Annotated in this window: 110 protein-coding genes and 3 pseudogenes (2 of these 113 cut by a window edge); 47 read left to right on the top strand and 66 right to left on the bottom strand. The window is 70.1% G+C overall.

What is annotated here, in order from left to right; genetic code table 11:
* Positions 1-731: the 3' portion of a helix-turn-helix transcriptional regulator gene (locus TPAU_RS04415; RefSeq protein WP_041944282.1), read on the top strand. 139 nt of this gene lie to the left of the window's left edge; the window shows 731 of its 870 coding nt (coding positions 140-870); the start codon falls outside the window, past its left edge; its stop codon occupies positions 729-731.
* A 19-nt stretch (positions 732-750) separates the two neighbouring features.
* On the opposite strand, the gene TPAU_RS04410 is transcribed toward TPAU_RS04415, so the two are convergent.
* Positions 751-2,556: a DUF2339 domain-containing protein gene (locus tag TPAU_RS04410; protein WP_013125562.1), complete on the bottom strand. Its 1,806-nt coding sequence runs from the start codon at positions 2,554-2,556 to the stop codon at positions 751-753.
* Between the two features lie 47 nt (positions 2,557-2,603).
* Positions 2,604-4,088, bottom strand: coding sequence for an MFS transporter (locus TPAU_RS04405; protein ID WP_013125561.1), 1,485 nt, complete (start codon positions 4,086-4,088; stop codon positions 2,604-2,606).
* Between the two features lie 129 nt (positions 4,089-4,217).
* Here TPAU_RS04405 and TPAU_RS04400 point away from each other — a divergent pair, with 129 nt between their 5' ends.
* Positions 4,218-4,646 carry a MarR family winged helix-turn-helix transcriptional regulator gene (locus TPAU_RS04400; protein ID WP_013125560.1) on the top strand — a complete coding sequence of 143 codons (429 nt, stop codon included), beginning with the start codon at positions 4,218-4,220 and terminating at the stop codon, positions 4,644-4,646.
* Positions 4,647-4,650: 4 nt separating this feature from the next.
* On the opposite strand, the gene tsaD is transcribed toward TPAU_RS04400, so the two are convergent.
* The 3 genes from tsaD to tsaB are packed head-to-tail and all read right to left on the bottom strand — an operon-like array spanning position 4,651 to position 6,735.
* Positions 4,651-5,685: a tRNA (adenosine(37)-N6)-threonylcarbamoyltransferase complex transferase subunit TsaD gene (gene tsaD, locus TPAU_RS04395; RefSeq protein ID WP_013125559.1), complete on the bottom strand. Its 1,035-nt coding sequence runs from the start codon at positions 5,683-5,685 to the stop codon at positions 4,651-4,653.
* Positions 5,682-6,188: a ribosomal protein S18-alanine N-acetyltransferase gene (rimI, locus tag TPAU_RS04390; RefSeq protein ID WP_049825767.1), complete on the bottom strand. Its 507-nt coding sequence runs from the start codon at positions 6,186-6,188 to the stop codon at positions 5,682-5,684. Before rimI ends, tsaD begins: the two co-directional genes overlap by 4 nt.
* On the bottom strand, positions 6,160-6,735 hold the full coding sequence (tsaB, locus tag TPAU_RS04385; protein WP_013125557.1) for a tRNA (adenosine(37)-N6)-threonylcarbamoyltransferase complex dimerization subunit type 1 TsaB: 576 nt from the start codon (positions 6,733-6,735) through the stop codon (positions 6,160-6,162). The genes rimI and tsaB overlap by 29 nt, the downstream gene beginning before the upstream one ends.
* Positions 6,736-6,841: 106 nt before the next feature.
* Here tsaB and TPAU_RS04380 point away from each other — a divergent pair, with 106 nt between their 5' ends.
* Positions 6,842-7,477 (top strand): 4a-hydroxytetrahydrobiopterin dehydratase, encoded by a 636-nt coding sequence (locus TPAU_RS04380; protein WP_013125556.1) that lies wholly within the window; start codon positions 6,842-6,844, stop codon positions 7,475-7,477.
* 7 nt (positions 7,478-7,484) lie between these two features.
* Here the strand turns inward: TPAU_RS04380 and TPAU_RS21740 are convergent, their stop codons facing one another.
* From TPAU_RS21740 to TPAU_RS04345, 5 genes are all read right to left on the bottom strand, one after another.
* Positions 7,485-14,414: a hypothetical protein gene (locus TPAU_RS21740; protein ID WP_013125555.1), complete on the bottom strand. Its 6,930-nt coding sequence runs from the start codon at positions 14,412-14,414 to the stop codon at positions 7,485-7,487.
* Between the two features lie 182 nt (positions 14,415-14,596).
* Complete coding sequence (tsaE, locus tag TPAU_RS04360; protein ID WP_013125554.1) at positions 14,597-15,043, bottom strand: tRNA (adenosine(37)-N6)-threonylcarbamoyltransferase complex ATPase subunit type 1 TsaE; 447 nt, start codon at positions 15,041-15,043, stop codon at positions 14,597-14,599.
* Complete coding sequence (locus TPAU_RS04355) at positions 15,040-16,089, bottom strand: alpha/beta fold hydrolase (RefSeq protein ID WP_013125553.1); 1,050 nt, start codon at positions 16,087-16,089, stop codon at positions 15,040-15,042. The genes tsaE and TPAU_RS04355 overlap by 4 nt, the downstream gene beginning before the upstream one ends.
* Positions 16,086-17,228, bottom strand: coding sequence for an alanine racemase (gene alr, locus TPAU_RS04350; RefSeq protein WP_013125552.1), 1,143 nt, complete (start codon positions 17,226-17,228; stop codon positions 16,086-16,088). Before alr ends, TPAU_RS04355 begins: the two co-directional genes overlap by 4 nt.
* 4 nt (positions 17,229-17,232) lie before the next feature.
* Positions 17,233-18,639: an NAD(P)H-hydrate dehydratase gene (locus tag TPAU_RS04345; protein ID WP_049825933.1), complete on the bottom strand. Its 1,407-nt coding sequence runs from the start codon at positions 18,637-18,639 to the stop codon at positions 17,233-17,235.
* A 38-nt stretch (positions 18,640-18,677) separates the two neighbouring features.
* Between TPAU_RS04345 and TPAU_RS04340 the strand changes: the two genes are divergently transcribed.
* Positions 18,678-19,523 (top strand): dienelactone hydrolase family protein, encoded by an 846-nt coding sequence (locus tag TPAU_RS04340; RefSeq protein ID WP_041944697.1) that lies wholly within the window; start codon positions 18,678-18,680, stop codon positions 19,521-19,523.
* Positions 19,524-19,527: 4 nt separating this feature from the next.
* On the opposite strand, the gene TPAU_RS04335 is transcribed toward TPAU_RS04340, so the two are convergent.
* The 7 genes from TPAU_RS04335 to rplM all read right to left on the bottom strand — a co-directional run bounded on the left by TPAU_RS04335 (position 19,528) and on the right by rplM (position 24,852).
* Positions 19,528-19,710 (bottom strand): hypothetical protein, encoded by a 183-nt coding sequence (locus TPAU_RS04335; protein ID WP_013125549.1) that lies wholly within the window; start codon positions 19,708-19,710, stop codon positions 19,528-19,530.
* A gap of 8 nt (positions 19,711-19,718) precedes the next feature.
* On the bottom strand, positions 19,719-21,368 hold the full coding sequence (locus tag TPAU_RS04330) for a hypothetical protein (RefSeq protein ID WP_013125548.1): 1,650 nt from the start codon (positions 21,366-21,368) through the stop codon (positions 19,719-19,721).
* A complete protein-coding gene (locus tag TPAU_RS04325) occupies positions 21,361-21,669 on the bottom strand; it encodes a hypothetical protein (protein WP_147291056.1) in 309 nt (102 codons plus the stop codon). Before TPAU_RS04325 ends, TPAU_RS04330 begins: the two co-directional genes overlap by 8 nt.
* A 72-nt stretch (positions 21,670-21,741) precedes the next feature.
* Complete coding sequence (locus TPAU_RS04320; RefSeq protein ID WP_013125546.1) at positions 21,742-22,434, bottom strand: HAD family hydrolase; 693 nt, start codon at positions 22,432-22,434, stop codon at positions 21,742-21,744.
* A 42-nt stretch (positions 22,435-22,476) separates the two neighbouring features.
* Positions 22,477-23,811, bottom strand: coding sequence for a phosphoglucosamine mutase (gene glmM / locus TPAU_RS04315; protein WP_013125545.1), 1,335 nt, complete (start codon positions 23,809-23,811; stop codon positions 22,477-22,479).
* A gap of 94 nt (positions 23,812-23,905) precedes the next feature.
* Positions 23,906-24,409, bottom strand: a complete 504-nt coding sequence (rpsI, locus tag TPAU_RS04310; protein WP_013125544.1) for a 30S ribosomal protein S9 — start codon at positions 24,407-24,409, stop codon at positions 23,906-23,908.
* A complete protein-coding gene (gene rplM / locus TPAU_RS04305; RefSeq protein ID WP_013125543.1) occupies positions 24,406-24,852 on the bottom strand; it encodes a 50S ribosomal protein L13 in 447 nt (148 codons plus the stop codon). Before rplM ends, rpsI begins: the two co-directional genes overlap by 4 nt.
* Positions 24,853-25,134: 282 nt before the next feature.
* Here rplM and TPAU_RS04300 point away from each other — a divergent pair, with 282 nt between their 5' ends.
* The 4 genes and pseudogenes from TPAU_RS04300 (at position 25,135) to TPAU_RS04285 (ending at position 29,408) form a co-directional block, all read left to right on the top strand.
* Positions 25,135-26,514, top strand: coding sequence for a hypothetical protein (locus TPAU_RS04300; RefSeq protein ID WP_013125542.1), 1,380 nt, complete (start codon positions 25,135-25,137; stop codon positions 26,512-26,514).
* A gap of 112 nt (positions 26,515-26,626) precedes the next feature.
* A pseudogene (locus TPAU_RS04295) lies at positions 26,627-27,172 on the top strand (hypothetical protein); the annotation flags it as partial.
* A 214-nt stretch (positions 27,173-27,386) separates the two neighbouring features.
* Positions 27,387-28,619, top strand: coding sequence for an IS110 family RNA-guided transposase (locus TPAU_RS04290; RefSeq protein ID WP_049825741.1), 1,233 nt, complete (start codon positions 27,387-27,389; stop codon positions 28,617-28,619).
* Positions 28,620-28,625: 6 nt separating this feature from the next.
* A complete protein-coding gene (locus TPAU_RS04285; protein ID WP_049825766.1) occupies positions 28,626-29,408 on the top strand; it encodes a hypothetical protein in 783 nt (260 codons plus the stop codon).
* Here TPAU_RS04285 and eccCa read toward each other — a convergent pair.
* Positions 29,405-33,412 (bottom strand): type VII secretion protein EccCa, encoded by a 4,008-nt coding sequence (gene eccCa / locus TPAU_RS04280; RefSeq protein WP_013125541.1) that lies wholly within the window; start codon positions 33,410-33,412, stop codon positions 29,405-29,407. The genes TPAU_RS04285 and eccCa overlap by 4 nt on opposite strands.
* Before the next feature lie 187 nt (positions 33,413-33,599).
* Between eccCa and eccD the strand changes: the two genes are divergently transcribed.
* Together eccD and mycP are read left to right on the top strand one after the other, a co-directional pair.
* Positions 33,600-35,093 (top strand): type VII secretion integral membrane protein EccD, encoded by a 1,494-nt coding sequence (eccD, locus tag TPAU_RS04275; RefSeq protein WP_013125540.1) that lies wholly within the window; start codon positions 33,600-33,602, stop codon positions 35,091-35,093.
* Positions 35,093-36,379, top strand: a complete 1,287-nt coding sequence (gene mycP, locus TPAU_RS04270) for a type VII secretion-associated serine protease mycosin (protein ID WP_013125539.1) — start codon at positions 35,093-35,095, stop codon at positions 36,377-36,379. Before eccD ends, mycP begins: the two co-directional genes overlap by 1 nt.
* Position 36,380: 1 nt before the next feature.
* On the opposite strand, the gene TPAU_RS04265 is transcribed toward mycP, so the two are convergent.
* Both TPAU_RS04265 and TPAU_RS04260 read right to left on the bottom strand, forming a co-directional pair.
* Positions 36,381-36,827, bottom strand: coding sequence for a cupin domain-containing protein (locus TPAU_RS04265; RefSeq protein ID WP_013125538.1), 447 nt, complete (start codon positions 36,825-36,827; stop codon positions 36,381-36,383).
* A 2-nt stretch (positions 36,828-36,829) separates the two neighbouring features.
* Entirely contained in the window at positions 36,830-37,639 is an 810-nt protein-coding gene (locus tag TPAU_RS04260; protein ID WP_041944692.1) for an aldo/keto reductase, read from the bottom strand.
* Between the two features lie 113 nt (positions 37,640-37,752).
* On the opposite strand from TPAU_RS04260, the gene TPAU_RS04255 reads away from it, so the two are divergent.
* On the top strand, positions 37,753-39,282 hold the full coding sequence (locus TPAU_RS04255) for a carboxyl transferase domain-containing protein (RefSeq protein ID WP_013125536.1): 1,530 nt from the start codon (positions 37,753-37,755) through the stop codon (positions 39,280-39,282).
* Between the two features lie 15 nt (positions 39,283-39,297).
* Here TPAU_RS04255 and TPAU_RS04250 read toward each other — a convergent pair whose 3' ends face one another.
* Positions 39,298-39,822 carry a DUF4333 domain-containing protein gene (locus TPAU_RS04250; RefSeq protein WP_013125535.1) on the bottom strand — a complete coding sequence of 175 codons (525 nt, stop codon included), beginning with the start codon at positions 39,820-39,822 and terminating at the stop codon, positions 39,298-39,300.
* Between the two features lie 88 nt (positions 39,823-39,910).
* A complete protein-coding gene (locus TPAU_RS04245; RefSeq protein WP_013125534.1) occupies positions 39,911-41,152 on the bottom strand; it encodes an Nramp family divalent metal transporter in 1,242 nt (413 codons plus the stop codon).
* An 87-nt stretch (positions 41,153-41,239) separates the two neighbouring features.
* On the opposite strand from TPAU_RS04245, the gene TPAU_RS04240 reads away from it, so the two are divergent.
* Positions 41,240-42,043 carry a HugZ family pyridoxamine 5'-phosphate oxidase gene (locus TPAU_RS04240; protein ID WP_013125533.1) on the top strand — a complete coding sequence of 268 codons (804 nt, stop codon included), beginning with the start codon at positions 41,240-41,242 and terminating at the stop codon, positions 42,041-42,043.
* 55 nt (positions 42,044-42,098) lie between these two features.
* Here TPAU_RS04240 and TPAU_RS04235 read toward each other — a convergent pair whose 3' ends face one another.
* From TPAU_RS04235 to TPAU_RS04220, 4 genes are all read right to left on the bottom strand, one after another.
* Positions 42,099-42,458, bottom strand: coding sequence for an FKBP-type peptidyl-prolyl cis-trans isomerase (locus TPAU_RS04235; RefSeq protein ID WP_041944691.1), 360 nt, complete (start codon positions 42,456-42,458; stop codon positions 42,099-42,101).
* A 50-nt stretch (positions 42,459-42,508) separates the two neighbouring features.
* Entirely contained in the window at positions 42,509-43,807 is a 1,299-nt protein-coding gene (locus TPAU_RS04230; RefSeq protein WP_013125531.1) for a citrate synthase, read from the bottom strand.
* A 123-nt stretch (positions 43,808-43,930) separates the two neighbouring features.
* On the bottom strand, positions 43,931-44,824 hold the full coding sequence (locus TPAU_RS04225) for an aldose 1-epimerase family protein (RefSeq protein ID WP_245537841.1): 894 nt from the start codon (positions 44,822-44,824) through the stop codon (positions 43,931-43,933).
* 77 nt (positions 44,825-44,901) lie between these two features.
* Positions 44,902-45,573 (bottom strand): TetR/AcrR family transcriptional regulator, encoded by a 672-nt coding sequence (locus TPAU_RS04220; protein WP_013125529.1) that lies wholly within the window; start codon positions 45,571-45,573, stop codon positions 44,902-44,904.
* 112 nt (positions 45,574-45,685) lie between these two features.
* On the opposite strand from TPAU_RS04220, the gene TPAU_RS04215 reads away from it, so the two are divergent.
* Together TPAU_RS04215 and TPAU_RS04210 are read left to right on the top strand one after the other, a co-directional pair.
* The gene (locus TPAU_RS04215) at positions 45,686-46,609 is read left to right on the top strand and encodes an SDR family NAD(P)-dependent oxidoreductase (protein ID WP_013125528.1); all 924 of its coding nucleotides are present in this window, start codon (positions 45,686-45,688) and stop codon (positions 46,607-46,609) included.
* Between the two features lie 55 nt (positions 46,610-46,664).
* Complete coding sequence (locus TPAU_RS04210; protein ID WP_013125527.1) at positions 46,665-47,579, top strand: SDR family NAD(P)-dependent oxidoreductase; 915 nt, start codon at positions 46,665-46,667, stop codon at positions 47,577-47,579.
* Between the two features lie 40 nt (positions 47,580-47,619).
* On the opposite strand, the gene TPAU_RS04205 is transcribed toward TPAU_RS04210, so the two are convergent.
* Both TPAU_RS04205 and pdxH read right to left on the bottom strand, forming a co-directional pair.
* Entirely contained in the window at positions 47,620-48,846 is a 1,227-nt protein-coding gene (locus TPAU_RS04205) for an MFS transporter (protein WP_013125526.1), read from the bottom strand.
* 127 nt (positions 48,847-48,973) lie between these two features.
* Complete coding sequence (gene pdxH, locus TPAU_RS04200; protein WP_013125525.1) at positions 48,974-49,594, bottom strand: pyridoxamine 5'-phosphate oxidase; 621 nt, start codon at positions 49,592-49,594, stop codon at positions 48,974-48,976.
* A 45-nt stretch (positions 49,595-49,639) separates the two neighbouring features.
* Between pdxH and TPAU_RS04195 the strand changes: the two genes are divergently transcribed.
* The 4 genes from TPAU_RS04195 to TPAU_RS04180 are packed head-to-tail and all read left to right on the top strand — an operon-like array spanning position 49,640 to position 53,507.
* Entirely contained in the window at positions 49,640-50,746 is a 1,107-nt protein-coding gene (locus tag TPAU_RS04195) for a citrate synthase 2 (protein WP_013125524.1), read from the top strand.
* A gap of 3 nt (positions 50,747-50,749) precedes the next feature.
* Positions 50,750-51,874, top strand: coding sequence for a phosphoserine transaminase (gene serC / locus TPAU_RS04190; protein ID WP_013125523.1), 1,125 nt, complete (start codon positions 50,750-50,752; stop codon positions 51,872-51,874).
* 25 nt (positions 51,875-51,899) lie between these two features.
* Positions 51,900-52,703 (top strand): septation protein SepH, encoded by an 804-nt coding sequence (gene sepH, locus TPAU_RS04185; RefSeq protein ID WP_013125522.1) that lies wholly within the window; start codon positions 51,900-51,902, stop codon positions 52,701-52,703.
* A 45-nt stretch (positions 52,704-52,748) separates the two neighbouring features.
* Positions 52,749-53,507, top strand: a complete 759-nt coding sequence (locus tag TPAU_RS04180) for a DUF6928 family protein (protein ID WP_013125521.1) — start codon at positions 52,749-52,751, stop codon at positions 53,505-53,507.
* A 62-nt stretch (positions 53,508-53,569) separates the two neighbouring features.
* Here TPAU_RS04180 and TPAU_RS04175 read toward each other — a convergent pair whose 3' ends face one another.
* The 7 genes and pseudogenes from TPAU_RS04175 to TPAU_RS04145 form a co-directional block, all read right to left on the bottom strand.
* Positions 53,570-54,781, bottom strand: a complete 1,212-nt coding sequence (locus TPAU_RS04175; RefSeq protein ID WP_013125520.1) for an MFS transporter — start codon at positions 54,779-54,781, stop codon at positions 53,570-53,572.
* A gap of 37 nt (positions 54,782-54,818) precedes the next feature.
* Positions 54,819-56,285 carry an NCS1 family nucleobase:cation symporter-1 gene (locus tag TPAU_RS04170; RefSeq protein ID WP_013125519.1) on the bottom strand — a complete coding sequence of 489 codons (1,467 nt, stop codon included), beginning with the start codon at positions 56,283-56,285 and terminating at the stop codon, positions 54,819-54,821.
* A 21-nt stretch (positions 56,286-56,306) separates the two neighbouring features.
* Positions 56,307-57,803, bottom strand: coding sequence for a CoA-acylating methylmalonate-semialdehyde dehydrogenase (locus TPAU_RS04165; protein ID WP_013125518.1), 1,497 nt, complete (start codon positions 57,801-57,803; stop codon positions 56,307-56,309).
* Complete coding sequence (locus TPAU_RS04160) at positions 57,800-59,122, bottom strand: aspartate aminotransferase family protein (protein ID WP_013125517.1); 1,323 nt, start codon at positions 59,120-59,122, stop codon at positions 57,800-57,802. The genes TPAU_RS04165 and TPAU_RS04160 overlap by 4 nt, the downstream gene beginning before the upstream one ends.
* Position 59,123: 1 nt before the next feature.
* Positions 59,124-60,146 (bottom strand): annotated as a pseudogene (locus TPAU_RS04155) (TIGR03842 family LLM class F420-dependent oxidoreductase).
* Positions 60,147-60,155: 9 nt separating this feature from the next.
* Positions 60,156-61,577 (bottom strand): dihydropyrimidinase, encoded by a 1,422-nt coding sequence (gene hydA / locus TPAU_RS04150; protein WP_013125516.1) that lies wholly within the window; start codon positions 61,575-61,577, stop codon positions 60,156-60,158.
* A gap of 10 nt (positions 61,578-61,587) precedes the next feature.
* On the bottom strand, positions 61,588-62,436 hold the full coding sequence (locus tag TPAU_RS04145) for a nitrilase-related carbon-nitrogen hydrolase (RefSeq protein WP_013125515.1): 849 nt from the start codon (positions 62,434-62,436) through the stop codon (positions 61,588-61,590).
* A gap of 121 nt (positions 62,437-62,557) precedes the next feature.
* On the opposite strand from TPAU_RS04145, the gene TPAU_RS04140 reads away from it, so the two are divergent.
* Entirely contained in the window at positions 62,558-63,946 is a 1,389-nt protein-coding gene (locus tag TPAU_RS04140; protein ID WP_013125514.1) for an aminotransferase-like domain-containing protein, read from the top strand.
* Between the two features lie 13 nt (positions 63,947-63,959).
* Here the strand turns inward: TPAU_RS04140 and TPAU_RS04135 are convergent, their stop codons facing one another.
* A complete protein-coding gene (locus tag TPAU_RS04135; protein ID WP_013125513.1) occupies positions 63,960-64,235 on the bottom strand; it encodes a DUF2537 domain-containing protein in 276 nt (91 codons plus the stop codon).
* Between the two features lie 4 nt (positions 64,236-64,239).
* Complete coding sequence (locus tag TPAU_RS04130; RefSeq protein ID WP_013125512.1) at positions 64,240-65,040, bottom strand: TrmH family RNA methyltransferase; 801 nt, start codon at positions 65,038-65,040, stop codon at positions 64,240-64,242.
* A gap of 30 nt (positions 65,041-65,070) precedes the next feature.
* Here TPAU_RS04130 and TPAU_RS04125 point away from each other — a divergent pair, with 30 nt between their 5' ends.
* Positions 65,071-66,222 (top strand): GNAT family N-acetyltransferase, encoded by a 1,152-nt coding sequence (locus tag TPAU_RS04125; protein WP_013125511.1) that lies wholly within the window; start codon positions 65,071-65,073, stop codon positions 66,220-66,222.
* Between the two features lie 148 nt (positions 66,223-66,370).
* Here TPAU_RS04125 and TPAU_RS04120 read toward each other — a convergent pair whose 3' ends face one another.
* Positions 66,371-66,826, bottom strand: a complete 456-nt coding sequence (locus TPAU_RS04120; protein ID WP_013125510.1) for a MarR family winged helix-turn-helix transcriptional regulator — start codon at positions 66,824-66,826, stop codon at positions 66,371-66,373.
* 42 nt (positions 66,827-66,868) lie between these two features.
* On the opposite strand from TPAU_RS04120, the gene TPAU_RS04115 reads away from it, so the two are divergent.
* Positions 66,869-67,138 carry a DUF2530 domain-containing protein gene (locus TPAU_RS04115; RefSeq protein ID WP_013125509.1) on the top strand — a complete coding sequence of 90 codons (270 nt, stop codon included), beginning with the start codon at positions 66,869-66,871 and terminating at the stop codon, positions 67,136-67,138.
* Here the strand turns inward: TPAU_RS04115 and TPAU_RS04110 are convergent.
* From TPAU_RS04110 to TPAU_RS04100, 3 genes are read right to left on the bottom strand one after another with little or no spacing between them, the layout of a single operon-like run.
* Complete coding sequence (locus TPAU_RS04110; RefSeq protein ID WP_013125508.1) at positions 67,077-67,676, bottom strand: phosphatase PAP2 family protein; 600 nt, start codon at positions 67,674-67,676, stop codon at positions 67,077-67,079. The two genes, TPAU_RS04115 and TPAU_RS04110, sit on opposite strands and share 62 nt — an antisense overlap.
* Positions 67,673-70,216, bottom strand: a complete 2,544-nt coding sequence (locus TPAU_RS04105; protein ID WP_013125507.1) for a sacsin N-terminal ATP-binding-like domain-containing protein — start codon at positions 70,214-70,216, stop codon at positions 67,673-67,675. The genes TPAU_RS04110 and TPAU_RS04105 overlap by 4 nt, the downstream gene beginning before the upstream one ends.
* A 1-nt stretch (position 70,217) precedes the next feature.
* Positions 70,218-70,946, bottom strand: coding sequence for a DUF3027 domain-containing protein (locus TPAU_RS04100; RefSeq protein WP_013125506.1), 729 nt, complete (start codon positions 70,944-70,946; stop codon positions 70,218-70,220).
* A gap of 83 nt (positions 70,947-71,029) precedes the next feature.
* On the opposite strand from TPAU_RS04100, the gene TPAU_RS04095 reads away from it, so the two are divergent.
* From TPAU_RS04095 to TPAU_RS04085, 3 genes are read left to right on the top strand one after another with little or no spacing between them, the layout of a single operon-like run.
* On the top strand, positions 71,030-72,712 hold the full coding sequence (locus TPAU_RS04095) for an MFS transporter (protein WP_013125505.1): 1,683 nt from the start codon (positions 71,030-71,032) through the stop codon (positions 72,710-72,712).
* Positions 72,713-73,246, top strand: a complete 534-nt coding sequence (locus TPAU_RS04090; RefSeq protein ID WP_013125504.1) for a DUF2771 domain-containing protein — start codon at positions 72,713-72,715, stop codon at positions 73,244-73,246.
* A gap of 2 nt (positions 73,247-73,248) precedes the next feature.
* A complete protein-coding gene (locus tag TPAU_RS04085; protein WP_013125503.1) occupies positions 73,249-73,461 on the top strand; it encodes a hypothetical protein in 213 nt (70 codons plus the stop codon).
* Here the strand turns inward: TPAU_RS04085 and TPAU_RS23690 are convergent, their stop codons facing one another.
* Positions 73,462-73,881, bottom strand: a complete 420-nt coding sequence (locus TPAU_RS23690) for a cold-shock protein (protein ID WP_013125502.1) — start codon at positions 73,879-73,881, stop codon at positions 73,462-73,464. It abuts the gene before it with no gap.
* Positions 73,882-73,957: 76 nt separating this feature from the next.
* Here TPAU_RS23690 and TPAU_RS04075 point away from each other — a divergent pair, with 76 nt between their 5' ends.
* From TPAU_RS04075 to TPAU_RS23685, 4 genes are all read left to right on the top strand, one after another.
* On the top strand, positions 73,958-74,173 hold the full coding sequence (locus tag TPAU_RS04075; RefSeq protein ID WP_013125501.1) for a hypothetical protein: 216 nt from the start codon (positions 73,958-73,960) through the stop codon (positions 74,171-74,173).
* A 9-nt stretch (positions 74,174-74,182) separates the two neighbouring features.
* Entirely contained in the window at positions 74,183-75,211 is a 1,029-nt protein-coding gene (gene moaA, locus TPAU_RS04070) for a GTP 3',8-cyclase MoaA (RefSeq protein ID WP_013125500.1), read from the top strand.
* Positions 75,212-75,214: 3 nt separating this feature from the next.
* The gene (locus tag TPAU_RS04065; RefSeq protein ID WP_013125499.1) at positions 75,215-75,454 is read left to right on the top strand and encodes a MoaD/ThiS family protein; all 240 of its coding nucleotides are present in this window, start codon (positions 75,215-75,217) and stop codon (positions 75,452-75,454) included.
* Between the two features lie 184 nt (positions 75,455-75,638).
* On the top strand, positions 75,639-76,289 hold the full coding sequence (locus TPAU_RS23685) for a transglycosylase family protein (RefSeq protein ID WP_041944276.1): 651 nt from the start codon (positions 75,639-75,641) through the stop codon (positions 76,287-76,289).
* 95 nt (positions 76,290-76,384) lie between these two features.
* Here the strand turns inward: TPAU_RS23685 and TPAU_RS04055 are convergent, their stop codons facing one another.
* From TPAU_RS04055 to TPAU_RS04035, 5 genes are read right to left on the bottom strand one after another with little or no spacing between them, the layout of a single operon-like run.
* Positions 76,385-77,569 (bottom strand): glycosyltransferase, encoded by a 1,185-nt coding sequence (locus tag TPAU_RS04055; protein ID WP_049825763.1) that lies wholly within the window; start codon positions 77,567-77,569, stop codon positions 76,385-76,387.
* A 43-nt stretch (positions 77,570-77,612) separates the two neighbouring features.
* Positions 77,613-78,038, bottom strand: coding sequence for a molybdenum cofactor biosynthesis protein MoaE (locus tag TPAU_RS22840; RefSeq protein WP_013125496.1), 426 nt, complete (start codon positions 78,036-78,038; stop codon positions 77,613-77,615).
* Positions 78,031-78,534, bottom strand: coding sequence for a MogA/MoaB family molybdenum cofactor biosynthesis protein (locus tag TPAU_RS22835; RefSeq protein ID WP_013125495.1), 504 nt, complete (start codon positions 78,532-78,534; stop codon positions 78,031-78,033). Before TPAU_RS22835 ends, TPAU_RS22840 begins: the two co-directional genes overlap by 8 nt.
* Positions 78,527-78,997, bottom strand: a complete 471-nt coding sequence (moaC, locus tag TPAU_RS04040) for a cyclic pyranopterin monophosphate synthase MoaC (RefSeq protein ID WP_013125494.1) — start codon at positions 78,995-78,997, stop codon at positions 78,527-78,529. The genes TPAU_RS22835 and moaC overlap by 8 nt, the downstream gene beginning before the upstream one ends.
* Position 78,998: 1 nt before the next feature.
* Positions 78,999-79,187, bottom strand: a complete 189-nt coding sequence (locus TPAU_RS04035) for a hypothetical protein (protein WP_013125493.1) — start codon at positions 79,185-79,187, stop codon at positions 78,999-79,001.
* Between the two features lie 39 nt (positions 79,188-79,226).
* Between TPAU_RS04035 and TPAU_RS04030 the strand changes: the two genes are divergently transcribed.
* A complete protein-coding gene (locus TPAU_RS04030) occupies positions 79,227-81,407 on the top strand; it encodes a helicase-associated domain-containing protein (RefSeq protein WP_013125492.1) in 2,181 nt (726 codons plus the stop codon).
* Position 81,408: 1 nt separating this feature from the next.
* Here TPAU_RS04030 and TPAU_RS04025 read toward each other — a convergent pair whose 3' ends face one another.
* Both TPAU_RS04025 and TPAU_RS04020 read right to left on the bottom strand, forming a co-directional pair.
* Complete coding sequence (locus TPAU_RS04025) at positions 81,409-82,620, bottom strand: RNA polymerase sigma factor (protein ID WP_013125491.1); 1,212 nt, start codon at positions 82,618-82,620, stop codon at positions 81,409-81,411.
* Complete coding sequence (locus TPAU_RS04020; RefSeq protein WP_013125490.1) at positions 82,617-82,979, bottom strand: YciI family protein; 363 nt, start codon at positions 82,977-82,979, stop codon at positions 82,617-82,619. Before TPAU_RS04020 ends, TPAU_RS04025 begins: the two co-directional genes overlap by 4 nt.
* A gap of 190 nt (positions 82,980-83,169) precedes the next feature.
* On the opposite strand from TPAU_RS04020, the gene TPAU_RS04015 reads away from it, so the two are divergent.
* From TPAU_RS04015 to TPAU_RS04000, 4 genes are read left to right on the top strand one after another with little or no spacing between them, the layout of a single operon-like run.
* Positions 83,170-83,580 carry a DUF6069 family protein gene (locus TPAU_RS04015; RefSeq protein ID WP_013125489.1) on the top strand — a complete coding sequence of 137 codons (411 nt, stop codon included), beginning with the start codon at positions 83,170-83,172 and terminating at the stop codon, positions 83,578-83,580.
* Positions 83,581-83,615: 35 nt separating this feature from the next.
* Positions 83,616-84,200, top strand: a complete 585-nt coding sequence (locus TPAU_RS04010) for a TetR/AcrR family transcriptional regulator (RefSeq protein WP_013125488.1) — start codon at positions 83,616-83,618, stop codon at positions 84,198-84,200.
* Positions 84,197-84,892 (top strand): YqeB family protein, encoded by a 696-nt coding sequence (locus tag TPAU_RS21735; protein WP_013125487.1) that lies wholly within the window; start codon positions 84,197-84,199, stop codon positions 84,890-84,892. The genes TPAU_RS04010 and TPAU_RS21735 overlap by 4 nt, the downstream gene beginning before the upstream one ends.
* Positions 84,893-86,563, top strand: coding sequence for a DNA repair helicase XPB (locus TPAU_RS04000; protein ID WP_013125486.1), 1,671 nt, complete (start codon positions 84,893-84,895; stop codon positions 86,561-86,563).
* Positions 86,564-86,567: 4 nt separating this feature from the next.
* Here TPAU_RS04000 and TPAU_RS03995 read toward each other — a convergent pair whose 3' ends face one another.
* Positions 86,568-86,855, bottom strand: a complete 288-nt coding sequence (locus TPAU_RS03995; RefSeq protein ID WP_013125485.1) for a hypothetical protein — start codon at positions 86,853-86,855, stop codon at positions 86,568-86,570.
* Positions 86,856-87,045: 190 nt separating this feature from the next.
* Between TPAU_RS03995 and TPAU_RS03990 the strand changes: the two genes are divergently transcribed.
* Together TPAU_RS03990 and TPAU_RS03985 are read left to right on the top strand one after the other, a co-directional pair.
* Positions 87,046-88,704: an HNH endonuclease signature motif containing protein gene (locus tag TPAU_RS03990; protein WP_160160257.1), complete on the top strand. Its 1,659-nt coding sequence runs from the start codon at positions 87,046-87,048 to the stop codon at positions 88,702-88,704.
* Positions 88,705-88,824: 120 nt separating this feature from the next.
* Positions 88,825-89,202 carry a hypothetical protein gene (locus TPAU_RS03985; protein WP_013125483.1) on the top strand — a complete coding sequence of 126 codons (378 nt, stop codon included), beginning with the start codon at positions 88,825-88,827 and terminating at the stop codon, positions 89,200-89,202.
* A 6-nt stretch (positions 89,203-89,208) separates the two neighbouring features.
* Here the strand turns inward: TPAU_RS03985 and TPAU_RS03980 are convergent, their stop codons facing one another.
* Positions 89,209-90,522 (bottom strand): phytoene desaturase family protein, encoded by a 1,314-nt coding sequence (locus TPAU_RS03980; protein WP_013125482.1) that lies wholly within the window; start codon positions 90,520-90,522, stop codon positions 89,209-89,211.
* Between the two features lie 37 nt (positions 90,523-90,559).
* Between TPAU_RS03980 and TPAU_RS03975 the strand changes: the two genes are divergently transcribed.
* Positions 90,560-91,729 (top strand): pyridoxal phosphate-dependent aminotransferase, encoded by a 1,170-nt coding sequence (locus TPAU_RS03975; RefSeq protein WP_013125481.1) that lies wholly within the window; start codon positions 90,560-90,562, stop codon positions 91,727-91,729.
* Here the strand turns inward: TPAU_RS03975 and TPAU_RS03970 are convergent, their stop codons facing one another.
* On the bottom strand, positions 91,730-92,716 hold the full coding sequence (locus TPAU_RS03970) for an LLM class F420-dependent oxidoreductase (RefSeq protein ID WP_013125480.1): 987 nt from the start codon (positions 92,714-92,716) through the stop codon (positions 91,730-91,732).
* A 60-nt stretch (positions 92,717-92,776) separates the two neighbouring features.
* Between TPAU_RS03970 and TPAU_RS03965 the strand changes: the two genes are divergently transcribed.
* The 3 genes from TPAU_RS03965 (at position 92,777) to TPAU_RS03955 (ending at position 95,227) form a co-directional block, all read left to right on the top strand.
* Entirely contained in the window at positions 92,777-93,358 is a 582-nt protein-coding gene (locus tag TPAU_RS03965; RefSeq protein WP_013125479.1) for an alpha-ketoglutarate-dependent dioxygenase AlkB, read from the top strand.
* Between the two features lie 93 nt (positions 93,359-93,451).
* The gene (locus TPAU_RS03960) at positions 93,452-94,168 is read left to right on the top strand and encodes a GntR family transcriptional regulator (protein ID WP_013125478.1); all 717 of its coding nucleotides are present in this window, start codon (positions 93,452-93,454) and stop codon (positions 94,166-94,168) included.
* Between the two features lie 81 nt (positions 94,169-94,249).
* Positions 94,250-95,227 (top strand): NAD(P)H-dependent flavin oxidoreductase, encoded by a 978-nt coding sequence (locus tag TPAU_RS03955; protein ID WP_013125477.1) that lies wholly within the window; start codon positions 94,250-94,252, stop codon positions 95,225-95,227.
* Positions 95,228-95,230: 3 nt separating this feature from the next.
* Here the strand turns inward: TPAU_RS03955 and TPAU_RS23395 are convergent, their stop codons facing one another.
* The 4 genes from TPAU_RS23395 to TPAU_RS03935 all read right to left on the bottom strand — a co-directional run bounded on the left by TPAU_RS23395 (position 95,231) and on the right by TPAU_RS03935 (position 98,254).
* Positions 95,231-96,028 carry an Abi-alpha family protein gene (locus TPAU_RS23395; protein ID WP_013125476.1) on the bottom strand — a complete coding sequence of 266 codons (798 nt, stop codon included), beginning with the start codon at positions 96,026-96,028 and terminating at the stop codon, positions 95,231-95,233.
* 4 nt (positions 96,029-96,032) lie between these two features.
* Positions 96,033-97,316: a DUF445 domain-containing protein gene (locus tag TPAU_RS03945; RefSeq protein WP_013125475.1), complete on the bottom strand. Its 1,284-nt coding sequence runs from the start codon at positions 97,314-97,316 to the stop codon at positions 96,033-96,035.
* A 225-nt stretch (positions 97,317-97,541) separates the two neighbouring features.
* Positions 97,542-97,994: a PTS sugar transporter subunit IIA gene (locus TPAU_RS03940; protein WP_013125474.1), complete on the bottom strand. Its 453-nt coding sequence runs from the start codon at positions 97,992-97,994 to the stop codon at positions 97,542-97,544.
* Entirely contained in the window at positions 97,991-98,254 is a 264-nt protein-coding gene (locus TPAU_RS03935) for a PTS sugar transporter subunit IIB (protein ID WP_281054800.1), read from the bottom strand. The genes TPAU_RS03940 and TPAU_RS03935 overlap by 4 nt, the downstream gene beginning before the upstream one ends.
* 67 nt (positions 98,255-98,321) lie before the next feature.
* Here TPAU_RS03935 and TPAU_RS03930 point away from each other — a divergent pair, with 67 nt between their 5' ends.
* Both TPAU_RS03930 and TPAU_RS03925 read left to right on the top strand, forming a co-directional pair.
* The gene (locus TPAU_RS03930; protein ID WP_013125472.1) at positions 98,322-99,557 is read left to right on the top strand and encodes a PTS transporter subunit EIIC; all 1,236 of its coding nucleotides are present in this window, start codon (positions 98,322-98,324) and stop codon (positions 99,555-99,557) included.
* A 5-nt stretch (positions 99,558-99,562) separates the two neighbouring features.
* Positions 99,563-100,711, top strand: coding sequence for an N-acetylglucosamine-6-phosphate deacetylase (locus TPAU_RS03925; protein ID WP_013125471.1), 1,149 nt, complete (start codon positions 99,563-99,565; stop codon positions 100,709-100,711).
* 42 nt (positions 100,712-100,753) lie between these two features.
* Here the strand turns inward: TPAU_RS03925 and TPAU_RS03920 are convergent, their stop codons facing one another.
* Genes TPAU_RS03920 through TPAU_RS03900 form a run of 5 tightly spaced genes read right to left on the bottom strand, consistent with a single transcriptional unit; the run spans position 100,754 to position 105,873 of the window.
* Entirely contained in the window at positions 100,754-101,584 is an 831-nt protein-coding gene (locus tag TPAU_RS03920; protein ID WP_013125470.1) for a PhzF family phenazine biosynthesis protein, read from the bottom strand.
* Position 101,585: 1 nt separating this feature from the next.
* A complete protein-coding gene (locus tag TPAU_RS03915) occupies positions 101,586-102,221 on the bottom strand; it encodes an MSMEG_1061 family FMN-dependent PPOX-type flavoprotein (RefSeq protein ID WP_013125469.1) in 636 nt (211 codons plus the stop codon).
* A gap of 42 nt (positions 102,222-102,263) precedes the next feature.
* Positions 102,264-103,019, bottom strand: coding sequence for an amino acid ABC transporter ATP-binding protein (locus TPAU_RS03910; protein WP_013125468.1), 756 nt, complete (start codon positions 103,017-103,019; stop codon positions 102,264-102,266).
* A complete protein-coding gene (locus TPAU_RS22245) occupies positions 103,016-104,467 on the bottom strand; it encodes an ABC transporter substrate-binding protein/permease (RefSeq protein ID WP_013125467.1) in 1,452 nt (483 codons plus the stop codon). The genes TPAU_RS03910 and TPAU_RS22245 overlap by 4 nt, the downstream gene beginning before the upstream one ends.
* 2 nt (positions 104,468-104,469) lie before the next feature.
* Positions 104,470-105,873 carry an amidase gene (locus TPAU_RS03900; protein WP_013125466.1) on the bottom strand — a complete coding sequence of 468 codons (1,404 nt, stop codon included), beginning with the start codon at positions 105,871-105,873 and terminating at the stop codon, positions 104,470-104,472.
* A 127-nt stretch (positions 105,874-106,000) separates the two neighbouring features.
* On the opposite strand from TPAU_RS03900, the gene TPAU_RS03895 reads away from it, so the two are divergent.
* Genes TPAU_RS03895 through TPAU_RS03885 form a run of 3 tightly spaced genes read left to right on the top strand, consistent with a single transcriptional unit; the run spans position 106,001 to position 108,487 of the window.
* A complete protein-coding gene (locus tag TPAU_RS03895; protein ID WP_013125465.1) occupies positions 106,001-106,375 on the top strand; it encodes an ArsR/SmtB family transcription factor in 375 nt (124 codons plus the stop codon).
* Positions 106,372-106,857, top strand: a complete 486-nt coding sequence (locus tag TPAU_RS03890; protein WP_013125464.1) for an SRPBCC family protein — start codon at positions 106,372-106,374, stop codon at positions 106,855-106,857. The genes TPAU_RS03895 and TPAU_RS03890 overlap by 4 nt, the downstream gene beginning before the upstream one ends.
* Before the next feature lie 10 nt (positions 106,858-106,867).
* On the top strand, positions 106,868-108,487 hold the full coding sequence (locus TPAU_RS03885) for an adenylate/guanylate cyclase domain-containing protein (protein WP_013125463.1): 1,620 nt from the start codon (positions 106,868-106,870) through the stop codon (positions 108,485-108,487).
* Here the strand turns inward: TPAU_RS03885 and TPAU_RS03880 are convergent.
* The 4 genes and pseudogenes from TPAU_RS03880 to TPAU_RS03865 form a co-directional block, all read right to left on the bottom strand.
* Entirely contained in the window at positions 108,388-108,918 is a 531-nt protein-coding gene (locus TPAU_RS03880; RefSeq protein WP_013125462.1) for a GNAT family N-acetyltransferase, read from the bottom strand. The genes TPAU_RS03885 and TPAU_RS03880 overlap by 100 nt on opposite strands.
* Entirely contained in the window at positions 108,918-109,982 is a 1,065-nt protein-coding gene (locus TPAU_RS03875) for an MBL fold metallo-hydrolase (protein WP_013125461.1), read from the bottom strand. Before TPAU_RS03875 ends, TPAU_RS03880 begins: the two co-directional genes overlap by 1 nt.
* A gap of 79 nt (positions 109,983-110,061) precedes the next feature.
* Positions 110,062-110,406, bottom strand: a pseudogene (locus TPAU_RS03870) (RNA-binding S4 domain-containing protein); the annotation flags it as partial.
* 5 nt (positions 110,407-110,411) lie between these two features.
* Positions 110,412-110,624 (bottom strand): hypothetical protein, encoded by a 213-nt coding sequence (locus TPAU_RS03865; RefSeq protein ID WP_013125459.1) that lies wholly within the window; start codon positions 110,622-110,624, stop codon positions 110,412-110,414.
* Between the two features lie 39 nt (positions 110,625-110,663).
* On the opposite strand from TPAU_RS03865, the gene TPAU_RS03860 reads away from it, so the two are divergent.
* The 3 genes from TPAU_RS03860 to TPAU_RS03850 are packed head-to-tail and all read left to right on the top strand — an operon-like array spanning position 110,664 to position 113,209.
* Positions 110,664-111,116, top strand: a complete 453-nt coding sequence (locus TPAU_RS03860; RefSeq protein ID WP_013125458.1) for a SixA phosphatase family protein — start codon at positions 110,664-110,666, stop codon at positions 111,114-111,116.
* A gap of 10 nt (positions 111,117-111,126) precedes the next feature.
* The gene (locus TPAU_RS03855; protein WP_013125457.1) at positions 111,127-111,558 is read left to right on the top strand and encodes a SixA phosphatase family protein; all 432 of its coding nucleotides are present in this window, start codon (positions 111,127-111,129) and stop codon (positions 111,556-111,558) included.
* Between the two features lie 10 nt (positions 111,559-111,568).
* A complete protein-coding gene (locus tag TPAU_RS03850) occupies positions 111,569-113,209 on the top strand; it encodes a dihydroxyacetone kinase family protein (protein ID WP_013125456.1) in 1,641 nt (546 codons plus the stop codon).
* A gap of 50 nt (positions 113,210-113,259) precedes the next feature.
* Here the strand turns inward: TPAU_RS03850 and TPAU_RS03845 are convergent, their stop codons facing one another.
* Positions 113,260-113,902, bottom strand: partial view of an alpha/beta hydrolase gene (locus TPAU_RS03845; protein WP_013125455.1) — the 3' portion only. The gene runs 269 nt beyond the window's last position; only the last 643 of its 912 coding nucleotides appear in the window; the start codon falls outside the window, past its right edge; its stop codon occupies positions 113,260-113,262.

Raw genomic sequence — 113,902 nt, 5'->3', positions numbered from 1 at the left:
CGGGTCGGCGCGTGGTGTACCTCGCCGTGACTGCCGGTCTCACGGTGACGGTGGCCGACCAGCAGGTCGGGTTGAATCCCGGCGACCTCCTACTCCTGGCCCGCGGCGACGATCACAGCGTTCGCGGCCGTGGTGAAACCGAATGGGTGCGTGGAGAATTCGACGTCGACTCACCGGTGGCCGATCCCGTTCTCGCGGTGCTTCCACCGGTGATCCGGTGCGCGGCAGACGACCCCGGATCGCAGTGGCTGCCGCTGAGTATGGATCTACTGCTCGATGAAGCGCGTCTGCCGCGGCCGGGCGGCGACGTGATGTCCGCCCGAATCCTCGACCTACTGTTCATTCACGCACTGCGACACTGGGCGGCAACGGGTTCCACGTCAAGGCCGGGGTGGCTCACAGCGGCGATGGACCAGCACATCGGTCCGGCGTTGACCGCGATCCACGCCCATCCCGAGCGACAGTGGACGGTGGCCGAGCTGGCGCGGATCGCACTGCTCTCGCGGTCGGCTTTCGCCGCCCGGTTCACCCGGCTGCTCGGCGTGGCCCCTGCCGGCTACGTCGCGGACCGCCGATTGGACCGAGCCGCGGAGTTGCTGCGCGATTCCGCGTTGCCGGTCGGTGACGTGGGGCGCACCGTGGGTTACGGGTCCGAAGCAGGGTTCAGCCGCGCCTTCGCCCGCCGGTTCGGCGTACCACCGCGGGCCTGGCGACGCGCGACGGAGGCCTGATTCCCGGACCGTTCGCGGGTCAACCGGCATCGCCGTCCGAGCGCTCGCCGCGCGCCGCGTAGATCGCACCCACCGCCAGGAGTGCGACACCGACGGCCAGGAAGGCGATCACGCGCACGGCACCGTCGAGCGAGGCCAGGTCGAACAGGAAGAGCTTGGCCACTGCCGCCCCGATCATCACCAGTCCCGCCACGGTGGTGGCGTGCCCGGCATCCGGGCGGCGGAGCAGCACCGCGGCGGCGCCCACCGTCATCCAGGTGACGGTGGCCAGGCCGTGGCCCCAGCGCATCCCGTCCGCACCGCCGAGCGCCCAACCGGCATTCACCAGCAGCGCGGTGACCGAACACAGCACGACGATGCTCCCGGTGATGAGCGCGGCGGTACGCCGACCCGCGGGAGTCACCGCCGGGATCCGCGACACCACGGCCGTACCGAACGCGATGCCGAGCGCCGACGCGGCCAGAACCGCAGCGGTACCGGCCGCGCGCACCGTCTCCGACGAAGTGGCCGCGACGGTGGGCCCGAAGACCCCGGCCGCGAGCACAACGCCGATACCGCCCAGCGCGCAGCCGCACCAGGCGGCCACGGGATCGCGGCCCGAGGCGAGCAGGGCGGTCGTGCCGAGCGCGAGCAGGGCGGCGGGAACCCACACGAAGGGCACCAGCACGCACACGCCCACCAGCGCGGCGATCGCACCGGCGGCGAACCACACCGCGCGCACCGTGCGCACAGTGCCGGGGAGCAACCCGATCGCGATCGCCGACGCGGTCAGCGCGGCGACGGCACCACCGGCCGCCCATTCCGGCGCGGCGGGCACCGCGGCGAGCACGGGCAGGGCGGCCGTCACCCCACCCCACACCAGTGGCCAGGCCCGGGCCGACCGAGCGGCGGGATCAGCGGCGGCCAGCAGCCCTACCATCGCCGCCAGAACGGCCGCACCGAGCGCCGGGAGCGCCTCAGTCGGCCCGGCCAGCGCGGCGAGGACCACGAGTGTGGCGGAGGTGCCGACGGAACGGATCAGGTGCAACCACTGCCAATCGGCGGGCCGGCGCACGCCGATCGAGGCGATGGCGAGAATCACGACGAATCCGCCGAGTAGATAGCCGGATTCGGCGAGCGGCGGGGCGAGCAGATAGATCGGAGCGAAGACGGCGATGCCCAACCATTGCGAGTTCCACCGTGAGGCGAGCGCGAGACCGCCGAGCGCGATCAGCCCTGACACCGCGAGCCCGGCCGCCGGGTGCACCCAGTGGTAGATCCCGGTGATCGCGACGATATCGAGGTAGGCCGCTGCAACGGCAGTGGCGGCCAGCGCGTTCGCGCCCACCGAACCGCCCGGCCGCTGGTGCATCCAGAGGGCCCCACCGAACAAGCCGACGGCCAGCGCGCCGCCGAGACCCACCCGCACCGCCGGCCCGAGCAGACCGGCCTGTGCGGCGAGAACGAGCAGCAGCGCCACTCCGACGAGGGTGACGAACACACCGGCACCGGCGAGCACCCGGCCCACGGTGAATGGCGAGGCACCGGACGGCGTCGGCTGCGGCGCCCCGGGGAGCGTCAGCCGCGAAGGCATCGACTGAGCAGGCACCGGCTGCGGGAACATGGTCTGCGCAGACCCCGGGGGCGGCGGCCAGGCGGCGGCTGCGACCGGCGCCGGACCGGGCGCCGGTGAAGCGACGGGACGCGGCGGCTGCGATGTCGGCGGAAGCGGGGAGCGCACGTCGGTGGCGATCCGTCCTAGTTCCACCTGCATCCACTGGAGGCGGCGCACGGTCACATCCAACTCGGCGGCGAGCCGGGCGATCCGGGATTCGGTTGCGGTCATACCTCAACGATCCCGCGCCCGGCCCGCCGCCGGATGCGTACGACTACTCAGTCGCGCGCGGTACTTCCCGCCATCTCCGGCGCCGGAACGCCAGCCTCGCCGGTGGTGCCGCGCGGGATGAAGACCGCGATCACGGCGGCGGCCAGAGCGGCGACGGCGGCGACTACGAAGATGGTCTGGAAGGCGCCGGCGGTGGGGACAACGTGCCCCGCCATGGTGACCGACTTCGCGGAGATGATCGCGGCGGCCACAGCCGAGCAGATGGTGGTACCGAGCGAGCGCATCAGCGCATTGAGGCCGATCGCGGCACCGGTCTCGTTCTGCGGCACCGCCGACATGATGATGGTGGGCATGGCGGCGTAGGCGATGGCGACACCGACCGTGCCGACGATGCTGGCCAACGACAGCTTCCACGCCGCGTCCATCATCAGGTAGGCGAGCACGTAGCCCAGCGAGACCACCAGCGCGCCGATGGCCAGGGTGTAGGTGGGGCCGATCTTGCGGATCAGGATGCTGGAGACCGGGGCGAAGATCATCATCATGATGCCGCCCGGCATCATCCACAGCCCCGCTTCGAGCAGCGACTTGCCCAGGCCGAAGCCGGTGGCGGTGGGGTACTCCATGATCTGCGGGACGCACAGCATCATGGCCATCATCCCGAAGCCGATGGTGATGGTCGCGATGTTGGTGATGAGCACCCGCGGCCGCGCGGAGGTGCGCAGATCGACCAGCGGATCGTCGTGCCGGAGTTCGTAGGCGCCCCAGGCCACCAGGACCACCACGCCGCCGAGGCCCAGCGTGAGGGTGCCCACCGAGGTCCAGCCCCAGTCGTTGCCCTTGCTGATCGCGACGAGCGCGCCGACCAGGCCGACGGCCAACCCGACGGTGCCGATCACGTCGATCCGGCCGCCGACGCCGGGCGCGCCGTTGGGCAGCACGAAGACCACCGCCGCGAGGATCAGCGCCGCGAGCACGGAGGAGACCCAGAACAACATGTGCCAGTCGTAGGTCTGGGCGATCCAGGCCGAGAGCGGTAGGCCGATGGCACCGCCCACGCCGAGGGTGGCGCTCATCGCGGCGACGGCGGTGGCCGTCATCGACGGCGGGGTCACCTCACGCATCATGCTGATACCGACCGGGATGAACGCCATCGCGAGACCCTGCAGCACGCGACCGACGAGCATCATCACCAGACCATCGGACAGCGCGGCGGCGAGCGATCCGGCCACCAGGAGAGCGGCACTGAGGATGAGGACGGGGCGTTTACCGGTCATATCGGCGAGGCGCCCGCCGACCGGCATGGCGACGGCGGCGGCGAGCAGGGTCGCGGTGATCACCCAGGAGGCGTTGGCGGTCGAGGTGTTGAGCAGCTGGGGTAGCTCGGGCTGGATGGGGATCACCAGCGATTGCATGAGCGCGGCGACCATGCCGCCGAAACACAGGATGACGACGGTTACGAGCGGGTGGTTGCGGCGCGAGGCACCGATGTCATGCGTCGCGGACGGATCCGCGGCGGAAACGTTGCTGGTCACAGGCTAGTCCTTGGGACGATTCCGAGTACGTGTGTGTAACATACATATTGTTGTTGGGTGCAACCGTATGCCTCCGCGATGGCCTCACGCAACACGGACAAACCACACCGCGGCAGAATCGGGGCAGATATGGACGACGCGGCACGCCGACTGGAGCGCGAGATCAACACTCTCGGGCAGCACCTGCGTGCCCGCCCCAAGTCGATGGAGTTGCGACTGGACCGATCGGCCTACCTGGTGCTGCTGCTCCTCGACTGCAATGGACCGCAGACGCTCAAGGAGATCGCGACCGCGATGGAGTTGGAGCAGTCCACCGTGAACCGGCAGGTGAACCGCGCCATCGACCGCGGCCTCCTCGAATCCGTGGCGGCGGCATCCGGTCCACGCCTGATCCGCGCCACTGAGGCGGGCGCAGAGGCCTTCCAGCGCGACCGCGAGGTCAAACTCCAGGGGATCGCGAGCATCCTGAGCGATCTCGACGCCGAACACCGCGAATCACTGATCTCCAGCCTGGCCGCTCTCAACGCCGCATTGGAATCCCGCAGCGGCCGAAGCTGACCGACTAGAGTTTGCTGCGGCGCACCGAGAGGCCGGGATCGGTGGCGGCGCGCAGATCGGTGGGACTGGGATCGGCGTCGATCACGTGCGCACCGAGGGTCGCGATCATCACCCCGTTGTCGGTGCACAACCGGGGCTTGGGTACCCGCAGATCGAATCCCGCCGCATCACAACGCTCCTGGGCCAACGACCGGATACGGGAATTGGCGGTGGCACCGCCGCCGAGCACGATCGTCTGCACCCCTGTGTCCTGCGCTGCACGGATCGCCTTGAACGTCAGCACATCCGCGACCGCCTCCTGGAACGAGGCGGCGATGTCCTCGACGTTCAATGCGCGCCCCGCCGCCTTCTCCGCCTCGACATGCCGGGCGACGGCGGTCTTGAGGCCGCTGAAGGAGAAGTCGTGCCGGGCGTCCTGCGGCCGGGTCATCGCGCGGGGGAAGCGGATAGCGGTCGGATCGCCGAGCTGGGCGAGCTCGTCGATCACCGGCCCGCCGGGATAGCCGAGCCCGAGCAGGCGTGCCACTTTGTCGAAAGCCTCCCCTGCGGCATCGTCGACGGTGGTGCCGAGCTCAGTGATCGGCGCGCCCAGATCGGTGACGTGTAGCAGGTGAGTGTGACCGCCGGAGACCAGCAGTGCGACGCAGGGTGGCATCGGCCCGTGCTCGAGAGTATCGACGGCGACGTGCCCGCCGAGATGGTTGAGGCCGTAGAACGGCACATCCCAGGCAGCGGCATAGGCCTTGGCCGCGGCGACGCCTACCAGCAGCGCGCCGGCGAGCCCGGGGCCGATGGTCACGGCCAGCGCATCGGGGCGCTCGACACCGGCGGTGGCGAGTGCGCGGTGCATCGTCGGGACGATCGCCTCCAGATGAGCCCGGGAAGCGACCTCGGGCACCACTCCGCCGAATCGGGCGTGCTCGTCCTGCGACGAGGCCACCTCGTCGGCGAGCAATGTGGCGGTGCGGGTTCCGGCGTCCCAGTCGACGATGCCGACACCGGTCTCGTCGCACGAGCTCTCGATCCCCATGACGATCACGGCGTCTCCTCCCCCGCCGCCGCGCGGCGCATGGTGTAGGCATCGGCCCCGGAGGGCCGGTAGTAGTTCTTCCGCGTGCCGACCACCACGAAGCCGTTGCGCTCGTAGAGAGTGCGAGCCGGACCGTTGTCGGTGCGGACCTCGAGATACACGGCGCCGCCGTGCTCGTCCGCATCGTCGAGCAAGCGGCACAGCAACGCGTAACCGATGCGGCGGCCCTGATATTCGGGGGCGACACCGATGGTGTGCACCTCGGACTCCGGGAAGAAGGTGTTGCCGAGCAGGCCGAGCCCGGCGTAGCCGATCAGCCGGCCGCCGTCGCGCGCCGCGTAGAAGCGCACGTTCCGGTTGTCCACCTCCGATGCGAATGCCGAGGCGGGCCATGGGCTATCCCCGGGGAACAGGATCGTTTCCAGTTCCGCGCAGCGCTCGACATCATCCGAGCGCAAAGGGTTGATCAGGATCTCGGATCGGTCAGCCACGCGCGGCCATCTCCACGGCATCGGGCCGGCGCAGGTACAGCGGCACCAGCGGTTGCGGCGGGGTGCCGATCAGGTTCCTGCCCACCGCGACCAACGTTTCCGGGGTCGGAGATCCCTCGACCACGGTGGCACCGGCGATATCCAGATCGGCGGGTTTGATCACACCGGGGCCGTCGATCCGGGCACCATCGCGGTAGCGGGCCCAATAGACCTCCTTACGGCGGGCATCGGTGAGCACCACGATCTCGCCGGGATGACCGTGCGCGATGGCATCGAGGCTGCACACGCCGTGCACCTCGATACCGAGCGCGTCGCCGAAGGCCGCGCCGGTGGCCATGCCCACGCGGAGCCCGGTGAACGGGCCCGGCCCGCAGCCCACGATCACCGCGCCGAGATCGGACCGCTGCAGCCCGGCCTCGTCGAGGCATTCGAGTAGGAAGGGCACCAGCACCTCGGCGTGCCCGCGGGAGTGGGTCTGCCCGCGCTGCGCAAGCGTTGTGCCGGTTTCGAGGTCGACGATGCCCACCGTGAGCGCCGGTGTGGCGGTGTCGAGGGCGAGCGCGTACATACCTGCAGGTTACCGCCTCGGCACCACCCTGCCCGAATCCGTCAGACGTCACGGCCATCTCGCGGACCGCCTGAAAAGTGTCGGTGCCCGGGCGCACGATGGAGCGATGAGCACCGAATCCCCCGCCCTGGACGACTGGGCTCCGCTGGTGCGTGGTCTGCGCACCCGCTTCCGTACCCGCGACTTCGCCACCGGCCTCGATCTCGTGACCGCCTTCGCGGCGGCCGCGGAGGAGGCGAACCACCACCCCGACATCACCCTCACCTACGGCCATGTCGACGTGCTGCTCTACAGCCACGACGCCGGCCGCGTCACGGACCGGGACCGCACGCTGGCGGCCACCTTCTCGACGATCGCCCGGAAACGGTCGGTCGCCGCGGAACCGCGCGAGCTGTCCATCGTCGAACTGGGCCTCGACACCGTCGATGCGGCGGCGATCGCGCCGTTCTGGGCCGCCGTACTGCGGATGGACATCACGACGAACGGGTGGGAGGGCACGGAGATCCGCGGCCACGGCGCCGATGCCGCGCTCTGGTTCCAGCAGACCGAACCGCACGAGACGCCCCGGCAGCGTTTCCATCTCGACGTGTGGATCGATCCGCGAGAGGCGCAGGAGCGGATCGCCGCCGCCCTCGCAGCAGGCGGTCGCCTCGTCACGGACGCTCACGCCCCGTCGTTCTGGGTGCTGGCCGATGCCCAGGGCAATCACGCCTGCATCTGCACCGTCACCGGACGCAGCTGAGCGGGCGTCACTCGGTCGCGTCCACCACCCCGGTCCGCAGGTCGTCACGGCCTGCGGGTTCCTCGTTGTGATCGAACGGATCGGCGTCCGGAGTGTCGTCCCTGGGCACCGCCTTCGGTGACCCGCTGCTGGACATACTCGAGTCGGCCGTGCCGGTACCGGGACTGCTCGAGCCCGGCGTGACCCCGCCGGAACCACCGGTCGGCGAGGTCGGCCGGTCGGGCACGCTGGGATCGTCGTCGGTGGCGTCATGCGCCTTATCCACGTCGCCACCGGGCGACGAGCCGTCGCCCCCGGACGTGCCACCCGACGAACCGCTACCAGCCGAACCACTACCCGACGAACCACCGCTCGCGGAGCCGCTGCCCGATGCGCCCCGGTCGGGTGGCGTCGGGGCGGTATCGGCGGGACGCTGATCGGCCGCTCCCGCGCGCCCGGCATCGGCGGCGGCCTTCTCGGCAGCGGCCGCGCGGGCGGCGGCGTCGGCGGCGGCCTTCTCCGCAGCCGCCTTATCGGCGGCGCTGCGCTCGGCCCCTCCCCGATCCACCGGCGGCTTCGACGCCTCCTCCGCGGCGCGGTCGGCGGCTTCCTTCGCCCGTGCGGCATCCGCCGCCGCGGCTCTCGCTTCGGCGTCCGCCTTCGCCGCGTTTCTCGCCGCGGCCGCCGCTTCCTCCTCTGCGGCGCGGTGTTCGGCGGCCTGCTTGTCCGCATTGGCTCGCTCGGCATCGGCCCGGTCGACCGCCTCCTTCGCGGCAGCCGCCGCGTCCGCCGCAGACTTGTCCGCGGCGGCCTTCTCCGCGTTCGCCTTCGCCGCGGCATCCGCTGCCGCAGCGGCACTGTCCGCCGCAGTCTTCGCGGCAGCAGCGGCATCGGCGGCCGCCTTATCCGCCGCGGACTTGTCGGCCGCCGCCTTCTCGGACGCCGCCTTGGCCGCCTCCGCCTCCTTCGCCGCGGCCGCTTCCTTCGCCGCTGCCTCATCGCGTGCGTCGGCCGCTTTGTCCGCGGCGGTCTTGCTGTCGGCCGCGGCTTTATCGGCGCGGTCCTTGGCGGCGCCCGCCGCATCCGCCGATGCCGCGGACCGATCGGCAGCGGCCTTGTCCGCCGCCGCCTTCTCCGTGGCGTCGGCCGCCGCCCGGTCGGCAGCGGTCTGTGCGTCAGCCGCATCGGCGGCGGACTTATCGGCGGCGTCCTTCGCCGCGGCGGAACGGTCCGCGGCCGCCTTGTCGGCCGCCGCCTTCTGCGCCGCGGCATCCGCGGCCTCTCGGGCCGCATCCTGCGCCGCGGCTCCCTCCGCAGCCGACTTCTCCGCCGCCTTCCGGGCCTCCTCCGATTCGTTCGCCCGAGCCTGATCGGCCGCTGCCTTGTCCGCGGCGGCCTTCGCGGCCGCGGCGGCATCGGCGGCCGCCTTATCCGCTGCGGCGCGTTCTTCGGCGATACGTGCGGCATCGGCCGCGGCCTGGTCTGCGGCCTGGCGGTCAGCAGCTGCCTTGCCTGCGGCCGCGTCGGCGATCCGTGAGGTGTCCGCCGCAACCTTGTCCGCGGCGGCCCGGTCCACTGCGGCACGGTCCGCGGCTCTCCGGTCGGCGGCGGCCTTCTCGGCGGCAGCCCTCGAAGCATCGGCAGCGGCCTTCTCCTCGGCAGACCGGTCGGCAGCCTCCTTGGCAGCATCGGCGGCCGCTTTGTCCGCCGCGGCCTTATCCGCCGCGGCCTTATCCGCCGCGGCCTTATCGGCAGCCGCCTTGGCCGCCGCTGCGGCTTCCGCACTCGCGTTCGCCGCATCCGCGGCAGCCTTATCCGCGGCCGCCTTATCGGCAGCGGATTTGTCGGCGGCGGTCTTCGCCGCGGCCGTCCTGTCCGCGGCCGCTTTCGCAGCTGCATCCGCTCGTTCTTGCGCCGCAACGGCATCCGCCGCCGCTTCGTCGGCAGTCCGTTTGGCGGCGGCCGCTTCGTCGGCCTCCTTCTTCGCCTTCGCCGCGGCCTCCGAGGCGGCTCGATCGGCGGCGGCCTTCTCCGCTGCCTCCCGTTCCGCCGCCGCCGCGGCGTCCCGCGCCTTCGCCGCTTCCTCACCCTTGCCCGCAGCCTCGTCGGCCGCCTTATCCGCGGCGGCCTTGTCCGCCGCAGCCTTATCCGCAGCCGCCCGCTCGGCGGCAGCGGCGTCGTCGGCCGCCTTGCGCGCGGCATCACGGTCCGCTGCCGACGCATCCGCAGCGGCCTTATCGGCAGCCGCCCTATCGGCAGCCGCCTTGTCCGCCGCCGCCTTATCCGCGGAGGCCTTGTCTGCGGCCGTCTTCGCCGCCGCGGCGGCCTCCTCGCTCGCCGCGGTCGCATCCGCGGCGGCCTTATCGGCAGCCGCCTTGTCCGCAGCCGACTTGTCCGCAGCGCGCTGTGCAGCCGCCGCCTTGTCAGCAGCCGCCGTGGCCGCCGCAGCCGCGTCCTGGCTCGCCTTCTTCGCATCGGCGGCGGCCTGGTCGGCGGCCGTCTTGTCCGCGGCGGCCCGATCCGCGGCCTGGCGATCCGCCGTCGCCTGGTTGGCGGCGTTCTGCGCCGCTTCCGCTGCCTCGGCGGCCTCTCGATCCGCTGCCGCCTTCGCGGCGGCGGCCTCCTGCGCGGCCCTCTTGGTCTGCGCCGCCCGCTCCACGGCTTCCTGGTCCGCGTCCGTCTTCGCGGCGAGATCCGCGGCAGCGAGTTCCGCTGCCGTGTTCGCCTCGTCCAGCGCGCTGGCTGCATCGTTCGCGGCCTTCCGGGCGGTATCGGCCGCAGTACGGTCGGCCGCCGCCTTCTCCCCGGATGCCCGGGCGGCGGCATCCGCGAGGTCTTTCGCCGTGGCCGCGTCCGCCGCCGCCTGATCCGCCTGCTTCTTGGCCGCCGCGGCCGTGTCCGCGGCCTCCTGGTCCCGTCGAGCCTGCGCCGCCGCGGTTGTCGCCGCGGTATCGGCGGCTTCCTTGGCCGTCGCCGCATTCGCGGCGTCCTGGTCGGCGGTCTCCTTGGCCAGCTTCGCTGCGTCCGCCGCTGCCTGTGCGGTGGTTGCGGCCTCCGCTGCGGCCCGGTCGGCCGCGGCGGCCGCATCCGCGATCGCCTCCCGCTCCGCCTTGGTCGCATCGGCGGCGGCTTGATCGGCGGCCGCCTTGTCGGCAGCGGCCTGTGCCGCCGCCGCTTCGTCGTCCGGGTGCGCCGCAGCATCGGCCGCGGATTGTTCGGCCTTCTCCTTCGCCGCCGCCGCCGCTGCCTTCGCGGCCTTGACCTCGGTGTCGTCGTAGTCGACATCGCCCACCGCTGCCGCCGACGCATCGGCGGCGGCGTCGGCCGCGGTCGCTGCTTCGGCCGCCTCGGTCGCTGCGCGGTCCGCCTCGGCCTTGTCCCGGTCGGCCTTCTCCAGGGCTTCGCGGGCCTCGGCCTCCCCCGCCACCGCCTCGTCCCGCGCCTGGTCGGCATCGATCTTCTTCTGCGCGGCCTCCTGCGATGCCGTCTTCGCCTCGGCGGCGCTGGCATCGGCCTTCTTCTTCGCCGCGTTCGCGGAGTCGAGGTTCGCCTGCGCCTTCTTGATCCGCTGCAGCAGGATCTTGTCCAGGGCGTTGTAGATCAGCCCCTTCTGCGCTTCGTCGAGTTCCCGCTGCGCCTGGTCCACCTGGTCTTGAGCCGCCTTCGCGTCCCGGTCCGCCTTCGTACTCGCGGCGGCGGCGGTGGCCGCGTCGGCGTCGGCCTTGGCGGCATCGGACTTCGCCTTCTCGATCGCCGCGACCCTCGCTTGCGCTTCCTCTTGTGCCGCAGCGGCATCCGCCGCCGCTTGATCGGCCGCGGCCTTGTCGGCGGCGGCCTGCACCGCCGCGGCCGCGTCGTCGCGCGCTTTGTTCGCCGCGATCGACGTGGCGTGCGCCGCGGCACTGTCGGCGGCAGCCTGGTCTGCGGCGGCCTTGTCGGTATTAGCCCGATTCGTGGCGGCGGTCGCCGCTTCGTCCGCCTCGCGCTTGGCACGCGCGGCATTGTCCGCCGCCGTCCGGGCCTCGGCCGCGGCACGGGCGGACTCATCCGCCGTGGTCTGGCTCGTGGTGGCAGCCGTCGCCGCCGACGCCGCGGCGGCATCCGCCGCGGTCTTGTTCGTCGCCGCAGCCGTCGCCGCCGACTTCCGCGCGGCATCGTCCTTCGCCGACTTCTTGGCGGCCTTGTCCGCGGCCTTCGCCGCAGCGTCGGCTTCCGTGCTCGCGGTCGCCGCTTGGCTCGCCGAGGTGTCGGCGGCCGTCTTCGCTTCCTGGGCCGCGGTCTTCTCGCTCGCGGCCCGCTTGGCTGCGGCCTTCGCCTCGGTCGCCGCATTCGCGGCAGCGGTGTTCGCCGCCGCCTTCTGCGCGGCAGCGGCGTCGGCTGCCGTCTTCGCGGTGTCGGCCGCGGCCTTGGCCTCATCGGACTCGTCCGCCCGGTCCTTCGCCGCCTTGGCGGTGTCGGCAGCGGCCACGGCCGCCGCGTCCGCTTCCGTGCTGGCACGCGCAGCGTCCGCCGCAGTCTGGTCGGCCTGTGCCTTGTCGGCGGCGGCGCGATCGGCATCAGCCTGTTTCCGGTCCGCCTTGTCCGTCGCGGACTTCGCCGCGGCATCGGCGTCGGTGCTCCGCTTCGCCGCATCGGCGGCGTCCTTATCCGCCGCCTTCCGGTCCGCCTCCGAGGTGTCTGCGGCGGTCTTCGCCGCATCGGCCGCAGTCGCCGCGGCGGCGGCCTCCCTCGCCTTCTCGTCGGCGACGCGCGCCGCTTCCGTTGCGGCACGCGATGCCGATTCCTTCGCCGCCGCGGAGTTGTCCGCGGTCGCCTTGTCCGCAGCCGCCTTATCGGTCGCGGTGCGGGCTGCCGCATCGGCATCCTTGCGCGCCTGTGAGGCCTCGGCGGCGGACTTCTCCGATGCCGCTTGTGTGGCGGCGGCCCGGTCCGCTGCGGCGGCCGCGGCCGCCGCCTTCTCCTGCGCGACCTTGGCGGCCGACTCGAAGTCCGCCGCCGCCTGCGCCGCCTCGGCGCTGCGGGCCGAGGCGTCGTCGGCCGCCTGTGCCAGGTCGGCAGACCGGGCTGCGGCGGCATCCGCCGTTGCAGCGGCGGTCTCCGCGGCCGCCTTCTTCGATGCGGCGTCCCGGTCGGCCGATGCCTTCGCGGCATCCGCGCTGTCCTGGGCCGCCCGCGCCTGATCGAGCGCCGCCCGATCCGCATCCGCTTTATCCGTCGCCGTTTTCGCCGCCGCATCGGCGGTGTTCTTGGCGGCCGCCGCGGTATCGGCGGCGTTCTTCGCGGCCGCCGCGTCGGCGGCCGAACGTGCCGCATCCGCTTGTGCGGCAACCATCGCAGCGGTCGCGGCGGCACTCGCCGAGACGGCGTCGGCGGCTTTCTTCACCGCGTCCTCGCGGGCCTGGGTCGCCGCATCCTTGTTCGCGGCGGCGCGCTCCGCCGCGTCCTTCGACGCGGCGGCCTTCGCGTCCGCCGCCTGCTGCGCATCCGACTTGTTCACGGCATTGCGTGCAGCCTCGTCGGCGATCCGCCGGGACGCGTCAGCGGCTGCCCCCGATACGTTGGCAGCGGCGTTGTCCGCCGCCGCCCGTGCATCCGCTCGCCGCTGTTCGGCGGCCTTATCCGCCGCCGCCTGCGCAGCAGCGGCGGCCGCCGCGTCGGCAGCCGCCTTGTCTGCCGCGGACTGGTCGGCCACCGCCTTATCCGCCGCGGCCTTCGCCGCGGCTTCCTCCGCAGCCTTCACCGCCTCCTTCTGCTTCGGATCGTCCGCGGCGGCCTGCGCGGCCTCTTCGGCGGCGATCTGTGCCGCGGCGGATTCCTCTGCTCGGGCGCGATCGGCATCCGCGCGATCCGCAGCCGCCTGGGCGGCATCATCGGCACGCTTGCGGTCGGCGGCGGCATCGGCGGCCGCTTTATCGGCGTCGGTCTTCGCTGCCGCGGAGGCGTCCGCAGTCGCCTTGTCCGCGGCCGCCTGCTTATCGGCGGCGTCCTTCGCAGCGGCTGCGTCGGCTGCGTTCTGATCGGCGGCGGCACGATCCTGCGCGGCACGATCAGCGGCCGCGATGGCATCCGCCGTCGCCGCCTGCGCCTCGGTCAGGCTGTCGGCCGCGGCCTGGGCGGCGGCCTCCTTATCGGCGGCGTCCTTCGCGGCCGCATCCTTGTCGTCAGCGGCTTTACCCGCATCCGCGGCCGCCTTGTCGGCGGCGTCCTTCGCCTTCGCCGCTTCCTCATTGGCGGCCTTGGCGGCGGCGTCCTTATCGGCCGCGACCTTATCGGCGGCGGCCTGCTCCGCAACGGCCTTATCGGCGGCCTCGGCCGCTTCCTTGGCCGACTTATCCGCAGCCAGATACCTGTCCGCGGCCTCCGCCGCGCGCTTCGCGGCGGCATCGGAGGCCTGGTTCGCTGCATCGGCCGCAGCCCTGGCACGAGCGGCGCTATCAGCGGCGCTGTTGGCCGCGACGCGTGCAGCGATGGCGTTCGCCCGCGCGATCAGCGTGTAGTCGGCGATCCGGGGGCCGACCGGGTCGACGATGCGCCCGTCGATCACCGCGGTGTTCGCCCCGATCCCGATGGTGCGAGGTCCGACCGCGCCGTCGTCGTCGGCCGAACTTCCGCAATCGATCTGCAGCGGATTGAGGATGGGGCTGACCCCGGCGAGCACAGGGCGTTTGATGTAGCAGCCCGGCGCGACCTCGATGTCCTCGCCGCGCTGATCCGCGCGGTTCCCGCCGCCGGAGCGCGGCGAACCGTCCTGGGCTCTCACGTCCGAGCCGCCGGGATCCGCTGGTCCCCCGGCGATCTGCGCGGATCCGGCCGGCGCCTGCCCGTTCCCGGCCGCGTTGGGCGCAGTGTCCCGCTGCGTTCCCTTCGCCGGATCCTGACCACCGGAGGTGCCACACGCACTGGCGGTGATCAGTCCGACTGCGGCGACTCCTGCAACGACTGCCCGGGACTTCGTCATTTTCTGCAACCTTTGCTACACAGAGTTGAAGTAGGACTTTACCCATACTTCCGACTTTTGCGCGAACAAAGGGCGACATATCGCCGGACGGCACCAGGATTGCGACAATTCAACGCTGAAACGACACCCGGCGTTCGCATGCCGTCGACCCGCGACGACTCAGCCGCGGCGTCCGGACCGCGTCAGGCGTCGATCCATCGCCACCGTGCGGTACGCACGTCGGTGCCGTCCGCACGGTGCAACCGCACCATCAGGTGCCGGTCGGTGAGGCGCTCGGCGACGCCCTCACCCCACTCGACCACGACCACGCAATCGTCGAGGTCGGTGTCGAGATCGAGCGCATCGAGCTCGTCGAGACCGCCGAGCCGGTAGGCATCCACATGGACCAGGCCGGGGCGTCCACCCCCGCCCGAGCGATGCTCGCGGGCGATGATGAAGGTGGGACTGGAAACCCGGCCCTGTACTCCGAGCCCCGCGGCGATCCCGCGGGTGAGCGCGGTCTTCCCGGCACCGAGCGGACCGTCGAGGATCACCAGGTCGCCGGCAGCGAGCCCGGCCGCGAGTTCCCGCCCGAGTGCTTCGGTGTCTTCCACCTCCGGCAGCACGCGTTCGCCGGATGTGCCGGTCATCGTGGCACCGCCCGGTCCACCAGCGCGGCTACGACCAGCGCGACCCGGTCCGCGGCCTCGAGGATCAACATGTGCCCGGTGTTCGCGAGCACCACGAGTTCGCCGTCGAGTTCCGCTGCCATCGCCTTCGATTTGCGCAACGGCGTCATCCAGTCGTGGTCACCGCACACCACCGAAGTCTCGATCGTCCGCAGCACGGGGAGCGCATCCTGCTCGTCGTAGCTCTCGAGCGCCGCCATGAATCCGGCGGTGGTATCGAGCGGTGCCGACAGGCTCATCCCCGACGAGAAGTGGGTCATCGTGGCACTGCGATCCCCACGCCCGTAGGCGCCCGCGGTGACGAAGGGCTCGGCGAGTGGTTTGAGCGCGTCTCGGCCCCGCCCCACCACGGAGGGAAGGAAACGTACCGCGGTGCGGAACACATCGAGCACCGGATTCCGCAGGGCCGCAGCCAAACCGGAGTCGGTCAAGGCGTGGGACGCGGTACCGAGCAGGGCCGCTCCACGCACGCGCGTTCCCACCAGCTCGGAATGTCCGGTGGCGAGGGCACAGATCGCCATACCTCCCATGGAGTGTCCGACCAGCACCACCGGCCCGGTCGGGACGAGGGCATCCATCACGGTCGCGATGTCGTCGCCGAGAAGAGCGACGGTGCTCTGCTCGGGTGTGCAGGAACCGGAATCGCCGTGGCCGCGACAGTCCGGGAAGACCATGCGGACCCCGTCTCCCCACCTGCGCTGCAGGGCATTGCGCACCAGTACCCAGCTCGCTGATCGCAGGGTGAAACCGTGGATGAACATCACCGTCACCGGAGCATCGCGGGGCCCGACCTCGCGGACGTGCAGGGGCACCCCGTCCGAACTCATGACGATGGTCTCGCGATCACAGCGAAAGGCGAGATCATCGGCGCTGAGCGGATCGTCGCCGCCGGCACGCAGGCCGAGTCCGCGGCGGGCTGCTGCGAGCCCCGTGAGGGCGGCGACGGCGACGGAGGTGCCGACCCCGGCAAGCACCGCGGGACCGGGACGCTGGCGGCGGCGACTCACGACTGCCCCGTGTACTCGCGGTGGACGCGGCCGCGGACCGCGGTGAGGACCTCGTAATCGATGGTGCCGAGTTTCTCACCCCAGTCGCAGGCGCGGGCCGCGCCCGGGGCGGCGCCGAACAGGACCGCGGTATCTCCCTCGGACACCCCGCCACCGTCGGGGCCGAGGTCGATCACGAACTGATCCATGCAGACCCGTCCCACCTGAGGGAAACGGCGCCCTTGGACGGTCACCTCGAACCGCCCGCTCAGCGGGCGCCACACACCGTCGGCATAGCCGGCCGGAACGAGACCCACCACGGTATCGCGCGGGGCGATCCAGGTGTGCCCGTAACTCACCCCGTCACCTGCGGCGAGTGGCTTGACCAGGATCACGGGCGCTGCGAAGGTCATCACCGGCCGGAGCCCGAAGTCCCTGTCGGGCACCGGGACTCCACCGTAGATCGCGATACCGGGGCGAACCAGGTCGAAGTGGAGGTCGGGGCGGGTCAGCGCTGCCGCGGAGTTGGCGGCGTGCACTTGGGTGGGATACAGCCCGTGGGCGCGAGCATCGGCAGCGGCAGCAGCGAGTGCATCACGCTGGACGTCGAGGAACGGGTGGTCCGGCTCGTCGCCGTGTGCGAGGTGGGTGAACACGCCCTGCAGCCGTGCCAGGCCCGCGCGTTCGGCGTCGACCAGGGCATCGCGCGTGGTGGCCCACTCGTGCGGGGCAACACCGTTGCGGTTCAGACCGGTATCGACTTTGACGTGCAGTACCGCGGGCGCTCCCGCACGCCCGGCGGCGGCCAGGACCTCGGCGAGCTGACGCGGCGAGCTGACGCCGATCCGCACATCGGCGGCGATGGCGCGCTCGTAGCCGGAGGTGCTCAGCCAGCTCAGGATCGGGACCGTGATACCGGCATCGCGCAGCACGAGCGCCTCATCGACCGTGGTGACGCCGAGCTCGGTGGCGCCACCTGCGAGGGCCGCCCGGGCCACCGGCACCGCGCCGTGGCCGTAGCCGTCGGCCTTGAGCACGGCCATCACGTCGGCGGTGGGTGCGTGGCGCGCCACGACCCGCACGTTGTGGGTCACGGCACCCAGATCGATCAGCGCGGTGGGTCGGTCCAGCCGACCGGGGATCTCGGTCATGACGAGCATCAGCCTAGTCCCGCAGCAGGCCCGCGAGGACGTGCGGGAGGGCGGCGGCGATCGCAGCTGCGCGGGTGGGCGCACCACCGGCCGCGTGTGCTGCAGCGAGGCTGTGCACCCGGGCCGCGCAGGCAGCGGCATCGAGCGGGTCGAGCCCGGAGGCGAGGAGCTTGCCGACGATGCCGGTGAGCACGTCGCCGGAGCCGGGGGTCGCGGCCCAGCTCGATCCGGCGGTGTCGACGACTGCGACTCCCGACGGATCGGAGATCACCGTGCGGTGCCCCTTGAGCAGCACCGTCACTCCGTACGACCGGGCCAGTTCACGCGCGGCGGCCACGCGATCGTTGCCGACCGGCCCGGCGAGCCGGGAGAACTCCCCCGCGTGCGGGGTGAGCACCGTGGGTGCACTGCGTCCGGCCAGCAGACCCGGGTTCTCGGCGAGCAGCGTGAGGGCGTCGGCGTCGAGCACCGTCGGAAGGTCCTGGGCGAGCAGGTACCCGAGCCGGTCGGCGGCGGCACCGTCGGTGCCCATTCCCGGGCCGGCCGCCCAGGCCTGGACCCGGCCCGCGTCCGCCGGATCGTCGGTCGCAACGGCCTCGGGCCAGGCGCCGAGCACGGCATCGCGAGCCGGGCCGGCGTATCGGACCATGCCCGAGGTGGCACGGATCGCGGATCCGGCGGCGAGCACCGCGGCGCCCGGGTACGCCGTGCTGCCGGCGACGATGCCGAGCACGCCGAGGGTGTACTTGTCATCGCGGACACCGGGGACCGGCCACCGGGTGGCGACGTCGGCATCGTCGTAGGAGCGCAGGTCACCCTCGCCGGTGGCGAGCCCGAGGTCGACGAATTCGACCCGCCCGCAGTGCGCGGGCGCAAGCGCGTGCACGGGTTTGAGCGCCCCGAAGGCGACGGTGACCGCGGCGGCGACCGCGGGGCCGTGCACGACGCCGGTGTCGACGCCGACACCCGACGGGGTATCGGCGGCGACGATCGGCGCGGTGACCCGTTCGACGACGCCGGCCGCATCGGCGCGCAGCGCGCCACGACCGCTGATCCCGACGATGCCGTCGATCACCAGGTGGGGGCTCCGCGGCTGGTCGACGATGCGGCCCCCGGCGCGGCGCAGCGCAGCGAGCCCGGCGGCGTGGGTGCGATCCGGGGCGAACAGAACCGCTTCCACCATGACGCCGCGTCGCCGCAGGTAGGCACCCGCGAACAGGGCGTCGCCACCGTTGTCCCCGGACCCGACGAGCAGGGTCACCCGGCGGCCGGCGACGCCGCCGGTGCGAGTGGCCAGTTCCTCGGCGCACACGCGGGCGAGGCCGTACGCGGCGCGTCGCATGAGTGCACCGTCGGGCAGGGCTGCGAGCAGGGGCGCTTCCGCGTCGCGGACGGCGCCGGGCAGGTGGTAGTGCCGCACGACCGCCACGGTACGGCAGATCGACTAACGTGATCGGCGTGACCGATGCGAACAAGCTGGTGAAGCAGTTGAAGCGTCGCGGCCCGCACCGCGTGCTCAAGGGTGACCTGGGCGTGGCCGGCGTTCCGGGGCTGATCTACACGCCCGAGGCGGGTGTGAACCTGCCCGCGGTGGCGTTCGCGCACGATTGGCTGACGCCGGTGAAGCGGTATCGCAAGACACTCGAACACCTGGCCTCGTGGGGCCTGGTCGTGGCGGCCCCCGATACCGAGCGCGGCGTGATGCCTTCGGATGGGCGGCTGGCGATCGATCTGGGCACCGCGCTGGATGTGATCACCGAGGTGCGACTCGGCGATGGCGCCATCACCGTGAACAAGGCCAAGCGCTCCGTGGTGGGCGACGGCTTCGGTGTGGGTGCGGCCTTGATCGCCGCGGCGTCCGATCGCCGGGTGGAGTCGGTGGGGGCACTGTTCCCGTCGCCCACCTCACCGCAGGCGGAGCAGGCCGCGACCGGTACTACAGCGCCCGCACTGATCGTGGCCGCGCCGGGTGACGAGCAGTCGATGTCCTCGAACGCGGCGGCGCTGTCGATGCGGTACACAGGCCCGACGGAATTGCGGATCGTGCCCGACGCCCAGGCCGGCGGCCTTGCCGAGGGGATCTCGGTGCGCGGCGCGCTCGGTGCCGGCGGATCGGATAAGAAGACGCAGAAGTCGGTGCGCGCCCTGCTCACCGGCTTCCTGCTGGCGACGGTCGGCGGTGACGAAGAGTACAAGGTGTTCGCCGAGCGGGACGCCGACCTGGGTGATCTGGCCTACGTGTGGGATCCGAACGCGGAGCCCGAGCAGCCGAGCGCACTGGGACGCCTGCGCAGCCTGGTCTGACGGGTCAGCCTGCGCTGAGCCAGGATCCGGGTTCGTCGTCGATGCGGATCACCGGGATGGGCCGGGTGATCGGCTCGTCCGGCAGGTCGATGCCGAAGGCGCGGATGAGTTCGTCGACCATGTCCTGGCGCTCCGCTGCGCGGATCGCGCGGGCGTGCGCCTCCTCGGGTGTCTCGTCGGGCAGCACGGGCACTCCTAGGGGACGGTGACGGCGAGTTCCGCGCCGCTCCCCTGCGGCTGCGGCGGGCACGGCTCTTCCACGGCCGGAGCAGGCTGCGGCGCACCGGATTTCGGCGCTGGTGCGGGCGCGGGAGCGGCGGCGGGTGCAGCAGGTGATTCGTTTCCGGACGGTGCGGACGGCGTCGCGCTCGCGGTCGATGCGCCGGGCGCGCCCCCGCCTCCGGGTGCGGTTCCGCCGGGCGTCGTTCCGGCCGGGCTCGTGCCACCGGTCGATCCACCGGGAGTGGTTCCAGTACCGCCCGTTCCGGCCGAGCCGGCACCCGGGGTGTTCCCGCTCGGCGTGGCGCCGGCGGGTTTGGTGTCGGCGGACGTGCCGGCAGGATCGTCGAGGGTGAGCTTGCCGTCGTCACCGACCGTGAGGGTGGCCTTCTCCTCGGTGCCGTCCGGCTTGGTGACGGTGACCTCGACGGTCCTCCCATCGGGACTCAGCGTGGCGGTCACGGTGCGTCCCTGGGCGTCCTTGGTCTCGGACGTGGTTCCGTCCTTGCCCTTCGCGTCGTCCCTGCCGTCCTTGCCGTCCTTCGAGTCCTTGCCGTCGGTCTTGTCGTCGTCCTTCCCCAGGCCGAGTTGCTCGGCGATCTTGGGTACCAGCTGCGACAGCCAGGACGGCATGCCCGCGCCGCCGGTCGATCCGGTGAGGCCGGAGAGCGGGTTGCCGGTCGACGGCGTGGCCGACGCGGGAGTCGTACTCGCCGGCGAGGTTCCGGCTGTGCTCGCGGCCGGCATCGCGGAGGTCGGCAGGGTTGCGCCGGTGGTGCCCGTGGTGACGCCGGTCTTCCCCGCCGTGGACCCGCCGGTGGCGCCTCCGCCGCCCCCGGTGGAGCCTCCGCCGCCCCCGGTGGAGCCTCCGGTGTACCCGCCTCCACTGCCCGGCGAATTGGTCCCGCTACCGGGTGATGTGGTGCCGGGCGCCTTCCCGGGGGAGTCCGTCGCACCGATCTCACCGAACGCCGGCGTCGGGAATGTGGGCATGACGTTCAGGCCGTTCGCCGCATCCGGCACCTTGGCGTACGCCGCCTCGATCGCCGTGGTCGCGTCGTTGATGATTGAGTCGAAGGCGCGGATGTCGTTGGAGAGCTGCTCGATGAATCGCTTCCGGACTTTCTGTTCGAGCACTGCGGTGACTGCCGTCTTGACCCACGTCCAGATGTATTTTGCGGCCGCGGAATCGAACTCAGCGGTCATCCGCTGGACCTTCTTATCCACCGCCCCGGCAACCGCGTCCGCAACCCCCTCGGCGGCGGTCGCGGTCTTCTCCAGGACGCCCGCTACCTGCCCTGCCGCCTGGAGATAGGCGTCGATGGTCGAGACCGCTACCTGCCCCGCTGAATCGGTCCATCCACGCTGGACATCTCCCTTGATCGCCGTCTGGTCGATCACCGTCTGCCGAGCGGTCTGCGCCTCGGCCCGCAGCATTGCCGCGTCGCCGCGGAGGGCAGCGAGGTCGGTGCCTCGTTCACGGTCGTAGTGGCGGCAGAAATAGTCCTGCCAGTCGGGCCACCGAATCTCGGGCGTGACGACCGCGGCGATGTCCAGCATGGTGCGGAAATACTGCAGCGTGTCGTCGCCGGAGTCGAGCTTGGCGTCGACGGTCTCCTCAGCCACGACCCGCCCCGGTCACGTCAGTAGCCCCCTTGTCGTCCGTCGACCGATGTGCCGAGGCCGACGTCGTCAGGCCGGTGCCAATCGTCGCGCTGCCTGCGCGCCACGCCTCCACCGCACGTGCGAGGGTGCTCATTGAGCCCGCGTAGGCGGCTCCATCGTCGGCGTACCCCTGACCGAAGTCGCCTTCCGTCGCCGCGTGCCCACGGATACGTTGCGCGCCGTTGCCGAGTGTCGTGGCCTGCGTCGAGAACTTCGTTCCTGCGCTGCCGACCGCCGCGGTCGCTATCTCGGTTCCGGCCATGCGATCCCCCATCGCCCATCAGTCCCCTACACCCATTGGACGCACCGGCGAGCGGATCGGTTCCGTCGGATCTCAGGCCGGGGCGCCGGCACTGCGTACCGCGGTGACGAGACCGTCGGGCCGCTGCGCGACCGGTAACGGTTCGACCTGCGCGAATCCGCAGCCGATAGCGGTAGAGGCACCGTCGGCCTCGGCGCTGTCGCCCACCATGAGCACCTGCTCCGGCGCGAGTCCCAGCGCGGCCGAGGCGATGCGGAAGATCTCGACGTCGGGCTTCATGTGGCCGACCTCGAAGGAGAGCACGAAGGCGTCGACCAGATCCGCGATACCCGCGCGCTCGAACGCCGGGCGGATGTCGTAACCGATGTTCGACAGCACCCCCACCTTCAGCCCCGCCTCGCGCACGGACCGCAGCACCGCGGCCGTGTCGGGGTAGATCGACCAGTTCAGGGGATCGGAGAACTCTCCGTACAGGCGCCTGCGCTCCGCGTCGTCGGCGACGCCGGAGTGCTCGAGCACGTACAGGTAGGCGTCGCGGTGATGCGCGGAGCTCAGGTCGCGGGCATGCCAGGTGCGCAGCGCCTGCCCGTCCATCGGCACCGGGACGCCGACGGGCACCGTCATCCGGTACAGCAGCTCCTGCTGGGCGGCGTCATCGAGTGGGCGCCCGTCCGCGTCCACCAGTCCGGCGAACCACGCCGGGTCCGGTTCGAGTCGGAACAGGGTCCCGGAGAAGTCGAAGAGCACGCCGCGGTAGTCAGCCATGGGCCCATGCTACCGAGCGTGAAAACGTTTCGATCGCGAACGTCAGCCGATCAGCCCGGCGAGCCGTTCCGCTGCGCCGCGCGCGGCCTCCTCGGTGGGCGCCTCGACCATCACACGCACCAACGGTTCGGTGCCGGAGGGCCGCAGCAGGATCCGGCCGGCTTCGCCGAGCGCAGCCTCCTCCGCAGCCAGCGCGGCGGTCAGAGCGGGCGCCGACATCGCGGCGGCCTTGTCGATCACCCGAACATTCACGAGCACCTGCGGCAGCACGGTGAGCACCGAGGCCAGCTCGGCCAACGACGAGCCCGTCTGTGCCATCCGCTCCATCAGCTTGAGTCCGGTGAGTACACCGTCGCCGGTGGTTCCCAGGCCCGGCAGCACGAGGTGACCCGACTGCTCACCGCCCAGCGCGTAGCCACCGGAGCGCAGCTCCTCCAGCACGTACCGGTCTCCGACGGCGGTGGTGCGCAACGTGATTCCCGCAGCACGCATCGCCAGGTGCAGGCCCAGGTTGCTCATCACGGTGGCCACCAGGGTGTGATCGGTGAGCTCGCCGGCCTCGTCCATCGCGATCGCCAGGATCGCCATGATCGCATCGCCGTCGATGGTGCGGCCGGATCCGTCGATCGCCAGGCAGCGGTCGGCGTCGCCGTCGTGAGCGAGCCCGATGTCTGCCTCATGCGCCAGCACCGCCGCTCGCAGGCTCTCCAGGTGCGTAGAACCGCAGTCGCGGTTGATGTTCAGGCCGTCGGGCTCATCGTGGATCGCGATCACCGTCGCGCCCGCGTCCCGGTAGGCCTTGGCAGCCACCGTGGAGGCTGCGCCGTTCGCCGCGTCGACCACGACGGTGAGACCGGAAAGGGACTGATGGATGGCCGATTCGAGGTGCGCCACATAGCGATCAACGGCATCGAAGGCGCGTTTGACGCGCCCGATCCCGGCGCCGGTGGGGCGCGGCGGATTCGGATCGTCGAGAGCCGCCTCGATGGCATCCTCTTGCGCGTCCTCCAGCTTGTGCCCGCCGCGCGCGAAGAACTTGATGCCGTTGTCCGGCATGGGATTGTGCGAAGCGGAGATCATCACACCGAGTGCCGCGTCGTACTCCGCGGTGAGGTGCGCGACGGCCGGCGTGGGCATCACACCCACGAGCAGCACATCGACACCGGCACTGGTGAGACCGGCCGAGACGGCGGCGGAGAGCATCTCGCTCGACGCCCGGGGGTCCCAGCCCACCACCGCGAAGGGCCGGTCACGGCCCTTCAGATCGTGGGCGCCGAGCACTGCGGCCGCCGCAGCGGAGAGCCGCAGCGCCAAGTCGGCGGTCAGATCCTTGTTGGCCAGGCCGCGAACACCGTCGGTGCCGAACAGACGCCCCATGAAGTCAACCTCACTGGTCGGAGATGGTGGAGAAACGCGGCAGGGCAGGCAGCCGCACGAATGCGGATGCCTGCCCTGTGCGAAAAGCCTGCAATCAGCGCTTGCTGTACTGCGAAGCCTTGCGGGCCTTCTTCAGGCCGTACTTCTTGCGCTCGACGGCACGCGGGTCACGCGTGAGGAAGCCGGCACGCTTGAGCGCGGGACGATCCTCGGGCGAGACCTCGATCAGCGCACGGGCGATGGCCAGGCGCAGCGCGCCGGCCTGCCCCGAGGGGCCGCCGCCGGTGAGGTTGGCGGCGATGTCGAAGGACTCGAGGCGCTCGACGGTGACCAGCGGGTCCTTCACCAGCTGCTGGTGCAGCTTGTTGGGGAAGTAGTCCTCGATGGTGCGGCCGTTCAGCACGAAGTTGCCGGTGCCGGCGGTGAGGCGCACGCGAACGACGGCCTCCTTACGGCGGCCGACGGTCTGGATGGGGCGCTCGACGACCACGGGGCCACGCGGGGCGCGGGTCTCGGCCGTGGCCTCGGGGGTCTCCGAGGTGTACTCGTTCGGAACGACCTCGGCGTCGGTCTCGTTGTTCTCGATCGTGTCGCTCACTGCGCCACCTGCTTGATCTCGTAGGGAACCGGCTGCTGCGCGGTGTGGGGGTGGTTCGGGCCGGCGTAGACCTTCAGCTTGCCGCCGATGGCGCTGCCGAGCTTGTTCTTGGGGATCATGCCCAGAACGGCCTTCTGCACCACGCGCTCCGGGTTCTTGGAGCCGAGCACCTCACCGACGGAACGCGAGCTGAGGCCGCCCGGGAAACCCGAGTGGCGGTAGTGCCGCTTATCGGTGAGCTTGGCGCCCGAGAGGGCGACCTTCTCGGCATTGATGATGATGACGTAGTCGCCGCTGTCCACATTGGGGGCGTAGGTCGGCTTGTGCTTGCCGCGCAGCAGGTTGGCCGCTGCGACGGCGAGGCGGCCGAGCACCACGTCAGAAGCGTCGATGACGTGCCACTGCCGGGTCACGTCACCCGCCTTGGGGGTGTAAGTAGGCACAGGAATTCCTCTGCATAGTCGGTTCGGTGCTGGTCCGGTGCTCGGCAGAGAACCCCCGGCGACCAACGGAGACCCGGGACTCGACTGCCACCTGCACTCCGGACCGGGTCCGGGTACGCGGGCGGCGCCACACACCAGCGCACCAGAGTACGCGGGCCTGCGGGTTCAGGTCAAAACGGACCCGCACCGATGCGGGGCGGACGCCACCCCGAACCCGGATCAGGGGCGGAACCGGGATCTTCCCTGATGTGACCCACACCTGGTTCGTCCTACCTTTCTCCCATGTCCACTCCCTCTGCGCCGGTGACGCCACCCGCCGACCTCCTGACCGACCCCGCCGACCCGCCCACCGAGCCCTCCGCACCGTCGGACCCGGCCCCCTGGACCTCCGCGCAGAAGGCGGCGTTCCGGCTGTTCTTCAGCATCGGCGGCGGCCTGCTGATACTCGCCGTCTTCGGCAGCCTGTTCCTCGCCCCGGTGATCGCACCCGTCCAGGCCGTGTTCGCCCGGTTCTGGGCCGCGATCAGCGGCACCGACTACGCCCGCCCGCAGATCTCCGGCACAGGCGACACCCTGGCGATCTGGCAGTACCACCTCGGCTGGCTCGTCGCCGGAACCCTGATCCCGATCATCTGGTCATTGCTCGACCGGCACCGCCCCGACTACCGCTCGCTCGCCGGCCTGCTGTGGCAAGTGGGCCGCCTCGGGCTGGCCATCGGCATGATGTTCTACGGCATGGCCAAGGTGATCCCCACCCAGATGGGGGCGATGAGCATTCCCGCGTTCGCACTCACCCCGGCGGGCGATGTGAGCCGGTTCAACGTGCTCTGGGGCTTCATGGGCGCCTCCGACGGCTACTCCATCATCACCGGCCTCGTCGAATTGATCTCGGGGCTGCTCCTGCTCTCGCGCCGCACCTGGGCCGTGGGTGCGCTCGGTTCCATCGTGTCGATGGGACAGGTGGTGCTGCTGGACACCTTCTACAACGTGCCGGTGAAGTTCCTCGCCTTCGAGTTCCTGCTGATCGCCATCGCGATCCTCACTCCGTACTGGCCCAACATCATCCGCGCGGTGCTCGGCCGTGCCCCGGGCCCCGCACCGACACTGTGGCCGGCCGCGGGTTCCGGCCGGACCTGGCTGCGCCGCACCGGTAAGACGCTTGCGGGCGCGATCGTCGTCCTGATGCTCACCCTGTCCACCGTGATGGGCACGCTCTCGTACAGCGCGATTCACACGCCGCGCAGCACCCTCGACGGCACCTGGCACGCCACCTCCTTCCAGATCGACGGCCGGCAGGCGACGGTCGGCGCCGACGAGGACGGGCTGCCGTGGGCCAACCTGGCGATCACTCTGCGCGGCCGCGGGATCACCGAATCCTTCGGCTACAACACGCTCGTCACCCAGGACACCGCGGCGCGCGTGACCCCCTGGTTCATCGAGGTCGACGATGCGGCGATCGAGATCAAGCGACGCAAGGACGATCCCGCGGTGCGGCTGGACTACCGACAGCCCGACGCCGACCACCTGACCCTGGTGGGCAGCGTCGACGGCAAACGGATCGCCGCGAGCTTCGAGCGCCGCGCCATGTTGCGCGAATCCGAGGGCATGCGGTTCACCCACCCCGAGCCCGACCCGCAGCGACCGATCGAGACGTTCCCGTGACGGCGATGGCCTAGGAGAGTTCGTGTCCGGTCCATACGATTCCGGTATGAGCGATACCCGGACGCCGCCGCCCCTCGCACCCCCGCCCGCGCAGCAGCTCGCGCCCGAGCCCCGGTGGTCGAACGGGCAGAAGCTCGCCTTCCGGCTGCTTTTCGTGATCGGCGGCGGCGTCCTGCTGTTCTCCGTCCTGGGCAACGCGGGACTGGCGATGCTGTGGAACGTCACGGGCATCTGGTGGCTGCTCGCGCAGATCGGCAGCTACCTCGCCCGCGGCCGGGGCGTCGAGGTGGTGCTCAACAATTCGGGTGACCAATTGTGGCAGTGGTGCATGAACCTCGGCATCATCGTGGTCGGTGTGGTGATCGTGGCCGTGTGGACCGCGCTCGACCGCCACCGCCCGAACTACCGCTCCCTCGCGGGACTGCTGGAGGCATGGGCCCGCGCCGGCCTCGCGTTGTCGATGATCATCTACGGGCTGATCAAGACGATCCCCACCCAGATGGGCTTCATGTCGATGCCCGCGCATCAACTGCGGTTGACGGGAGACACCGGCCTGTTCAACACCCTCTGGGGTTTCATGGGTGCCTCGGACGGCTACTCCATCGCGACCGGGCTGGTGGAACTGACGGCGGGCCTGCTGTTGCTGTGGCGCCGCACCTCCCTCCCCTAAGTTGGTCTTGTCCGGGATCTACTCCCGGACGGCCCAGGTGGGTGGGATTGACTTACCTCCTTCTGCCACAGTTACGGCTTGCCCAGAACGGTTCGCCCACCCGCCTGTGGTCACCTTGACCGCTAATTGAGATCCGCTGCGAAGATGATCCGCTGCTTAGGGAAATGCTGCGGCTGGGTGAACCTCGGGCCGCCCTCGACCAATGAGCGGAGAGCGAATAGTGCAACCGATTTACGTCGGCGTCGACATCGGAAAGCGGTTTCACCACGCGTGCGTCATCGACGCTACGGGAAGCGTTCTGCTGAGCAGGCAGGTGCTCAACAGCGAGAGCGACTTGAACGCGATCGCCGCCGAAGTCGAACGGCAAGCTGAAGGTGCAGCGGTTTGGGTGATCGACGTTGTCTCGGAGATCTCGGCGCTGTTGCTGGCGATCCTCGCCGCACGTGAGGTTGCCCATGTGGTGCGGTATGTACCGGGCGCGGCCGTATCGGCGATGTCGAAATCCTTTGTCGGTGAGGGTAAAACCGACGCCAGAGACGCGAAGGTTATCGCGGAGCTCGGTCGCCTACGACGATCTCTGAGGACAGTGTCTCTGCGTGATGATGCGACAGCGGCATTGACAACGCTGACTTCCTATCGATCTGACCTAGCCGCAGAGTGGGTCGCCAACATCAACAGGCTCCGCGCAATCCTGACCAGTATCTTTCCTGGTCTGGAACAGCAGCTTGACCTGTCGACCAAATTCCCGCTGATCCTCGTCTCGATGTTCTGCACGCCCACCGCCGTGATCGAGGCCGGCGAAAAGGGCGTCCACGAGGCTTTGCTGACCGCCGGGGTCTACCGGAACTCCGCTGCACGCCTAGCCGCGGCCGCGATGGAGTCGGCCAGGCATCAATCCGTTCGTGGAGCTGGAGAGAGTGATATCGCAGCTCTTACAATGCGATTGGCCTCCCGGCTGCTGTTGCTTCTCGATGAACGGAAGCTGCTCGACAAGCAGATCGCTGAGTTGTTCCGACAGCATCGCCATGCTGCCCTGATTGAGTCGATTCCAGGACTCGGACCGCAACTCGGCGCCGAGCTATTGGTCTGTCTCAACGGTGATATCCGGAACTTTGCCAACGCCGGCAAACTCGCCTCTTACGCTGGTTTGGTGCCGGTCCCGCGCGATTCAGGCCGAATATCGGGGAACATGCGTCGGCCGCGCCGCTACAATCGAAGATTGCGTCGTGTCTTCTACCTCGCGGCCATGACCAGCCTGAAAGACCCCGATAGTAGGTCGCGCCAGTATTACGACCGAAAACGATCGGAGAATCGCACGCATACGCAGGCGACACTGGCGCTCGCGCGCCGTCAAGTTGATGTCCTGTGGGCGGTACTACGCGACGAGCGCCCTTACACCGGGGCCGCGCCGGAGGGCGCCGTCATGGCCGCTTGAGGTCAAGTGGATCGTCCTGCCCGGGTTGACAACGTCATTGAGATTCTGGGGTCGCTGCTCGCGGTGATCGCCATGGGGCAGGTATCGCTGCTCAACCTGTTCTACGACGTGCCGGTCAAGATCGTCGCCTGGCAACTGTTCGCGATCGCGGTGCTGCTCACGCTCCGATACCGGGAGCCGTTGGTGCGGGTGGCGTTGAACCGGCCCGGCGCGGAACCCGTCGCACCGTTGCCCGTCGCGGGGGCACAGCGGTCCTGGCTGCGGATCGTCGGGCTGTCGGTGAAGTACCTCGCGGCGGCCTTCCTGTTCGTCTCCACCGCCGGGCAGGGCGTGCTCAGCTATTACGTCATCCACACGCCGCGCACCCCGCTGGACGGGGTCTGGCGGGCCACCGCGGTATCGGTCGACGGTGCGCCCGCCGCACTCACCGACCGCACGCCGTGGACGAATCTCGCGATCACGATGCGCGGCAACGTCGACAACCCGGTGATGAAGGCGTACAGCACCGCGTACGACAGCGTGGTGACCCAGGACGTGACCGGCTACACCAAGGCCTGGCTCGTGGAGCAGGACGGCGAGGTACTGACGTTGCGGAAGCAGAAGAACGACAAGCCCTTCCCGGTCACGGTCCGGCTCGACGGCGACCGCCTGCGGCTGACGACGGTGCTCGACGGTCACCGGATCGAGAGCACGTACGAGCGCCGCGCGATGGACCGCGACGCATCGCACATCCGGCTCATCCAGCCCGACGGTCCGGCCGGCGGGACCGGGCCGGCGCCGGGCAACTAGGCCTCGTCGGCGTCGACCATCGCGACCTGGATCAATTCCACCCCGCGGGCACGGGAGACCCAGGTGCCGCGGCCGGGCGGCATCTGGCTCATCCGGACGGCGCCGAGCACGGTGCCCTCATCGCGGGAGCCGCTCATGACCAGGCCGTCGGCCCCGAGGTCGCGCACCCGGGCGAGGAAGGGCTCGAACATGCCGCGGGCCAGACCGCCGCTGCGTCGCGCGATGATCACCTTCAGCCCGACATCGCGGGCCTGCGGCAGCAGGTCCATCAATGGGCTGAGGGGATTGCCGGTGGGCCCGGCGACCAGATCGTAGTCGTCGATGATGACGTACACATCGGGACCGGTCCACCACGACCGCTCCTTGAGTTGCTGCGGCGTCACATCGGGGCCCGGGCACCGTCCCTTGAGCACCTCGGTCAGCTGAGTAACCAACGCGGTCAACGTCTCCGCTGTCGAGGCGTACCCGGCCAGATGCTCCCCGTCGAGTGTGCCGAGCAGTGTGCGCCGGTAGTCGACCAGCAGGATCTTCGTCTGCTTCGGGGTGCCCGCAGCGGTGAGCGAGGTGATCAGCGTGCGCAGGGCCTCGGTCTTACCGCACTCGGTGTCGCCGAGCAGCAGGAAGAAGGGTTGATTCTCGAACTGCAGGGTGGCCGCGGCGAGTTCGGACTCGCCGATGCCGAGCACCGCATGGGTGGACGGCGCGCCGCGGCGCGGTGGAATCCGGTCGAGCTGCACCTGATCGGGCAGCATCCGCACCTCGGGCGCCCGGTCCTCGTACCGCGCCGCCACCTCGGCGACGGTCGCCGCCTGGGCCGCGGGGAGATCGTCCGACGATGCGCTGCAGGGCAGCGCGACCAGCATGTGCAGTTGTTCCGCGGTCAGACCGCGGCCCGGCCGGCCCACGGGGACCAGCGAGGCCACCCGCCTACCCATCTCCGAATCCATCGGATCGCCGAGACGCAGCTCGATCCGGGTGCCCAACTGGTCCTTGACCGCGGGCCTGATCTCGCCCCACCGGGACGCGGCGACCACCAGATGCACCCCGTACGACAGGCCCTGGGCGGCGATCGCGTTCACCTGCGGTTCCAGCGCCTCGAACTCGGTACGCAGCACCTGCCAGCCATCGATCACCAGGAACACGTCGCCGAACGGATCGGACGTCGCCGCGGGATGATCGCGGTACTGCGCCATCGACTCCACGCCGTGCTCACGGAAGATGGCCTCGCGGCGGCGGATCACCGACGTGACCTCGGCGACCGTGCGGCGCACGCGGTCCGGATCGAGTCGTCCGGCCACGGAACCGACGTGCGGCAGCCCCGCCAATCCCGCGAGCGATCCGCCGCCGAAGTCCAGCACGTAGAACTGAACCTGCCGGGGGGTGTGCGTCAGGGCCGACGACAGGATCAGAGTGCGCAGCGCCGTCGACTTGCCCGACTGCGGCCCGCCGACCACCGCGACATCGCCCTGCGCGCCGAACAGGTCCACCACCAACAGATCACGGCGCTGATCGTACGGTCGATCGACCACGCCGACGGCCACCCGCAGCGGAGTCTCGTCGACCCGTCGCAGATGCTCTGCCAATGCGCCCACCGCGGACGACTCGTCGAGCGGAGGCAACCACACCTCGTGCGCGGGCAGGCCGTGCCCGGACAGCCTGCCGACCATGGTCTGCAGCACCGATATCCCGGTCCCCTTGCTCGGCGCGGGCGCGGGCATCGGGTCGCCCGGGTGTGCCGGAATCCGCATGAGACCGTCGGGAAGCCCCGGGCGCCGCGGCTGCTCGATCGGCACCGTCTCGATCCCGAACAGCCGCACTGGGCCCGCCGCGACGCCGCCGAACCGGGCGGCCCCCGGCGCGGCGATCTGCGGCGGTACGTATTCGCCGGAGACGTAACTGGCGTGGAACCGCCGCGGCGGATCGGCGTCGAATTTGAGGTACCCGGCGCCGGGTGTGGACGGCAGGTGGTAGGCGTCCGGGACACCGAGAACTGCGCGGGATTCACTGGCCGAGAAGGTCTTCAACCCGATCCGGTACGACAGGTGCGAGTCCAGGCCGCGCAGCTTGCCCTCCTCCAGTCGCTGCGAGGCCAGCAGGAGGTGGATGTGCAGCGACCGGCCGAGGCGGCCGATGGCCACGAACAGCTCCGCGAAATCCGGTTTCTGCGCGAGTAGTTCGGAGAACTCGTCGACGATCACCACGAGCGCCGGCATCGGGTCGAGCGGGGCGCCGGCCCGCCGGGCCTTCTCGTAGTCGCCGACGTTCGCGAAGTTGCCCGCGCGTCGCAGGACCTCCTGGCGGCGGTTCATCTCGCCGGCCAGGGCGTCACGCATGCGGTCCACCATGGAGATCTCTTCCTCCAGGTTGGTGATCACCGCCGCCACGTGATTGAGGCTCTCCAGGCCCAAGAAGGTTGCGCCGCCTTTGAAGTCGACCAGCACCAGGTTCAGCGCCTCCGGCGGATGGGTCGCCACCATCGACAGCACCAGGGTGCGCAGGAACTCGCTCTTGCCGGAGCCGGTCGCGCCGATGCACAACCCGTGCGGTCCCATCCCGTTCTCGGCCGCCTCCTTGAGGTCGAGTTCGACCGGTTCACCGCGCGGGCCCACGCCGATCGGTACCCGCAGCCGCTCCCGGGCGGTGCGCGGACGCCACGCGTTCTCCGGGGTGATCGCAGCGGCGTCCGACAGCCCGATCAGCGCGGGCAAGCCGGGATCGCCCGGGCCCGTATCGGTATCGAAGTCGACCAGCTGGGCCACCGACGCGGGACGGTACCGCCCGATACGGCGGGCCGTGACCCGCGCACCGCCGGCGGTCACGCAGTCCGGGCGGGCGAAGAACTCCACCCCGGCGGCACTGCGCGCGCCCAACCGCTCCGTCTCGTCGATCACCAGCTGCAGACCGCTGCGGGTGGCCAACGCCCCGGGCTCGGGGTTCAGGTCGATCAGGGTGACGCCGTCGATCCCGACCGCCGCGTCCAGCGGACCGCCCGGCGTCACGGCGATCCCCCGGTCGAGAACGATCACGTGGTGCACGCGGCTCGCGTCGACCGGGGTGGCGCGCGCGAACGCGCCGCGATCGGCCAGATCGGGCGCGATCGCCTCCTCCAGTTCCGTCACCGTTGCGAAGATCAGCCGGAGCGGCCCGAGCGCATCGGATTCGGTGGCGTGCGCGGCGTGCGGCAACCACTTGAGCCACTCCCACTCCGGTGATTCCGCGTCGTCGGAGGCCACCGCGATCCGCACGTGATCGGGGCCGTGCAGGGTCACCAGGCTCAGCAGCATCGCGCGCACCGCATCGTACGCGGGGGCCCGCGGACCGTCGACCCCGATGGCCGGAAAGCCGCGCAGCGCAACGGCGACCGGCAATCCTGGTACGGCCGCATTGCGGCGCACGAAGCGGCGCAGCGCCACCGTCGACACCGGTTCGAGGTCTTCGAGCGGGCCCGTCTCCGGCGGCACCAGCCGGGTGGCGAGGCGCTGGCTGCCGATGCCCACGCGCACGTGCAGGAAGTCCGGATCCGCGGGGCGGCGCTCCCACATGCGGCGGGTGCCGACACAGCCGGGTAGGGCCTCGGGAGCGGGGTGGATCCATTCCAGGGCGGCACGTTGCTCACCGCGAGTCCGCTCGACCTGGCTGCGGACCTGGCCGAGGTAGCGCAGGTAGTCCTTGCGATCCTCGTTGAGCTCGGCGGCGTTGGGGCCGCCGCGGCTGCCGTTCATCCCGTACATACCGGCCATCGACATGAGCATCATGAGCGGGAACATCATCATGAACGGGCTCTGCATCATGGTGCTGCCCGAAGTGAACATCAGCGCGATCATGCCGACCACCGCCACCACCATGACCACCGGCAGCAGCTTCCCGATGAGCCCGCCCGGCACCGCGCGGGGCACCTCGGGCGGTGCCTGCAGCGCCACCTCACCGCCCGGAGTGCGCGGCGGCGCGAGCCGCTGCTTGCGCGCGAATCCTTCGGTGAGCGGCTCGAACACCACGTCAGCCACGAACGGCCTCCCCCAGCAGTGCGGCACGCCCCCACGCGCCGTCGTGCCCTCACTGTGCCCCGCCGCGACGGATTCGTCGAGCGGTTCGGCGAACTTCGATCGAAGTGGAACCGATCGATGAGCTCGTGCGTCTAATGCATATCGGGCCCGGTCACGGGTGCGAGCAAGGGCATGCGAGGGGGACGCGATGACCGATCTGGTGGAGGGCACGGAAACCGAGGTCGCACGGCTGAGTCGAGTGTCGGTGCTGTGCGGGGGCGCGCAGGTCGACGTCTCACTGCCGCTACAGACGCCGACCGAGGTGCTGATCCCGGAGCTGGTGCGACTGTTCGGCGACCGGATCTCGGGGACGGCGGAATCGGCGTGGGCGCGGCCGTGGCGGCTGGCACCGGTCGGCGGAGATCCCCTGCCGGGTCCGCAGACGCCCTCGGACGCCGGGATCACCGAGGGCGATCTGCTGGTGTTGTTCGTCGCCGAGGCACCGCCGCCGCCCGCGGTGTTCGACGATGTCTTCGATACCGCCGCCACCGACCTCGACACGGGTCTGCGGTGGAATGAGAAGGCCGCGATGATCGTCGGCCTGATGGTGCTGGCCGGTGCCACCCTCGCCACGGCGGCGGTGGCGCTGCGCCTGGGCCTCGCACCGCGCGGCGAATCCGGCGCCCGGCCCGCGGTGGGTGCGATCTTCGCCCAGCTGTGGACCGCCGGCGGTGCGTTACTCCTGCTGGTCGGTGCGGGTACCGCGGTGCGACGGATGCGCGAGAGCGGTCCGGTGCCCACGGCACTGGCCGCCTGCGCGACGGTCCTCTCCGCTGCCGCCGGGGCGCTGGCGGTGCCGCTCGGGATGGACGGTCGGTACGGGCCGCCACACGCCCTGCTCGCGGTGGTCGCCGCCGCGGTGACGGCGGTGGTGGCGCTGCGGATCACCGGACGCGGCGCGGTGGTGCACATCGCCGTGATGACCGCGGCCGCGATCGCGGCGCCCGCCTTGTTCGCCGCACTGTGGCTGCCCGGCCGGCGGGCCGCGCTGGCCGCGACGGTGGCGGTGATCGCGTACGTGGTGATCACCTTCGCGGCCCGGATCGGCGCCTCGGTCGCCAAGATGCCGCTGCCGCGGGTGCCCGCGGCGGGCGAGCGGATCGACCCGATCGATGATGAGCCGCCCGCCACGGTCGCCGGAGTCGGCGCCGTCGCGGTGGGCCTGAGCGAGGAGGCCGCGGCTCCGCCGCGCACCGGATACGCGCAGGAGGTGTGCTCCGGGATCACCGTGGGCGCCGCGGTCGCCGGTTCGGTCGCAGCGCTGCTGGTGGACGCCGCCGCCCGGGAAGTCCCGCTGCACCACATCGCTTTCGCCGCGGTGATCGCCGTGGCCTACTGCTTGCGCGGGCGCACCCACGGCGACCCGATCCAGGCCGGCGCCGTGATCCTCGGCGGCGCGGCCGTCGCGATCGGCACCGCCACCAGTCTCGCGTGGGGCTACGGCGTATGGCCGGTGCTGGGCCTGCTGACGCTCGCCGCGATCGCCGGGATCGCGGTCGCCTGCGGGGTGGCGGCGCCGCGAATCACGTTCAGCCCCATTCAGCGTCGGTGCGCTGAGCTCGGTGAGTACCTCACGATCGCCGCGGCGGGGCCGCTGCTGGGCTGGGTGTGGGACGTGTACGCCACCGTCCGGAACCTCTGATGCGACGGGCACTGATCGGCGCGGCGATCGCGGCACTGGTCATCGCGGTCGGTGCACCGTCCACCGCCGCGGCGCCCGCCGTCGATCCGCCGCCGCCCGACGGAGCGCCCCGCGGGCCGATCGCACCGCTCGCCCCCACGGTGCAGAAGACGCAGTGCCACACGCTCACCACGATGCCGGGCACCGACTACACCCGGGCCGATCATGCGCTGCGCACCCTGCGCTACGACCAGGCGTGGCGGTTCACCCGGGGCGAGGGGCAGCGGGTGGCGGTGATCGACACCGGCGTGACGCCGCATCCGCGGCTCGGCGAGGTGATCCCGGGCGGCGACTACGTCTCGTCGGGCGATGGGCGCGATGATTGCGACGCCCACGGCACCGCGGTGGCGGGGATCATCGCCGCCCGCCCCTCGGCCGGGGATTCCTTCGCCGGGGTGGCACCGGGCGCGTCGATCATCGCCATCCGGCAGGCCAGCCAGGCGTTCGAGCCGAGGGATAAGGGCGTCAACAGCCACGGGAACATGACCACCATGGCCTACGCGGTGACCCGGGCGGTCGACTTGGGCGCCACCGTCATCAACATCTCGGAGGTCGCGTGCGGGGCCTTCGGCGCCAACCTCGGCGACGACGCTCTCGCGCGAGCAGTGAAGTTCGCCTACGACCGCAACGTGGTCGTGGTCGCGGCCGCCGGCAACGTGGGCACCGACGGCGCCTGCTCCGCGCAGAACGAGGTTCCGGGCAAGCCGGTCACCGTGGCCTCCCCCGCCCGATTCGCCGACGTCGTGCTCACCGTGGCCGCGACGGAGCCGGACGGTCGCGCCGCGTCGTTCTCGCTCGCCGGCCCCTGGGTGGCACTCGCCGCACCCGGCACCGATGTCACCACCCTGGAGCCGCGCGGCGGGGGCCTGGTGAACGGGCAGACCACGCGCCAGGGCACCAGCGCGCTCGCCGGAACCAGCTTCGCCGCACCCTACGTGGCCGGCGTCGCCGCCCTCGTGCGTGCGCGCTACCCCCAACTCACCGCCGCACAGGTGCGATCGCGGATCCTCACGACCGCCCGCGCCGCCGCCGCGATACCCGCAGGGGCGTTGGGAGCCGGCATCGTCGACCCGGTCGCCGCGCTCTCCGCCGACCTCCCCGACGGGGCCACCAGGACCGGCATGATCGACCTCCCCCCGGCACCGCCGAGAGACGACCGGCCACGCACCACCGCACTCGCGGGGGCCGGCCTGCTCGCCGTCGCGGCCGCCGCCTTCTGCCTATCCCGGCGTACCCGGCGGAGCTGATTCAGCGGACCTGGTTCGGGTCGCCGAGCAACCGGAAATCCGCGAAGTCGAAGCCCGGCGCCACGACACAACTGACGAGAACGGCACCGTCAACGGGGCGGGCGTTCTGCCAGTGCCCGGCGGGCACGAGAACGGTCAGGTTCCCGTGCCCGGCCGGGCCGAGCAGCACCGTCTGCGGCGATTCCGAAGGCGTGGCGCCATCGCCCGCGAGACCGATTTCCAGCGTCCCGCCGCCTTGCCACAACCACAGCTCGTCCGACCGGACGGTGTGCCAGGCGGATTCATCGTCGTCGCCGAGCAAGAAGTGGATCGCGGTGGCGACCGACCGGACTGCCCCGTCGGGCCGGGTCACGGTCTCGCCGGAGCGCCAGTACTCCCGAAACCGTCCACCCTCGGGGTGCGGTTGCAGGCCGAGCCGGTCGGCGACCTCGTCCGGGTCGAAGCTCACGCTCAGCGGAGGTTGAACTCGGCCGGATCGGGCCCGATGCGGCGGCCCGGCAGAGCGCTGATCTTCGCCACCTCGTCGGCGGTGAGTTCGAAACCGAAGACGTCGAAGTTCTCCGCGATACGGCTGGGCGTCACCGACTTCGGGATCACCACGTTGCCCAGCTGCAGGTGCCAGCGCAGGATCGCCTGGGCCGGGGTCGCATCGTGCGCTGCGGCGATCTCCACGATCACCGGGTCGGCCAGCGACTCGCCCTGACCCAGCGGTGACCACGCCTCGGTGGCGATGCCGTGCTCGGCGTGGAAGGCGCGCAACTCGTCCTGCGCCAGGCCGGGATGCAACTCGATCTGGTTCACCGCCGGGGTCACCCCGGTCTCGTCGATCACGCGCTGCAAGTCCTCAACGCGGAAGTTGCTCACGCCGATCGCCTTCGCGCGACCCTGCTCGCGAATCGTGGTGAACGCCTTGAAGGTGTCCACGGCGCGGCCGTACTCGGGGACGGGCCAGTGGATCAGGTACAGGTCCACGTAGTCGGTACCGAGCCGGCCGAGCGAGGCGTCGAAGGCGCGGAGCGTCTCGTCGTACCCCTGGTCCGAGTTCCACAGCTTGGTGGTGAGGAAGACCTCGTCGCGGGCCAGGCCGGACGCGGCGATGGCGCGGCCGGTGCCCGCCTCGTTCTCGTACACCTTCGCGGTGTCGATGCTGCGGTAGCCCACGCGCAGGGCCTCCGCGACGGCGGCTTCGGCGCCGTCGTCGGACACCTGCCACACGCCGAAACCGAGCTGGGGGATGGTCGTACCGGAATTGAGGGTGATGTCGGGAACCGTCATACTCCGATCCAACGACACGGGCCGTGAGAATTGTTCCGACTCCGAGGAAAAGATTCTCCGTGAGCCGGACACCGCGGACCGGTGGCTAACCTGTCGGTATGGCGATCACGGCACAGGACCTCATCGATGCGGTCCTCGACCGCGGCACCTTCACGTCGTGGGACGGGCCCCTGGTCGATGTGCACCCGGACGCGCAGTACGCGGCCGACCTGGAGCGGGCCCGCGCGAAGTCCCGCCACGACGAGGCGGTGGTCACCGGTGAGGGCCGCATCCGGGGCCGGCGCGTGGCGCTCATCGCCTGCGATTTCGCCTTCCTCGGCGGCTCCATCGGAGTGGCCGCCGCCGAGCGGATCGTCGCGGCGGTCGAACGCGCGACGGCGTTGCGGCTGCCGCTGCTGGCGACCCCCACCTCGGGCGGCACCCGGATGCAGGAGGGCACCGTCGCCTTCCTGCAGATGGTGAAGATCTCGGCGGCCGTCACCCTGCACAAGCAGTCCGGCCTGCCCTACCTGGTGTACCTGCGCAATCCCACCATGGGAGGGGTGTTCGCCTCGTGGGGATCGTTGGGGCACATCACGATCGCCGAACCGGGTGCTCGCATCGGCTTCCTCGGCCCACGGGTGTACCAGGCGGTGCGGGGCGAACCCTTCCCGGAAGGCGTGCAGACGGCGGAGAACCTGTTCGCGCACGGCCTGATCGACGGGGTGGTGCCGCTACGGTTCGTGCGGCTGCTGGCGCACCGCGCGCTGCGGGTGATGTCGGGCAGCGCGGACGCCGATCCCTTGGCACCCGATCTGGGCACCGGCCACGAACTGGTGCCGGCAGGAGACGACACCCCCGCGTGGGAATCGGTGCGGATCAGCCGCGAGGCCGGCCGGCCGGGCGTGCGCGCCTTCCTCCGGCACGCCGCCACCGACCGGGTGCCGCTGTCGGGCACCGGCGAGGGCGAGACCGACCACTCGCTGCTGCTGTCGCTGGCGCGGGTGCAGGGCTTCCCGTGCATCGTGGTCGGGCAGGACAACGCGGTGCAGCGCGCCAATCGGGACGCGGACGGTGGCGCCCCTCCCCTGCTCGGTCCGGCGGCGTTGCGCGCGGCCCGGCGCGGGATGCGGCTGGCCGCCGAATTGGACCTACCGCTGGTGCTGGTGATCGACACCTGGGGCGCGGCCCTCTCCCCCGAGGCGGAAGAGGGTGGCCTCGCCGGCGAGGTGGCGCGCAGCCTGTCCGATCTGGTCACCCTGCGCGTCCCGACGGTGTCGGTGCTGCTCGGCCAGGGCACCGGCGGCGGGGCACTGGCGATGCTGCCTGCCGACCGGGTGCTGTGCGCGCAGCACGCGTGGCTCGCGCCGCTGCCGCCGGAGGGCGCCAGCGCGGTGATGTTCCGCGACACCGAGCACGCACCCGAATTGGCGGAGAAGCAGCGGATCCGTTCGGCCGATCTGCTCGCGGACGGCGTCATCGACCGGGTGATTCCGGAGCGCCCCGATGCCGCGGACGAGCCCACCGAGTTCTCCCGCCGGGTGGGTGTCGCGGTCCGCGAATCGCTCGCCGAGCTCGCGCTGATCCCGGACTCGATCCGGATCAGCCGCCGGCTCGACCGGTACCGGTTCCTGGGGACGCGCCGGTGACCGGAGGGTGGCTCGTCAGCCGACGACGGTGACGCTCCACTGCACCCGCGCCGGATCGACGGAGGTGACCACGGTGCGCACCAGTTGGGTCGCGCCGCGGGCGGTCGCCGTACAGTCCTGAGCGGCGCCGACGGTGGCGGGGAGGCCACCGGCGCACTGCACCGTATCGACGGGACCGCGCTGCGCCAGTACGTGTTTGGTGTGCCGCTCCAGCTGGGCGGGCGTGACCCGGCGACCGGCCTGCGGATCGCGGTCGACGACGGAGTCCCAGCGCACGTTGTCGCCGTCCACGCCGGTGACCCGGAGCTTGACGGTGAACTTCTCGCCCTCGCTGGTGAGGGTGCAGTGCTGAGCGGAACCGACCTCGGCCTTGAGGCCGCCGTCGCAGTCGAGGTGATCGCCCGGCGCGGCATCGAGCTCGGAGAGGGTGCCGGATTCGACCCGATCCTCGTCGACCTCGGTGGGGGCGAGCAGGGTCCAGGTGACCGCGAGCGCGCCGACGACGCCGACCAGCGTCACCGCCACTGCACGTCCGGCCATCGTGACGCCACCTCCGCGGGCGAACTCCGCTGTTGCGATTCATTGATTTGCAATCATTGAATCACGGAAAGCCGGGTACACCCAAGCGCTAGCCGTTGCCGGACAGTGTGAGGTAGATCAATGCCACGTTGAGGGCGACGATGAGCGCGGCCGCTGCGGCGGAGGCCCAGCGCAGCGGTGCACCATCGGCGAATTCCCCCATGATCGCGCGATCGCCGGTGTAGCGACGCAACGGAAGCAGCGCGAACGGGATACCGAAGCTCAGCACCACCTGGGAGATGATCAGGGCCTGCGTCGGCGAGACCCCGAGGGCGAGCACCCCGATCGCAGGGACCATGGTGACCATGCGTCGCACCAGCACCGGGATCCGCCGATGCAACAGTCCGGCCATGATGGTCCCGCCCGCGTAGCTACCCACGGATGTGGAGGCGAGTCCCGAGGCGAGCAGACCGACCGCGAAGAGCGCCGCGACGACAGGGCCGAGCGCATCACGGACGGCGGCGTGCGCCCCCTCGATGGAGTCGGTTCCCTCGCGGCCGTACAGGGCGCTTGCGGCCAGCACGAGCAGGGCGATGTTCACCGCACCCGCGACCACCAGAGCGATCACCACATCGACGCGCGTCACCCGCAGCAGGCGCCGGGCGCGCTGGGCGCCGGCGGGCTTACCGTGCCGGTCGATCACCAGCGCCGAGTGCAGGTAGATGGCGTGCGGCATCACGGTGGCACCGAGCATCGAGGCGGCCAACAGCACGGTCTCCGTGCCCTGCAACCGCGGCACCAGACCCCCGAGCACGGAACCGGCGTCGGGTGGGGCGACGACGAGGCCGGCCAGGAATCCGATGACGATGATCGCGAGCAGTCCGATGATCACCAGTTCGAAGCGGTATTGACGGCGACCGTCTGCGAGCACGAGCAGCGCCGTCGACATCACGCCGACGATGAGCCCACCCCACACCAGGGGCACACCGAACAACAGGTTCAGCGCCAGCGCGCCACCGATGATCTCCGCCACGTCGGTCGCGGCGGCGACGATCTCGGCCTGCCCCCAGAACGCGAGCCGGACCCGGCGGGGCAACCGCTCGCCCAGCATCTGGGGCAGCGAACGGCCGGTGACCACGCCGAGTTTCGCCGATTGGTACTGGATCATCACGGCCATGAGATTGGCCACCACGAGCACCCACACCAGCAGGTAGCCGTACTTGGCACCGGCGGTGATGTTGGCCGCCACGTTGCCGGGGTCCACATAGGCGATCGCCGCGACGAACGCAGGCCCCAGCAGCATCGCCTTGCGCGCCCGCGAGACCTTCTGCACATCGACGTCCGTCAGCACGATTGAAGGCTACCCACATACAGAGTTTCGGTCAACCGAAACTCTGCGTCGCAGCGGCACCGCCGGGTCCGGCTCTAGGCTGCAGGCATGACCACTCGCGACCACGGAGATCCCGGCGACGCCCCCTCCATCGCCCCTCCACTGACCGATGTCGCCCAGCCGCGGCGTCCCTCCGCCGCCGAGGAGGCACGGACGGTGGCGGCGGCGACGAATACCGCCACGCTCGGCAGCCTCTCCGCCGACGGCGGCCCGTGGGCCTCCCTGGTGACCTACGGCCTGCTCGGCGGCCATCCGGTGCTGTGCGTCTCGCATATGGCCGAGCACGGACGCAACCTGGCCCGCGACCCCCGCGCGAGCCTGTCCGTGGTGGCACCCGATGCCCCGTCGGACCCGCTTGCGAATGCCCGGATCACGCTGGCCGGCACCGTCCGCCGCCCCGAGCGCGACGAGCTCGCCGCGGCCCGGGAGGCGCACCTGAGGGCGGTACCCGCGGCGCAGTACTACATCGACTACAGCGATTTCACCGTGTGGCTGCTGCAGGTGGAACGGGTGCGCTGGGTGGGCGGTTACGGCCGCATGGACTCGGCCACAGCCGCGGATTACGCAGGCGCCGAACCCGATCCGGTGCTACCGCACGCGGCCGACGCCGTGCGGCACCTCAACGACGACCACGCCGGCGCACTGCTGAACATGGCCCGCCGATTCGGCGGCTACCCCGATGCCACGGCGGCGCGCTGCGAACGGGCCGACCGGTACGGCCTCGACATCCGTGTCGACACCCCGCGCGGCTGGTCCGTGACCCGGGTCGGCTACATCGAGCCGATCAGCGACCCCGCCGAGCTCCGCGGCGCCACGGTCGCCCTTGCGCGCGCCGCGGCGGCCCCGGCCTGACAGATGCGAGAGCCCCGCACCGTCGAACGGCGCGGGGCTCTGTCGCTGACGAGCGTTACTTCACGCCCAGCAGATCGATCACGAAGACGAGCGTCTTGCCCGAGAGGCGGTGGCCGCCACCGGCGGGGCCGTACGCGAGAGCGGGCGGGCAGATCAGCTGGCGGCGTCCGCCGACCTTCATGCCCGGGATGCCTTCCTGCCACCCCGCGATGAGGCTGCGCAGCGGGAAGTTGATCGACTCGCCCCGGCTCCACGAGGAATCGAACTCCTCGCCCGAGTCGTACTCGACGCCCAGGTAGTGCACGTCGACCACGCTGTCGGCCTGCGCCTCGGCGCCGTCACCGACCACGATGTCCTTGATGACGAGCTCGGTGGGCGCGGGGCCCTCGGGGAACTCGATCTCCGGCTTGCTCAATTCATCTCCCTTGATCAGGCGATGCAGGTTGTCCCGACGAATCGGAGGCATCATGCACCGGGGTAGTCACGGGCGGTGTAGCCCGTGTAGATCTGCCGAGGCCGACCGATCTTGGTCGACGGATCCTCGTGCATCTCGCGCCAGTGGGCGATCCAGCCGGGCAGGCGGCCGAGGGCGAAGAGCACCGTGAACATGCGCGTCGGGAAGCCCATCGCGCGGTAGATCAGACCGGTGTAGAAGTCCACGTTCGGGTACAGCTTGCGCTCGATGAAGTAATCGTCACTGAGGGCGACCTCTTCGAGCCCCTTGGCGATGTCGAGCAACTCGTCGGACACGCCGAGCAGCTCGAAGATGCGGTCCGCGGTCTGCTTCACGATCGCCGCACGCGGGTCGTAGTTCTTGTAGACCCGGTGACCGAAGCCCATGAGCTTCACGCCGTCCTGCTTGTTCTTGACCTTGTTCATGAAGTCCTTGGTGTCGCCACCAGCGGCCTTGATGTCGTCGAGCATCTCGAGGACGGCCTGGTTGGCGCCGCCGTGCAGCGGACCCCAGAGGGCGTTGATGCCGCCCGAGATCGACGTGAACAGGTTCGCGTTCGACGATCCCACCAGGCGCACCGTCGACGTGGAGCAGTTCTGCTCGTGGTCGGCGTGCAGGATGAGCAGCATGTCGAGGGCCTTGACGATCTCCGGGTCGACCTCGTAGGGCTCGGCCGGGAAACCGAACGTCATGCGCAGGAAGTTCTCCACCAGCGACAGCGAGTTGTCCGGGTACAGGAAGGGCTGGCCGACCGACTTCTTGTAGGCGTAGGCACAGATGGTGGGGAACTTCGCCAGCAGGCGGATGGTGGACAGTTCCACCTGGGCGGGATCGTTGTGATCCAGCGAGTCCGGGTAGTAGGCCGACAGCGCGTTGACCGCCGACGAGACGACGGGCATCGGGTGCGCGTTGCGCGGGAAGCCGTTGAAGAAGAGCTTGAGATCCTCGTGCAGCAGGGTGTGCCGCTGGATCTTCGCGGTGAACTCGGCCAACTGCTCGGGGCTCGGCAGCTCACCGTGGATCAGCAGGTAGCTCACCTCGATGAAGGTCGACTTCTCGGCGAGCTGCTCGATGGGGTACCCGCGGTAGCGCAGGATGCCCTCGTTGCCGTCGATGTAGGTGATGGCCGACTTGCACGAGGCGGTGTTCACGAAACCGCCGTCGAACGTGCTGTAACCGGTGTCTGCGAGGAGCTTGCCGAGCGCGATTCCGTCGTTGCCCTCGGTCGCCTTGACGATCGGCAGGTCGATCTGGCCACCGGGGTAGGTGACCGTAGCTTGCGCCGGCGCGGTGTTGTCATCGGTGGACAATGTTCGTATCCCCTCGCTGTAGTCGGCTGATAAAAAGGCTACCCGGGTAGAAACCTAGCGGTCGCGCGGGCAGGCGCATAAACAGGGTCGTCTCAGTGTTCCAATCGGACCCACCGCGCGGCGTTATCGGATACCCCACGAGCAGGCCCAGACACCGCCCGGGGAGATGGTCGCCACATCGGTCCCGGTGTGCAGGGCATTACCCGGCCCGGACATCGGTTCGACGGCGAGCGCCCGCTGCGCCGGGTGCCCGGTGAACCCCCGCGCCGCCTCGACCCCGGCGGTGAAGACCTGCGCCCAGGGCAACCGGTCGTCGGTCCACAGCGTGACCTCACCGTTCGGCGCGCGCAGCACATACCGGTTGTCGGTGGCGGTGAACGGTGTATCGAGCTGCACGCCGGCCAGTGGCGCGGGGCCGGTGAAGTCGTAGACGGTGCCCTCGGTCGGCCGGGTCGGCCCCGTCGGCAGCAGGCGCTCGTCCAGCGGCTGCCAGCGCCGCGCACCCAGTTCCAGCGTGCAGTCATCGATCGGGGTCGCGCCGACGCGCAGGTAGGTGTGAAACCCCACTACGAAGGGGAGGTCGACGGTGCCGGTGTTGTGCGCCTCGAACGAGCAGCTGAGGCCGTCGTCGCCGACGGCGTACCGGATGCGCAGGTGCAGGTCGTAAGGCCAGCCCGGGTGATGCCCCACGTCGACGGCGAGTGTCAGTGCGTCGGTGGCGATCTCGACGTCGTCCCAATCGATGGCGCGGACCAGGCCGTGATTGGCGGTCGCGGTGTCCTGGTGGGTGACGGTGAGCCGGTGCACCTCGCCGCCGAAGGTGTAGATGCCGTCCTCGGTGCGTCCGGGCCAGGGCGCCAGCACGACACCCGCCGACACCGGCGGTGTCGTACCCAGCGGCCACTCCTCGGTGAGCGCGACGCCGTCGCGGCGCAGACCGCGCAGCGCGGCGCCCGTCCGCGCGATATCAGCGGTGTACCCGCCGCTGGCAATGGTGAACCCGGGTTGCACCGACATGTGCGTCATAGTACGGGTGATCGGGTCGCTTCGCCGTGGTCGCAACCGCGCGCAACCCGGCGGTTACCACCGCGGGCTCAGCGGCCGGCGCGGGCGAGGGCGCCGGAGATCAGGGTGGCGAAGGCCCCGGTGAGCGCAGGCACCAGGTCGGTGCGGAAGACGGCGAGCGCCGGATCGGCACGGTAGGCAGCGGCACAGGCCTCGGACTGCCGTGCCTGGGCGTAGAGGGCGCCGGCGATCGACACCGCCATCGCGCAGAGCGCAAGCGCACCGTCGCCGAGTTCGGGAATCGCGGTGCGCAACACGGTCGCCAGGTCCGTCATCACCGTGAGAACGGCCCGCTTGAACCGCAGCACGGCTTCGGCGGAGACGTTCTGTTCGAGCACACCGGCCTGCGCGGATAGGAGGTCGAGCAGGCCGGGATGGTCGGCGGCACTGCCGGCGAAGAGTGCGGCGATGCGGTCGACCCGATCGTCCACGGGAGCCGCCGGATCGATCGCGGCTGCTGCCGCCGCGCCGAGCTCGGCCACCCAGTCGCGCGCCGACCGGACCAGCAGTTCAAGCAGGACGTCCTCACGGGACTCGAAGTAGCGCAACACATTCGACTTCGCCAGCCCTACCCGCCGACTGAGCCCGGTAAGGGTGATCTCGGCAACGGGCATCTCGGCGAGCATCGCATCGGCCGCGGCCAGGATCGACTCACGGCGCTGCAGGCGCTGCTCCTCGCTGCGAGCCCGTTGGAAACTCATGCCCGGAATTTTACAGACCGCCGGTCTATTGACACCAGAGCGTCACCCTCCTACTGTCGAAGACACAACAGACCGACGGTCTATTAACTGCCGGGGAACCGAAGGAGACATCGTGGCGAACAACTGGACCGAGCGGGACGTGCCGACACAGCAGGGTCGGGTAGCCGTCGTGACCGGCTCGAACACCGGTCTCGGCTTCGAGACCGCCCGGGTGCTCGCACAGGCCGGAGCCGAGGTCGTGCTCGCGGTCCGCGACACCGACAAGGGCGAGGCGGCGCGGCAGCGGATCACCGCTGCGGCGCCCGAGTCGGCGGTGCGGGTGCTGCGCCTGGACCTCGGATCACTGGAGTCGATCGCCGCCGCGGCCACCGAACTGCACGAGAGCACCCCTCGCGTCGACCTCCTGATCAACAACGCCGGCGTGATGTACCCGCCGAAGCAGAGCACTGCGGACGGTTTCGAGCTGCAGTTCGGCACCAACCATCTGGGGCATTTCGCCTGGACCGCACAGGTTCTCGACCTGCTCCTGGACGTGCCCAACTCACGCGTGGTGACGGTGGCAAGCATCGCGCACCGGATTCGCGCCGCGATCCACTTCGACGATCTGCAGTGGGAGCGCTCGTACGAGCGCGTCGCCGCCTACGGGCAGAGCAAGCTCGCGAACCTGCTCTTCCACTACGAGTTGCAGCGGCGCCTTCAGGCCCGCCCGCGCGCCGACCACGGAACCGTCGCCATCGCGGCGCACCCGGGAATCGCCGACACGGAACTGGTGCGCAATCTGCCCAGGGCGCTCCAGGGACTGCAGGCCGCCGCCCCCCTGTTCTCGCACGACGCCGCACACGGCGCACTCCCCCAGCTCCGCGCCGCCACCGATCCCGGCGCGCTCGGCGGCCAGTACTACGGACCCGACGGCCTCGGCGAGCGCCGGGGCGCCCCGAGGGTGGTCACGTCGTCGCAGCAGTCCTACGACCTGGATCTCCAGCACCGCCTGTGGGCGGTCTCGGAGCAGCTCACAGGCATCGCGTTCCCCGTGTGATCCCCGCAGCCACCGCCTAGTGTTGCGGCCGCACGGCGCAAGCACAGGAGGACGCATGGCGGTGAAGTGGACCGAACGGGATGTACCGGATCAACGCGGGCGGGTCGCAGTGGTGACCGGGGCGAACACCGGCCTCGGCTTCGAGACCGCCCGGGTGCTGGCACAGCACGGCGCCGAGGTGGTACTCGCCGTCCGCGACACCGCCAAGGGTGACGAGGCCGCGCGCCGGATCGCCGCGGTGGCACCGGCGGCCTCCGTCCGGGTGCAGCGCCTCGATCTCGCCTCATTGGAATCCGTGCGGTCCGCGGCCGCGGAGCTGCGCGCGACCACGCCCCGGATCGACCTCCTGATCAACAACGCGGGTGTGATCCCGCCCGCGCGGCAGTGCACCGCCGACGGTTTCGAATTGCAGTTCGGCACCATGCATCTGGGCCACTTCGCCTGGACCGCACAGGTTCTCGACCTGCTACTCGGCGTGCCGGGCTCGCGGGTGGTCACCGTCTCCAGCGATTCGCACCGCTACCGCACTGCGGTGGACTTCGACGATCTGCAATGGGAACGCTCGTATCCGAAGGTGGCCGCATATACCCAGGCGAAACTCGCGAACCTGCTGTTCCACTACGCCTTGCAGCGCCGGCTCGCGGCGCGCGCGGGCGGCACCGTGGCGCTGGCGGCGCATCCGGGCGTCGCCGACACCGATGCCGGGCGGCACATGCACCCGCTGCTTCAGCGACTCATCAAGGCCGCGAGACCGCTGTACCAGGATGCGGCGAGCGGGGCGCTGCCGCAGCTGCGGGCGGCGACCGACCCGGCGGCGCTCGGGGGTCAGTTCTACGGTCCCGACGGCCGGGGTGAACGGCGCGGCCATCCGCGGGTCACCGTGTCGTCGGAGTACTCGTACGACCTCGCCGCGCAGCATCAACTCTGGGCGGTCTCCGAGGAGCTGACCGGTATCACCTTCCCGGTCTGAAGCCAGCCGGCGAGGGCCCGCACCGAGCGAGCGCATCCGGTCAGCGGGTGACGCGGTAGCGAACGAAGGCGGGCACGGCCAGGGCCGCGATCACGGTGAACACGATCACCAGCACACCGCCGCCGGCCGCGGCCATGGCGGCGCCCGCGGTCGCCGCGGCGGCACCGTGCAGCGCATCGCCGATGCGGGGACCGCCCGCGACCACCACGATGAACACACCCTGCAACCGGCCGCGCATATCGTCGGTCGCGGCTTCCTGCAGCATGGTGGTGCGGAAGGCCGCGGAGAACATGTCGGCGGCGCCGCCGAGGGCGAGCAGCACCAGCGCCGCCCACAGCCAGCTCACGTGCGCTGCCACACCGAATCCCGCGATGGCCAGGCCCCACAACACCACCATCACCACCACGGCGAGACCCTGCCGTTGCACCCGGGAGGTCCAGCCGGAGAGCACACCACCGAGCACAGCGCCCACCGACATCGCCGCGAACAACGCACCGAACACGAAGCCGCCCTCGATGGGATCGCCGAAGTTCTCGTGCGCGATCTGCGGGAACAACGCGCGGGGCATACCGAACACCATGGCGATGATGTCGACCACGAAGCTCATCAGCAGCACCTTGTGCCCGGCGAGGTACCGGAACCCGTCGATCACCGAACTGAGACCGAGAGTCTGGCCCTTGTCCTCGGGTTTGATCGACGGCAGCTTCCACACCGCCCACAGCGTGAGCATGAGCGAGGCGGCGTCGAGGGTGTACAGCCAGTGCACGCCGATCACCGGGATCAGCGGTGCACCCAGCATCGGTCCGGCGATGGCACCGAACTGCATCACGGTCATGTTGAGCGAATTCGCTGCGGGCAGTTGCTCGGGCGGCACGAGGCGCGCGTAGATGGCGGAGCGGGTGGGCTGATTGACACCGAAGAAGGCCTGTTGCATCGCGAAGGCGCACAGGATGAGCCACACGTTGTCGGGCAGCAGCGCCAGCATCAGGGCGGTGCCGGCGAGGCCGAGGGTGGTGCCGATGATCACCAGCCGCCGGTCCAGCGCATCGGCGATCGCGCCACCCCAGAGGCCGAAGACCACCAGCGGGACCAGGCCGAACACACCGGTGAGGCCCACGTACGCCGACGATCCCGTGATCGCATAGATCTGCGCGGGCACCGCGACCGCCGTGAGTTGCGCGCCGATGACAGTGATCACGCCCGTCCACCACAACCGCCGGTAGTCGGGGTTCTGGAGCGGCCGGGTGTCGGCCAGGAGTCTCGGCACCGGATGATCCTACGACAACCTCACCATCGAACCTTTCCCCCGACTTAACAGCGTTAGCTACAGACGTTTCCGCAGGAAGCCGCACGGGCTAACGCTGTTAAGTCGGAGAGGGGGCGACGGTGCGGGGTCAGGGTTGCAGGCGGACGGGGGTGAGATCGGGAGCCACCAGCCGCACCCGGTTGTGCACGCGATTCTCGCGGCCCTGCCAGAACTCGACGACCTGCGCGGTGATGCGGTAACCGCCCCAATCCGGCGGCACCGGCACATCCTGGCCCTCGAAGCGGGCCTCCACCTCGGCGAACCGCTTGGCCATCTCGGCCCGGTCGGCGACGGGGCGGGACTGGTCGGAGCTCCAGGCGCCGAGCTGCGAGCCGCGCGGGCGCTGGGCCCAGTACTGCGCCGTCTCCTCCGCGGTCACCCGCGTCACCCGGCCGCGAACGTGCACCTGCCGGTGGATCGCGATCCACGGGAAGGTCACCGAGGCAACCGGGTTCACCGCGATGGCGATGGCCTTATCGGATCCGTAGTTGGTGTAGAAGACCACGCCCCGCTCGTCGAGGCCCTTGCACAGCACGGTGCGGGTGGCGGGCAGCCCGGTCTCGTCGACGGTGGCCAGAACCATCGCGTTCGGCTCGGGCGCCCCGGCGGCCACCGCCTCGTCGAACCAGGAGCGGAACACCGGCACCCAGCCGCCCGCGAGGTCCTCGGGGCGGAGATCGGATTCGTCGCCGTCGTACTTCTCACGCATCGCACTCAGGTCCACGTGGCCAACCTACTCACTAGAGTCGACCCCATGGCGACTGACATTCCCGGCGGTCTCGACGGCGTGGTGGCGTTCTCCACGGAGATCGCCGAACCCGACCGGGCGGGCGGCGTGCTGCGCTACCGCGGCGTCGACGTCTCCGACCTGGTGCGCAATCACGTCACCTATTCGGAGGTGTGGGGCCTGCTGGTCGACGGAGAATGGGGCAATCCACTCCCCGCGGCCGAACCGTTCCCGCTCCCGATCCACAGCGGCGACGTTCGCGTGGACGCGCAAGCGGGGCTCGCCATGCTGGGCCCGCTGTGGGGCTTCGAACCGCTGCTCGACATCGACGATGCGACGGCCCGCGAGAACCTGGCCCGCGCGTCGGTGATGACGCTGAGTTTCGTCGCGCAGTCGGCCCGCGGCCTGGAGCGACCGGCGGTGCCGCAGCACATCATCGACCAATCCCCCACCGTGACGCACCGGTTCATGACCCGGTGGCACGGCGAACCGGACCCCGACCACGTGCGGGCGATCGACGCCTACTTCGTCACGGCGGCCGAGCACGGTCTCAACACCTCGACGCTGACGGCGCGGGTGATCGCGTCGACGGGGGCCGACGTCTCGACGGCGCTCTCCGGTGCGGTGGGCGCACTGTCGGGACCGCTGCACGGCGGCGCCCCCTCGCGCGTGCTCCCGATGCTCGATGAGGTGGAGCGGACCGACGATCCGCGCGCCGTGGTCACCACGCGGCTCGACCGCGGCGAGAAGATCATGGGCTTCGGGCACCGGATCTACCGTGCGGAGGACCCGCGGGCCGCGGTGCTGCGCGAGGTGGCCCGCGACCTGAACGCGCCCCGCTACGCGGCGGCCGCGGCGCTGGAGCGGGAGGCGAATCAGGTGTTCGCCGAGCGCCGCCCCGACCGCGCCATCTCGACCAATGTGGAGTTCTGGGCCGCGGTGATCCTGGACTACGCGAAGGTCCCGGTCCGGATGATGCCGGCCATGTTCACCTGCGCGCGGACCGCCGGCTGGTGCGCCCACATCCTGGAGCAGAAGCGGTCCGACAAGCTGATCCGGCCGTCCGCCCAGTACACCGGCCCGGGAGCCCGGCGGCCGGATGAGGTGCCCGGGTGGGACACCATTAGGCTTTAGGCCATGACGATCGAGATCCCCGCCGCGCTCAAGCCCGCCGACGGTCGCTTCGGCTGCGGCCCGTCCAAGGTCCGCCCGGAGCAGTTGCAATCGCTCGTCGATACCGGCGCCTCGGTGTTCGGCACCAGCCACCGTCAGGCCCCGGTGAAGAACGTCGTGGGCCGCGTGCGCGCGGGCCTCAAGGACCTCTTCTCGCTCCCCGAGGGCTACGAAGTGGTACTCGGCAACGGCGGCACCACCGCCTTCTGGGATGCCGCCGCCTTCGGCCTGATCCGCGAGCGCAGCCAGCACTTCACCTACGGCGAGTTCAGCAACAAGTTCGCGAGCGTCGCCAAGGGCAACCCGTTCATCGGTGACCCGGTCGTGGTCTCGAGCGATCCGGGCTCGGCGCCCGAGCTGGTCGCCGATGGTTCGGTCGATCTCATCGGGTGGGCGCACAACGAGACCTCGACCGGCGTCGCGGTGCCGATCAGCCGCCTGCAGGGCAGCGAGAACGCGCTGATCGCGATCGACGCCACGTCGGGTGCCGGCGGCCTGCCGGTGAACATCGCCGACACCGATGTCTACTACTTCGCGCCGCAGAAGTGCTTCGCCGCCGACGGCGGGCTGTGGGTCGCGCTGATGAGCCCGGCCGCCCTGGCGCGGGTCGAGGAGATCAAGGCCTCGGGCCGCTACACCCCCGAGTTCCTCTCGCTGCCCATCGCGGTGGACAACTCCAGCAAGAATCAGACGTACAACACCCCCGCGCTGGCCACGCTGCTGCTGTTCGCGAACCAGATCGAGTGCATCAACGGGAACGGCGGCCTCGACTGGGCTGTGGGTCGCACCAAGGATTCGAGCGACCGCCTGTACCAGTGGGCGCAGGCCAGCGAGTTCGCGACGCCTTTCGTCACGGACCCCGCGTTGCGCAGCCAGGTGGTCGGCACCATCGACTTCGATGAGAAGATCGACGCGGCCGCCGTGGCCACGACGCTCCGCGCGAACGGCATCGTCGACACCGAGCCGTACCGCAAGCTGGGCCGCAACCAGCTGCGCATCGGCATGTTCCCGGCGATCGATCCCGAGGACGTGACCGCCCTCACCAGGTGCATCGATTTCGTGGTCGAGCGCGTGTCTGCCGACGCGTAGCCCATCGAACAACTACCCTTGCACCATGCAGGAACTGCGGGTTGTGGCACTGGACGACGATGGCACGTCGCTGGTCTGCGAGGGCCCCGCGGGCCGTTTCCACCTGCCGATCGACGACACCTTGCGCGCCGCCGTGGCCGGTGAACTGACCCGCGGTGCGCAGACCGAGCTCGAGCTGGGGGCAGATCTGTCGCCGCGCGACATCCAGGCACGTATCCGCGCAGGTGCCTCCGTGGAGGAGGTCGCGGCGCTGGCGGGCGCGCCCGTCCACCGGATCAAGCGATTCGCCAACCCCGTTCTCCTGGAGCGGGCGCGCGCCGCCGAACTGGCGCAACTCGCGCACCCGGTGCGAGGCGATGGCCCGATGCACACGGCGCTGGCCGATGTGGTGCGCGGGGCGCTGGTCGAGCGCGGCCACACCGATACCACCGAGTGGGACGCCTGGAAGGGCCCCGAGAACCGCTGGGTGGTCCGGATCGCGTGGACCGTGGGCAAGTCCCGTAACGAGGCGCACTACAAGTTCGCCCCCGGAGCTCACGGCGGCACCGCGACGCCGATCGACGAGACGGCGCGTGAACTGCTCGATCCCGATGCCCGGCGTGCTCTCCGCAGCATCGAGCGCAGCACGCCCGTGGACGATCTCGATGTCGACGAGCCACTGCGGGCCGTCGGTGGCGACGCTCCCCGCCGGGCACCGGAGGCCCCGCGCCGCGCACCTGAGGCCCCCCGACAGGCGCCCGAGGCGCCGCGTGATCACGACCGCCGCCATCCGGAGATGCCGTCGTGGGAGGACGTTCTGCTCGGCGTCCGCGGCGGCAAGAACGGCTGACCGGCCGACCGCCGCACTGCACTTCTCGACAGGAGGGGACGATCCGTGGGCGCGAGAGCCGCGACGATCTGGTTCATCGATGTTGCCGAGCCGAAGGGCATTCTGGCCATCGCCGGCCGGCCCGATGAGGCCGCATCCCGGGCGATAGCCGAACGCGTCCTCGGCGGCCCCGTGGCGGGACGCCCGGAATCGCTGGCGCGCGCGGCGGATCCGCTGCCCGGGCATGTGTACGTGGGCGCGTACGGCGGCCTCACGGTGGTGGCACACGAGGGCCTGCGGGTGACGAAACCGAGCGAGCTGGCGGCGTCGTGGTGGGAGTTGGTGCCGGCGGGCCGCAGCTTCCTGCTCATCGCCGATCCGGACCGCGCGATCGGCGGTTTCGGCATCCACACCGGTGCCGATGTGCGCCGGTCGTTCGCCGCGCATCCACTCGACATCCTCGAAGACGAGGGCCTGCCGGAGCTGTTCGAGGGTTCGTTCTGGGCGGGCGAGCACCCGCTCACCTACGCTGCGGGAGTGCAGCCCGATCCGCGGGCGCTGCCCTTCCATCCGATGGAGTTCGCGGAGCAGGCCAACCGGGAGCTCTTGGGCTTCCGGTTCACCCACCCCCTGGAGCCGACGGATCTCGATCCCGCCCGGATCCAGGTGATCGATTTCGTACCCGCCTCGGCGGTCGCGGAGGCACCGGTGCAGCAGGCCGCTCCCGCGCCGGGGCCCGACGGTGCGCCGCATACCCCGCAGCCAGAGAACGAGCAGTCGCAGGACGACGAGCGCGGCCGCGTGCGTTCCTTCTTCGGCTTCTGATTCGCGATCGCGACACCGTCGCTCAGCGCAGAGCCGCGGACATCATGTCCACGCGCACCTGCTCAGACGCTGTTCCGCGACCCACGCAGCGCATACATCCCGCACAGGGCGCAGGTGAGAGCGGAGACCACCCCGCCGACGAGGAGGGGCGCGGTCGGCGTCGTCGCGTCGGCGATGGCGCCGAGGAGCGGCGCACCCAGCGGTGTGCCGCCGAGGAAGGCCAGCATGTAGATGCCCATGACCCGGCCGCGGAACTCGGGATCCACGGAGAGTTGCATGATGCTCATCGCCGAGGTGGTGAAGGCCATCTGCAGGAATCCCACCGCGATCAGTAGCGCGGCGGCCAGCCAGAACCACGGAGCCAGGCCGGTGCACACCTGGACCACACCGAACGCCGTTCCGCCCACCAGGCACGTGCGCAACGCTGCTCGTCCGGTGCGTTTCGCGGCGACGAGTGCTCCGGAGAGCGTGCCGATCGCGAGCATGGTGGACAGGAGGCCGTAGGCATCGGCGCCGAGACCGAAGCCCTGCCTGGCCAGGATCGACAGGGCCAGTGGGAAGTTGATGCCGAAGGTCGAGACGAAGAACACCGCGACGATCACCAGCAGCAGTTCGGGCCTGTGTCGGACATACCGGAAGCCCTCGCGCACCTGGCCCTTCGCGCGCTCCACCGGTGGCGACGGGTGCAGCTGTGCCACTCGCATCGCGAGCAGCGCAGCCACGATCGCGCCGGTGAACACGGCGTTGACCGCGAACACCGCGCCGGTGCCCACGCCGGCGATGAGCAGGCCCGCGATCGCCGGCCCCACGATTCGGGCGGCGTTGAACACCATCGAATTGAGCCCGATGGCATTGGGCAACAACTCCGGCCCCACCATCTCGATGGTGAACGCCTGCCGGAAGGGACCCGCGATCGCCGCGGTACATCCGAAGACGAAGGCGATCACGAAGACGTGCCACAGCGCGACGATGCCGGAGAGCGTGAGCACCGCGAGGGCCGCGGCGCAGAGTGCGGCCGCCGACTGTGTGAGCATCAGGACCCGCCGCTTGTCGTAGCGGTCCGCGAGCAATCCCGCCCACGCCGATAGCAGCAGGGTGGGGCCGAACTGCAGGGCCATCACCACACCGAGCACCCAGGCGCGGCCGTGCGCGAGATCGAGCACCAGCCAGTCCTCGGCGACGCGTTGCATCCAGGTGCCGACGAGGCTGACCGACTGTCCGCCGGCCCAGAGCCGATAGTTCCGCGTCCGCAGGGACACGAAAACACTCGGCATACTTGAAGATAGTAGTCCTAAGTTTCCGCCGGCCGCGTCAGCGCTCGGCCGCAACCGCCTCGGGGCTCGGCGCCCGGGAACCGCGGCCGAGAACCGGGGTGAGTACCAACACCAGCACCGCGCCGAGGGTCGCACCGATCGGCCAGCTCAGGGCCGTCACGTACTGCGAGTCGGGTACCAGGGCGATCACCACCGCCACGACGCCGGAGATCGCGAGAGCGGCGACGGCCGCGGGATTGACGCCGCGCACGAAGTAGTACGTGCCGTCGGGCCGGGTCGAGTACAGGTCCGCGATGCGGGTGCCCTGCCTGCGGATGAGGTAGTAGTCGACGACCAGGATGCCGAAGACCGGTCCCATCAGCGCACCGACCCCGCCGAGGAAGTACACCACTGCAGCCTCGCTCCCCCAGACCTTCCAGGGCAGCACCACGATCGAGAGGACCGCGGTGATGATGCCTCCCATGCGGAAGGAGATGTACTTGGGCGCGACGTTGCTGATGTCGTAGGAGGGCGAGACGAAGTTGAGCACCACGTTGATACCGACCGTCGCGATCGCGAAGAGCAGCGCGGCGATCACCACGATCACGTCGGAGTCGATCTCCGACACCAGCGACACCGGGTCCTTCGAGCTGTCACCGAAGACCTTCAGCGAGCAGAGCGAGATCACCAGGGAGATCAACACGAAGGCGGTCTCGTTGAGCGGAATGCCGAGGGCGTTGCCCCGCTTGATGGCCCGCGTGGACGGGGACAACCGGGCGAAGTCGGCGTAGTTCACCAGCGGCCCCGCCATGAACGCCACCATCAGGAAGGCGACGGCGACGAAGGCCGCCACGGTGCTCGGCCCGGACAGCGGCGAGCCGGCCCGCGCGTTCCAGTCGATGCTCCAATCGGCCTTATCGAGCATCCACAGGGCCAGCGCGAACATCCCGATCCAGACCACCGGCCCGGCGAAGTCCGAGACCCGGCGGACGATGTCCATTCCGTAGGACAGGATCATCAGCTGCACCACCCACAGGCTCATGAAGACGGCCCATCCGAGGGGACTCTGTCCGAGGAAGCCGCCGTGCGTCCACGCCTCGGTGGAGGGCCAGATCCGGACGATCAGCGCGATCACCGCGAGCGCCGCCAGGTAGGTCTGGATGCCGTACCAGAACACGGCGACCAGTCCGCGCAGCAGCGCGGGAATGTTGGCACCGAAGATCCCGAAGGTGGCCCGGGCGAATACCGGGAACGGCACCCCCACCTTCTGCCCGGCCACCCCGATCAGGTTCGATCCGCCCCAGAGCATCAGCACACCCACGAACAGGGCGAGCACCGTCTGCCAGCCGGTCAGGCCCAGTGCCAGCATGCCGACGGCGAAGCCGTAGCTGCCGAGGCTGTGCGCCGATGTCATCCACAGGCAGAACAGGTCCCACGATTTCCAGGTGGCGTTCTCCTTGGTCGTGGGGGCCAGGTCGGCATTGATCAGCGTCGAATCAGTCTGTGCGGTTACCGGTTCGGACATGTGGGGCCCCTGTCGTCTCGTTCAGTCGTTCTGTGGGAAACCGAGGTTGATGCCGCCGTGGCTGGGATCGAGCCACCTCGAGGTCACGGCCTTCTCGCGAGTGAAGAAGGCGTACCCGGCGGCGCCGTACGCCTTCGCATCGCCGAACATGGAGGCCTTCCAACCGCCGAAGCTGTAGTAGGCGACGGGAACCGGGATCGGCACGTTGATCCCGATCATGCCCACCTGGACTTGCCGCTGGAAGCGCCGTGCGGCGCCTCCGTCGTTGGTGAAGATCGCGGTGCCGTTACCGTAGGGCGAGGCGTTGATGATGTCGATCGCCTCGGCGTATCCCGGCACCCGGATCACCGACAGCACGGGCCCGAAGATCTCGTCCCGGTAGGCTGCGGAATCGAGCGGGACCCGATCGAGCAGGGTGGGACCGAGCCAGAATCCATCAGCGGCACCGTCGAATTCGCCGGTGCGTCCGTCGACGACGACGGTAGCACCGTCCGCCGCCGCGATATCGATGTACCCCGACACCCGGTCCCGGTGCGCGGCCGTGATCAGTGGCCCCATATCGCAGCCGCGCCGGCCGTCGCCGGTGCGCAAAGCGGCCATCCGGGTGCGGATACGTTCGACCAGTTCATCGGCCACCGAATCGACCACCAGCAGTGCGGACACCGCCATGCAACGCTCGCCCGCGCTGCCGAATCCGGCGTTCACCGCGGCGTCGGCGGCGAGGTCGAGGTCGGCGTCCGGGAGCACCAGCATGTGGTTCTTCGCGCCGCCGAGGGCCTGCACGCGCTTACCGGCGGCGGTCGCCTGCTGGTAGACGTACTGCGCGATCGGCGTGGAGCCGACGAAGGAGATCGCCGCGATCCCGGGGTGCACGAGCAGTGCGTCGACGGCCTCCTTGTCTCCGTGGACCACGTTCATCACACCGGGGGGCAGGCCCGCCTCGTCCAGGAGTGCCGCCAGCCAGTTCGAGGCCGACGGATCCTTCTCACTGGGCTTGAGCACCACCGCATTCCCGGCTGCGATGGCGAGCGGGAAGAACCACAACGGAACCATGGCCGGGAAGTTGAACGGGCTGATGATGCCGACCACGCCCACGGGTTCGCGCACCGAGTACACGTCGACGCCGGTGGAGGCGTTCTGCGTGAACTCGCCCTTGTTCAGGTGCGGCATGGTGAGGGCGAAATCGACCACCTCGATGCCACGGGCGATCTCGCCCGCGGCGTCGGCGAGCACCTTCCCGTGCTCGGCGGTGAGGATCTGAGCGAGTTCGTCGCGCCGGGTGGTGAGCAGTTCGCGGAACCGGAACAGCACGTCCATCCGGCGGGCGACCGACGCCTCACCCCAATCGGCCTGGGCCGCCTGCGCCTGCGCCACCACGGCATCGACATCGGCGGCCGAGGCGAGGCGAACCTCGGTGCTGACCGTGCCCAGTGCCGGGTCGTAGACCGGCGAGGTGCGGGTGGAGGTACCGGCCCACGGGCGTCCGGCGACGAGGTGATCGAGTGTGCTGACGGTCATCGTTGTTCTCCCTGAGTCAGGACGGAGCGGTAGATCGCGATCGCCTCGGCGACCTCGTCATCGGTAACGGTGCACGGTGGCACCACGTGGATCCGGTTGTCCGCCACCATCGGAAGCAACCCAGCTGCGATCAGGTCGGCTTTGATCCGGGCCATCCGGTCGGCGGACAGCGGTACCCGGGTAGCACGATCTTCGACCAACTCCAGCGCCCAGAAGACGCCTTCTCCGCGCACCTCACCGATCAGCGAGGAGTCGGCGGCCAGCGCGCGCAGGGCGGGCCCGAGCACATCGCGCCCGATTCGTGCGGCGTTGTCGACCACGCCTTCCTCGGCCATGGTGTCGAGTGCTGCCACGATGGACGCGCAGGCCAGGGGATGACCGCTGTAGGTGAGTCCGCCCGGGAAGACGCGGTCGTCGAAAGTCTTCGCGATCGTTTCCCCGATGACGACGCCACCCACGGGCACGTAGCCGGAGTTGACGCCCTTGGCGAAGGTGATCAGATCGGGCCGCACGCCGTGACGGGTGTGCGCGAACCACGCACCGGTCCGGCCGAAGCCGGCCATGACCTCGTCGAGGATGAGCACGATCGAGTGCCGATCGGCGATCTCGCGAACGCCGGCCAGGTAGCCGGGTGGCGGAACGAGCACACCGGCGGTGCCGGGGACGGACTCCAGCAGGATCGCGGCCACGCTGTCCGGGCCCTCGACGGCGACGGTGCGTTCCAGGTGTGCCAGTGCCCGATCGCATTCCTGCTCCGGGGCCTGCGCCCAGAACTCGGAGCGGTACAGGTAGGGACCGTGGAAGTGCGCGTGGCCGGTGGCGTATTCGTTCGGCAGTCGCCGCCAGTCCCCGGTGGCGACCACTGCGGCGCCCGTGTTGCCGTGATACGAGCGATAGGCGCTGAGCACTTTGCTGCGACCGGTATGCAAGCGCGCCATGCGGATCGCGTTCTCGATCGCGTCGGCGCCGCCGTTGGTGAAGAACACCTTCGTCAGGCCCTCGGGAGCGAGATCGACGATCCGGCGCGCCGCCTCGCCGCGCGCCAGATTCGCCGTCGACGGTCCGACCGTACACAGCTGAGCCGCCTGATCGGCTATCGCGCGCACCATCTTCGGATGTTGATGTCCGAGATTGACGTCGACCAGTTGGCTGGAGAAGTCGAGATAGCTGCGGCCTGCGTGATCCCACACCCGGCTCCCCTGCCCACCCGCGATCACCATCGGCGTCAGTGCCGCCTGCGCGGACCAGGAGTGGAAGACGAAGTCGCGATCGAGTTGGTACGCGCGGCGATCGAGATCCGCGGTGTCCACGGCGGCCATATCAGGCGTCCCGCTTCGCGGTGATCGTGCGATTGACGGTCGGAATGATGTTCTCGCCGTACTGACGCATCGTCTCCTCCTTGTCGTCGTGCTGCAGATAGCCGGCGAACTGGTGCACACCCAGCTTGCCCAGCGCCTCGATCTTGGTCAGGTGGTCGGCCACGGATCCGAGGAGGCAGAACCGGTCGATCACCTCGTCGGAGACGAAGTCGGCGTGCGTGTTCCCGGCCTGGCCATGCTGGTTGTAGTCGTAACCACTGCGCTGGGCTATGTAGTCGGTGAGCGCTGCGGGCACCGCACCGGTGGTGCCGTACCGCGCCACGATGTCGGCGACGTGATTGCCGACCATGCCGCCGAACCACCGGCATTGGTCGCGCTGGTGGGCCAGGTCATCGCCGACGTACATGGGCGCGGCCACACAGATCTTCACCGCATCGGGATCGCGGCCGGCATCGGAGGCCGCCGATTTGACGGTGTCGATCATCCACGCGGCGATGTCCAGGTCCGCCAGTTGCAGGATGAAGCCGTCGGCTACCTCGCCGGTGAGCGCGAGTGCCTTCGGGCCGTACGCCGCCACCCACATCTACAGTTCGGAGCCGGTGCTCCAGGGGAATTGGAGCGTGGACCCGCGGTACTGCACCGGCCGGGAGTTGGCGAGTTCGCGGATCACGTGGATGGACTCGCGGAGGGTAGCGAGAGTGGTCGGTTTCCCATTCGTCACCCGCACGGCGGAATCGCCACGGCCGATACCGCAGACGGTCCGGTTGCCGTACATCTCGTTGAGCGTCGCGTACAGCGACGCCGTCACCGTCCAGTCGCGAGTCGCCGGATTGGTGACCATCGGGCCCACCGTCACCCGCCGGGTCTCGGCCAGCATCTGCGCGTACAGCACGTAGGGCTCCTGCCAGAGCAGGTGCGAGTCGAACGTCCAGACGTGATTGAAACCGTGCGATTCCGCCAGTTTGGTCAGCGCGATCGTGCGGGCGGCGGGGGGATGGCACTGGAGGACGACACCGAAATCCATGGTCAGCTCCTAAATGAGGTACTGGCTCAGTGCGCGGCGGACGAATCGGCCGTCGCCTTTGCGCCCGAGGTACTGGTGGTCATCGACGATCACCTTGCCGCGGGAGAGCACGGTGTCGACGTGGCCGTCGATCTCGAAGCCCTCCCAGGCCGAGTAGTCGAGGTTCATGTGGTGGGTCTTCTCGAGTCCGATCGACGTGTGGCCGTTCGGATCGTAGATCACGATGTCGGCGTCGGCCCCAGGAGCGAGAACGCCCTTGCGGCCGTACATTCCGAACATCCGCGCCGGTGTGGTCGAGGTGATCTCCACCCAGCGTTCCAGGCTGATCTTCCCCGAGACCACGCCCTGGTACATCAAGTCCATCCGGTGCTCGACCGAACCGATGCCGTTGGGGATCTTGGAGAAGTCTCCGATCCCCATGTCCTTCTGCCCCTTCATGCAGAACGGGCAGTGATCGGTGGACACCATCTGCAGGTCGTTGGTGCGCAGGGCCTGCCAGACCTCATCCTGATGGTGCTCGTGCTTGGACCGCAACGGCGTGGAGCACACCCACTTCGCGCCTTCGAACCCCGGTGCGCCGAGCTGATCCTCGAGCGAGAGGTACAGGTATTGAGGGCAGGTCTCGCCGTACACGTTCTGCCCCTGGTCGCGGGCGGCGGCGAGTTGCGCCACCGCCTGCTTCGCCGAGACGTGGACCACGTACAACGGCGCGCCGGTGAGTTGGGCGAGCATGATCGCGCGGTGCGTGGCCTCCTCCTCGAGCTGCCACGCCCGGGCGATGCCGTGGTAGTAGGGATCGGTCTTGCCCTGCGCCAGTAGTTGTTCGACCAGCACATCGATCGCCGGGCCGTTCTCGGCATGCATCATGGTGAGCAGGCCGGTATCGGCGGAGACCTGCATGGCCCGAAGGATCTGCGCGTCGTCGCTGTAGAAGACACCCGGATACGCCATGAACAGCTTGAAGCTGGTGATGCCCTCGTCCTGCAGACCGCGGATCGCCGACAGCGAGGCCGCGTTCACATCGCCGACGATCTGATGGAATCCGTAGTCGACGGCGCATTCGCCGCCGGCCATCTCATGCCAGGTGGCCAGCGAATCCTCCAGGCGCTCACCGAACTTCTGCACAGCGAAGTCGATGATCGTGGTGGTGCCGCCCCAGGCGGCCGCGCGCGTGCCGGTCTCGAAGGTGTCGGAGGCGTTGGTGCCGCCGAAGGGCATCGACATGTGCGTGTGCGCGTCGATCCCGCCGGGTATGACGTACTTGCCGGTCGCGTCGATCACGGTGTCCACCGTGGTCGCGAGGTCGCTGCCCAGGACCGTGGTGCCGGGTTCGAGCAGCGCGACGATACGCTCCCCGTCGACCAGGATGTCCGCCGCGCCACGGCCGGTGGCCGAGACCACGGTGCCACCGGTGATGAAGGTCGTCGTCATGGCGGCCGCCCTAGCGCGCCGGGATCGCGGTGTAGGAGTCCGGGCGGCGGTCCCGATAGAACTGCCAATCGTTGCGGACCTGACGGACCAAGCCGAGATCGAGGTCGCGGATCACGATCTCCTCCGTATCGGTCGAACCCGCATCGCCGACCAGGTTGCCGCGGGGGTCGACGAAGTAGGAACTGCCGTAGAAGGTGACCGCGAGATCGCCGAACTCGTCACTCTCCGTGCCGATCCGGTTATTGGCGGCCACGAAGTACTGGTTGGCCGCCGCGGCGGCCGGCTGCTCCAACTCCCATAGCCGATTCGATAGTCCGGGCTTGGTCGCAGACGGATTGAACACCAGTTCCGCACCGCCGAGGCCGAGTTCGCGCCAGCCCTCCGGGAAGTGCCGGTCGTAGCAGATGTACACGCCGACCTTGCCGACCGCGGTGTCGAACACCGGGTAGCCGAGGTTGCCGGGGCGGAAGTAGAACTTCTCCCAGAACCGGTCGAGGTTCGGAATGTGGTGCTTGCGGTACTTGCCCAGGTAGCTGCCGTCGGCATCGAGGACCGCGGCGGTGTTGTAGTACAGGCCGGGCATCTCCTCCTCGTACACGGGGAGCACGATCACCACACCCAGCTCCTTGGCGAGGGCGCCGAACCGCTCGGTCAGCGGGCCCGGCACCTGCTGGGCGTACTCGTAGTACTTCGCGTCCTCGACGATGCCGAAGTAGGGGCCGTGGAACAGCTCCTGGAAGCACACGATCTGCGCGCCGTCCGCCGCAGCCTGCCGCGCCAGCGCTTCGTGCTTGTCCACCATCGACGCTTCGTCGCCGGTCCACGTGGCCTGCGTGATGGCTGCCCTGATCACCGTCATCGTCTTCTCCGATCCGTCTCGACTACTTCTGATACTCTCCTGGGTAAACATTTCCCGAATATTTCAGTTGCGCGAGAGTATGTTACGGAGTGTGCCGCACCGCCGCGCCGAAGGAGGCGAGATGGATAAATCTCCGGCCGACCCCCCGCGTCCCACGCCGGCCATCCACATCGACGACCCCTCGCCCGCCGGGATCGCCGGCGCGATCGCGCGGATGATCAACACCGGCGAACTACTGCCGGGCGACCGGCTCCCGACGGTGCGCACCCTCGCCCGGGAGCTGGGCGTCTCACCGGCGACGATCAGCCACGGGTGGCAGGCACTGGCACGGTCGGGCCTCGTCGTATCACGAGGCCGCAGTGGCACTTTCGTCGCTGACGGAGCCGCCCGGCGTCCGGCCCCATCATCGAGGACGGGTGCCATGGCGGGCCGGCACGGCGATGTGCGATGGGATCTGTCCCTCGGTGCACCCGATCCGCAGTTGCTCCCGGAGATCGCACACTCGCTGGCCGCCGTGGCTCGCCGGGGCGAAACCACGAACTATCACGAGCATCCGGTGGTGCCCGAACTCGGGGCGCTCCTGAGCGCCACCTGGCCGACCACCTCGGAAGCCCTCACCATCGTCGACGGTGCGCTCGATGCGGTGGTGCGCGCGCTCGATGCCACCACGCGCTACGGCGACCGGGTGATCGTGGAGAACCCCACCTTCCCGCAATTCCTCGACCTCGTGGAGATCAACGGCCTCGAGGCCCTCCCCGTCGAACTCGACGACGAGGGCGTCCGGCCCGACGCGTTCGCGCGCGCCCTCGCCCAGGGACCGTCCGCCGCGATCATTCAGCCCCGTGCGCACAATCCCACCGGGCGATCGATGTCGCCGGACCGCGCGAAGGAACTCGTGCGCCTGCTCCGCGGCAACTCCCAGTGCATGGTGATCGAGGACGACCACTCCGGCTCGGTGGTCACTGCGCCGGACCTCAGCCTGGGGCGCTGGATCCCCGATCGGGTGCTGCACATTCGCAGCTTCTCCAAATCGCACGGACCGGATCTGCGAATCGCCGCCATGTCCGGTCCGGCCGAGGTGATCAACCGCGTGGTGACGCGGCGCTCACTCGGCCCCGGCTGGACCCCGCGGATCCTGCAGCGCCTGCTGTACGACCTGCTCTCCGACGCCACCGCGGAGCGCACGGTCGCCCGGGCCCGCGAACAGTACCGCCGGCGTCGGGACGCGCTGCTCCCCGCACTCGGGGGGATCGACGCCGGCGTGGCGACGGCCGAGGGCCTGAACCTGTGGATCCCCGTCGACGACGAACGGCGCGCCCTGATCCACCTGGCGGCGGAAGGCATCCGGGTGGCTCCCGGAACCCCGTTCGTGGTGGGAACGCCGGAGACGGACCATATCCGGGTCACGATCGCACCGCTCGACACCGAGTTCGACGATGTCGGGCGTGCCGTGGCCACCGCCGCGGCCCCGTTCAAACGCGACGAGTTCTACGCGCTGCGCGGCCTGTGAGTCCCGGTCCGGTCTAACCGACGACGCCGTTCGCGATCGCCGCACCCGCCGCGATCCACACGACCAGGACGGCGAGCAGACCCCCGGCGCAGAACCACCGCGCGACGGGGGTGCGGCGGTACAGATACAGCACGGGCGCGGCACCCGCGGTGCCGAGGGCGAGCAGCGCGACGCCCAGCCACACGTTGACCAGCATCACCGCCAGGAAAAGCGCGGACAGCACCGGACCGCCCAGCAGGGCGACGAGCACCGCTACCGCGGCGCCGGTGTACCAGACCGTGAAGCGCACACCTTCACTGTGACATGCATTCGTACAGGGCGACGGCCGTCGCAGTCGCAACGTTGAGCGAGTCGGTACCGCGGTGCATCGGGATCGCGGCCCGGACATCGGCGGCGGCCAGCATCTCGGCGCTCAGACCGGGTCCTTCGGCGCCCACCACGAGCGCCACCCGCTCGGGTCGCCCGGCCAGCGCCTGCGCCACGGTCGACTCACCCGACGGGGTGAGTGCGACGGTGCGGAATCCGCGCTCGGCGAGCAGGGCCAGCCCGTCACCCGGCCAGCCGGCAGCGGGCAGATGCGCGAAGGGCACCAGCAGGACGTGGCCCATGGACACCCGGACGGCCCTGCGGTACAGCGGATCCGAGCATCGAGGACCGAACAGCACCGCATCGGCGCCGAGCGCGGCGCAGTTTCGGAAGATCGATCCCAGGTTCTCGTGATCGTTGACGCCCTCCAGCACCACCACGATGCGCGCCTCGTCCAACAGGCGTGCCGGATCGAGCGGCGCGGGGCGCTCGGCGGCGGCGAGGACGCCGCGGTTGAGGTGGAAACCGACGACCTCCGCCATGAGGTCGGCGGTCACCGCGTAACGCGGCACCGCCGGCGCCTGGCCCGCGAGCCGGTCGAGTTTGGGTGCGGTGCCCATGATCGCGTGCGGCGCGAACCGGGAGGCGAGCATGCGCTCGACCACCGGGACTCCTTCGGCGAGCACGACTCCGCGGGTGGTATCGGGCCGCTTGTCGGCGGTCGACAAATCTCGGAAGTCGTTGAGCCGCTCATCATTCGGATCTGCAATGGGATAATTCGGTTGCACCGCCACGTCTCCAGCCTAGTATCGATCCACGTGATCGAGATCCGTACCGCGACCGAGGCCGACTGGCCCGAGATGTTCGCCCATGATGTCCGCTCGTTCGGCTCGCCCTTCGAGGCCGAGGCCGCGGACATCCTCCGCCGCACACTCGACCTGGACCGGTTCGTAGTGGCGCGGGACACCGAGGACGGTGCGCTGGCCGGTGTCGCCGGTTCGTTCGCCCTGACCCTGACGGTGCCCGGCGGCGCACAGCTCGCGGCACCGGGGGTCACCTGGGTATCGGTCGCGCCCAGCCACCGCCGGCTCGGCGTATTGCGGATGATGCTCGACGAACTGCACGAGCGGTACGCGGCCGAGGGCGCCGCAGTGGCGATCCTCACCGCCAGCGAGGGCACCATCTACGAGCGATTCGGCTACGGCACCGCGAGTTTCGTCGACGAGGTGACGATCGACCGGCGCACAGCGCGACTGCGAGCGCCGGCGCCCGGGCCCACCCGGACGCGGGCCCTGGAAGCCGGTGCGGCCAAGGCCCGGATCGAGGACCTGTACCGGCGCTGGCACGCCACCACCCCGGGATCCGTATCGGCGGAACAGTTCTGGGAGCTGTTCCACGCCGATCCCGAGTGGGCACGATGGGGCGGTTCCGCGCGGCGTTACCTGGTGCACCCGGACGGCTTCGTGACGTACCGGGTAGACGAGAAGGACCGTGCGGAACTGCGCGATGTGAAGGCGCTCACCGACGCCGCGGCTGCCGACCTGTGGCAGACGGTGCTGGGCCTGGACATCTTCGACCACGTGACCGCCGATCTCCCGGCGGATCATCCGCTCCGCGAGATGCTGGTGGACTCGCGCTCTGTGAAGACCACCGCGCGCAAAGACGAGCTGTGGCTCAAGTTCATCGACCTACCCGCCGCGCTCGAAGCACGCACCTACGACCGGGACGGCGATCTGGTGCTCGCCGTGGACGGCGCCGGGTACCGGCTGCGGATCGCGGACGGGGTCGCCCGGTGCTCACCCTCGGATGCCGAGCCCGTGGCGCGGCTCTCAGGGGCCACGCTGGCCGGGCTGTACCTGGGCGCCACGGCGCCGAGCACGATGGCCGCGGCGGGCCGGATCGACGGCGACTTCCGCGCACTGTCGGTGTTCCGTACTGAACGGCAGCCGGAACTCGGTACGAGTTTCTGACGCGTAAGAGATATCAATGCCAGTTGCCTTATTGGTACGTACCAATAACTGGTGCGTACCAATTACTGCACAAGGATTGTCTTTACCGTGCGAACGTTTTCATCCCACGAATTCACACTGTGCCGCATTCATTGACCCGGCGGGTTAATCAGGCCTGGGACTCCTCGCCTGCGATCAGGCGGTTAAGAATGCTGACAGCCCCGTCCAAGGTCTCCCGCTCGGCGGGGGTGAGCTCGTCGAGTTTGCCCCGCAGCCAGGCCTCGCGGGCGCGCGCCTCGCCAGTGATCACCTGTTCACCCTCTTCCGAGAGGCTGACGATCACCTGGCGGCCGTCCGTCGGGTGCGGCGCACGCCGGACGAGGCCGAGGTCGGCCAGGGAAGCGATCACCCGCGTCATCGACGGCGGCTGCACCCGTTCACGGGCGGCGAGCTGCCCCGGAGTCAGCGGCCCGTCGTTCGCGAGCGCGTTCAATGCGGAGAGTTGCGTCAGCGAAACCAGGGAGTCACGCCGCCGCCCACGCAGATGGCGCGCGAATCGCACGGTGGCAAGAGACAGATCACCGGCGAGACGGTCGTCATTATCAGTCACGGCGCTAGAGTACATCCGACAGAATGTTTTGTGCGCATGAACCCCGAGGAGAATGTCATGGACGGCACGTCCGGTTCCGCGGAAGAAGCCGTCAGCGCCCCCGAACTTCCGCGATCCCTCACCGAACCGCAACCCGTTGTGATCGCCGGAACGGTACTCTTCGCCATTTCTCTGGTGATCACGCTGATCGCTCGCGACACCTTCGGCGCGGCGTGGATCGTCTGCGCCTGCGGAGTGGGCGTGGGCCTGCTCGGCGCGGCCGTGCTCACGGCCCAGCGGCGGGCGGCGCTGCGCGGGGACCGCGGCGCACAGCGCGGCCTGACCTGATCTCCGGCGCCATCCGCTGCGCGACCAGCAAACCCGCCGCCACCAGGGCGGCACCGATGAACCAGCCGGCGAGCACGTCGGTGAACCAGTGCGCTGCGAGATACACCCGGCTCAGGCCGATGGCCACCGAACCCGCCCCGGCGACGAGCAGCGGCCACCGCCGTCCGGTGAGCGCGGTGGCGGCCACCGCGAGGCACCCCAGTACCACCATCGAGTTCAGCGCATGCCCCGACGGGAAGCTCAGCGAGTCGATCTCGATGAGCCGCGGCGGGATGGCCGGCCGCTCCCTGCCGAAGGCCAGTTTCGTGACGAACATCACTCCCCAACCCGCGAGCGAAGTCGCGCCACAGTAGGCCGCCCAGGCGTAGCGACGCAGTCGCAGCAACACGAGCACACCGATGGTTGCGATTGCGATCAGCGACACCGTGTTTCCGAACGTCGTCACCACCCGCACCGCGGCGGTGAGGCCGTCGGTGCGGATCGCGACGACGGCATCGAGCACGCCGGAGTCGACCGGGTTCGGCCACTGGTCGGTCATCGATCCCCCGTCCGAATGGCGGCGATGTGCAACACGCCGGCCGCGTCGATCCAATACGGAACGGCGTACTCGGCGGAATCCGTCCGGACGGTCAGTTGTTCGTGCACTTCGATTTCCGGCGCCTCCGGGAGCTCACCGAGCAGCTGCGCGAGGGTGGCACCGGGGTGCATACCGCGGACGAACCGTTCCCCGCGGCCGACGACCTCCGCCCGGTACCGCTCGCTCGCCAACGGCAGGTCGAGCGACTCGGCGAGATCGGCCGCCTGCTCGATGCCACCGAAAACCATGGGAACGCCCAGGAACCGGAACTGCGGCCGGTCGAGCACCGCCGCGTCCCGTGCCGGCACCAGGGCGCCGTCCACCGTGCGCACTCGTTCCGGGAGCGCGGCCACGTGCCATCCGGCGATGCCGCGGTGCGCCGCCGCGACCACACCCGGCACGGGAGAGCGGGACGGATCGGCCATGGCGTCGGCGAGGGTCTGGGCGTCCGCATCGGAACGGACGCCGGTGAACAGCGCGGCGCGCAGGCGTCCGGCGTCCGGGTGCGTGCACGGATCGAGCAGGCCGGCGAACGTCTCGTCGTCGGGTGAGCGCAGCCGGCCCAGCGCGGTGTGGCCGTGCAGCCACCAGGCGGTGTAACCGGCCGGATCATCGAGCACCCCCGGCAGCTCCGCGAGCAACGCCAGTGCAGGCTCCCAGTGCTCCACCAGGTCCAGATCGCGGACGGCGATCAGTTCCCTCGGTTCGGCGGGCAACTGGTCCCACCACTGCTCGGCACCGTCCAGCGAGGGATCGGGGCCCTGCGGGTATTCCTCGCGCAGCACGCCGAAGCTCCATCCCACACCGATCGCACGCAGCGCGGTGGCCGAGTACCGCGCCGCGAAACCGGGATCGACCGTGCCGTAGGGATGGTCGTCGCCGAGCACGGCACGCAGCGGCGCATCGGCCGCGAGCAGTTCGTCGGCCGGGGCCAGTTCGCCGTCGGTGTCCGGCACCGGGAGCACGCCCAGCCATGCCGGACCGTCCGCGATCCCCTCGCCGGCGCAGGCGAGCACCGCCTCGGTGAGCGCGAGATCGTCGTCGGTCGCCCCTACCGCCCAGTCGATCCGGTCCACCTCGGCGCGCAGCGCGGGATCGGCGAGCAACTCGGCCGCGGTGCCGCGCCGCGCGCCGATCCGGTCGAGCAAGGGGTGTGCCGCAGCGGGGTGCACCACCCTCGCCCAGGTAACGGCGGCGAGGGCCTCGGCGTCGCGGCGATCGGCCGCGATCACCGCGCCGCGAGCACCGGTCACCACGCGGCCGTCGGCCAGCGGCACCGGCAGTGCGCCGAGCTCGTCGACCGGGAGCCGGGCATCCTCGAGCGCCGTGTACACCTGTGCGTACCAGGCGGGGTCGCGATCACGGGGCAACGCATCCGCGACATCGGCGGCGGTCAGTTCCCGCACCCCGAGCGACGCGAGCCGCGCGGCATCGGGCGCCGACGACAGCTCCGGCCCCACCAGGGGCAGAGCGTCGCGCAGCACCTCGAACAGCTCGTCGGTGAGACCGGGCAGCACCGCAGCGCGGTCGGGCCGCACCCCGCCGGGTAGCCACGGGCGCACCCGCAACTCGGCCTCGACGGCCGCGCGGAGGGCGGCATCGACCGGCCCGGCGGGCGGACGGCGTGGGGGCAGCAGGCCCATCGGATCCGGCTGCGCCGCCACGAATTCGGCATACCCCTGCGCCGCCCGCGCGATATCGGCGTCCGGGTGCAGCCGGCGCCGGTCCACCGTGGTGGGCAGATCGGCGATCACCCGCACGGGCAGGGTCAGCGGCTCGTCGGTGCGGGTCGGCGAATGCAGCCGGGTCTCGTCGGCGCCCCGCACCCAGCGGGCGTGCGGGCCCCTGCCGGTGGGCAGATCGGGGGCGGTGAAGCGCTCCCCCGCCACCGTGATGGTGGTCAGCGCCGGCAGATCCAGCAGCAGATCCGATGCCTCGGCGGCGAACTCCGCCACCAGCTCGCCACCCGCACCGAAGAGCACCACCTCCGTGTCGAATCCATCCGCCGGGGGCTCCTCGCACGGATAGGGCAGGCGCAACGCCGCCACCTCGTCGCGGCCGGCATCGGCCGCGGAGCGGGCCGCGGAGAATTCGATACCGCCGCCGGCAGAGCGGATCTGCACGTGATCGGTCACCGTGAGCACGGCCGCGAATCCCACCCCGAACCGACCGACCGCCGCACCGTCGGACTTGGGCGAGACCCGCAGCGCGGCCAGCGACCGAACGCCGGCAGCCGACAGCGGGGCACCGGTATTGGCGACGTGCACACCGTCGGCGGCAGCCCACACGGACAACTCCCCGGGCGCCGATGCCGCGGTCGCCGCATCGGCGGCGTTCTGCGCCAGCTCGACTGCTACCCGATCGCGATACCCGACGGTCACCAGATCGCGTTCGGTCGCGAGGTCCTCGGCGGCACGGGTGGGCGAATCACGCCAGGCGGCCAGTGTCGCGGCCCGCAGTTCGGCGGTGCCGAAGCGATCGGCGGGACGAACGGAGGGCACGCTAGGCCCGCTCGGCGGGCACCTTCTCGACCGCACCGTCGTCGTACGGCTCGTAGGCGGGGCTGCCCTGGCCCGACGGGGCCGGGACGCTCGAGTGCGCGCCGCATCCGTAGTGCGCGTGCACCACGTGGCCATCGGCGGAGAACTCGTTGCCACAGACTCCGAAGGACGCCCGCAGCGCACCGGCCAGCGGCAGGTAGAACGCACAGTCACCGCAGTGGTACCGCGTGGAGCGGGCCATCTCGGAATCAGGGCCGTACGGTCCCAGCGCCCAGCGTTCCGCGGCGTCGACCCGGCCCACGCGGCTCATCACGCGCTCGAGGTTCACGCCGATCTCACCGGCCACCGCATCGGCCTCGGGATCTCCGGAGAGCAGATAGCCGGGCTCGATCCGCGGATCGTCCTCCCGCGGCGGGAGCACATCTCCCGGATGCAGATCACCGGCGCGGACGCGCTGATCCCACGGCACCCATTCGGGCGCGGTGAGCGAGTCCGGTCCCGGCAGCAAGGCGGTCTCGGAGACGGTCGGCTCGCCGCCGGGGGTGGCGGCCAGCACGGCGCACCACTGCCAGCCCCGGTAGGCGGGGAGATCGGCCTCGAAATAGTGGGCCACGGCGAACTCGTCCTCGACGACGGTCGCGACGTGCGCGCCCACGGCTGCACCCTCGTCGGCCTCCAGCGCGGCGCGCGCGAGGTCGACCGCGGCGCCGGACTGCAATGCGGAAGTCACGCCCAAAGTGTGCCGTATCCGAAGCCCCGGTCGGCAACAGGGGCGGACGGGGGCACCGGCGCGTGTCGGCGGCATACGGAACAATGGGTGGAGTGAGCGGTCATCCGGGGCAGCAGCACTATCCCCCCGACGAGCCCCGGAGGCGTCCGGGGCCGGTTCCCCGTGCCCGGGTGGGCGCACCGTCGGGCGACGCGGCGCACGAGAACGCCGAGACCGGCCCGGCCCGGCCGCAGTACCGCACCAACCATCACCTACCGCCCCTCGACGAGACCCCGACGCCCAGCGAGCGCCGCGCCGCCGAGGAGGAGCAGCGGCGCGTGCCGCGCAAGATCACGGTGACTCGGGTGGCCGCGATGCGCAGCCGCGAGATCACCGAGGCCGGCATCAAGAAGTGGCACCGGGTCACCAAGGCCGACGGTGCCGACAAGTCCGGCCTCACCGCGCTGACCTATCCGGTGATCCTCAACAACGCCGTCGACGCCGCGCTCATGGTCGCGCTCGCGAACACCCTGTTCTTCGCCGCGGCCCAGGCCGAGTCCAAGTCGAAGGTGGCGCTGTACCTCCTGGTGAACATCGCCCCCTTCGCGGTGATCGCCCCCTTCATGGGGCCGCTGCTGGACCGGATCCAGCACGGCCGCCGAGTGGCGCTCGCGGCCAGCTTCGGCATCCGGGTGGGGCTCGCCGTGCTGCTCATCACCAACTGCACCTACGACTCGATCGCGAACACGGTGAACTTCGATCCGTGGGTGCTCTACCCGTGCGCGCTCGGGATGATGGTGATGAGTAAATCCTTCTCGGTACTCAAATCCGCGGTCACCCCCCGCGTGCTACCACCCCAGATCGATCTGGCCCGGGTGAACTCGCGGCTCACCCTGTTCGGGTTGGTCGTGGGTTCCGGTGTGGGTGGCGCGATCGCCGCCGCCGCCGAGTTCGGCCTGGGCCGCTCGCTGCACATGCCCGGCGCGATCCTGGTGCTCATGGTGTTCGCCGTGGCGGGCGCGGTGATGTGCATGCGGATTCCGAAGTGGGTGGAGAGCACCGCGGGCGAGGTGCCCACCACGATGACGTACACGGGCGCGATCGATCGCGAGGACACCGGCGGCCGCGCGAGCCTGGGCGCCGCGTTCAAGAATCTGCGGGTGCCGCTCGGCCGCAACGTGGTCACCGGTATCTGGGGCAACACCACGATCCGTGTGCTCACCGGCTTCCTCACCCTCTACATCGCGTTCTACTCCAAGGCGCAGCAGGCGTCCGGTACCGAGGCCTTCACCGCGCTGGCCATGGTCGGCGCGGTCGGTGCCGCGGCCGGCGTGGGCAACTTCATCGGCAACGGCATCGGTGCCCGGATGCAGTTGCCGCGGCCCGCGCGCATCGTCGTGCAGGCCACCATCGCGGCGACCGTCGGCGCGATCTTCGCGGCGGCGCTGTCGAACCTCGTGGTCATCACCGCCATCACGTTCCTCGCCTCGGGCGCCTCCGCGATCGGCAAGGTCTCGCTCGACGCTTCCATCCAGGACGACCTGCCCGACGAGTCGCGCGCCTCGGCCTTCGGCCGTTCGGAGACGGCGCTCCAGCTCGGATGGGTCGGCGGTGCGGCACTCGGCGTGTTGCTACCGCCTACTCTGTGGATAGGCTTTGCGACTGTAGCGGCCATCATGGTGGCGGGCACCGTCCAAACGGTGCTCACCTATCGAGGCGGGTCCCTGATCCCGGGCCTCGGCGGGAAGCGGCCGGAACACATCCCACCCACGATGAACGGGGACTAGATGATCAAGCCCAGCCGGAACCTGGTGATCGGCGGCGCGGTGTTCCTCGTCGCGGTGGCGGTGCTGTTCGCTTTCACCATCAACGCCGCTGTCACCAAGAACCAGGAGCCCGCGCCTCGGCCGGCGCTGAGTGCAGCGTCCGAAGGCACATTGCTCAAGGTCGCGCCCCTGCAGTACTGCGATGCCGAGGCGAATCCGCCGTCCTGCGACACCCCGGCGCGGCCCACGCGGCTCGCGGTCGAGCCCGGCAAGGCCATCGTGATCTCCCTGCCCGACTACATCACCGACCGCCCCTGGGACGTGACCATCCAGCGGTTCGACACCACCACGGGCAAGGCCTCGCTGGAGACCCGCACCCACGTCAAGCCGACCGAGGCCACGCTGGTCCTCAAGTCCACGGACCAACTGATCCTGGGCGCCGTCGAGATCCGCGTACCGTCGCCGGTGCAGGATGCGTTCGGCAATCTGGTCGCGCAGGCGGTGTGGGGTATCGACACGCTGCCCGACGGCCTGGTCGCCAACCAGAAGCAGTAGCAATGGACGAGGCCGAATGGGTCACCATCGCCGCGGCATCGCTATTGTTCCTGGTGCCGATCGTCGCCGTGATCGTGGTGAAATACCGGCAGAAGAAGGGCCTGTGGCGGGGCGGATTCCAGTCCTTCGATGACCCGAACAATCCGGCCCGGCAATTCAACGACCCGCCACCGCCGTCGCCCGACCGGGCGAACGTGCGGCGGCGTGACGAGTAGCTAGGAGTCGAGCTCGCGGGCGATCTCGCGGAGCACCTTGGCGATCTGCTCCGAGGCCTTGCGGTCGGGATAGCGCCCCTTGCGCAGCTCCTGCTGAACGCTGCCGTCCAACAGTTGGATCATGTCCTCGATCATGCCGTGCAATTCGTCCGCCGGGCGCCGGTTCGCGGCCGGCCGGCGGGTGCGTTGAGCCGCGCCGCCGCGCGCCACGCTCGGGGCGGGCTCGAGCACCGTCACGGTCAGCGCCTGCGGGCCTCGCCGGCCCGCGGCCATGCTGAACTCGACGCGCTGGCCCTGCTTGAGCTCATCGGTCCCGCTCGGCAGCGCGGACGATCGGACGTATACGTCCTCGCCGCCCTCCTGCGATAGGAAGCCGAAGCCCTTTTCCGCGTCGTACCACTTGACCTTGCCGGTAGGCACCTTGTCACCTGCTCCTGCGTACTGAACAACAAACGCGCCCCGCGATGACGAGGCGCAACTGTTCTAGTCTAGCTGTGTGGGCAAGTGGGAATCGGTTGTGGTGACGGTGGCGGCGATCCTGTTCGGGATCGGGCTGATCGCGCTGGCCGCGTTGTTCCTCACTCCGCTGCTCGACCACGGCGTGACCGCCCCGACCTGGGTGTACGCACTCACACCACTGGCACCGGTCGGTTTCATCGCCGGCGTCGTGGGTGTCGTGCTCGGCAACATCGCCGGGGACAAGGACGACTGAGGCCCCGGTATGGCTTCTCCCACCTCCGTCCCGACCGGCAGCACCTCCACCGGGAATCTGGTCGACCGCTATGGCCGCATCGCGCGGGACCTGCGGGTCTCGCTCACCGACCGATGCAATCTGCGCTGCACCTACTGCATGCCCGCCGAGGGCCTGCAATGGCTGGCCTCGTCGCATGTGCTCGGCACCGATGAAGTGCAGCGGCTGATCGGCATCGCGGTGCGCGATCTGGGGATCACCGAGATCCGGTTCACCGGCGGCGAGCCGCTGCTGCGCGCCGACCTCGCGGCCATCGTGGCGCATGCCGCCGCGCTGGAGCCCCGGCCGGAACTGTCGATCACCACCAACGGCCTCTCGCTCACCCGGCACGCGGAGCGACTGGCGGCGGCGGGTCTGGACCGGGTGAACGTCTCGCTCGACACCGTCGATCGCGATACGTACGCACAGGTCACCCGGCGCGATCGACTCGATGACGCCCTCGCCGGCCTGCGCGCCGCCGCCGATGCCGGGCTCACCCCGGTGAAGGTGAACGCGGTGCTCGGCCCCGGACGGATCGCCGACGCCCGGCCACTGCTGCGGTTGTGTCTCGAGGCCGGTTACGAATTGCGGATCATCGAACAGATGCCGCTCGATGCGGGACACACCTGGCAGCGCTCGTCGATGATCACCGCGGGCGACGTCCTGACCGAGCTGGGCCGGGAGTTCGAGCTCACTCCCGACGGCGCGCCCCGCGGCAGCGCACCCGCCGAGCGCTATCTGGTGGACGGCGGACCGTCGACCGTGGGGGTCATCGCCTCCGTCACGCGGCCGTTCTGCGGCGACTGCGACCGGGTCCGATTGACGGCCGACGGCCAGATCCGTACCTGCCTGTTCGCGACCGAGGAGACCGACCTGCGGCCACTGCTGCGCGGTGGCGGCTCGGACGCCGAGATCGCCGATGCCTGGCGGACGGCGATGCTGGGCAAGCAGGCCGGTCACGGCATCGACGACCCGGCCTTCCTGCAACCGCCCCGCCCGATGAGTGCGATCGGCGGCTGAGGGGTGCGGATCCGCTACTTCGCCGCCGCTCGGGCGGCGGCAGGCGTCGATGAAGAGGTCGTCGACGTTCCCGCCGGTGCCTCGGTGTCCGATATCGCCCGATTGCTCGGCGAACGCCATCCCGATCTCGTGACCGTCCTGAGACGGTGCAGTTACCTCCTCGACGAGGTCGCGGTCCGCGATGTGAACGCGCAGGCGAACGGCGTGATGATCGATGTGCTGCCGCCCTTCGCGGGCGGCTGACGAACCGCGTGACTTCCATCACAGTCGTAAATCACGAAGCGGTAACGGTTGGGCAACGCCCAGGATTCTGCTAGCGTCGCGGACGGTCATAGCAGCAGCTCGGACCGGATGGAGCAACCAGTTTCATCTCGCGTTCGTACCGAACAGATCCTTGCAGGCACGAGAGATGGGAAAACCCCTCAGCATGTCCGGTCGCCACCGTAAGCAGTCCACCACCGGCCGCACCGCAGCCAAGGTCGCCGCCACCGGCGCCCTCCTCGGCGGTGCCACCCTCGCCTTCTCGGCGCCCGCGGCGAACGCCGCGCCCGACTCCCAGTGGGATCAGGTCGCCAAGTGCGAGTCCGGCGGCAACTGGTCGATCAACACGGGTAACGGCTACCACGGCGGCCTGCAGTTCAGCCCGTCCACCTGGAGCGCCTACGGCGGCCAGAAGTACGCTCCCACCGCGAACCAGGCCAGCAAGGCCCAGCAGATCGCGATCGCGGAGAAGGTCCTCGCGGGCCAAGGTAAGGGCGCATGGCCCTCGTGCGGAACCGGCCTCGGCGCGGCGACCCAGCGCGACGTTCCCACCGAGTCGGCCGCCTCTCCGGCCAAGCCGGCCGTTCAGAAGCCGGCCGTCCAGAAGCCGGCCATTCAGAAGCCCGCCGCCCAGAAGCCCGCCGCCCAGAAGCCCGCTGCCCAGAAGCCGGCCGCCCCGAAGCCGGCCGTCAAGCCCGGTCAGTCGGTCAACGCGGCCTACATCCAGCAGGTCATCTCGCAGGCGCAGAACGGTGGCCAGCAGGTCGACCCGGCCGTGCTGGCGATGCTGCAGCAGGCTGCCGCCAAGGGCTACTGACCCCGGCACGCATACCGACCGAACGGGTCGACGGCTCCGGCCGTCGACCCGTTCGTCGTTGTGGGCACGGCCCACGGGCGGAGAATCGCCGCGACTCAGCCCAGGATCTCGGGTAACCGCTCCGGGAAGGTCGCGAGTTCGGGCAGCGCCTGACTGCGTCGAGCGAACCGGCGGGCGTTGCGGCCGTAGCTCGGATCGGCGAGCACCTTCTCGGTGGCCGCGGCCAGCTCGCCGGCGGTCACGGTCCACGGATCGAGCACGATCCCGGTGCCCAGCCTGTCGGCCTGTACCGAATTGAGCGGATGGTCTCCGAACAAGGGCAGCAACACCATCGGGACACCGGACTGCAGGGCCTCGCGGACGCCGTTGAAGCCGCCGTGCGTGATGAAGGCATCGCAAGTGTTGAGAACGGTCTGCTGGTCCACGAAGTCGGTGAGCACCACGTTCGGCGGCGGAGTGCGCACCTCGTGTCCGCCCGTGGCGACCACGGCGTACACGTCGAGTGATCCGAGCGCCTCGACGATCCGGTCGACGAGGTCCGTCGCGGCACCCAGTGAGGGCGCGACGGAACCGAGGCTCACGAGCACGAGCGGCCGGTCCGCGGGAAGGTCCGCGATGGCCGGATCCAGCGGTGCGAACGTCCGCGGCCCGGGTCGGAAGCAGTGGATCCCGGGCACGTGCTGCTCGGGCGGGTAGAAGTCGAGCGGAGTCTGGGCGATCCGCGGGCCCTCGGTGGCCGCGGCCGCGGGCGGCAGTCCGTGCAGTGAGCGCACCTCGTTCAGTACGTCCAGCACGCCGGGAAGCGAGGCGTCGAACATCGGGGCCACCTCGAGCGGCAGTTGCGGACAGCCCAGCACCTCGGCGGCGAGGTAGCCGCCGAACTCGGTGTTGTCGCGCACGATGAGGTCCGGAACGTCTCCGCTGAGTCGTTCGATCAGCGCACCGGCGCCGCGATGGCCGATGACGCCGATGAACGCGCGGGCGGATCGCCGCGGCGCGGCGGCGGTGAACCCGGTGAACGGGTACGGCTCCGCCGGCGGGACGTAATCGCGGACGGAGAAGTCGTCCTCACCCAGCGCCGGATCCGTGGCGATCTGCGCCATCGTCGGGATGCCGTCGAGCGCGAGCACGTCGAGCCCGTACCCGGCGACGATATCGCGGCCGTCCGCAGGCACGGCGACCGTGACGTCGTGCCCGGCGGCGCGCAGCGCGGACGCCGCGGGGAGGACGAACGGAACCAGATGGGAATAGCCGGCGATTCCCGTGACCAGAATCTTCACATTGCTAAGCATAGGCGAGTCGGACCCGGCGCGCCCAGGCCGATCAGGCGCAGCCGACCCATTCGTCGGTGCCGTCGGCGAACATCTGGTGTTTCCACACGGGCAGCGCCTCTTTCACCGCGTCGACCAGCCGCGCGCAGGTGGCGAAGGCCGCCGCCCGATGATCGGCGGAGACGGCGACCACGAGGGCGGCGTCACCGATCGCGAGCGGCCCGACCCGATGCGAGACCGCGACGGCGCGCACTCCCTCGGCCGCGACCGCTTCGCGCTCGACCACCTCGGCGAGGACACGGGCGGCGGTCGGATGGGCGGAGTACTCCAGCCGGGTCACCCCGCGGCCTCCGTCATGATCGCGGACGGCGCCGATGAAACCGACCACGGCGCCGGCCTCGGCGCGGGCGACCGCCGCCTCGTGGGACGGCAGGTCGATCGGGTCGCCGGTGACCTCCGCAAGCACCACGTCAGTCATGGTCTCCTCCAGGGATCTGATCGAGTGCGTGGCCGAGTACGCCGTCGAGGACGCCGAGGCCGTCGCGGACGCCGCCGGTGGAGCCCGGCAGGTTGACCACGAGGGCACTCCCGGCGATACCGGCGAGGCCGCGACTGAGCACGGCGGTCGGGACGGCGGGCAGGCCCGCGGTGCGGATGGCATCGGCCAGCCCCGGGATCTCGCGGTCGAGTTCGGGCCGGGTCTGTTCGGGGGTGCGGTCGGTCGGAGTGAGACCGGTACCGCCGGTGGTGAGGATCAGGGCGTCACCGCGGGCGACGGCGGCACGGATCGCGGCGCCGACCTCGTCGCCGTCGGGCACCACGACGGGGCCGGTCACGCCGAGGCCGCGCTCGACGAGCCACTCGACGATGAGCGGTCCGGTGCGGTCCTCGCGCTCCCCGGCGGCGGCGCGTGTGGAGGCGACGATCACCGTCGCGCTGCGGCTGGCCGCCGCGGTGTCGGTCCGGTCAGTCATCACGCGACCAGCTGCCGGTCTTGCCGCCCTCCTTGGTGAGGACGCGGATATCCGTGAGAACGGCGGCGGGGTCGATCGCCTTGACCATGTCATGCAGGGTGAGTCCGGCGACGGCGACGGCGGTGAGTGCCTCCATCTCGACGCCGGTGCGCCCGGTGCACTTCACCGTGGCGGTGATCGCGATCTCGGCACCGCCGGGTTGGAGGTCCACCTGCACACCGGTGACCGGTAGTGGATGGCACAGCGGTACCAGATCGGGAGTGCGCTTGACACCCATGATGCCCGCGATGCGAGCGGTGGCGAGGACGTCGCCCTTGGCCACCGCGTTCGCGGCGATCTTCTCGATCACCTCGGCGGTGGTGCGGAACACCCCGGCGGCCACCGCGGTGCGCGCGGTGGCGTCTTTCCCGGTCACGTCGACCATCCGGGCCGCCCCGGCCTCGTCGACGTGCGTCAGGTCCACGTCAGCGATTGATGCGCGTGCTCGGGTGCACGTAGGGGATGTGCGCCTGCGGGAAGGCGACATCGCCGAACGGCGACAGCGCGCCGACCAGCGGGGCGGCGAACTCGGACACCGCGTGGTCACCTTCGGCCGCGGGCCAGCCGTTGTCGACGTAGCCGGCCTTCTTCTTGTCGTTCGTGGTCTCAGACACGTCGCTATTCTGACATGCCCCGCCCTCTAGGCTGTATCGGTGAGCAGTAATACCGCCTCGACGGCCCCGGCGGCCCTCCTCGCGGAGTGGCTCCGCGGGCGGGACGATGCCCACATCACGGCACTGCTCGACGCCCGCCGCGATGTGGCCACTCCGGTCCCCGCGGGCTTCGGGGTGCTGTCCACCCGCTTGCTCAGCCCGGCGTCGCTGGGCCGGGTCGCCGAACGGCTCGACCTCCTCGATCTGGCCGTTCTGGAGCTGGTTCTGGCCGACGGCGGCACCGTCGACACGCTCGCCCGATCCCTGCGCGGACGGGCGCTGAAGAAGCAGGTGAGCGACTCGGTGGCGAAGCTCACGCGCCTGGCGTTGATCTGGGGCGAGGTGGAGCTGCGCACGGTGCCCGCCGTCCGCGAGGCGATGCCGTGGCGCACGGCGCAGCTCACCGTCGACTACCCCGAACCGGCCGAGCTGCCGGATCCCGGAACCGAGGAGCGAGCGTTGCTCGACCGGCTGGCCGAGGGGTCGCCGCTGGGCCGGACCGCCGCCGCGGCGCCGGGCACCTCTCCCGATCACCCGGTGCAGCGACTGCTGGCCGCGGGCCTGCTCATCCGGGTCGACCATCAGACGGTGGAGCTGCCGTGGGAGGTGCGAGCCCTCCTGCGCGGCGAACTCCCGCTGGGCGCATCGCTCAAGCCGCCCGCACTCGACGGTGCGCCCGTCGCGGGACTCGACGGCGCCGGTGCGGTCGCCGCGCTGGAGTTGCTGCGGCATGCCGACGAGGTGATTGCGGTGCTGGGGCAAGCACCGGCGGCGCGGGTGAAGGCCGGCGGCATCGGTATTCGCGAGGTGCGCCGGGTGGCGAAAGCCGCGGATCTGCCCGAGGAGCGGGCGGCGTTACTGCTGGAGCTGCTGGCGGCTGCGGGACTCATCGCCGAGGGCGAGCTCGTGGACAGTGACGATTCGGTGTTCGCGCCCACGGTGTCGGCGGATGAGTGGCTGCGGGCCGAGCCCGCCCCGCGGTGGGCGGTGCTGGCGCGCACCTGGCTGGAGTTGCGCCGGCAGCCGGCGCTGATCGGTACGCGGGGCGAGGAGGGAATCGTCGGGCCCCTGCATCGGGCCGCCCGGAGTTCGGTTGCGCCGCAGGATCGCCGGGCGGTGTTGGAGGCGCTCGCCGGCGCACCTGACGGGACCGCTCCCCCGCTACCGTCGGTGCACGCAGCGGCGCGGTACGTCCATCCGTCCTGGTATCGGCGACTCACGCTGGAGGCGATCGCGGGGATCTTCGACCAGGCGCAGGCGGTGGGGCTGGTGGCTGGGGGCGCGCTCACGGCGGCCGGGCGGGCGGCGCTGTCCGGATCGGATCTCGACGCGGCGATGGCGGCGGCGCTGCCGAAACCGGTGGAGGAGTTCCTTCTCCAGGCCGATCTCACGCTCACGATCCCCGGTCCCACGACCCACGGCTTCGCGGAATCCGTTGCACTGGTTGCCGATCTGGAGTCCGCGGGCGGCGCGGCGGTGTATCGAGTGACGGATGCGTCGGTGCGGCGGGCGCTGGACGCGGGGCGGACCGCCGCGGAGATACACGCCTTCTTCGCCGCGCATGCGGTGACGCCGGTGCCGCAGGGCCTGACCTACCTGGTCGATGATGTGGCGCGGCGGCACGGCGCGCTGCGCGCGGGGATGGCGGCGTCCTTCCTCCGGTCCGACGATCCGGCGTTGATCACGGCGGTCTTGGCCTCCCCGGTGGCGCAAGCATTGGCACTGCGGTCGGTGGCGCCCACGGTCCTGGTCTGCCAGTCCCCGCTCGCCGATCTGGTGGCGGGGCTGGCAACGGCGGGGTTCGCTGCGGCGGCAGAGGATTCGCGGGGCGTCGTGGTGGACCTGCGGCCGAACGCGATCCGGTTCCCGATACCGCGCCCGCGTCCTCCGGCGGCACAAGCCACGCTCGAGCAACTGCGGCAGGCGGCGGAGCAGATCCGACGGCAGGACTCTCCCGTCGACGAGCCGCGGACGACGGGACCGGAGTTGATGGCGCTGCTGCAATCCGCGGCGGGAGACGGACGCAGCGTGCGGCTGGGCTATGTGGACGCGAACGGCGTGTACACCCGGCACGTGGTGGTGCCCGAGTCGGTGCGGCACGGCCAGCTCACCGCGGTCGACGGATCTGCACCCCGCAGGTTCGCCCTGCATCGTGTGACCACTGCGGAGTTCGTCGACTGAGTCACACCAGCTCGCCGCGTTTTCGGGTGAGGTAGGCGCGCTCGGCCGGATTTCCCGCCGCGGCGATCGCGGCCTCGTAGTCGACCTTCGCCTCGGCGGTGCGCCCGAGCCGGCGCAGCAGGTGCGCCCGCGTCGCGTGCCACGCGTGATAACCGTCCAGCGGCAGTGGATCGACCAGGGCGAAGGCCACCTCGGGCCCGTCCAGCTCGCCTACCGCGATGGCCCGGTTGAGTGCGACGATCGGCGACGGGTCGATCGCGATCAGCTGATCGTAGAGCGCTACTACCTGGGAATAGTCGACCGACTCGGCGCTCGGGGCGTCGGTGTGAACGGCGCCGATCGCGGCCAGAATCTGATACCGGCCGGGGCGGTTGATGTCGAGACACTCGCGGACCAGGCGGTGGCCCTCGGCGATGACGGCGCGATCCCAGCCCGCGCGATCCTGTTCGTCGAGGGGTACCAACTGGCCGCCGCGGACGCGCGCTTCGCGGCGGGCGTCGGTGAGCAGCATCAGCGCGAGCAGACCGGTCACCTCGGGGTCGTCGGGGAGGAGATCGCGGAGCAGGCGCGCCAGCCGGATCGCCTCCGCGGTGAGGTCGGTCCGGAGGGGCTCACCGTCTCCGGTAGCGAGATATCCCTCGTTGAACACGAGGAAGAGCACCGTCAGCACGCCGTCGAGCCGGGCGGGGAGGTCGGCGGCGTCGGGGATGCGGTACGGGATGCGAGCGGCGGCGATCTTCTTCTTGGCCCGAGTAATGCGTTGCCCCATCGTGGTTTCGGGCACCAGGAAGGCACGCGCGATCTCTGGCACCGTCAGGCCGCCGAGCAGGCGCAGAGTCAGAGCGACCCGGGACTCGGGAGCGAGTGCCGGGTGGCAGCAGGTGAAGACCAAGCGCAGACGGTCGTCCTCGATCGCGCCGATCGGTTCGGGGTCGGAGTCGTCGTGGATCATCGCAGCCGCCCTGTGTTTGGCATCGCGGTGGTTCTCGCGCCGGATCCGGTCGATCGCGCGGTTGCCCGCGGTGGTGGTGAGCCAGGCGCCGGGGTTCGGCGGGATACCGGAGGTGGGCCATTTGTCCAAGGCGGCCAGGATCGCCTCGCCCGCCGCTTCCTCGGCGATGGTGATGTCGCCGAAGCGGCGCACGAGCGAGGCGATGACCCGGCCGTACTCCTCGCGGAAGACCCGCTCGAGCGCGATGCTGGAGTCGGTCACGCCAGCCCGTCGAAGGCGCGGACCTCGACGGTGCCGCCGCAGGCCTTGGAGCCCTCGGCGGCGAGCCGCAGCGCGACGTCGAGGTCGGGGGCGTCGATCACCCAGAAGCCGCCGATCAGCTCTTTCGATTCGAGGTACGGGCCGTCGGTGATGATCGGCTTGTCGCCGCGCCCGTCGACGACGGTGGCGGTGGTCGCCTCGGCGAGCCCTCCCGCGAATACCCAGTAACCGTCGGCCTTGAGCTGCTCGTTGAAGGCGTCGGTGCGCGCGAACGCCTCCTCCATCGCCTCCTTGGTGCCGTAGTCGCCGAAGTCGCCGCGCTCGACGGGGCCGTGTACGGAGAGCAGGTAGTGCGTCATGATCTTGTTCCTCTCGGTCGTCGGGCGGTCCGGTGGCCGCCCTTCACCCTCACTACGAACGCTGGCGTACCGATACGACACCACCCCGGGAAAGTTCTCGCAGCGGCGATGTCGAAATCCGTCGGCCCCGTTCGTGGAAGGGGTAGGACGCGCCCGCCCGGGCACCGTCACCACCGCTGAGGAGCACGCCATGATCACCGCCACCGCACCCGCCCGCACCGACAGCCTGCCCGTGTGGAAGCACGGGGTCGCCGCCGCCGTCGCCGCGTCGGTCGCTACCACCGTGATCGCCGCGGTCGCGTCCGCCGCGGGCGTCACCTTCGCCGGGCCCGACGGTTCCGCCATCCCCCTGCTCGGGTTTGCGCAGCTCACGATGATCTTCTCGCTGATCGCCGTGGGCATCGCCGCCGTGCTGGCGCGGCGCGCGCGGCACCCGCGCTCGACCTTCGTGCGCACCTGCGTGGTGCTGCTCGTGCTGTCCGTCGTGCCCGATGTGACCTTCGGCTTCGACGTCGCGTCGGCCGCGGTCCTGATCGTCACGCACGTGGTCGCGGCCGCGATCGTCGTGCCCACGGTCGCGAGTCGTCTCGCCCTCAATTAATTGACTGACTGCTCAGTTATATATATGGTCGGGGCATGGCCCGCACCGTCGACCCCGCGCTCACCGCACGCCGCCGCGCCGCCATCCTGGCCGCAGCGGCCGCGGAGTTCTCCGCCGCCGGTTTCGAGCGCGCCCGCGCGAGCGATATCGCGGCCCGGGCCGGGGTCAGCTCCGGCACCGTCTTCTACTACTTCACCGATAAGGCCGGCCTGTTCCGCGCCCTGTTCGGCGGCGATATCGAGCGCTACGAACACATGCGCGCCCGCGCGTTCGCCGAGGCCGATCCGGCCGACGGCGTGCGACTGATGCTCGACGCCCTCACCGACAGCGCGACCGATCCGGTGGCACCCGGCCTGATGGCCGAGCTGATCCGCCGCATCGGCGCCGATCCCGAGCTGGCCGAGATCGTCGCCACGTCGGACGGGATCGCGCGCGACACGCTCGCCGAGCTGATCGGCCGGGGGCAGGCCAACGGCACCGTCGACCCCGCGCTCGACCCGGCCCACGCCGCGATGTTCCTGATCTCGATCACCGACGGCGCGCACCTCGCCGGCGGTGACGTCCGGCCGGACGTGCAGCGCGCCGCGTTCGCCTATCTCGCACCGGAGGGAGCGTCATGACCACCACCGAGCAGACCCGGGTCGGGCTGCCACACGCCCTGCAGGCGGCCGTCGTCATCGCCACCACCGCGGCCGGGGCCGTCCTCGGACTGATCGTGCGGGGCCTCGTCTCCTGGTTGGAGCGCACCGTGGACGGGTCGCCGGGCCCACTGCGGATCGCCGCCCAACTCCCCACCGGTGTCGCCGTCGGCGTGCTCGCGATCGCAGGCCTGATCGGCGGGTTCGTACTGCTGGGGATGTGGCAGAACGAGGTCGCGCGACTCACGGTCGCGAGCGATCACCTGGAGGTCGAGGCGGGCGGTCACCGCCGCTGGATCGACGCCGACGAGGTGGGGGAGGTATTCCTCGGGCGGGGCGGCGAGCTGACGATCCTGGACCGACGGGGCGGCCTGCTCGCCGCCGCGAGCACCGACGGGGTGCCCACAGGGAGGATCGCCAGGGCCCTCGGCGACGCCGGTTACCCGTGGCGCGGGAACGCCGATCCCTACGAGGGCGACTACACGCGCTTCGTGCAGGGCCGCGGTGATGCGGCTCCCGACGTGGCCGACCTGCTGCGCGAGCGCGCCGTGGCCCGCGCGGAGAAGCGCGGCCCCACAGCTCACGACCTGCGGCTGCGCCTCGGCGAGCGTGGCGTGGTGGTGCGCGATAACGGCGACGAGCAGGAATTCCGTCTCGCGCGGCACAATGGATAGATGACCGACGGACCCCTCATCGTCCAGTCCGATAAGACCCTCCTGCTGGAGGTGGACCACGACCAGGCCGATGCGGCCCGTGCCGCGATCGCGCCTTTCGCCGAACTGGAACGTGCACCGGAGCACGTGCACACGTACCGGGTGACGCCGCTGGCGCTGTGGAACGCGCGGGCCGCAGGGCACGACGCGGAGCAGGTGGTGGACGCTCTGGTCACCTTCTCCCGCTACCCGGTGCCGCAACCGCTGCTGGTAGACGTGGTCGACACCATGAGCCGGTACGGCCGGCTGCAACTGGTGAAGAGCCCGGTGCACGGGCTCACCCTGGTCTCGCTGGATCGCGCGGTGCTGGAGGAGGTGCTGCGGCACAAGAAGATCGCGCCGATGGTGGGCGCCCGCATCGACGACGACACCGTGGTGGTGCACCCGTCCGAGCGCGGCCACCTCAAGCAACTGCTGCTCAAGGTGGGCTGGCCCGCCGAGGATCTCGCCGGTTACGTGGACGGCGAATCGCACCCCATCGCGTTGGACACGGAAACCGATCCGTGGGAGCTGCGCGACTACCAGAAGACGGCGGCGGACTCGTTCTGGCTGGGCGGTTCCGGTGTCGTGGTCCTGCCCTGTGGCGCGGGTAAGACGATGGTGGGCGCGGCTGCCATGGCGCGAGCGCAGGCCACCACGCTGATCTTGGTGACGAACACGGTCGCGGGACGGCAGTGGAAGCGGGAGCTGCTGGCGCGCACATCGCTCACCGAGGAGGAGATCGGCGAGTACTCGGGCGAGAAGAAGGAGATCCGCCCGGTCACCATCGCCACGTATCAGGTGCTCACGCGGAAGTCGAAGGGCGAGTACAAGAACCTCGACCTGTTCGATTCGCGGGACTGGGGCCTGATGATCTACGACGAGGTGCATCTACTGCCCGCGCCGGTGTTCCGGATGACCGCCGACCTGCAGTCCCGCCGGCGCCTGGGCCTCACGGCGACGTTGGTACGCGAGGACGGCCGCGAGGGCGATGTCTTCTCGCTGATCGGACCCAAGCGCTACGACGCACCGTGGAAGGACATCGAGGCGCAGGGCTGGATCGCGCCCGCGGACTGCGTCGAGGTGCGGGTGACGCTCACCGAGAACCAGCGGATGCAGTACGCCACCGCCGAGCCCGACGAGCGGTACAAACTGGCCTCGACCGCACCCGCGAAATCCGCTGTGGTGAAGGCGATCCTGGAGCGGCATCGGGGCGCGCAGACGCTGGTGATCGGTGCGTACATCGATCAGTTGGAGGAGCTGGGCGCCGCGCTCGACGCCCCGGTGATCCAGGGCTCCACCAAGACGAAGGAGCGCGAGGCGCTCTTCGACGCCTTCCGTCGCGGCGAGATCTCCACGCTGGTGGTGAGCAAGGTGGCGAACTTCTCCATCGATCTACCGGAAGCCTCGGTGGCCGTGCAGGTCTCGGGCACGTTCGGGTCGCGGCAGGAGGAGGCGCAGCGCCTGGGCCGGCTGCTGCGCCCCAAGCACGACGGTGGCACGGCGCACTTCTACTCGGTGGTCTCGCGCGACACCCTGGACGCCGAGTACGCGGCACACCGGCAGCGCTTCCTCGCCGAGCAGGGCTACGCCTACCGGATCGTCGATGCCGACGATCTGCTCGGCCCCGCTGTCGGCGAAACCGCGGACTGAGCGACTACTGCTCGGGGCAGGGATCGAGCGACCCACTCGGATCTCGCCGCACCGTCACCTCCGCATCGAACGGGCGGCACGGGCACCAGCCACCGCGAGTGACGGGCGTGCGGGCCCGGTCGACGACGATGCTGCCGTGCAGCGTGCCGTCGGCACCCCAGTGCAACACGTCGTGAGTCCAGGGCTCCATGAGAATGAAGTGCCGCTCGTACATCTCCACGTGGGTGCGCCGGTATTCACCGAATCGCTTCGCGACGGCCCGCAGTAGCCCACTCGTGCGCTCGAATCCCATGACACCCCGTCCCTTTCATACCCGCCGGATGATGTGCATCGATCTTCGGCGACGGGATTCGATAGGTCCAGCGAGTATTTCTACCGCCATTCGGTGAGATCTCTTAACAATCACACCCGACGCCTCGACCAGCGAACCGATGCCACGAATGGCATTGCACGACAGGATCACCGAGAGTAATATCGAACATATGAGCTACGATGACGCATTCGATCTCGGACGGCGGGTCACACGGCCGCTGCCGTCCGAGTTCGCCAGTGCGTCGGGGCTCACTCCGGCTGGTGCCGTCGCGCGGCTGCGGGCGATCGCCGCGGAGGCGAATCGATTGGAGGCGGAACGGCACGCCGTGCTCTCACAGCTGTACCTGCTGCGTGATGATGGCCGCGCCGTCCGCGCGGAATCCAACCGCCGGTTCGTGGACGACTGGGACGAGCTGATCGCCGAATGCGGTGCAGCGCTGGGCGTCGGGCGTGGCGCGGCGTCGGCTGCCGTGCATCGCGCTATTGATCTGCGCGAACGGTTTCCGCGGGTGTTCGAACTGTTCGCCCGCGGTGCGATCGGCATGCCGCAGGTCCGGGCGGTTCTCCGCACGGCGATCGCTGTCCTGGACGACGAGGTGGCCGCCGCGCTCGACGGGCGGATCGCCGGGTGGTTCGAGGCCCGGCTGGACCAGCCGGGAACGGTTCTCACCGGCCCCACGGTCGAGCAGGCCGCCACCACCATCCTGACCAGGCTCGATCGCGAAGCGGTGCCCGAGAAACCGTCGGTCGCACCCGCCGCCCGGCTCGAGTTCCACGCCCGCACGGACGGCGCGGTCGATCTCGAGGTGGTGATGAGCAAGGCTGAGGGCATTCGACTGTCGAAGTCGATCGCCGAGATGGTGCAGACGGTGTGTCGCAATGACGGCCGCACCTCGGCGCAGCGCCAGGTGGCCGCTCTGGTCGCGCTGGCCGAGGGCTACGAAACCCTTGGTTGCCAGTGCCCCACCGAGAATTGTCCTAACCGCGAGGCACGCCCGCGCAATGGTGCCGTCGCGCAGCAGCTCAAGGCGCTCGCCGTGATCGTGCTGAACGAGTCGGATGCGGTCGCGTCGGGTTCTCCGGCACCGGAGTCGGCCGAGCCGGGTGGCGCCGTGGTCCTCACGGACGATCCGGGGATATCCGGCCCGGTCACCGCCGCGCAGGCGCGGGCACTCATCGACTCGTGCGCCACCTCGGTGCGGGTGCTCGGCCGCCGCGATCCGGTCACCGGGAAGATCCACGTCAGGGGCGCATCCGGGTACCGGCCCACGCAGTACCAGCTACTCGTGCTCCGACTGACGTATCCCACCTGCACCTTCCCCGGCTGCTCGGTGCCCTCGTCGGCGTGCCAGATCGACCACGTCACCGAGTACGACCACCACGAGTCCGCGGCGGGCGGCCGCACCGAGATCGGGAACCTGGTTCCGCTCTGCGGTTTCCACCACCGGATCAAGACGGAGACGGGCTGGCTTTCTGATGTCCTGCCCGACGGCGGTGTCGAATGGCACCACCCCACCGGCGCCACGTGGGTGGTGCCGCCCGGTTCGGCGCGCGATCTCTTTCCCGGGCTCGGCACGCTGGCCTGGGACACCTCTGCCCGCGACACGGAGCGCGAGGACCGTGGGGCCGAGCGCCCGACATCCGGTGGGTTCGGCGGCCACGCCCGCCGTCGCGCCGCGCAGCGCAGGCGTCTGCGCGCGATGCACCGCCGCCTCCGGCACCTGCGAGCCGCGCGGAAGACGCAGGAACAGGAAGCCGCGCTCCGCGAGGCCGCGAGTAGTCTGGGCCACGAACCCGACAGCTTCCTGCCGGCTGCTCCCCCGTTCTGAGCCGCATCAACGCCGCCTTTGCAGTGCAACAACTTTCCCACCGCCCCACGGTGTGCCGATCCGTGACTACCCTGGCCCACGTCCACCCGCCCGGGCAGTTCCCCAGATCGGAGAAGACACATGCGCATCACCGTGCTCGCCGCAGCCACCGGCGCCGCCGCCCTGCTCACCCTGACCGCGGGTTGCTCGAACGATACGGAACCCACCGCACCGTCGAGCACCCTACAGACGCCCTCCTCGATATCCCCGAGCAGCGTGCAACGCGAAGCGCCGGTCCAAACGAAGACCGTCACGGTGCCGCCCCCGGCGCCCACCGTTCCCGAGAAGCCCGGACAGCCCGCGCAGCCCGGGAATCCCACCGGACCGGGTAACGAATACGACGTGCCGTGCACCGGTGGGCCGGACGAGGGCACCATCTGCACGAATCCGAATCACGGTGCGGGCGACGACCCCCACGGCACCGGCGCCCCGCACTCCACCACCACGAAACCGCGCTAGCGGTACCTATAACCGCCGCAGGGCAGCCCGCGCGGCATGCAGGCCGACCATGCCGTGCACACCGGGCCCGGGCGCAGCAGCGGCCGAGCACAGGTACACCCCGTCGGTCAGACGGTAGGGGTCGAACAGTGTCGGCCGCCGGATCAGCTGCGCGGGAATCGCGGCGCCGGCGGCGATATCGCCGCCCACCAGGTTCGCATTCGACGCCTCCAGTTCGGCGGGGCCCACCGACCGGGCCTCGACGATCCGCTCGCGCACGCCGGGTGCGTACCGCTCCACCTCGGTCACGATCGATTCGGTGAGATCGCCGGGAAAGCCGTTGGGGCAGTGCACATACATCGATACCGGCACCCATGAACCCGCAGCCCGGGATGGATCGGCCAGGTACTGCTGGGACAGGATCATCACCGGGCGCTCGGGCATCCTCCCGCGATTGACCATCTGCTCCTTGTGAGCGATCTCGCGGGCGGTGCCGCCCAGGTGAACGAACGCGGCAGACCGCAATTCCTCCTGTAACCAAGGGATCCCACCGTCGATCACCAGATCTACCTTGAACGCCGCGGGGCCGAACCGCCACCGTCGAACACGCCGCCGCAGCCACCCCGGGGCTCGCTCACCCAGCAGGTCGAGGGCGCCCGGCACGCCGGTGTCGAGCATGACGAGGTCGGCGTCGGGAAGCCGGGTGACGCGCTCACCGGTGCGGATGGTGCCTCCGTGCCCCTCGACGATCCGTGCCAGCGCGTCCGGGATCGCCTGCGAGCCGCCGATCGGCACCGGCCAAGGCCGTACCCCGGCCAACAGGTAGCCGAGCGACGATGTCATCGGCAGGTGCTGCGGCACCATCCCGTGTGCCGCCACCCCGGCGAACACGGCGCCGCCCACCCGGCCGAGCGCCGCTGCGGTCACCGATGCGGGCGCCATGAACCGCGGACCCCACCGCATCGCCGCCACCGGATGCGTCGGCAATGCGGGCAGTGGACCGAAGAACGCGGCCATCACATCGGGCCCGCAGTCGGGGACGTCGGCGAGCGTCCCCAGCGTGCCCGGCCCGGCTCCGTCGAACAGCGGGTGTGCCATATCGAGTGGGGCGGTACCCCACTGCACGTCGAGGCCCACCTCGCGCAGGGCCGGGGAGGCGTACGCGAGAGGGTGCCCGGTCGAGAATCGGTCGACCACGGTGCCACGCAGCTCATCGGACCGACACGCTCCTCCGATGGTCGGCTCGGCCTCGATCACAGTCACATCGAGGCCCTCGCGGGCCAACACGGCGGCCGCAGTGAGCCCGTTGGGGCCGGATCCGACGACGACGGCGGAGGTCATTGCTCCACAGTAGCCAGCGCGGCGATACCGTTGGGCCATGCGCACCGTCCACCGCCTCCGGCCCTTCATGTCCACGATCTTCGCCGAGGTCTCGACGCTCGCGGTGGAGCACGATGCGGTCAACCTGGGTCAGGGGTTCCCCGACACCGACGGCCCCGCCGGCATGCTCGCCGCGGCGAAGACGGCCATCGACGGCGGGATGAACCAATACCCGTCCGGCGACGGCCTTCCGGAGCTGCGCCGCGCCGTCGCCGCCCAGGTGCAGCGCGACTACGGCCTGGGCTACGACCCGAACGGCGAGGTATTGGTCACCGTCGGCGCGTCCGAGGGGATCGCGGCCGCCGTGCTGGGCCTCGTCGAACCCGGCCGCGAGGTGATCCTGATCGAGCCCTTCTACGATTCCTACGCCGCGACCGTGGCGATGGCCGGCGCACACCGCGTGGTCGTGCCGCTCGTCGAAGACGCCGGACGGTACGCCCTCGACCCCGCGATGCTCCGGGCGGCCGTCACCGAGAAGACGGCGGCGATCATCGTCAACTCCCCGCACAATCCCACCGGCACGGTGCTCTCGCACGAAGACCTGCAGCTCGTCGCCGCTGTGTGCGTCGAACGCGATCTGCTCTGCTTCACCGACGAGGTCTACGAGCATCTGCTCTTCGACGGCCGCGTGCACACACCGCTCGCGACGTTCGAGGGCATGCGCGAGCGCACCGTGCGGATCTCCGGTGCCGCGAAGTCCTTCAACGTGACCGGCTGGAAGGTCGGCTGGATCACGGCGCCGCGCGAGCTCGCGGACGCCTGCCGGGCGGCCAAGCAGTGGCTCACCTTCACCGGAGCGGCGCCGTTGCAGCACGCGGTGGCCCATGCTCTCGACTCCGAGGGCGCGTGGCTGGCCCAGCTCGCACCCGATCTGCAGGCCAAGCGCGACCTGCTCACCTCGGCGTTGCACGAGACCGGATTCACGGTGCATCCGGCGGAGGGCACGTACTTCGTGTGCGCCGACGCCCGGGGGCTCGGCTACGACGATGCGGGCGCGCTGTGCCGCGAGATGCCCGGGCGGATCGGGGTGGCCGCGGTGCCCGTGAGCGCACTGGCCGACGACCACGCCCGCTGGGGGCACCTGCTGCGGTTCGCATTCAGCAAACAGGCCGATGTGCTGGCCGAGGGAACCCGCCGCCTGGCCGCACTCGGCGGCCGGACGCGGTGATCAGGCGAACGCGGGGATGACCTCGCGTTCGAACAGCTCCAGACCTGTTCGGTCATAGGCGATCTCGGGGAAGTAGCAGATGGCATACGTCATGCCTTCGGCCTCGAGTCGCTTGAGGTTGGCCACGATATCCGCCGGGGTACCCACGCCCGGCATACCGAGGAAGCTGCCCATCGTGGCGTCGACCGCTGCCTCGGGGGCGTGGTCGAGCAACCGGTTGCGGGTCTCGTCGAGCCGGGTCTGCACGTCGCGGGCGGCCTCACCGATCGCGATGTTGTAGTTCGCCGAACGGGTGATGGCATCGAAATCGGTGCCCACCTCGGCGCAGTGCTGCCGCAGGATCTCCGATTTGTGCGTGAAGCCCTCGAAGGTGCCGTCGAAGTTGGTGTACTGCGCGTACTTCGCGGCGATCCGCAGCGTCTTCTTCTCGCCGCCGCCGGCGATCCACAGCGGGGGGCCACCGGCCTGCAGCGGCCGCGGCTCGCAGATCGCGCCGTCCACCTGGTAGTACTTCCCGTCCAACGTGGCCACACCGTCGGTCCAGGCCTGCCGCATGATCTGCACGCCCTCGTCGAGCCGGCCGAGTCGTTCCCCGGCCGACGGGAAACCGTAGCCGTAGGCGCGCCATTCGTGCTCGTACCAGCCGCCGCCGATACCCATCTGGGCACGGCCGCCGGAGATCAGGTCGACGGTGGCGGCGACCTTGGCGAGGTAGGCGGGGTTGCGATAGCTCATGGCCGTGCACATCTGCCCGAGCTTGACGGTGGTCGTGGTGGCGGCGAAGGCCGACATCAGCGACCACGCCTCGTGCGTGGCCTCGCGGCTGGGGACCGGAGTGGTGTGGAAATGGTCGTACACCCACACGGAGTCCCAGGGGCCGGCATCGGCGTGCTGGGCCAGGCCGTTCATGACGGACCAGTGGTCCGCCGGGTCGATGCCGACGAGGTCGAAGCGCCAGCCTTGCGGGAGGAAGAGTCCGAATCGCACGTCTCAACCCTACGGAGGCCGCACCGGAATTGTCAGTCGGTCCCCGTATCGTGCCGGGCGATGCAGGATTCGCTGTTCGACGTGGCCGGGCATCGCCGAGACCTGGGCGACGGTGCCTGGCTCGACGTGCGCACCGGGTGGCAGTCCGATCCGGACGGGTTGTTCTCCGCGCTCGCTCGCGATGTGCCCTGGGTCGCGGAGCGCCGTCGCATGTACGACCGCACGCTTCCGGTACCGCGGCTCCTGCGCTACTACGACAGCGGAGTGGCGCTGCCGCATCCGGCGCTGGCAGCCGCGATGGCGGAGTTGACGGAGATGTACTGGGACGATCTGCACGAACCCTTCACGTCGGTGGGGCTGTGCCTGTACCGGGATGGCGCGGACTCGGTGGCCTGGCATGGCGACACCATCGGACGGGGCGCCACGCACGACACCGTGGTCGCGATCGTCTCGCTCGGTGCGGCCCGCCCGTTCCTGATGCGCCCACGCGGTGGCGGGGCGTCCACCCGGCTCACCGTCGGCCACGGCGATCTGCTGTCCATGGGCGGTTCGGCGCAGCGCACCTGGGAGCACGCCGTGCCGAAGGTACCGGCGGCCGGACCGCGGATCAGTGTGCAGTTCCGCGCCGCCGGAGTGCGCTGAGGGGCAACCGACGCATTCGAGCACTGGTCATTACCGGATGTGCCAAGATGTAGTTATGCCCGCGAACGACGCCCGGGCGGACCGCCCGCGGCGATGATCTCGGACGGTCCGGTACCCAAACACGAGCAGCTGCGCTCCCTCCTCGAGAAGCGCTGTGCGGCAGAGCTCGCCCCCGGATCCGCCCTGCCCAGTGAGCGGCATCTGTGCGACGAATACGGGGTCTCGCGGATCACCGTCCGGGAGGCGCTCCGGCAGCTGGTCGCAGACGGAACACTGGTGCGAATCCGCGGTAAGGGCACCTTCGTCGCCGATCACCCCGCCCGGTCCCGGCTGCATCTGGCGTCGTTCCACGAGGACATGCGCCGGCTGGGCCGCGTGCCGTCCACGACGGTGCTGCTGACCGAACTGCGGGTGCCGCCACCGTCGACCATATCGGCGCTGGGGCTGCGCGCCGCCGATCGCGCCTTCCACATCAAGCGCCTGCGCCTGGCCGACGGCGTGCCGATCTCGGTCGACGACGCCTGGTATCCCGAGTACGTCGCGCCCGGTCTCGCCGAACACGAACTGACGCAGTCGATCTACCAGTTGCTCCGCGCCGAGTACGAGCGGGCCATCGATCACGCCGAGCAATCGATCGGGGCGACCGCGGCCGACGGTGAGCTGGCCAGTCTGCTGGAGGTTCCCGCCGGGGCGCCGTTGTTGGCCTTCGACCGGGTCGCCTTCTCCGGCACGGTCCGCGTGGAGCACTGCTACTCCTGGTACCGATCCGACCGCTATCAGGTACAGATGACGGTCACCGACCCCGGCTGACGAACCCGCACCGCGTGCCACCGTCGCCGCGCGGCATGGTTCGATCCGTAGTAAGGGACCGATCCGCGATAGGAGCACGCCATGCTGACTACGAGATTCACCGAGACCTTCGGCATCGAACACCCCGTCGTCTGCGGCGGTATGACGGGCGTGGGTACAGCCGACCTGATCGGTGCGGTGGCCAACGCCGGCGCTTTGGGCTTCATCACCGCGCTCACGCAGCCCTCACCGCAGGCGCTCGCCGACGAGATCGCGCGCTGCCGGGAGGTCACCGACAAGCCGTTCGGCGTGAACCTCACGATCCTGCCGACGATCGATCCGATCCCCTACGACGAATACCGCGCCGCGATCATCGACAGCGGCGTGAAGATCGTGGAGACGGCGGGCAGCAACCCCGCCCCGCACCTGCCCGCATTCCACGACGCCGGCGTGAAGGTGATTCACAAGGCGGTCAGTGTGCGGCACGCCAAGAAGGCGCAGCAGCTCGGCGTGGATGCGGTCAGCATCGACGGCTTCGAGTGTGCGGGCCATCCGGGCGACGACGACATCCCCGGCCTGGTACTGATCCCGGCCGCCGCGCACGAGATCGACATCCCGCTCATCGCCAGCGGCGGCATCGCGACCGGCGCCGGACTGGTGGCCGCGCTCGCTCTGGGCGCAGATGCGGTGAACATGGGCACCCGGTTCATGGCCACCGATGAGGCACCGATCCACCCCAACGTGAAGGATCAGATCGTCGCGAACAGTGAGCTGGACACCCGGCTGGTGTTCCGCGAGTTCCACAACACCGCCCGTGTGGTGCGCAATTCGGTGTCCGACGAGATCGCCGAGATCTCGGCACGGCCCGGCGCCACATTCGAGGACATCGCGGCGCTCGCGAGCGGCAAGCGGGCCCGCGAGCAGGTCTACGCCGAGGGCGATGTCGAGGGCGGTATGTGGTGGGCCTCCCAGGCACAGGGACTGATCCGCGAGGTCGCGAGTTGCCAGGCGGTGGTCGACGCGATCATGGCCGAGGCCCGCGAGATCATCACCGGCCGGCTCACGAAGACCGTGGGCTGACCGTCAGTCGAAGGTGAAGCAGGTGTCGCAGAACGCGGTGCCCAGCGGTGTGATCTCGATCCGTCGGCGGATGGTCTTGGCGTAACGACCCGCGTTGCCCAGCGCCTCGACCACCATCGGCTGCACCTGCAGCAGCTCGTAGCGCTGCACCTCGACCTGCTCCTTGGAGAACCAGATCAGGCCCAGCCGGTGCAGGTTCCCGAGGTACTCCGCGATCCGGTCCTGTCGGCGGCAGCCGGCCACCTCGGCGATCATCGACAGGCCTGCGGCGACGGTTTCCGAGCCCACGCCGAACGGGCGGTTGGTGCGCACGTCCACGCTGGGCTGCGCGCCCTCGCGGCGCAGCAGCCGCAGGATCCGCGCCTCGTCGGGCGCCAGCTGCTCGAGGATGTGCGCGTACGCGGGGTGCGGCCCCTCGGCGGAGGCCACCGCGGCCGAGCGGGCCAGCAACCGGTCGCCGGCGCGGCGCAGCTCGTCCCGGGTGGGGCCGGTGGGCTCGTCGTCGATGTCTTCCTCGTCGACCACCTCGCCGTGCACCACCACATGCGGCACCTGCTCGACGGTGCGCGCGACGTCCACGAGGTGCTCGGCCTCGGTGACCAGGTGCCGGGTGAGGCGTTGCGCCGAGCCTCCGACCTCACGGCCGAAGCTGAACGCGGAGTTCGAGGCGCGGCCGACGAGACCGAGCAGACCGCCGGCCTGCTCCTGCTCGGTGACCTCCGCGATGTCCGCATCGCGCGCGGCCAGCTCGCGCCCGTCACTCTCGGCGGGGGTCCGGTTCGACCGGGGCTTGTCGCTCACGTCGTCACACTCCGAAGATCGCTAGGTGGAGGAAGCCTGCCGCGGAGCCCAGCACCGCGCCGTGCAGGAACAGCAACCACTCGTCCTGTTTGATGGCGGACCGCAGCAGCTCGCTCAGGTCCTCCGGGCGCAGGATACTCATCCGGGCGACCACGAAGTCGCGCACCTTGGTCTGCTGCTGGGCGGCGAACTCGGGGTCACTGACCGTCTGCTCGGCTACCTTGATCGCCTCGGCACCGGCCAGTTGGGGCACCCGCTCGTAGGTGTCGTAGCCCACCGACAGCTTCACCACGCCGCGGGCCCAGCCCGAGGCCTTGTCGACCGATTCACGGAGCACCGATTCGACGGTGGCACGCGTGCGGTCCGAGCGCGGACCGTGCAGCAGCTCGTCGCAGATGTTCTCGACCGTCACCACCTGGTCGGCCATCACGGTGGCGTACTGCTCGGCGATCTCCTGACGACGTTTGAGAAACAGCCCCTGCCGCCACGGCACCCACTTGCTGGAGTGCAACGGCTCGAAGATCATCGTGAGGCCGACGTAGTTCACCACGTACCCGATCACGATCCCGCCCAGCGGAAGCAGCCACCAGTACGGGAAGAAATGGAGGAGACCAACCAGCACGAATCCCATGGGATATCCGAAATAGAATCCGAAGTTCTGCATGAACAACAGTTCTTTCCGGCCGACGTTGTAGAAGATGTCCTTGAGCACCTTCGGATTCGCCGAGAGGTAGCGGATCACCATCAATTTCGCGTCGATGTAATCGTCGATGTTCTCGCCGATGGTCGACGTGATCTTCCGGACGTCCGTGGGCAAGGAGGCGGCCACCCGCCGGTACACCAGGAGTTTGATGTCTTCGGGCAGCGAGTACCACAGCCGAGGATTCTCCCGCCGCATGATGCCCTCGACCACGGACGGGATCTCGGGCAACGCGGCGCGGGTCAACTGCTCGGAGATGTACTCCGGATCCATCACCTCATAGAACTGCGCAATGCTTCCTACCTTGGACAACGACTTGTCCACCGCGATGCTGGCCATCTTCTCGGCGCGCGAGGGAACGATCCCCTGCCAACCGATGCGACCGTCGGGACGGATCGCCGGGATCACCTGGACCCGGCGGGGCAGGAACGGATACAGGGTGGCCACACCGGGAACCTTGACGCCGTAAAAACGTTTCGGTTCGAACAGCATGAGAATGCCGGTCCAGTTGGTGATGTAACCGATGATGCCGGTGAACAGTGGAATGGTGACCAACTGCTCGATCAGGTGCCAATTCACCACAGACACCCGGCCGGTCCATCGACCGCTTTCACCACGCTCGCCACATATCCTCCGTACCGTCGCCACACCACGAAGAATTCGTCCCACGACTCATTCCCGGGTTCCACCCACCACTCGTCCGGCGCAACTGTACTCAATGAAGTGAGAGGTTTGAGCCGTCCATCGATCACTTATTGCCCTCTGTGGTGTGCGATCGAAAGAATCAGCCTGTGTTGCAATCGCTTTCGGGCTTCAGAACGAGAAGATCACATCTCCGGCGACCACATCGCGCTCGGCGGGATCGGCGACGGTCCCCGGACTGGAATCCATGAGCACCACGGGGCAGATCGCACTGAGTCCGCGATCGCGGATCAGCGCGGGAGAGAAGGAGATCAGCGGATCACCGGCAGCGACGGTCGCCTTCTCGGCCGCCAGCACGGTGACCCCCTCGCCCTGCAGATTCACAGTGTCGATGCCCACGTGCACCAGCACGCCGGCACCGTCGCCGAGCACGATCGCCGCGTGCGGGTGCAGCTTGAGCACCGTGCCGGCGATCGGCGAGAGCACCACGACCTCGGCACCGTCGGGCGCGGAGGCCGGGTCGACGGCCACCCCGGAGCCCACCATCTGCCCCGCGAACACCTGATCGGGTACCGCGGACAGCGGCAACAGCCGCCCGGCGACCGGGGCCAGCACCTCGGTCACAGCAGGTCCTGGATGTCCTCGGCGAGCGCATCGGCGGTCGGCCCCACCACCACCTGGACCGCGGAGCCCGCAACCATGACACCGTGCGACAGCTTCTTCAGCGCCGCCTGGTCGACCTTCCCGGTGTCCTTGACCTCACAGCGCAGGCGGGTGATGCACCCCTCGACCTCTTCGATGTTGTCGGCACCGCCGAGCCCGTCCACGATCTCCTGCGCCTTGGCCATGCCCGTGCCCTTCCGAGATGATGCGGGGAAACCCACTCGCGTGACCCCAACTGGTTACAACCTGTCGACAGCCTAGTGAGCCCGCCCGCGACAGGAGCGAGAAATGAGTTCCTCACCCGAATCCGGTATATCAGCACGACGGTTCGATCTGAGCGGTCTCCAGAAACTCGGTCGCAGCCTCATGCTCCCCATCGCGGTGCTGCCCGCAGCGGGCCTGCTGCTACGCCTGGGCCAAGACGACATGCTAGGCCGATTCGACTCGATGAAGACGGTCGCGGCCGTGATCGGCGGCGCCGGCAACGCCCTCATCTCGAACCTGCCGATCCTGTTCGCCGTGGGCATCGCGATCGGGTGGGCGAAGAAGGCCGACGGTTCCACCGCGCTCGCCGCACTGGTCGGCTACCTGTCCTTCCAGGCGGTGGAGAAGGCGATGTCACCGGTGGTGCTCGCCGGTAAGACGGACAAGGACGGCGCGCCCGCGCTCGTCGAGTACGGGGTGCTGGGCGGCATCGTCATCGGCATCATGTCGGCCGTGCTGTGGCAGCGCTTCTACCGGACCACACTGCCCGACTACATCGGCTTCTTCTCCGGCCGCCGCCTGGTGCCGATCCTCACCGCGTCCGCCGCGATCGTGGTCGGCGTGATCATGTCGTTCATCTATCCCGCGTTCAACTGGGCGCTCACCGGACTGGGGAACTGGGTGGCCGAGAACTCCGTCGTGGGCGGGGGCGTGTTCGGCGCGGTCAACCGACTACTGCTGCCGTTGGGCCTGCACCACATCATCAACTCCGTGGTGTGGTTCATCCTCGGCGACTACCGCGCGCCGAACGGTGACATCGTGCACGGCGACATCGCCCGGTTCCTCCAGGGGGATCCCACCGCCGGCACGTTCATGACCGGCTTCTTCCCGATCATGATGTTCGGCCTGCCCGCCGCCGCGCTCGCCATCTACCGCTGCGCCAAGCCGGAGAACCGCAAGACCGTCGGCGGCATCATGCTCTCGGTGGCACTGACCAGTTTCCTCACCGGCATCACCGAGCCGCTGGAGTTCTCGTTCATCTTCGTCGCGTGGCCACTGCTGCTGATCCACGCCCTCCTCACCGGCAGTTCCCTGCTGATCGCGAACTGGCTCGACATCCATCACGGGTTCACCTTCTCCGCCGGATTCATCGACTACGTACTGAATTTCGGCAAGGCGACCAACCCACTGTGGATCATCCCGATGGGCCTGATCTACGCCGTGATCTACTACTTCTCGTTCAGTTTCATCATCAAGCGGCGGAACCTGAAGACCCCCGGCCGCGAGGACGACGACGAAGAGGCCGAGGTGACCGCTTGACCGAGATGTTGCGCGGCACCGTCGTGACCCCGTCCGGGACCATCGACGACGGTGTCGTCGCCCTCGCCGGCGCGACCATCTCGGAGGTCGGGCCGGCATCGGCGTTCCCGGCAGCGCAGCTGCCGGCACCGTCGGATCTGGTGTACGTGCCCGGCATGATCGATGTGCACTGCCACGGCGGCGGCGGGTTCGGCTTCCCCGACTCCGATGCCGACGGCGCGCGGGCCGCCGCCCGGCATCATCTGCTCCGCGGCACCACCACGCTGTTGGCCTCCCTGGTCTCGGCCGCGCCCGAGAAACTGCTGGAGCGGATCGCCGTACTCTCCCCCTTGGTCGACGACGGGACCGTGGCCGGGCTGCACCTGGAGGGGCCGTTCCTGGCCGCCGAGGTGTGCGGTGCACAGGACCCGCGCTTCATCATCGACGGCGATCCCGCCCTGTTGCGCCGTCTGCTCGACGCCGCGGACGGCCGGATCGCGTCGATGACCGTGGCCGCGGAGACTTCGCACTTCGCCGAGCTGGCGCGGCTGCTGTCCGAGGCCGGGGCCGTGGTCTCGGTGGGGCACACCGCCGGCGACTACGACACGGTGACCGCGGCGCTGGCCGCGCCGCCGGGACCGGTGAGCATCACCCACCTGTTCAACGGTATGCACCCGATGCACCACCGGCACCCCGGCGCCGTCGGAGCGGCACTCGCCGTCGCGGCCGAGGGCCGGGCGGTGGCCGAGGTGATCGGCGACGGCGTGCACCTCGCCGCCGGCACCGTGGCGATGGTGTTCGCGACCGTGGGCGCCGACCACATCGCGCTCATCTCCGATGCCATGCAGGCAGCGGGTATGCCCGACGGGCAGTACACGCTCGGCCCGCTGGACGTCACCGTCGGCGGCGGAGTCGCACGGCTCACCACACCCAGCGGCACCCCCGGGGCGATCGCCGGTGGCACCGCGTCGGTGTTCGACGTCTTCGCGCGGACCGTCCGCGATTCCGCTGTCTCCCTTGCCGATGCGGCCCGGGCGGGAGCCACGACACCGGCTCGGCTGCTGGGGCTCACCGATCGCGGCGAGTTGGCACCGGGCCTGCGCGCCGATCTATTGGAACTCTCCGGAGATCTCTCACTGCGCCGCGTGATCCGCGGCGGCACCCCGGTCTCCTGATGCTCTCCCGCTAGGGGGCGCTGGGAGCGCGAGCGAGCAGGATCAGGCGAGGTTGACGGTGCCACGGATCGTGGTGCGGGTGGCACCACCGATCCAGATCTCGCCGTCGGCCTGCTGCACGTGCACCCGTCCGCGGCGGGCGAGCCGGGTGCCCTGGGAAGCGGTATACCGCTGCGGGAGTTCGCCGGTGCCGATCAGCCACTGCGCAACGCCGGCGTTGAGCGAGCCCGTCACCGGATCCTCGGGAACGGCCAGATCGGGGCAGAAGGCGCGTACCTCGATCGCGCAGTCTTCGCCGTCGGGGTACCGCCCGACGGCACCGACCTTCAGATCCCCCATCGCGACGAAGTCGGGCTCCAGGGCGAGCACGGCATCGGCGTCACGCAGCTGCGCGGCCACCCAGCCGGGACCGTTGTCCACCCACTGTGCGGCGAGGACGTCCGATGGTGCGATCCGCAGCCCGGCGGCGATCCGCGCGATCGTGGCGGCGTCGGCGGGGCCGCTGCGCCGCAGGGGCGGCGCGGCGAACGCCAGCGACCCCTCTGCACGGACCCGGACCAGGCCCGCCGCGCACTCCTGCACGAGAACCCCCGGTGCAGCGGGCCTACCACCCGATTCCAGCCAGGCGTGAGCGCTGCCGAGCGTGGGGTGGCCGGCGAAGGGCAGCTCGCCACCCGGAGTGAAGATCCGCAGTCGGTAGTCCGCCGAGGGATCGTTGGGACGGAGCAGGAACGTGGTCTCGCTGAGGTTGGTCCAGCGCGCGAAGGCCGCCATCTGCGCATCGGAGAGATCGTCCGCGCCGTGCACCACCGCCACCGGATTGCCCAGCAACGGCTCGGTGGAGAACACGTCGACCTGTCGGAACTCGGGCACGTCAGTACAACTCCTTCCCGTAGCCGGCACCGTAGTAGCGGTCGAGCTCGGCCAGCGAATCGTCGGGCCGCTCCAGCTTTTTCGCGATCACGGCTCGACGCGGCACGCCGTGGTCGTCGTCCTCGGTGGGCCAACTCCGCGGGTCCCACGCCTGCGATCGGAGGAAGGCCTTGCTGCAGTGGAAGAAGACCTCGTCGATCGCCACCTCGATGATCATCACCGGCGGCTTGCCCTGCACGGCCATCAGCGGCGCGTACTCCGCGTCGGCGAGCACCGTGGCGGTGCCATTGATCCGCAGGGTGTCGCCCCGGCCGGGGATCACGAACTCGACAGCGATGTGCGGATCCTGCAGCAGGTTCTTCAGACCGTCCACGCGACGGTTGCCCGGCCGGTCGGGCAGAGCGACGGTGCGGTCGTCGAGGACCAGTACGCCGCCCTCCGGATCGCCCTTGGGCGAGACGTCGAGGTTTCCCTGCGCGTCGGACGTGGCCACGAAGTACAGCCGCGCCGCGGCGAGGAAACAGCGATGCACGTCCGTGAGCTCGGTACGCACCTTGTCGCGCACCCGGTCGATCGGCTCCGCGATCAGCTCGCGCAACTCCGCTTCGGTGCTCACCTGCCTGCGCACGTGCTCCATGCTGTCCACGATAGGCGGCGCGGCGCACACGGCGGAAGCCGATTACAGCGGGTTGAGAATGCGGTCGAGGAACTCGCGGGTGCGCTCCTGGGTGGGAGCACCGATCACGTCGGCGGGCCGGCCTGCCTCCAGGACGGCGCCGCGATCGACGAACAGCACCTGATCGGCGACATCGCGGGCGAAAGCCATCTCATGGGTCACCACCACCATGGTGCGGCCCTCGGTGGCGAGATCACGCATCACGGTGAGCACATCACCGACGAGCTCCGGGTCGAGCGCGGAGGTCGGCTCGTCGAACAGCACTACCTTGGGCCGTAGGGCCAGCGCCCGGGCGATCCCCACCCGCTGCTGCTGGCCGCCGGAGAGCTGGTGCGGATACTTCTCGGCGTGGTCGGCCAGGCCGACCCGGGCGAGCAGCTCGCGCGCCTCCCGCTCGGCCTCGCCGGCCGGTCTCTTCTGCACGACGACGGGGCCCTCCGTCACGTTCTGCAGCGCGGTCTTGTGCGGAAACAGGTTGTGCGACTGGAACACCATCGCACTCTGGGCGCGATAGGCCGCGAGGGCGGCCTTCCCCGGCGCGCCCGCGCCGAAGTCCACCGTCTGAGTTCCGACCGTGACCGTGCCGGCGTCGGGAAGCTCGAGCGCGTTGAGCGACCGCAGCACCGTGGTCTTGCCGGAACCGGACGGCCCGATGATCACGGTGACGGTGCCCTCGGCCACGGTGAAGTCGATACCGCGGAGCACCTCGACATCGCCGAAGGACTTGGTGAGTCCTTGCACTGCAACGAGATCGGTCATCGCGCCACGTACCTTTCGAATCGGGTCTCGAGCCGGGTCTGCACGAGGCTGAGCACCTGGCAGATCACCCAGTAGTAGCAGGCGGCCACCACGTACATGACGAAGAAGTCGTAGGTGGGCGCGGCGGCGATCTGCGCCGTCCGGAACAGCTCGGTCACCAGGATCGCCGAGGCGAGTGAGGTGTCCTTGAGCAGGGAGACCAGCGTGTTCGCCAGCGGCGGGGTGGCCGTGCGTGCGGCCTGCGGCAGGATGATCCGGCGCAGCGCGGTCCGATAGTCCATGCCGATGGTGGTGGCCGCCTCCCACTGCCCGCGCGGCACCGCGCCGATCGCCGCGCGGATGATCTCGGCCGCGTAGCCGCCCACGTTGAGCGAGAAGGCGACCGCCGCAGCGAGGAACGGATCGATCACCACCCCCGCGAGCGGGAGGCCGTAGAAGATGATCACCAACTGCACGAGCAGGGGTGTACCGCGGATGATCGAGATGTACGCGCGAGCCAGGCCCCGTACCGCCCTACGCTTCGACATCCGGGCGAGCGCCACGCCGAGCGCGATCGCGAGCCCGATCACGAAGCTGATCGCCGTGAGCGGGATGGTGGTGGTGACGGTGGCCTTCGCCATCGGGACCAGATTGCGGCGCACCATGTCCCAGGTGCTCTGGGCGCCTGCCGCAGCCTTGCTGTCCTTCTCGGCCTGTTCACCGAAGTACTTCTGCGAGATGCGTTCGGCCGTACCGTCCGCACGGATCTCGGCGAGACCGCGGTTGATCTCGGGCATGATCCCGGCGCCCTTGCGAGCCGCGAACACCGACTGCGACCTGTCCGGTGTCTGGGCCGCGATCTTCACCGGTGCGCGCGGATTGACGGCGAGGTAATTGCGTACCACGCCGGTGTCGTTGACCACCGCGTCGACCCGGCCCGCCGCCAGCACGTTGACGGCATCGGTGAAGCTGTTGACCGCCTCGACCTTCGCGCCCGCCTTCTCGGCGACGCCCGACCAGCTACTGGTGATGCTCTGCGCGGCTGTTCGGCCCCGCAGATCGTCGAGCGAGTCGATGCTGTTGTCGTCCTTACGTACCAGGACCGAACCGCCGGTCTGCAGATACGGATCGGAGAGCTCGTACTTGGCGGCGCGTTCGGCACTGAAGGTCACCTGATTGGCCACCAGGTCGAAGCGGTTCGCTTCGAGTGCGGCCATCATCGAATCCCACGGGGTCTCCACGAATTCCACCCGCCAGCCGATCTTCTGGGCGATCGCGGTGATCATCTCCACGTCGTAGCCGGTGAGCCGGTCTGCGGAGTCGTGGTAGCTGTACACCTGGTAGACCCCCTCGGTACCCACCCGCAGCACGCCCGGGTCCGGTAGCGGGGGTGCGGCGTTGGCCGGCAACGGACCGGCCACCACGAGGACGGCGAACAGAGCGGCGAGCAGCCGCCGCAGCGAGCGCATCGTCAGGCCGCCGGATCGAGTGTCGGGAACGGGGCGAGCGCCTCCAGTTGATAGGCCACGTCGAGCAGGGTGGCCTCGTCGCCCGGGCCGGAGCCCCACAGCTGTACCGATCCCGGCAGACCGCACGGCATCACGGTGTGCGGTACGGCGATGGCCGGGGCTCCCGCGATGTTGTTGACCGGCGTGAAGCCCACGTAGTCCACGAGTTTCGCCATGAGTTCCTCGAAGGGCTGATCCGGCGACATCTCGCCGAGTAGTGGGGGCGGTGCCGCAAGGACAGGGCTGAGCAACAGGTCGTAGGTGTCGAGCTGGCGGGCGTAGAGATCACCCGTGCGGCGCAGCCGCCCGATCGCGGGCCCGAGTCGGAGCGCCGAGGACTTGAGCATCGAGAGCAGCCCCGTGGTCATCGGGTCGAGATCGGCGGGGCGGAAGCCGCGGCCGTTGGCGGCCTTGGAGATCCCCACCTCCGCGCCCGCCATGGCCGCCCAGTACAGGGTGAAGTCGTCGATGAAGCGGCCATCGATCGACAGAGTGTGCGGCTCCACGGTGTGCCCGGCATCGCCGAGCACCCGGGCCGCCGACAGCACCACGTCCAACACCTCGGGATGCACCTCCCGGCCGCGGACATCCCGCGTGATCACCCCGATCCGCAGGCGACGCTCCGACGGTCCGCGCACCAGCCCGATCGGCGGCAGCCCCGCCGCAGGTGCGTACGCCTCCGCGGCGGCGAGGTAATGCGCGGTATCGCGCACCGTGCGCGTTAGGACTCCCTCGGTGACCAGGTTGACGGGCAACTGTCGCACCCCGGCCTGATCCTCCATCCGGCCCCGAGTGGGCTTGAGCCCCACCAGGCCGGCGCAGGCGGCGGGGATGCGGATACTGCCACCACCGTCATTGCCGTGGCCGATGGGGACCACGCCCGAGGCGACCAGCGCCGCGGTCCCACCGGACGATCCGCCCACCGAGCGGCTGATGTCCCACGGATTGCGCGCCGGCGCCCGACCGCCGGCGAACTCGGTACTCGCGGTGAGCCCGAACTCCGGCATCTGCGACTTCCCGAGGACCGTGAAGCCCTGAGCCAGAAATTGTTTCGCCGGCGGCGACGAGCGCTTGACCGGCCGCGGAGTGAAGGCCTGCGAGCCGAAGCAGGTGGGCATACCCGCCACGTCGACATTGTCCTTGACGAACGCGGGGACTCCACCGAACAGGCCACCGCGTGGCACCGTCTCCTCGGCCTCGTCGTACGCGGCGTGCGCCACGGCGCCGAGTTCGTCCACCGCCCGCGCTCGGGCGATCGCCGCAGCGGTGAGCTCGCGCGGGTCCACCCGCCCCTCCCGCACCGCCTCCGCGGCGCCGAGGGCATCGAGCCCGGTGAGTGCATCGTCGGTATAGGCCGTGACACGCATGCGTCGTTCATAGCATCGCGGCGCCGCAGAGGAACGACGAACCTTATTCAACCAAGGGGTTGAACTTGCTCCGAACCGGGTGTACCGTCGTATTCAACACAGAGGTTGAACAACGAGGAGGTGAGACATCACGAACGACGACACCGACGATCTGTCCAAGGCGTTCGCCGCTCTGGCGGACCCCACGCGACGCGATATCGTCGCCCGGCTCGCCGACGGCGACGCCACCCTGACGGAGATCGCCGAACACTACGACGTGAGCATCCAGGCCGTGTCCAAGCACCTCACCGTGCTGGAGAACGCGCGCCTGATCAGCCGGACCAGGCGCGCCCAGGCCCGCCCGGCCCACCTGGAAGCGGAGGTCTTCGACCTGATGAACGGGTGGATCGAGCGGTACCGCCGCCGCGCCGAGGAGCGCTACCGCCGCCTGGACGCCGTCCTGGCCGACATGAACGCAGACGACAACCCCACCAGCACGACCGATCAAGGAGCAGCATCATGACCATCATCAACGCCGAGGCCGGCATCGAGGCCTCCTCCACCCTCCCCACCATCACCATCACCCGCGACTTCCAGGCGACGCCGGAGCAGTTGTTGCGCGCCCACACCGACCCCGACATCTACACGCGGTGGGTGGGACCGTCGGACATCGATACCCAGATCCAGCACTGGGATGCACGTACGGGCGGCAGCTGGGCCTATGTGAGCGTGCGCGGCGACGAGCGGTACGCCTTCCACGGCAGCTTCCACGACGTGCGCGATGACCGGATCGTGCAGACCTTCACCTACGACGACATGCCCGATGCGGTCTCGTTGGAGACGATGACCTTCGAAGACCTCGGCGACGGGCGCACGCGACTGCGGGCCGTCTCGCTGCTGGACAGCTTCGAAAGCCGCGACGGCATGCTCGCCAGCGGTATGGAGGTGGGCATCGTCGACGGCTACGCCAAGTTGGACGCCCTGCTGGCGGCGGGAGACCTGTAGTTTCTGGTCTATGAAGTTGCCGCGGCTGCGCGCCGACTACGGGTCGATCCTCCTCGGTTCCACCGACGAGAGTTCCCGGCTGACGCGGCTGCGCGTGCAGCTCGTGATCACGGTCGGCGTGATCGTGGCCAACCTGATCGGGGTGGGGCTCGCGATCGCGCTGGCCGTGGTCGGCATCCCGGAGCCCCCCATCCCGTGGGACGCGTGGTGGATGAACTTCCTCGTGGTGCCGCTGTACATCGGTATCGCGTTCGTCCTCGGCGCCACCATCGGCACGGTCCGGATCGTGCAGTCGCTGCGCTGGTCCATCCGGCGCGAAGAGCCGACTGCGGCCCAGGCGAAAGCCGCACTCACCGCGCCCTGGCGACTCACCGCGCTGCAGGCGGTGCTGTGGGCCGGTGGCACCGTGATCATGACGGTCGGCTACGGCTCCATCGACCCCGAACTGATCCCGAAGATCGCCCTCGTGACCGGGCTCAGCGGCGTCGTAGTGTGCGCGATCTCGTATCAGATCACCGAATTCGCACTGCGTCCCGCGGCAGCACAGGCCCTGGAAGCGGGCTTCCGCGCCCCGCGCCGGGGGCGGCTCCGGATGCGGGCCGCCACCGCCTGGGCCATCGGCTCGGGGGTCCCCATCCTGGGGATCGTGCTGGTGGCGGCCTTCGGCACCTTTCGCGACGACACCACCAAGCTGGACATCTTCGTCGCCGTCGCCGCTCTCGGCGCGATCGCACTGCTCACCGGCCCGCTGCTCACGCTGCTCAACACCGACACACTGGTGGCACCACTGCGGGTGCTGGGCAACGCGATCCGCAAGGTGCGCGACGGCGAGACCGATGTGACGGTGCGCATCTTCGACGGCTCCGATATGGGCGAACTGCAGGCCGGGTTCAACGCGATGACGGCCGGGCTCGCCGAGCGAGAACGCCTGCGCGACCTGTTCGGCCGCCACGTGGGCCGGGAGGTCGCCGATGCCGCGCTCGGGCTCGGTGTCCAACTCGGCGGCTCCGAGCAACTGGTGTCGGTCGTCTTCGTCGATATCGTCGGTTCGACCACGCTCGCCCGGCAGAAACCCGCCACCGAAGTAGTGGAACTGCTCAATCGGTTCTTCGAGGTGATCGTGACCGAGGTGGAAGCGAACGACGGGCTGGTCAACAAGTTCGAGGGCGACGCAGTGCTCGCCGTGTTCGGCGCCCCGCTCCCCCACCCCGACCCTGCGGGCGGTGCCCTCCGTGCCGCCCGGGGCATCGCCGCGCGGCTCCCGGCCGCGGTTCCGGATCTGACGGCCGGGATCGGTGTCTCGCACGGCACCGTGGTGGCGGGCAACGTCGGCGCGATCGAGCGCTACGAATACACCGTGATCGGCGATCCGGTGAACGAGTCCGCCCGGTTGTCCGAGGTGGCCAAACGCGACACGTCCCTCCCCGTGGCCGCCGAGGCCGCGATCGTCGCCGCCCGCGAATCCGAATCGCAGCACTGGGTTTTCACCGACGCCGTCACCCTGCGTGGCCGGGACGTGCCGACGAGGCTCTACGCTCCCGGGTCGAGCACCAGCACATCGTCGATGAACGTGGTCGATCCGACGGTGAAGGGCTTCTCCCCGGCGAGCACGAATCCCGATTTGGCGTAGAACCGCTTGGCGCGCCGGTTGTCCCGGTTCACGTTCAGCCACACCCCGGCGGTGCCGGCCGTCGCGGCGTCGGCGCGGACCGCGGCCAGGAGTGCCCCGGCGATCGGGCCGCCGTGACCGTCCGGGGCGACGTACAGCTTCGACAGATAGGACGAGCGCCGCTCGCGCCACTGCACCGGCCCCTCCGCGTGGATACCGTGCAGCAGCAACGCGTAACCGACGGGACCATCGGCACCGTCGACCACGAGGACCCGATGATCGGCGGCGGCGAGGTGCTCGGCGAACCGCTGCTCGCTGAGCTGGGCGGCGATGAACGCGTCGATGTGCTCCCGGTCGAGTTCGGGCGGGCAGGCCAACGGGAAGGTGCGAGCGGCGAGCAACGCGACCGCGGCGGCCTCGGCGGGCACCGCGGACCGGACCTCCGGAGACATCACCTGCGCGTCCTGTCCGGACGGGGCGCGCCCACACCCGGCACAGCGGGCACGTAACGGCGTACGCCGGCCTCGGCGGTGAGGGTCGCGTCGCCGCGCTCGACCAGCACCACGAGGTGAGCACGGATCTCGCCGACCGCGATCATCCGGTGTTCGACCGGCAACTCGTCGAGCGTGAGCCGCCTGCGGGTCCACCGCATCGATCCGGCGATCGCGAAGGCGGAGTCGAGACCGTCGGCGAGCAACTCGCGTACTTCGGCGAGCCGCTCCTCGTGGTGCGCGATCAACTCGCGCACCCGCTCATGCGTTCCGGGCAGCACCTCGCCGTGGGCGGGCAGTAACGCACCGTCGGCGAGCCCGAGGGTGGCGTCGAGCGAGGCGAGGAAGGAGCTGAGCGGCGAATCCTCCGGCGACCACTCGAATCCGATCGACGGCGTGATTCGCGGCAGCACATGATCGCCGGTGATCAGTGAGCCGGATGCGGTGTGCCGCAAGATGATGTGGCCACGGGTGTGGCCGGGTGTTGCGATCACGTCGAGTGCGCCGTCGGCGAGATCGATGCGGTCGCCGTGGTCGAGCCAGCCGTCGGGGGCGGCCATCCGGGTGGATCCCTCCACATTCGGCACGCCGCTTCCGGCGATCCCGTCGGCGAGCTCGTGCGCGCCCTCCTCACGCAGTTGCGCCACCTGGACCGGGAAACGGACGGGTGCCTCCCGCGAGTAGTCCAGGATGCTGGGCGCCTCGCCGCGACCGATGAGTACCGGAGTACCGCGGGTGCCGCTCCACGTGCAACCCTGCGAGTAGTGGTCGCCGTGGTGGTGGGTGGCCACGGTGACCGCGATGTCGTCGAGGCCGTACCCGAGCTCAGCGAGGCCCCGGGTCACGGCCCGCTCGTTCTCCTCGGTGGCCCACCCCGGGTCGACGAGAACCAGGCCCTGCGGCCCGGCGGCAAGATAGGCGTTCACGGCGACGAGGCCCGTGATCGGCAGCGGAAGCGGCAGTCGGTAGAGCCCGGGGGCCACCTCGTGCGGGCCCGCCTCGGTCCAGCTCACAACGTCCGTCATCTGCGCCACCACCCGCTCCCGTAGGTCTTCTCAGCTCTACCAGATTCGGACGCGGACGGAGAAATCGGGCCTAGCGGCCCAGCAGCCGATCCGTCTCGCGGCGCTCACGTTTCGTCGGCCGCCCGGCGCCACGATCGCGCTGCGGCATCGACAGCACGATCTCCCGCGGCGGCGGGGGCGGGCTGTGGTCGAGGTAGCACGTAGCGGCGATCGGCGCGCCCACCCGCTTGGGGATCAGGGTGGCGACCTCGACGATCCGTTCCCGGCCACCGAGCCGCAGCCGCACCTCGTCGCCCACGACGATGTGCTGCGCCGGTTTCGCGGTGGCTCCGTTGACTCGCACGTGGCCGCCTCGACACGCCGTGGCCGCGGCCGACCGGGTCTTGGTCAGTCGCACCGCCCACAGCCAGGCGTCGACCCGCATCGCGCCTAGCGCTTACGCAGCAGCCGCGAGACGCCGACCGCGCCGAGTACGCCGAACGCGACGAGCAGCAACAGGCCCAGCCCCGCGCCGCCGAGCACCCATCCGGCCACCACGATGATCGCCGCCGGGGCCGCCATCGCGGCGACCATTCCCGGATGCTGCTTGACGACCTCCAGCGCAGCCTGCTTGCGCGCCGGGTCCAGCTCTTTTCCAGCCATGCCACCAATGTACCGGCACATATCGGGCAGGATGGGGCCATGACGGTGCTGGCGCTGATGCGACACGGCGAGGCCGCGATGTCGGTGCCCGACGGCGCTCGCCCGATCACGCCCACCGGCCACGATCAGGCGCTGCATTCGGCGAACTGGTTGCGCGGCCAGGGACTCGTCCCCGACCAGGCGCTGGTCTCGGCGGCGCGGCGCACCGTCGAAACCTTCCGCGCCACCGGGTTCGCGTGCGCGATGTCGGCCACCGAGGCGCTGTACGAGTGCCGCGGGCAGGATGTGCTGGACGAAGTGAACGGCGTCCCCGGCGATATCGCAGTCCTGCTCGTGGTGGGCCACTTCCCCGGCCTGCCCGAAGCCGTGAGCCTGCTCGACCCCACCGCGGAGCCGACCGGGTTCGAGCCCGGCACGGTGGTGCTGCTCGACCTCGACGACGGGCCCGTGACGCCCGGTTCGGGCCGGTTGCGCGGCGCCTTCACCCCGTAGGATGCCCGCTATGGCCTCACTGATCCTGCTGCGGCACGGCAAATCCGCCTACCCGGACAAGGTGCGCGATCACGACCGGCCGTTGGCGCCGCGCGGGTTGCGGCAGGCCAAACTCGCCGGCACCGCGATCCGCCGTTACGGGCACACCGTCGATCTGGTGCTCTGCTCGACCGCGGAACGGGCCCGCGCCACGCTCGCGCAGGCGGAGGTCGCCGCGCCCGTGCGGTACATCGAAGACCTGTACGGGGCGTCCGGCGAGGAGATCCTCGCGATCGTCGACGCCGAGCGTGGAGACGCCGAAACAGTGCTGGTGGTGGGCCATGAGCCGGGGGTCGCGGACGCGGCGCAGTTGCTCGATCCCACCTTCACTCTGACCAAATTCCCGACCTCCGCCTTTGCGGTTGTCGAGGATGGCCACGCAGAGCTGCACATCCCTCGCTAACGTCGAGGGCGTGACCGTACGCGCGCAGTTCGAGAATTCATCGCAGACACTCTTCACCGATGGGCTGCGGGGCCTTCTCGCCGCCCACCCCGATGCCGTCTGGCATCCACAGGGGTTCGTCGCGCGGCGCACGCCACGCAGCGGCGGCGTGGCGCTGGTCTCGGGCGGCGGTTCGGGGCACGAGCCGATGCACGCCGGCTTCGTGGGGGCCGGCATGCTCGACGCCGCCTGCCCGGGCCTCGTGTTCACGTCCCCGAATGCGGTGCAGATCGCTGCGGCCACCCGGGCCGTGGACACCGGAGCCGGTGTGCTGCACATCGTGAAGAACTACACCGGCGACGTGATGAACTTCGCGGTGGCGCGGCGACTGGTGAGTGCCGAGGACGACGGCGCGCCCGCCGTCGAGACCGATGTGGTGCTCGTCGCCGACGATGTGGCCACCGAGGACACCAAGGGGCCCGGACGCCGCGGCACCGGAGCGACGATCGTGGTCGAGAAGATCTGCGGCGCCGCAGCCGATGAGGGTCGGCCGCTGAGCGAGGTCGCGGCGGTCGGCCGCAGCGTCGCCGAGACCGCGCGCTCGATGGCCGTCTCGTTCTCCGCGTGCACTGTGCCCGGCGCCACGGAACCGTCGTTCGAGCTGGACCCCGGGCAGATGGCCGTGGGCGTCGGCATCCACGGCGAGCGCGCCCGCGACGAGCGCGATGCGGTACCCGCGAAGGAGCTGGTGGCACACCTGCTCGACCGCATCCTGCCCGGCACCGGCGTGCAGTCCGGCGGCCGGGCACTGGTCGTGGTGAACAACCTCGGCGGCGTCAGCGACCTGGAACTGGGCGTGCTGTTCTCCGAGGCCGCCGAGCAACTCGCGGCGCGCGGCATCGAGGTGGCCCGCTCGTTGGTCGGCCGGTTCGTGACGGCGCTCGACATGGCAGGCGCCTCGCTGACAGTGGTCCCGCTCGACGATGCGCTGATCCGGCTGTGGGACGCGCCGACCTCGGCCCCCGGCTGGCCGCACGCGGCCACGGCACCGTCGACCGTGCCGGAGCTGAGCACCGAGCGACCCGACGATTCCGCCGACGACGGCGAACCCAACGCCTGGGTCTCCGCCTTCGTCGAGCGGGTGCAGGGCGCCGTCGATGAGCTGACCGAGCTGGACCGCAAGGCCGGCGACGGCGACTTCGGCACCAACATGGAGGCCGCGCTCGGACACTACCCGATTCCGTTGCGCGGCAACGATGGTGACGTTCTGGAAGCCGTCGCCACCTCGTACCTGGTGCGGGCGGGCGGCACCTCAGGCGCCGTCTTCGGCACTTTCTTCACCGAGCTGGGCCGCGCCTTGGAGGCGGCGCCCGGAACCCCCGGGTTCGTGACGGGCGTCCGGGCGGGACTGACTGCGGTGCAGGAGCTGGGCGGAGCACAGGTGGGCGACAAAACCGTGGTGGACGCCCTCTCCCCCGCCGCCGATGTGCTCGACGCCGGCGGCTCACTCACCGAGGCCGCCGAGGCTGCGGCGCAGGGCGTGGAGGCCACGGCCGGCAGCGTCGCCTCGCGCGGACGGGCCTCCTACCTCGGCGACACCGTCAAGGGCGTCCCGGACCCCGGTGCCCTGGTGATGTCCTGGCTGTTCGAGGCCGCCGCGCAACACCTGTAGATGGCGCGATCACCCCGGCCGCGCGGCCGGGGTGATCGACAGGGGTGGGCTCAGCCCAGGTGCGTCCGGAAGAAGGGGGCGGCCTCGGCGACGGCGCGGGCGACGTACTCGGGACCGTCATAGAAGTCCATGTGCGCGGCACCGTCGACGATGATGAGCTTTTTCTCGCTGCGCGCGCGGGCGTGCAGCTCGGTCGAGTGCCACAGCGAACCGGCCTCGCTCCCCGCGATGATCAGCACGGGCTGGGTCAGCAGGTCCTCCACCAGCGCGAAGGCATCGAAGCCCAGGATGCGCGGGATCGACTGCGCGAACAGGTACTTGTTCTGCGCATTCGGGTGCTGCGCCCGCGGCGTCAGGTAGTAGTCCGAAGCCTCGGCCATATCGCGGGGCACCTCGGGGGTGATCTCCGCGGGCACGTACGGCAGGGTCGCGGCGTCACCACCGGTGGTGGCCTCGACGGTCCGCTGGCCCGAGGCACCGTCGCGGGTGGGCACCGCATCGGAGTCCTTGCCCGCGCCATCCCAGCCCTTGCGCCAGGCGGAGCCGATGTTCACCGCCGAGACGGTGCCCACGGCCTTGATCCGCGCATCCACCTTGGTGGCCGCCACGGCGTAACCGCCACCGGCGCACACGCCCCAGGAGCCGATCCGCTCGGCGTCGACGTAGTCGAGCGACTGCAGGTAATCGACCGCG

This window comes from Tsukamurella paurometabola DSM 20162 (assembly GCF_000092225.1).
Classification (GTDB): domain Bacteria; phylum Actinomycetota; class Actinomycetes; order Mycobacteriales; family Mycobacteriaceae; genus Tsukamurella; species Tsukamurella paurometabola.
Note: the sequence above shows the minus strand (reverse complement) of the source record. Positions and strands in the feature narration are given on the sequence as shown.

Coding starts and splice junctions, on each gene's coding strand:
- TPAU_RS04410 (WP_013125562.1), bottom strand. CDS start 2,556: ATGACCGCAACCGAATCCCGGATCGCCCGGCTCGCCGCCGAGTTGGAT.
- TPAU_RS04400 (WP_013125560.1), top strand. CDS start 4,218: ATGGACGACGCGGCACGCCGACTGGAGCGCGAGATCAACACTCTCGGG.
- rimI (WP_049825767.1), bottom strand. CDS start 6,188: ATGCCGTGGAGATGGCCGCGCGTGGCTGACCGATCCGAGATCCTGATC.
- tsaB (WP_013125557.1), bottom strand. CDS start 6,735: ATGTACGCGCTCGCCCTCGACACCGCCACACCGGCGCTCACGGTGGGC.
- TPAU_RS04380 (WP_013125556.1), top strand. CDS start 6,842: ATGAGCACCGAATCCCCCGCCCTGGACGACTGGGCTCCGCTGGTGCGT.
- TPAU_RS21740 (WP_013125555.1), bottom strand. CDS start 14,414: ATGACGAAGTCCCGGGCAGTCGTTGCAGGAGTCGCCGCAGTCGGACTG.
- tsaE (WP_013125554.1), bottom strand. CDS start 15,043: ATGACCGGCACATCCGGCGAACGCGTGCTGCCGGAGGTGGAAGACACC.
- alr (WP_013125552.1), bottom strand. CDS start 17,228: ATGCTCGTCATGACCGAGATCCCCGGTCGGCTGGACCGACCCACCGCG.
- TPAU_RS04325 (WP_147291056.1), bottom strand. CDS start 21,669: ATGGCCGGAACCGAGATAGCGACCGCGGCGGTCGGCAGCGCAGGAACG.
- TPAU_RS04320 (WP_013125546.1), bottom strand. CDS start 22,434: ATGGCTGACTACCGCGGCGTGCTCTTCGACTTCTCCGGGACCCTGTTC.
- glmM (WP_013125545.1), bottom strand. CDS start 23,811: ATGGGGCGTCTGTTCGGCACCGACGGTGTTCGCGGCCTGGCCAACAAG.
- TPAU_RS04300 (WP_013125542.1), top strand. CDS start 25,135: ATGTCCACTCCCTCTGCGCCGGTGACGCCACCCGCCGACCTCCTGACC.
- TPAU_RS04290 (WP_049825741.1), top strand. CDS start 27,387: ATGAGCGGAGAGCGAATAGTGCAACCGATTTACGTCGGCGTCGACATC.
- eccD (WP_013125540.1), top strand. CDS start 33,600: ATGACCGATCTGGTGGAGGGCACGGAAACCGAGGTCGCACGGCTGAGT.
- mycP (WP_013125539.1), top strand. CDS start 35,093: ATGCGACGGGCACTGATCGGCGCGGCGATCGCGGCACTGGTCATCGCG.
- TPAU_RS04255 (WP_013125536.1), top strand. CDS start 37,753: ATGGCGATCACGGCACAGGACCTCATCGATGCGGTCCTCGACCGCGGC.
- TPAU_RS04250 (WP_013125535.1), bottom strand. CDS start 39,822: ATGGCCGGACGTGCAGTGGCGGTGACGCTGGTCGGCGTCGTCGGCGCG.
- TPAU_RS04240 (WP_013125533.1), top strand. CDS start 41,240: ATGACCACTCGCGACCACGGAGATCCCGGCGACGCCCCCTCCATCGCC.
- TPAU_RS04225 (WP_245537841.1), bottom strand. CDS start 44,824: ATGTCGGTGCAACCCGGGTTCACCATTGCCAGCGGCGGGTACACCGCT.
- TPAU_RS04220 (WP_013125529.1), bottom strand. CDS start 45,573: ATGAGTTTCCAACGGGCTCGCAGCGAGGAGCAGCGCCTGCAGCGCCGT.
- TPAU_RS04210 (WP_013125527.1), top strand. CDS start 46,665: ATGGCGGTGAAGTGGACCGAACGGGATGTACCGGATCAACGCGGGCGG.
- pdxH (WP_013125525.1), bottom strand. CDS start 49,594: ATGCGTGAGAAGTACGACGGCGACGAATCCGATCTCCGCCCCGAGGAC.
- TPAU_RS04195 (WP_013125524.1), top strand. CDS start 49,640: ATGGCGACTGACATTCCCGGCGGTCTCGACGGCGTGGTGGCGTTCTCC.
- serC (WP_013125523.1), top strand. CDS start 50,750: ATGACGATCGAGATCCCCGCCGCGCTCAAGCCCGCCGACGGTCGCTTC.
- sepH (WP_013125522.1), top strand. CDS start 51,900: ATGCAGGAACTGCGGGTTGTGGCACTGGACGACGATGGCACGTCGCTG.
- TPAU_RS04175 (WP_013125520.1), bottom strand. CDS start 54,781: ATGCCGAGTGTTTTCGTGTCCCTGCGGACGCGGAACTATCGGCTCTGG.
- TPAU_RS04170 (WP_013125519.1), bottom strand. CDS start 56,285: ATGTCCGAACCGGTAACCGCACAGACTGATTCGACGCTGATCAATGCC.
- TPAU_RS04165 (WP_013125518.1), bottom strand. CDS start 57,803: ATGACCGTCAGCACACTCGATCACCTCGTCGCCGGACGCCCGTGGGCC.
- TPAU_RS04160 (WP_013125517.1), bottom strand. CDS start 59,122: ATGGCCGCCGTGGACACCGCGGATCTCGATCGCCGCGCGTACCAACTC.
- hydA (WP_013125516.1), bottom strand. CDS start 61,577: ATGACGACGACCTTCATCACCGGTGGCACCGTGGTCTCGGCCACCGGC.
- TPAU_RS04145 (WP_013125515.1), bottom strand. CDS start 62,436: ATGACGGTGATCAGGGCAGCCATCACGCAGGCCACGTGGACCGGCGAC.
- TPAU_RS04140 (WP_013125514.1), top strand. CDS start 62,558: ATGGATAAATCTCCGGCCGACCCCCCGCGTCCCACGCCGGCCATCCAC.
- TPAU_RS04120 (WP_013125510.1), bottom strand. CDS start 66,826: ATGTACTCTAGCGCCGTGACTGATAATGACGACCGTCTCGCCGGTGAT.
- TPAU_RS04115 (WP_013125509.1), top strand. CDS start 66,869: ATGGACGGCACGTCCGGTTCCGCGGAAGAAGCCGTCAGCGCCCCCGAA.
- TPAU_RS04110 (WP_013125508.1), bottom strand. CDS start 67,676: ATGACCGACCAGTGGCCGAACCCGGTCGACTCCGGCGTGCTCGATGCC.
- TPAU_RS04095 (WP_013125505.1), top strand. CDS start 71,030: ATGGGTGGAGTGAGCGGTCATCCGGGGCAGCAGCACTATCCCCCCGAC.
- TPAU_RS04090 (WP_013125504.1), top strand. CDS start 72,713: ATGATCAAGCCCAGCCGGAACCTGGTGATCGGCGGCGCGGTGTTCCTC.
- TPAU_RS04085 (WP_013125503.1), top strand. CDS start 73,249: ATGGACGAGGCCGAATGGGTCACCATCGCCGCGGCATCGCTATTGTTC.
- moaA (WP_013125500.1), top strand. CDS start 74,183: ATGGCTTCTCCCACCTCCGTCCCGACCGGCAGCACCTCCACCGGGAAT.
- TPAU_RS23685 (WP_041944276.1), top strand. CDS start 75,639: ATGTCCGGTCGCCACCGTAAGCAGTCCACCACCGGCCGCACCGCAGCC.
- TPAU_RS22840 (WP_013125496.1), bottom strand. CDS start 78,038: ATGACTGACGTGGTGCTTGCGGAGGTCACCGGCGACCCGATCGACCTG.
- TPAU_RS22835 (WP_013125495.1), bottom strand. CDS start 78,534: ATGACTGACCGGACCGACACCGCGGCGGCCAGCCGCAGCGCGACGGTG.
- TPAU_RS04020 (WP_013125490.1), bottom strand. CDS start 82,979: ATGACGCACTACCTGCTCTCCGTACACGGCCCCGTCGAGCGCGGCGAC.
- TPAU_RS04015 (WP_013125489.1), top strand. CDS start 83,170: ATGATCACCGCCACCGCACCCGCCCGCACCGACAGCCTGCCCGTGTGG.
- TPAU_RS04010 (WP_013125488.1), top strand. CDS start 83,616: ATGGCCCGCACCGTCGACCCCGCGCTCACCGCACGCCGCCGCGCCGCC.
- TPAU_RS21735 (WP_013125487.1), top strand. CDS start 84,197: ATGACCACCACCGAGCAGACCCGGGTCGGGCTGCCACACGCCCTGCAG.
- TPAU_RS04000 (WP_013125486.1), top strand. CDS start 84,893: ATGACCGACGGACCCCTCATCGTCCAGTCCGATAAGACCCTCCTGCTG.
- TPAU_RS03995 (WP_013125485.1), bottom strand. CDS start 86,855: ATGGGATTCGAGCGCACGAGTGGGCTACTGCGGGCCGTCGCGAAGCGA.
- TPAU_RS03990 (WP_160160257.1), top strand. CDS start 87,046: ATGAGCTACGATGACGCATTCGATCTCGGACGGCGGGTCACACGGCCG.
- TPAU_RS03985 (WP_013125483.1), top strand. CDS start 88,825: ATGCGCATCACCGTGCTCGCCGCAGCCACCGGCGCCGCCGCCCTGCTC.
- TPAU_RS03980 (WP_013125482.1), bottom strand. CDS start 90,522: ATGACCTCCGCCGTCGTCGTCGGATCCGGCCCCAACGGGCTCACTGCG.
- TPAU_RS03975 (WP_013125481.1), top strand. CDS start 90,560: ATGCGCACCGTCCACCGCCTCCGGCCCTTCATGTCCACGATCTTCGCC.
- TPAU_RS03965 (WP_013125479.1), top strand. CDS start 92,777: ATGCAGGATTCGCTGTTCGACGTGGCCGGGCATCGCCGAGACCTGGGC.
- TPAU_RS03960 (WP_013125478.1), top strand. CDS start 93,452: ATGATCTCGGACGGTCCGGTACCCAAACACGAGCAGCTGCGCTCCCTC.
- TPAU_RS03955 (WP_013125477.1), top strand. CDS start 94,250: ATGCTGACTACGAGATTCACCGAGACCTTCGGCATCGAACACCCCGTC.
- TPAU_RS03930 (WP_013125472.1), top strand. CDS start 98,322: ATGAGTTCCTCACCCGAATCCGGTATATCAGCACGACGGTTCGATCTG.
- TPAU_RS03925 (WP_013125471.1), top strand. CDS start 99,563: ATGTTGCGCGGCACCGTCGTGACCCCGTCCGGGACCATCGACGACGGT.
- TPAU_RS03915 (WP_013125469.1), bottom strand. CDS start 102,221: ATGGAGCACGTGCGCAGGCAGGTGAGCACCGAAGCGGAGTTGCGCGAG.
- TPAU_RS03910 (WP_013125468.1), bottom strand. CDS start 103,019: ATGACCGATCTCGTTGCAGTGCAAGGACTCACCAAGTCCTTCGGCGAT.
- TPAU_RS22245 (WP_013125467.1), bottom strand. CDS start 104,467: ATGCGCTCGCTGCGGCGGCTGCTCGCCGCTCTGTTCGCCGTCCTCGTG.
- TPAU_RS03900 (WP_013125466.1), bottom strand. CDS start 105,873: ATGCGTGTCACGGCCTATACCGACGATGCACTCACCGGGCTCGATGCC.
- TPAU_RS03890 (WP_013125464.1), top strand. CDS start 106,372: ATGACCATCATCAACGCCGAGGCCGGCATCGAGGCCTCCTCCACCCTC.
- TPAU_RS03885 (WP_013125463.1), top strand. CDS start 106,868: ATGAAGTTGCCGCGGCTGCGCGCCGACTACGGGTCGATCCTCCTCGGT.
- TPAU_RS03880 (WP_013125462.1), bottom strand. CDS start 108,918: ATGTCTCCGGAGGTCCGGTCCGCGGTGCCCGCCGAGGCCGCCGCGGTC.
- TPAU_RS03875 (WP_013125461.1), bottom strand. CDS start 109,982: ATGACGGACGTTGTGAGCTGGACCGAGGCGGGCCCGCACGAGGTGGCC.
- TPAU_RS03865 (WP_013125459.1), bottom strand. CDS start 110,624: ATGGCTGGAAAAGAGCTGGACCCGGCGCGCAAGCAGGCTGCGCTGGAG.
- TPAU_RS03860 (WP_013125458.1), top strand. CDS start 110,664: ATGACGGTGCTGGCGCTGATGCGACACGGCGAGGCCGCGATGTCGGTG.
- TPAU_RS03855 (WP_013125457.1), top strand. CDS start 111,127: ATGGCCTCACTGATCCTGCTGCGGCACGGCAAATCCGCCTACCCGGAC.